The sequence below is a fragment of the uncultured Cyclobacterium sp. genome (assembly GCF_963977555.1).
In the GTDB taxonomy this organism is placed as follows: Bacteria; Bacteroidota; Bacteroidia; order Cytophagales; family Cyclobacteriaceae; genus Cyclobacterium.
In genome coordinates this window covers 1-115,343 of record NZ_CAXBPD010000021.1, presented here as the reverse complement: position 1 = coordinate 115,343, position 115,343 = coordinate 1, and the positions used below count along the sequence as shown (strand labels likewise).

The 115,343-nt window shown below is 40.1% G+C and carries 76 protein-coding genes, 1 pseudogene and 1 riboswitch (1 of these 78 running past the window's edge); of the genes and pseudogenes, 33 read left to right on the top strand and 44 right to left on the bottom strand.

The genetic code is table 11. The features are described from left to right. The 10 genes from AAC073_RS21140 to AAC073_RS21095 all read right to left on the bottom strand — a co-directional run. Nucleotides 1–109, bottom strand: partial view of a hypothetical protein gene (locus AAC073_RS21140; RefSeq protein WP_339925805.1) — the 5' end (the start) only. Its footprint begins 659 nt before the window's first position; the window shows 109 of its 768 coding nt (coding positions 1–109); it begins with the start codon at nt 107–109; its stop codon lies beyond the left edge, outside the window. 37 nt (nt 110–146) lie between these two features. Continuing rightward, entirely contained in the window at nt 147–1,511 is a 1,365-nt protein-coding gene (locus AAC073_RS21135; RefSeq protein ID WP_339925804.1) for an IS110 family transposase, read from the bottom strand. Nucleotides 1,512–3,062: 1,551 nt separating this feature from the next. Continuing rightward, complete coding sequence (locus AAC073_RS21130; protein ID WP_339925803.1) at nt 3,063–3,419, bottom strand: hypothetical protein; 357 nt, start codon at nt 3,417–3,419, stop codon at nt 3,063–3,065. 135 nt (nt 3,420–3,554) lie between these two features. After that, complete coding sequence (locus AAC073_RS21125; protein ID WP_339925802.1) at nt 3,555–3,689, bottom strand: hypothetical protein; 135 nt, start codon at nt 3,687–3,689, stop codon at nt 3,555–3,557. 366 nt (nt 3,690–4,055) lie between these two features. Then, on the bottom strand, nt 4,056–4,964 hold the full coding sequence (locus AAC073_RS21120; RefSeq protein WP_339925801.1) for a hypothetical protein: 909 nt from the start codon (nt 4,962–4,964) through the stop codon (nt 4,056–4,058). Nucleotides 4,965–5,465: 501 nt separating this feature from the next. Further along, a complete protein-coding gene (locus tag AAC073_RS21115) occupies nt 5,466–6,017 on the bottom strand; it encodes a hypothetical protein (protein ID WP_339925800.1) in 552 nt (183 codons plus the stop codon). A gap of 1,450 nt (nt 6,018–7,467) precedes the next feature. Continuing rightward, entirely contained in the window at nt 7,468–7,938 is a 471-nt protein-coding gene (locus AAC073_RS21110) for a GAF domain-containing protein (protein ID WP_339925799.1), read from the bottom strand. Then, nucleotides 7,931–8,965 (bottom strand): bifunctional diaminohydroxyphosphoribosylaminopyrimidine deaminase/5-amino-6-(5-phosphoribosylamino)uracil reductase RibD, encoded by a 1,035-nt coding sequence (ribD, locus tag AAC073_RS21105; protein ID WP_339925798.1) that lies wholly within the window; start codon nt 8,963–8,965, stop codon nt 7,931–7,933. Before ribD ends, AAC073_RS21110 begins: the two co-directional genes overlap by 8 nt. A gap of 16 nt (nt 8,966–8,981) precedes the next feature. After that, nucleotides 8,982–9,782 carry a DUF4382 domain-containing protein gene (locus AAC073_RS21100; RefSeq protein ID WP_339925797.1) on the bottom strand — a complete coding sequence of 267 codons (801 nt, stop codon included), beginning with the start codon at nt 9,780–9,782 and terminating at the stop codon, nt 8,982–8,984. Nucleotides 9,783–9,843: 61 nt separating this feature from the next. Then, the gene (locus tag AAC073_RS21095) at nt 9,844–10,905 is read right to left on the bottom strand and encodes a carbohydrate-binding family 9-like protein (protein WP_339925796.1); all 1,062 of its coding nucleotides are present in this window, start codon (nt 10,903–10,905) and stop codon (nt 9,844–9,846) included. 252 nt (nt 10,906–11,157) lie between these two features. Between AAC073_RS21095 and AAC073_RS21090 the strand changes: the two genes are divergently transcribed. The 6 genes from AAC073_RS21090 to AAC073_RS21065 all read left to right on the top strand — a co-directional run bounded on the left by AAC073_RS21090 (nt 11,158) and on the right by AAC073_RS21065 (nt 23,196). Continuing rightward, a complete protein-coding gene (locus tag AAC073_RS21090) occupies nt 11,158–12,342 on the top strand; it encodes an efflux RND transporter periplasmic adaptor subunit (protein ID WP_339925795.1) in 1,185 nt (394 codons plus the stop codon). 3 nt (nt 12,343–12,345) lie between these two features. After that, nucleotides 12,346–15,525: an efflux RND transporter permease subunit gene (locus tag AAC073_RS21085; RefSeq protein ID WP_339925794.1), complete on the top strand. Its 3,180-nt coding sequence runs from the start codon at nt 12,346–12,348 to the stop codon at nt 15,523–15,525. 11 nt (nt 15,526–15,536) lie between these two features. Then, nucleotides 15,537–16,958: a TolC family protein gene (locus AAC073_RS21080; RefSeq protein WP_339925793.1), complete on the top strand. Its 1,422-nt coding sequence runs from the start codon at nt 15,537–15,539 to the stop codon at nt 16,956–16,958. Nucleotides 16,959–17,012: 54 nt separating this feature from the next. Next, complete coding sequence (dgt, locus tag AAC073_RS21075; protein ID WP_339925811.1) at nt 17,013–18,338, top strand: dGTP triphosphohydrolase; 1,326 nt, start codon at nt 17,013–17,015, stop codon at nt 18,336–18,338. Between the two features lie 833 nt (nt 18,339–19,171). Next, nucleotides 19,172–22,546 carry an isoleucine--tRNA ligase gene (ileS, locus tag AAC073_RS21070; RefSeq protein ID WP_339925792.1) on the top strand — a complete coding sequence of 1,125 codons (3,375 nt, stop codon included), beginning with the start codon at nt 19,172–19,174 and terminating at the stop codon, nt 22,544–22,546. A 2-nt stretch (nt 22,547–22,548) separates the two neighbouring features. Beyond that, on the top strand, nt 22,549–23,196 hold the full coding sequence (locus AAC073_RS21065; RefSeq protein WP_339925791.1) for a lipoprotein signal peptidase: 648 nt from the start codon (nt 22,549–22,551) through the stop codon (nt 23,194–23,196). A gap of 496 nt (nt 23,197–23,692) precedes the next feature. On the opposite strand, the gene AAC073_RS21060 is transcribed toward AAC073_RS21065, so the two are convergent. From AAC073_RS21060 to AAC073_RS21035, 6 genes are all read right to left on the bottom strand, one after another. After that, nucleotides 23,693–26,788 carry a DEAD/DEAH box helicase family protein gene (locus tag AAC073_RS21060; RefSeq protein ID WP_339925790.1) on the bottom strand — a complete coding sequence of 1,032 codons (3,096 nt, stop codon included), beginning with the start codon at nt 26,786–26,788 and terminating at the stop codon, nt 23,693–23,695. A 2-nt stretch (nt 26,789–26,790) separates the two neighbouring features. Next, nucleotides 26,791–28,476: a DUF262 domain-containing protein gene (locus AAC073_RS21055; protein WP_339925789.1), complete on the bottom strand. Its 1,686-nt coding sequence runs from the start codon at nt 28,474–28,476 to the stop codon at nt 26,791–26,793. A gap of 6 nt (nt 28,477–28,482) precedes the next feature. After that, nucleotides 28,483–29,802: a restriction endonuclease subunit S gene (locus AAC073_RS21050; protein WP_339925788.1), complete on the bottom strand. Its 1,320-nt coding sequence runs from the start codon at nt 29,800–29,802 to the stop codon at nt 28,483–28,485. Beyond that, nucleotides 29,802–32,168, bottom strand: a complete 2,367-nt coding sequence (locus AAC073_RS21045; protein WP_339925787.1) for a class I SAM-dependent DNA methyltransferase — start codon at nt 32,166–32,168, stop codon at nt 29,802–29,804. The genes AAC073_RS21050 and AAC073_RS21045 overlap by 1 nt, the downstream gene beginning before the upstream one ends. A gap of 1,014 nt (nt 32,169–33,182) precedes the next feature. Beyond that, nucleotides 33,183–34,886 carry a GMC family oxidoreductase gene (locus AAC073_RS21040; RefSeq protein WP_339925786.1) on the bottom strand — a complete coding sequence of 568 codons (1,704 nt, stop codon included), beginning with the start codon at nt 34,884–34,886 and terminating at the stop codon, nt 33,183–33,185. Nucleotides 34,887–34,900: 14 nt separating this feature from the next. Continuing rightward, on the bottom strand, nt 34,901–35,443 hold the full coding sequence (locus AAC073_RS21035) for a gluconate 2-dehydrogenase subunit 3 family protein (protein ID WP_339925785.1): 543 nt from the start codon (nt 35,441–35,443) through the stop codon (nt 34,901–34,903). A gap of 147 nt (nt 35,444–35,590) precedes the next feature. Between AAC073_RS21035 and AAC073_RS21030 the strand changes: the two genes are divergently transcribed. The 5 genes from AAC073_RS21030 (at nt 35,591) to AAC073_RS21010 (ending at nt 42,880) form a co-directional block, all read left to right on the top strand. Beyond that, a complete protein-coding gene (locus AAC073_RS21030) occupies nt 35,591–37,843 on the top strand; it encodes a TonB-dependent receptor (protein WP_339925784.1) in 2,253 nt (750 codons plus the stop codon). Between the two features lie 20 nt (nt 37,844–37,863). Further along, nucleotides 37,864–38,472 carry a nitroreductase gene (locus AAC073_RS21025; protein ID WP_339925783.1) on the top strand — a complete coding sequence of 203 codons (609 nt, stop codon included), beginning with the start codon at nt 37,864–37,866 and terminating at the stop codon, nt 38,470–38,472. Nucleotides 38,473–38,528: 56 nt separating this feature from the next. Next, nucleotides 38,529–39,086 carry a gliding motility lipoprotein GldD gene (gldD, locus tag AAC073_RS21020; protein ID WP_339925810.1) on the top strand — a complete coding sequence of 186 codons (558 nt, stop codon included), beginning with the start codon at nt 38,529–38,531 and terminating at the stop codon, nt 39,084–39,086. Nucleotides 39,087–39,180: 94 nt separating this feature from the next. Next, nucleotides 39,181–40,248 carry an acyl-CoA desaturase gene (locus tag AAC073_RS21015; protein ID WP_339925782.1) on the top strand — a complete coding sequence of 356 codons (1,068 nt, stop codon included), beginning with the start codon at nt 39,181–39,183 and terminating at the stop codon, nt 40,246–40,248. Nucleotides 40,249–40,298: 50 nt separating this feature from the next. Then, a riboswitch (TPP riboswitch) is annotated at nt 40,299–40,395 on the top strand. An 82-nt stretch (nt 40,396–40,477) separates the two neighbouring features. After that, nucleotides 40,478–42,880 (top strand): TonB-dependent receptor, encoded by a 2,403-nt coding sequence (locus AAC073_RS21010; protein WP_339925781.1) that lies wholly within the window; start codon nt 40,478–40,480, stop codon nt 42,878–42,880. A gap of 805 nt (nt 42,881–43,685) precedes the next feature. On the opposite strand, the gene AAC073_RS21005 is transcribed toward AAC073_RS21010, so the two are convergent. Then, on the bottom strand, nt 43,686–44,801 hold the full coding sequence (locus AAC073_RS21005; RefSeq protein WP_339925780.1) for an NAD(P)/FAD-dependent oxidoreductase: 1,116 nt from the start codon (nt 44,799–44,801) through the stop codon (nt 43,686–43,688). A gap of 131 nt (nt 44,802–44,932) precedes the next feature. On the opposite strand from AAC073_RS21005, the gene AAC073_RS21000 reads away from it, so the two are divergent. Beyond that, nucleotides 44,933–47,425, top strand: a complete 2,493-nt coding sequence (locus AAC073_RS21000; RefSeq protein ID WP_339925779.1) for a zinc-dependent metalloprotease — start codon at nt 44,933–44,935, stop codon at nt 47,423–47,425. A gap of 111 nt (nt 47,426–47,536) precedes the next feature. On the opposite strand, the gene AAC073_RS20995 is transcribed toward AAC073_RS21000, so the two are convergent. The 7 genes from AAC073_RS20995 to rfbC form a co-directional block, all read right to left on the bottom strand. After that, on the bottom strand, nt 47,537–48,283 hold the full coding sequence (locus tag AAC073_RS20995; protein ID WP_339925778.1) for a shikimate dehydrogenase: 747 nt from the start codon (nt 48,281–48,283) through the stop codon (nt 47,537–47,539). Further along, nucleotides 48,280–49,215: a DUF368 domain-containing protein gene (locus AAC073_RS20990; RefSeq protein WP_339925777.1), complete on the bottom strand. Its 936-nt coding sequence runs from the start codon at nt 49,213–49,215 to the stop codon at nt 48,280–48,282. The genes AAC073_RS20995 and AAC073_RS20990 overlap by 4 nt, the downstream gene beginning before the upstream one ends. A 32-nt stretch (nt 49,216–49,247) precedes the next feature. Next, complete coding sequence (locus AAC073_RS20985; protein ID WP_339925776.1) at nt 49,248–50,009, bottom strand: phosphosulfolactate synthase; 762 nt, start codon at nt 50,007–50,009, stop codon at nt 49,248–49,250. A 36-nt stretch (nt 50,010–50,045) separates the two neighbouring features. Next, complete coding sequence (locus AAC073_RS20980) at nt 50,046–51,458, bottom strand: tetratricopeptide repeat protein (RefSeq protein ID WP_339925775.1); 1,413 nt, start codon at nt 51,456–51,458, stop codon at nt 50,046–50,048. A gap of 100 nt (nt 51,459–51,558) precedes the next feature. Next, nucleotides 51,559–52,521, bottom strand: a complete 963-nt coding sequence (locus tag AAC073_RS20975; RefSeq protein WP_339925774.1) for an NAD-dependent epimerase/dehydratase family protein — start codon at nt 52,519–52,521, stop codon at nt 51,559–51,561. A gap of 25 nt (nt 52,522–52,546) precedes the next feature. Further along, complete coding sequence (locus AAC073_RS20970) at nt 52,547–53,302, bottom strand: CpsB/CapC family capsule biosynthesis tyrosine phosphatase (RefSeq protein ID WP_339925773.1); 756 nt, start codon at nt 53,300–53,302, stop codon at nt 52,547–52,549. Beyond that, nucleotides 53,302–53,853: a dTDP-4-dehydrorhamnose 3,5-epimerase gene (gene rfbC, locus AAC073_RS20965; protein ID WP_339925772.1), complete on the bottom strand. Its 552-nt coding sequence runs from the start codon at nt 53,851–53,853 to the stop codon at nt 53,302–53,304. Before rfbC ends, AAC073_RS20970 begins: the two co-directional genes overlap by 1 nt. Nucleotides 53,854–54,080: 227 nt before the next feature. Between rfbC and hflX the strand changes: the two genes are divergently transcribed. Then, entirely contained in the window at nt 54,081–55,340 is a 1,260-nt protein-coding gene (gene hflX / locus AAC073_RS20960) for a GTPase HflX (RefSeq protein WP_339925771.1), read from the top strand. Nucleotides 55,341–55,608: 268 nt separating this feature from the next. Then, nucleotides 55,609–56,295 carry a monofunctional biosynthetic peptidoglycan transglycosylase gene (mtgA, locus tag AAC073_RS20955; protein WP_339925770.1) on the top strand — a complete coding sequence of 229 codons (687 nt, stop codon included), beginning with the start codon at nt 55,609–55,611 and terminating at the stop codon, nt 56,293–56,295. A 6-nt stretch (nt 56,296–56,301) separates the two neighbouring features. Here the strand turns inward: mtgA and AAC073_RS20950 are convergent, their stop codons facing one another. Together AAC073_RS20950 and AAC073_RS20945 are read right to left on the bottom strand one after the other, a co-directional pair. Then, nucleotides 56,302–56,904, bottom strand: coding sequence for a DUF2179 domain-containing protein (locus AAC073_RS20950; protein WP_339925769.1), 603 nt, complete (start codon nt 56,902–56,904; stop codon nt 56,302–56,304). Between the two features lie 227 nt (nt 56,905–57,131). After that, nucleotides 57,132–58,322: an MFS transporter gene (locus tag AAC073_RS20945; protein ID WP_339925768.1), complete on the bottom strand. Its 1,191-nt coding sequence runs from the start codon at nt 58,320–58,322 to the stop codon at nt 57,132–57,134. A 261-nt stretch (nt 58,323–58,583) separates the two neighbouring features. On the opposite strand from AAC073_RS20945, the gene ggt reads away from it, so the two are divergent. Together ggt and AAC073_RS20935 are read left to right on the top strand one after the other, a co-directional pair. Beyond that, on the top strand, nt 58,584–60,245 hold the full coding sequence (gene ggt, locus AAC073_RS20940; RefSeq protein WP_339925767.1) for a gamma-glutamyltransferase: 1,662 nt from the start codon (nt 58,584–58,586) through the stop codon (nt 60,243–60,245). 129 nt (nt 60,246–60,374) lie between these two features. Continuing rightward, nucleotides 60,375–60,662, top strand: a complete 288-nt coding sequence (locus tag AAC073_RS20935) for a GIY-YIG nuclease family protein (RefSeq protein WP_339925766.1) — start codon at nt 60,375–60,377, stop codon at nt 60,660–60,662. A gap of 147 nt (nt 60,663–60,809) precedes the next feature. On the opposite strand, the gene AAC073_RS20930 is transcribed toward AAC073_RS20935, so the two are convergent. The 3 genes from AAC073_RS20930 to AAC073_RS20920 all read right to left on the bottom strand — a co-directional run bounded on the left by AAC073_RS20930 (nt 60,810) and on the right by AAC073_RS20920 (nt 66,163). Further along, nucleotides 60,810–61,316 carry a phosphohydrolase gene (locus AAC073_RS20930; RefSeq protein WP_339925765.1) on the bottom strand — a complete coding sequence of 169 codons (507 nt, stop codon included), beginning with the start codon at nt 61,314–61,316 and terminating at the stop codon, nt 60,810–60,812. A gap of 640 nt (nt 61,317–61,956) precedes the next feature. Next, nucleotides 61,957–63,417, bottom strand: coding sequence for a DUF1501 domain-containing protein (locus tag AAC073_RS20925; protein ID WP_339925764.1), 1,461 nt, complete (start codon nt 63,415–63,417; stop codon nt 61,957–61,959). Between the two features lies 1 nt (nt 63,418). After that, the gene (locus AAC073_RS20920; protein ID WP_339925763.1) at nt 63,419–66,163 is read right to left on the bottom strand and encodes a DUF1553 domain-containing protein; all 2,745 of its coding nucleotides are present in this window, start codon (nt 66,161–66,163) and stop codon (nt 63,419–63,421) included. Nucleotides 66,164–66,524: 361 nt separating this feature from the next. On the opposite strand from AAC073_RS20920, the gene AAC073_RS20915 reads away from it, so the two are divergent. From AAC073_RS20915 to AAC073_RS20905, 3 genes are read left to right on the top strand one after another with little or no spacing between them, the layout of a single operon-like run. After that, nucleotides 66,525–69,017: a DUF1549 domain-containing protein gene (locus tag AAC073_RS20915; protein ID WP_339925762.1), complete on the top strand. Its 2,493-nt coding sequence runs from the start codon at nt 66,525–66,527 to the stop codon at nt 69,015–69,017. Nucleotides 69,018–69,032: 15 nt separating this feature from the next. Then, complete coding sequence (locus AAC073_RS20910) at nt 69,033–70,460, top strand: DUF1501 domain-containing protein (protein ID WP_339925761.1); 1,428 nt, start codon at nt 69,033–69,035, stop codon at nt 70,458–70,460. Between the two features lie 9 nt (nt 70,461–70,469). After that, nucleotides 70,470–71,537, top strand: a complete 1,068-nt coding sequence (locus tag AAC073_RS20905) for a 6-bladed beta-propeller (RefSeq protein WP_339925760.1) — start codon at nt 70,470–70,472, stop codon at nt 71,535–71,537. Nucleotides 71,538–71,731: 194 nt separating this feature from the next. On the opposite strand, the gene AAC073_RS20900 is transcribed toward AAC073_RS20905, so the two are convergent. Next, nucleotides 71,732–73,651, bottom strand: a complete 1,920-nt coding sequence (locus tag AAC073_RS20900; protein ID WP_339925759.1) for a peptide-N-glycosidase F-related protein — start codon at nt 73,649–73,651, stop codon at nt 71,732–71,734. Between the two features lie 526 nt (nt 73,652–74,177). On the opposite strand from AAC073_RS20900, the gene AAC073_RS20895 reads away from it, so the two are divergent. Further along, nucleotides 74,178–75,818: a hypothetical protein gene (locus AAC073_RS20895; RefSeq protein ID WP_339925758.1), complete on the top strand. Its 1,641-nt coding sequence runs from the start codon at nt 74,178–74,180 to the stop codon at nt 75,816–75,818. Between the two features lie 406 nt (nt 75,819–76,224). Here the strand turns inward: AAC073_RS20895 and AAC073_RS20890 are convergent, their stop codons facing one another. After that, nucleotides 76,225–77,193, bottom strand: coding sequence for a hypothetical protein (locus AAC073_RS20890; protein WP_339925757.1), 969 nt, complete (start codon nt 77,191–77,193; stop codon nt 76,225–76,227). A gap of 107 nt (nt 77,194–77,300) precedes the next feature. Between AAC073_RS20890 and AAC073_RS20885 the strand changes: the two genes are divergently transcribed. Both AAC073_RS20885 and AAC073_RS20880 read left to right on the top strand, forming a co-directional pair. Further along, the gene (locus AAC073_RS20885) at nt 77,301–78,287 is read left to right on the top strand and encodes a D-alanine--D-alanine ligase (RefSeq protein ID WP_339925809.1); all 987 of its coding nucleotides are present in this window, start codon (nt 77,301–77,303) and stop codon (nt 78,285–78,287) included. A gap of 17 nt (nt 78,288–78,304) precedes the next feature. Beyond that, on the top strand, nt 78,305–79,036 hold the full coding sequence (locus tag AAC073_RS20880; RefSeq protein WP_339925756.1) for a pseudouridine synthase: 732 nt from the start codon (nt 78,305–78,307) through the stop codon (nt 79,034–79,036). Between the two features lie 1,093 nt (nt 79,037–80,129). Here the strand turns inward: AAC073_RS20880 and AAC073_RS20875 are convergent. Beyond that, nucleotides 80,130–80,939, bottom strand: a complete 810-nt coding sequence (locus AAC073_RS20875; RefSeq protein WP_339925755.1) for an HAD-IIA family hydrolase — start codon at nt 80,937–80,939, stop codon at nt 80,130–80,132. An 813-nt stretch (nt 80,940–81,752) separates the two neighbouring features. Continuing rightward, entirely contained in the window at nt 81,753–82,589 is an 837-nt protein-coding gene (locus tag AAC073_RS20870; RefSeq protein ID WP_339925808.1) for an ion transporter, read from the bottom strand. A gap of 602 nt (nt 82,590–83,191) precedes the next feature. On the opposite strand from AAC073_RS20870, the gene AAC073_RS20865 reads away from it, so the two are divergent. Both AAC073_RS20865 and AAC073_RS20860 read left to right on the top strand, forming a co-directional pair. Then, nucleotides 83,192–92,101, top strand: a complete 8,910-nt coding sequence (locus tag AAC073_RS20865) for an amino acid adenylation domain-containing protein (protein ID WP_339925754.1) — start codon at nt 83,192–83,194, stop codon at nt 92,099–92,101. A gap of 23 nt (nt 92,102–92,124) precedes the next feature. Further along, nucleotides 92,125–93,114 (top strand): hypothetical protein, encoded by a 990-nt coding sequence (locus tag AAC073_RS20860; RefSeq protein ID WP_339925753.1) that lies wholly within the window; start codon nt 92,125–92,127, stop codon nt 93,112–93,114. 57 nt (nt 93,115–93,171) lie between these two features. On the opposite strand, the gene AAC073_RS20855 is transcribed toward AAC073_RS20860, so the two are convergent. Together AAC073_RS20855 and AAC073_RS20850 are read right to left on the bottom strand one after the other, a co-directional pair. After that, the gene (locus AAC073_RS20855; protein ID WP_339925752.1) at nt 93,172–95,097 is read right to left on the bottom strand and encodes a DUF2207 domain-containing protein; all 1,926 of its coding nucleotides are present in this window, start codon (nt 95,095–95,097) and stop codon (nt 93,172–93,174) included. Beyond that, entirely contained in the window at nt 95,098–95,646 is a 549-nt protein-coding gene (locus AAC073_RS20850; RefSeq protein WP_339925751.1) for a LemA family protein, read from the bottom strand. Between the two features lie 547 nt (nt 95,647–96,193). On the opposite strand from AAC073_RS20850, the gene AAC073_RS20845 reads away from it, so the two are divergent. From AAC073_RS20845 to AAC073_RS20830, 4 genes are read left to right on the top strand one after another with little or no spacing between them, the layout of a single operon-like run. Further along, entirely contained in the window at nt 96,194–96,544 is a 351-nt protein-coding gene (locus AAC073_RS20845) for a hypothetical protein (RefSeq protein ID WP_339925750.1), read from the top strand. A gap of 29 nt (nt 96,545–96,573) precedes the next feature. Next, entirely contained in the window at nt 96,574–97,245 is a 672-nt protein-coding gene (locus tag AAC073_RS20840; RefSeq protein WP_339925749.1) for a hypothetical protein, read from the top strand. Next, nucleotides 97,238–98,005 (top strand): ATP-binding protein, encoded by a 768-nt coding sequence (locus AAC073_RS20835; RefSeq protein ID WP_339925748.1) that lies wholly within the window; start codon nt 97,238–97,240, stop codon nt 98,003–98,005. The genes AAC073_RS20840 and AAC073_RS20835 overlap by 8 nt, the downstream gene beginning before the upstream one ends. Then, on the top strand, nt 97,995–98,639 hold the full coding sequence (locus AAC073_RS20830) for a response regulator transcription factor (protein ID WP_339925747.1): 645 nt from the start codon (nt 97,995–97,997) through the stop codon (nt 98,637–98,639). The genes AAC073_RS20835 and AAC073_RS20830 overlap by 11 nt, the downstream gene beginning before the upstream one ends. Before the next feature lie 106 nt (nt 98,640–98,745). Here the strand turns inward: AAC073_RS20830 and AAC073_RS20825 are convergent, their stop codons facing one another. The 4 genes from AAC073_RS20825 to AAC073_RS20810 form a co-directional block, all read right to left on the bottom strand. Beyond that, on the bottom strand, nt 98,746–99,408 hold the full coding sequence (locus AAC073_RS20825) for a phosphatidylserine decarboxylase family protein (protein ID WP_339925746.1): 663 nt from the start codon (nt 99,406–99,408) through the stop codon (nt 98,746–98,748). Between the two features lie 108 nt (nt 99,409–99,516). Next, the gene (locus AAC073_RS20820) at nt 99,517–100,356 is read right to left on the bottom strand and encodes a phosphatidate cytidylyltransferase (protein WP_339925745.1); all 840 of its coding nucleotides are present in this window, start codon (nt 100,354–100,356) and stop codon (nt 99,517–99,519) included. Then, nucleotides 100,340–100,546 carry a DUF2007 domain-containing protein gene (locus AAC073_RS20815; RefSeq protein WP_339925744.1) on the bottom strand — a complete coding sequence of 69 codons (207 nt, stop codon included), beginning with the start codon at nt 100,544–100,546 and terminating at the stop codon, nt 100,340–100,342. The genes AAC073_RS20820 and AAC073_RS20815 overlap by 17 nt, the downstream gene beginning before the upstream one ends. Further along, nucleotides 100,539–101,477: a CPBP family intramembrane glutamic endopeptidase gene (locus AAC073_RS20810; RefSeq protein ID WP_339925743.1), complete on the bottom strand. Its 939-nt coding sequence runs from the start codon at nt 101,475–101,477 to the stop codon at nt 100,539–100,541. Before AAC073_RS20810 ends, AAC073_RS20815 begins: the two co-directional genes overlap by 8 nt. A 148-nt stretch (nt 101,478–101,625) precedes the next feature. Here AAC073_RS20810 and dusB point away from each other — a divergent pair, with 148 nt between their 5' ends. The 3 genes from dusB to AAC073_RS20795 all read left to right on the top strand — a co-directional run bounded on the left by dusB (nt 101,626) and on the right by AAC073_RS20795 (nt 104,557). Beyond that, complete coding sequence (gene dusB, locus AAC073_RS20805; RefSeq protein ID WP_339925742.1) at nt 101,626–102,615, top strand: tRNA dihydrouridine synthase DusB; 990 nt, start codon at nt 101,626–101,628, stop codon at nt 102,613–102,615. 97 nt (nt 102,616–102,712) lie between these two features. Further along, nucleotides 102,713–103,582, top strand: coding sequence for a DMT family transporter (locus AAC073_RS20800; RefSeq protein WP_339925741.1), 870 nt, complete (start codon nt 102,713–102,715; stop codon nt 103,580–103,582). Nucleotides 103,583–103,645: 63 nt separating this feature from the next. Beyond that, complete coding sequence (locus AAC073_RS20795) at nt 103,646–104,557, top strand: mechanosensitive ion channel domain-containing protein (protein WP_339925740.1); 912 nt, start codon at nt 103,646–103,648, stop codon at nt 104,555–104,557. A 99-nt stretch (nt 104,558–104,656) separates the two neighbouring features. On the opposite strand, the gene AAC073_RS20790 is transcribed toward AAC073_RS20795, so the two are convergent. Next, nucleotides 104,657–104,761 carry a DUF6364 family protein gene (locus AAC073_RS20790; RefSeq protein WP_339925739.1) on the bottom strand — a complete coding sequence of 35 codons (105 nt, stop codon included), beginning with the start codon at nt 104,759–104,761 and terminating at the stop codon, nt 104,657–104,659. A 172-nt stretch (nt 104,762–104,933) separates the two neighbouring features. Continuing rightward, nucleotides 104,934–106,112 (bottom strand): Pycsar system effector family protein, encoded by a 1,179-nt coding sequence (locus AAC073_RS20785; RefSeq protein ID WP_339925738.1) that lies wholly within the window; start codon nt 106,110–106,112, stop codon nt 104,934–104,936. 56 nt (nt 106,113–106,168) lie between these two features. On the opposite strand from AAC073_RS20785, the gene AAC073_RS20780 reads away from it, so the two are divergent. Both AAC073_RS20780 and AAC073_RS20775 read left to right on the top strand, forming a co-directional pair. Next, nucleotides 106,169–107,026 carry an SdiA-regulated domain-containing protein gene (locus AAC073_RS20780; RefSeq protein WP_339925737.1) on the top strand — a complete coding sequence of 286 codons (858 nt, stop codon included), beginning with the start codon at nt 106,169–106,171 and terminating at the stop codon, nt 107,024–107,026. Nucleotides 107,027–107,037: 11 nt separating this feature from the next. Continuing rightward, the gene (locus tag AAC073_RS20775; RefSeq protein ID WP_339925736.1) at nt 107,038–110,676 is read left to right on the top strand and encodes a BamA/TamA family outer membrane protein; all 3,639 of its coding nucleotides are present in this window, start codon (nt 107,038–107,040) and stop codon (nt 110,674–110,676) included. Between the two features lie 78 nt (nt 110,677–110,754). Here the strand turns inward: AAC073_RS20775 and AAC073_RS20770 are convergent, their stop codons facing one another. The 3 genes and pseudogenes from AAC073_RS20770 to AAC073_RS20760 form a co-directional block, all read right to left on the bottom strand. Further along, entirely contained in the window at nt 110,755–111,834 is a 1,080-nt protein-coding gene (locus tag AAC073_RS20770) for an adenylate/guanylate cyclase domain-containing protein (RefSeq protein WP_339925735.1), read from the bottom strand. Next, nucleotides 111,824–113,833: pseudogene (ppk1, locus tag AAC073_RS20765) on the bottom strand (polyphosphate kinase 1). The gene AAC073_RS20770 and the pseudogene ppk1 overlap by 11 nt, the downstream one beginning before the upstream one ends. A 366-nt stretch (nt 113,834–114,199) precedes the next feature. Continuing rightward, nucleotides 114,200–115,183: a YpdA family putative bacillithiol disulfide reductase gene (locus tag AAC073_RS20760; protein ID WP_339925734.1), complete on the bottom strand. Its 984-nt coding sequence runs from the start codon at nt 115,181–115,183 to the stop codon at nt 114,200–114,202. Nucleotides 115,184–115,343: the final 160 nt, after the last annotated feature.

Genomic DNA, 115,343 nt, shown 5'->3' with positions numbered 1-115,343 from the left:
TTAGAAAAGTTATAGAAGTGGATACTGTATTTGCGTGAAAGAGATTGGTTATTCCTTTCTTTACCAAAATATCGTATAATTCGGATGTGTTTAGGTTAAATTCAGACATCTTTTTTCAGCTTCTGACTAACGTTACAAAAAAACCTTCAAATTGGCTCAATTTCGAGCCCAAGGTCCTCATTAGTCAGACCGAATTTATCGATTTGTTTCTTTATCCGTTTAACTAAACCCAATTTTCTTTTCTGATCTAGGAAGAGATAGCCTTCCGGATTAATATAGGGAACTCCCTTCACCACCATATTCCAGATGATAACCGCCAGCTTACGGGCGGTGGCACTTATAGCCGAAACCCTCCCTTTTCTAAAGCTTATTCTATGGAAGAAGTCTCGTAGTGGTGTAGAATCCTTCAGGTTTCCAATGGCATTGGCAGCATTCCGTAATGCGATTTTCAGTCTGTTGCTTCCTTTTGGAACTTTACTGGAAAGTACTTTTCCCCCACTTACTTTATTGTTAGGTGCAAGCCTCAGCCATGATGTAAAATGCTTGGCTGTTTTGAATTTCCTGATTCCTTCAAGTCCAACCTCACTCATTAGTGCCAGAACAGTAGAATAACTCATCCCTTCAATTGCAAGCAGGTCAGTACCTTCAAGCATTTGATAGGACTTCAAATTAAGATCAATGTCCTTTGGGGTATTTTTGTTGACTCTTTTGTGGGGCTTCGCATCAATAAAATGCTGCCTCTTATTTTCATCGGAATTGATGATCTCATTTAGCATCTTATCAATTTCCTTATCGCACTCATCTATTTTATTTTGGAGGTGGTCGTAGGTGTCCAGTTCCTGCTGGAGTGCGAAAAGGTAATCTTTCCTACCATTGGTCTGCAAGGCTTTGGCTATCTCTTCTTCACTTTTCCGGCAGTTTCCGTGCCTTAAGGAGGCTAGTTTTCCTGGATTGGTTTCGCCATCGCAAATGGCCCTAATAATCAACAGCCCGGTCAGCCCACAGATATCCTTGACTACTACGTCCAATCTCAAGTTGAGTAACTTAAGGTTCTTTTGCATCTTCTTGGATGTTGAGGCTGCTAAATGAAGTAGATTAGCCCTTTGCCTGCAGTAGGTCCGGAGTTCTTCTGTCTTCCCATCAGGCAGAAAACTACTGGTCAAAAGCCCTAGAGTATGCAATTTCTGAATCCACTGACAGTCCTTTATATCTGTTTTCTTACCTTTGATGTTTTTGGTAAACTTTCCATTACAAAGCACCACATGAAGCCCTTTGGAAATCAAAACCGCATACAAGTTTTGCCAGTAAGTTCCGGTACTCTCCATAGCCACTGTTTTTACATCTTTTTCTTTCAACCAATCTGCCAAAGAGAACAGATCCTGATTAAAGACTCCATATTCACGCACATCCTTTTCGGATTGCCCCACAGCCACCCAATGGGAGCGACTGCCTACATCGATACCCGCAGCCTGCGGATTAACGACTTGCATTGATACAAATTCCTGTTCCATAATGAGACAACTTAGGCTCTAAGGGGATGTGCTTTTGGCAAGAAAATATTCTGAACGGGGTATCTGGGAAAAGCCAAATCCGCCACTAAAGTAATCGCAAACACCCCAACCAGGATTGCGCCCGTGCTTCCCGAATAACCAGGAGCAACAGTTTAAAAATCGGTCTTACAAAGAGCTTTACTAATATAAGAAAATGTCGAGATGATGCAACACCCCGTTAGCTCTGAAAGTAAATAGGTTTCATATATGGAGGATTACAGCTAACGGTTAGTATATGAAAAGTAGGGCGGTTGATAAGCACTTAACTTTCTGAAAGCACGAAGCCATATTTTTAATTTTCTTTTTAACTTTTCAGTCAGCTAAAATACAAATTAAAAATATGGCGACTTTTCAAATACGACCAAGCCTTTGTTTAAGCACTTTTTGTCCTATTTTTTATTTACATAGTTGAACGAATCCTGCTAAGGTAGGAAGCCGGTGGTTGTTGCCGTTTCTTCCTACATTAGACTTATCGTTAATATTCAACATTTTAAGCTATGAAAAAAAAAGCAATCTATCATTCAAAAGTCTGTTAAAACGTGCCAGACTTTGATTTACAGCTCAAAATCCTCCGCCAATCGATAAACAAATCTGGTTAACAACTACCGAAAACAAGGCAAAAAAAACTTGCACGCTAAAGGCTCCTGAATTCCTAAGAAGGTTCATGCTTCATAACTTGTCCCGAGAATCGGGATTCTGCCGAAAGGGTTTACTCGCATCAGGCACAGGACTTTGAAGTTAACACAAAAGCCCTATGTTTTTTATATATGGTGTGTGCCCAGTATGGGCATCTGGTATCGAAGACACCAAATATTCTAGAGGGTGAAAGTCTCTTATGTTCGGGAATTAATGTCCCGAAGCATTAGCAAGTCGCAATGCCTGTCCCGTTCTTCGGGAGTCGTTTGCTGTAAAGCATGGAGTAAAGCCCTGAGGCCTCAGGATATGCTAAATAGAGACTGCAAACCCCGGTTTTAAGAAACTGATCCTGTTCCGATTATCGGGAAACTAACAGGCATCTAGCCGGTAGATCCGGTGGATATTGGGGAAAGGAATATGCCCTTTTCCCGTAAAATTGGGACAGGCTCTTGGGAGATCTCGATTTGTACGAGTTACCGAATGAGAAGTCATCCGATCTGTGCTGTCCCAACAATATGTCATAGTAGTTACCGGTAACGAGCTGTAATAGCTATTGAGGTCTTACTGGGTAGCGAGACCGAACGTATGGTGATGTGAAAATTCAATATAGAGCCATTGCATAGCCTTGTTTTAGAAGTAACGGAAAGGGAATGTTGGTGTAAAGAGCAACATTCCTCCGGATATGAGACCGTACAGCCTGCCCAGTTTTACAGGGTCTGGTTGTGTTAGGGGCTGAAAAGAGCTATTTGTATCAGGTAAGGCTACTCGATTAGCGGTTGTTATTCTCAATTTTACTTTATTTGATTTAAAGTGATTCATTACTTTCATAAATCTTTTTGGAGCGTATTATAGAATTTGTTTTAATATTTTTTACACTTAGCGTTTCAAAAAATGAACTAATAATATTAAAACTATTAATGAAATTATTATTGGAATAAAAATTGAAGCTGAGCAAAAAAGTCGGGTAATAAAATTCCCCTCGCATTTAAAAGATGATTGAGCAGCTACTGTAATTATTGAAAAAATAGCAATGAAGATTCCAAATATCTCTATGATTTTTCCGTAGAAATTATCAACTCTTTTATTAAAAGTTTTTCGGTCAGATTTTAACCGTTTTTCAAGTAGTTCTAATTCATCAAAAGCCTCATTTATTCCTCTATTTATTTCATTCGCATTTTCGGCAGTAAATTGACCTCCAATTACAAAATCTTCTTTTAGTTTTGTTCTTTTCATATAGTAATTTTTTTTAATCACCGCTAACAATTGTATATAGGTATGTTTTGCAGGGGAGTTGAGTATATATCGACTATTTACCCAGCTACTTTGCATTGTTTTCACCTTTCAAATTAAGAATTTCGGTTAAAGAATCTAAGGGGAGACTACATTTTTATTGGAAATCGTTAATTCATGACTGTAAATCTTTGTGGTAGTGGAGCAGTTATGCGCTTGCCCAAGTATGGTGTTTTTCTGTGCAGAGTTCCATCGGTTAATTAGATTTTTCATTTTGACCAAGTTCATTGGGAGAGGAAGTCTGAGAGAAAACGCAAAACCTGATCAAATTTGGAGTAGATCTGGTTCAAGCATATGCTTGGAATGTCCGTGCGGCAAGAAATGATCTCTTTAGGTCATTTTAGCGAGAGGCTAGGATGTGGGAATGTAGAAACAGCGGATGGGCAGTAGCTCAAAGCCCAATTTTGGGAACAACAATTACTCTTTCAAGACTCCGAAGAAAAGGTTATCAAAGTATGCAGGATTATTACTTGAAATTTAAACCTGAGATTCAATGAACCGCCGTATACGATACTCTTGGTCAACCGGGATGGTGAGAGAGGTATGGCTCACGGTCGTCTCCTCAATTGTGTGTAGTTTTTATTCACTTTTCCCCCATATTAAACCAAGGTTATATCCCACTCCAAATCCAAACCAGGTTTTATTATGATAATTCCACTTTTGACCTGTCTTTCCAAAGGTAATATCTTTCCCTACAAATACTCCAAATCTAAAATCAGATACAGAGGTCATAAGTCCAACTCCTGGAGAAAATGTAGCAATACCAACTTCTTTAGTCAATGGTGTTTCCGCTGATGAAGTTGATGATGAGTCTATCTTTGTTGTTGAAACACTAAAAAAAGGACCTATTGAAACTTTCCAATCAGTAGGTTGGGTTTCTTCTAATTGTCGGTAAATATATTTTACTTGACCAAAAGAATATCCAATGTACATTCCTACATTCAGATCAGAATTAAACTGTTCTTCTACTTCAATTCCATTTTTATTAAATCTAGGTCTATACTTAAATGGAATCGTTAGTGCCCCACCTTCAATAGTATTATACCAGAATTTTACAGACTGCCTATTCTTCAACTTAATATAATAGTCTTTTTCACGGTCGTACTTTTTCCCAAGCCAATAATTAATATGAATTTTAGATTTGTCTTTCTCATCGACTTTAAGGGTAGCATATCCTTTTCCGTTTTTAAAAAGATTAGTTTGGGATGTTTTAATTTCTACCTCTTTAGAATTGGATAAAGTGTCGTTGACTAAATATTTATATGTAACTCTATTTTTCTTGTATTCCCCCTCAGTCGAAATAATAGTTCCCTTTTTAAGATTAACAGATTTTAAAAATAGACTGTCATATTTTATGAAAACAGTATCTGTTGGGTTCTTATACTTAAAATAATTAGGGACAATTACTCTGTAACGAAATTGTTTTGTCTGACTCTTTGCTGAGTTGAGGAGAAAACAAAAAGAAATAAAAAGTAAAATTTTTTTCATTTTATTTCTTTTTATAGTTACACACAACAATAGGGTGTCTAATGTTTGAAGAAGACAATATAAGGATTAGCAACGCTTTTTAAATTAGCTCGATACCTACTATTGAAATGCCTTTTTATATGCCTTGGAAAAACATGCCCTTCTCCTCCTTCTGGTAATCTAAAGTAAAACTTAGTAGGACTACTTTTGCATGAGCTTCCAAATGCATAACCTTACCAATAATCACATTTTATCAAAAAGGCTTCACTGGAAGCCCTTGAACACCTATATCTAAGATTTTCTAAGACCTCGTAAAACAACGAGGCAAGAACCTAAAATACTGTTAGCGATTCTTTTCAATAGTTTTACTCCCACCTAATTCCCTGAAATACCCAATAAGCCCAATCCAATCCCCATAGCAGAAAGTTACCGGAGCTTGAGTCTAATACTGATCGACCGGTACTACAAAGATGGGAAATAAGACTTCATATCATTGTAGCGTAATTGTTTTGTTTAGCCTAGTTATTGCCAATTCCATCCTCTCATTCCACTTGAGGGAACAAATAATTCTTGATAAGGACCAAAATTTGTTCCATCAAAAGTCCGAATAAATAATTTTATTCCGCTTTCAATTTCTGCAACATAACTTGCTGTTTTTCCGTCCCAGCACCAAGCCTTCCAATTATCACTTCCTGATACTTTAATTTCTTTTGGTGTACCAAATGTTTCTCCATCAAATGAGCGAGTATATAGATTAGTTACGCCACCCATTTCTGCAATATAACTTGCTGTTTTTCCATCCCAAGACCAACCTCTCCAATTATCATTTTTTGCAACTTTTATTTCTTTATGTTTCCCAAACGTAACTCCATCGAAAGTTCTAATATAAAGATTGGTATCTCCATCTAATCTTGCTATGTAACTGGCGGTACTATTATGCCAACTCCAACCTTTGAAGTTATCCCCTTCCCCTACTTTTAATTTTGAAACCTTTCCCCAGTTTAAACCATCAAAATCGTGGATAAATAAGTATGTTCCATCTCCTCTGTTTGCTAAATAGCTACATTTTTTCATAATTGTTTAATTTGATGATTTTTACTGATTTCATTTTTGAGATTATACAAAATAAATGGTGATTTAAATAAGTGTTTAGTAACTCTTATTCAAATAGCTAGATGCTTAATGCTGTAATACGTATTTCTTTTCCCTTTAAAACACACTTTCCTCTTTCTGCTACTGCGGTAAAATTTCTATAAAAACAATAAAAATATACTTATATTTTTATTTTGGTGTCAATTATATTTTTTTATTTTCAGATATGGAGTTTTATGCTTGTGCATGAAATTCCCCTTGAAAGTCTGTAAACAAGCTATCTAATCATTTGTAATCTTTATTTATTTTTATTGAATTAGGTACTTAGTAAATAAGCGTTTGTAGACTGATTATCAATATTTTAATTGCTCACATATATTGGAAAAAGCCCAGCAATTTGGACCTTTGGAGGTATTTTCCTAAGTAAAACTCCTTTTAGGCCTTTTACACTAAGATTGAATTATTGACCTTACGCCTAATTCAATATTTTTATTCTTTATTTCGCGATTTTATTATAGATTAATTATAGTATTTTATAAGTATTTGTAATTGCCAAAATAGCTTCAAATGATCAATGTATTAAATCCTAATGTCTGTTATTATAATAATTATAACCTACCCTTACTGAAAAATCTATAAATTCACTCCTAAAAAGACTCTTCAATTCAATTCCACCACTACACATAGTCCTATTCCACCAAGAAAAATTCTGGTATATATGCTGTCTATCAATCTACTATGCTTTATTAATGTGTTTCAACTTAATAAAAATGTTTTATTAATACACTCTAATGTTGTAAGTTTTTAAAAGAAAATTTTAAAATAGGATTTTATGGCTGCGTGTTTTATATTATATTAAGTTTAATTGTAGATTATTATTCTATTTACTTTAATATAAAACCCTATTAAAAATTAAGATACAGTCTAAAATTCCCTGAAATGTTATTTACTAATGGATAGAAGTGACTGAGAAACAAGTCTATATTTTGGGTGTTTTGACTGTTACTTCATCTATATTTTTATTCCTAAAAATATTAAATTAAGAATAGCATTGTCTATAAATTGCCTAAATGCCAATGCTATTAGGGTGCTTAAAGAAGGTGTGTAAAAATTGTTGGAGTGTCCAATTAAGCTGTTCTGGCTTATTGAATTTTGAATTATTTAATCAATTGTCTCTTCATTCTCGTATTGATAGGTTTCGTTAAATCTAGATGATTGACTTTATCAATATTCACGAAATTATTTTTGTATTTAATTAATCACTTTGAAATTCTTGTAACTGGTATTATCATTTTAAATTAGGTGTTCTAGACTATGAGTCCAGTAAAAAAGTCCCATTTATTGCAGAAAAAAAAATAGGCTGAACTTATTTTTATGAAAATACAGGTCACTTTAACCATCTCCAAAAAAAATGGATGAATGAAGTCAGTTTCTATAAATACCCCACCATCTCCTCCAAATACTTCCGGTCCACTGCGTCAAAAGTATCCAGCTGATCGGAATCAATATCCAGCACTGCGATAATTTCTTTTCCTTTGTATACGGGGACTACAATTTCTGATTGGGAGGAGGCACTGCAGGCAATGTGGCCCGGAAAGGCATTGACATCGGGCACTACCTGCGTTTCGCCTGTTTTCCAGGCTTTGCCACATACGCCTTTTCCTTTTTGGATGCGGGTGCAGGCTACTGGTCCTTGGAAGGGGCCCAAAACCAATTCGCCCTTTTTGACGCTATAAAAGCCTACCCAAAAAAAGCCAAAAGCCTCCTTTAGTACCGCAGCCATATTGGCCATGTTGGCCACCAAGTCTTCCTCACCGGAAAGCAAGGCTTTTATTTGTGGCAGCAGGGCTTGGTATATTTCCTCCTTGTTGGCATTTTTAGGTAGATTAATTTCCTCAGTCATGGTTATGGTATATTGCTAGTAAATCCTCCTTAAAAGTATATTGGGCTGTGGGGATAGTTGTCATTAGGGGGGCAGGGATGCCCAAACCAAACATGGCATTTCCGGTAAAAACCCTTGCCTCATCCCATAGGTCATTCGCTATAAAATCCCCCAAAACTGCCGCTCCTCCTTCTACAATCAGGCTCTGAATGTTTCGGGCATAAAGGTCTGCCACAATTTCTTTGGCATCGATGCGAACATCCATTTTTGCCCATTCGGTCTTTCCGACTGTCTTATTGAGTTGGTTATTGTAGATGATGGTGTCCTGCTGCCCATCAAATAGATATAAACTTTCCTCCAATTTCAACTCCCTGTCTACGACCAATCTCAACGGGTCTTTTCCATACCAATCTCTGGCATTCAGTCGGGGATTGTCATAGCGAGCCGTATTGGTACCTACCAAAATGGCATCTTCTTCTGTTCGCCAGCGGTGGACTTGCTGTCGACTTAGTGAATTGCTGATCCACTTGCTGTCAAAGTTGGTGCGGGCTACAAAGCCATCTTTTGTCTGTGCCCATTTTAATATAATGTAAGGGCGCTTTTTCTCCATCTGGGTAAAAAACCGCACATTCTGCTTCCTGACTTTATCCTCCATCACCCCTGTAGTCACCGCTATTCCTGCCTGCGTTAACTTCTGAATTCCTTTTTTCTCCACCAAAGGATTGCTGTCTACTGCAGCAATGATGACTTCTTTTAATTGATGCTTGACTATTAGGTCTGCACAAGGGGGCGTTTTCCCAAAATGGGCGCAGGGTTCCAGGCTAACATACAGGGTAGCCTCTTTTAAAAGTGATTTGTCCTTAACGGCTGCGATGGCGTTTACTTCAGCATGCGCTTGACCGTATTCTTCGTGATACCCTTCTCCGATAATCAAACCGTTGTGAACGATCACACAGCCCACCATGGGATTGGGGCTGACACTTCCCCTTCCCAATTCAGCCAATTCAATGGCCCTTAACATGTAGCTCTTATGCTGGTCTTCGGTCATAATCTTGGCAATATTATCAGGGGGAGGTGGATGCTTTTAAGGTGATGGATTCCAATGTCAATGTGCTGTCAGGATAGGTCAGCAGGGTGAAAGTAGTGTCCTGGTATCCTGTAGGAGCGGCTATTTTAAATTCGTATTCATCTTCAGGCAGGCCACTAAGCAGAAAACCACCATCACCTGAGGTGAGTGTGCTGAAGGTGTCAGTTGCTGAGATGGCCATCACATGTGGGGCGATGCTGATGGGAAAGATTGATCCAGTAATTTCTGATAAGCCAGTGCTTACAAATACCCTAAGATGAGGAACAAAATCAAATCCACCACTTTGGTTAGCGACCACAGATTGTGCCAGGTCCAAATCCAAAATGATGTCATAGGAAAGACCACTTTGGGTGCTAATGTCTACGTCTACTTCCAATAGGGATTCGCTATCCGGGGAGATGGTCATATCCGTTCTGACATCGTCGTTTATCAAATAGACAACATCCCCCAGGAGAAACCTGATTTTGGAAATGTCTCCTGCTGGAATTTCTGTTCTTCCTATAAGGAGCTGTGTGTCATCTACCAAAGCACTTACCAAAACCATATTGCTGGCTGCTTGATAGGGAATGCTCACCCAACTGGCATTTTCCTCACTCCCTCGAATGCCTGCCGGTAAAATTTCTACCCCATTGACCTCTACCCAGACTTCATCAAAGTCTCCTGGGGCGTCTATAAGTAACAAATTAACCAATGACCTTGTTTCTGCTGCTTCGGTACAGCCGAGGCAAGTAAGGCCAAGTAGGCATAATCCAAAAAAGAAAGTTTTGTTTTTCCTCATGATTCGATCGATTTTGCTTTAAAAGCGGTCTCGATAATTTTGTATTCAATTAATACGGGGATTATTTTTTCCATACCCGACTGTCTTCTGTTATATACCAGTATTCTCCCTTGGAAGTTGCCGGACTCGATATTTTAAACCAGGATTTAGTAGCTTCTATGGTCACTTCCAACAGGCTGTTGTCGTGTTCTAAGTCAGTCAACTGGTCTGTATAACGTCCATGATTAGCAAAAAATGCCTTTTCTGCATCGTATAGTTTTCGCAATTCATCCTTTATCCGCTCATCAGGATCAATTACAAACAATTGATTGCCCTGCCCAACTTTCATGTCAGAAAACTGAACATAGCCCCATCTTTCCGGCAGGTGCATATTGATCAATCCCATGGGAGACCAAACCCAATTGTCTTCTGGGTAGGATTTACCAGTTTGTGGGTTAATCTTTTTCCTGTAGCCATTTTCTGTGGGCTCAATTTGCCATTGCACCCTTGAAAAATTTATTTTCCATTGCTCGCCATTTTCTGGTGCCTTGTAGGAGGGGCCAGATTGAGAGAGGCTTTTCCAGGGAATGGCCATCTCGATAGACCAGAAATTGTCTTCATCGGCAGGGTCATTTATGGTACCGTCAAGATGAATGGCATATTCAAAATCGTTGATGTTCCATCCATTGATAGGCTTGCCTCCATTCTTATAGGGCTTTGTAAGCAGTAGGTCCCAGAGTGTTCCCAAAGCATTGATCTCCACCTCATAGTAATTGTGCGTGTCCCCGTCAGGATCTATAAATATTTCAATATCATTTTCATGGAATATTACTGATTCTCTTTCGGAGTAGGTGGCCCAGATGTTTTTCTCATAAAGCTTAATGCCAATGAACAAATAGTTTTCGTCCCAAAGCATTTTCATTTGGGTCAGTTGATCGGGTGCAGTAAAATCTTCTCCCTGAATGTCCAGAAAAGGGGTAGACCAATTTGCTGCAAGCCATTGAGCCTCGTCTAATTTACCATCTATGGCAAGCTGATTGGTGACCTGATAAGCCACATAACCTTTTGGTTGGGGTATTTCCTGAGAAAACACAAAGCTTTGAAGCATTAATAGCCCTAGCAATAAAATCGGTTTTTTTAACATATTGTATTCTTGGTGTGTGCACAAATATACAACAAGTAATAGATTCAACCCCTCGTAATTACAGTGACTTATTCAAAAATAGTCAGCTGCTTATTTATACAAGATATAGCCCGTTGATAGGAGGTAAAGGCAACTTTGGCAAAATCTATCAGGATTTCACCAAAATTATTGTATTATTTGTTGTTGCTTTAAAGTGTAAAAGTTACATCACTTTAAGTTTTGTATAAGGTAAAAACAGGTTTGGTATTGAATATGAGCAGAATAAGATTAAACAGAGTTGGGATATTTGCATTTTTTATTCCGATGGTTGTCATTTTTTCATGTAATAGTGGCAATGAAGGAGGCAAAAAAGCCGAATCAATCAAGGAGTTCCCGGTTATAGAAGTAGTGGCATCGGATACCATAATGCAAAGGGATTATGTGGCAGATATCAAAGCCATTCAAAATGTAGAACTTAGGGCCAGGGTACAGGGCTTTCTTGAAAAGGTAAATGTAGATGAAGGGCAGGAAGTGAGGAAAGGCCAGATTCTATTCAAGACCAATGAACAAGAGTACAAAGCTGAATTGGCCAAAGCCAAGGCCAATTTTGAAAGTGCAAAAGCAGAAGCCAAAGTGATAGAGTTTGAAGTTGGCCGTTTGAAAATCATGGTGGATAACAACGTCATATCAGAATCTGAGCTTAACCTAACGAAGGCCAAATACGATGCTGTAATAGCTAAAATTGAAGAAGCCAAATCCGCAATGGACAATGCAGAAGTGCAGTTATCCTATACCAATATCAGGGCCCCATTTGATGGGATTATCGATAGAATTCCTTTAAGAACCGGTAGTTTGGTAGAACAAGGAAGTTTGTTTACCACTGTTTCTAATATAACTTCTGTACATGTTTATTTCAATGTGTCTGAAAAAGAATACCTCGAATACATCAAGTCCAAAGATGAAACCAAAGACAATAATGTGGTTCACTTGGTACTAGCAGATGGTGCACCTTATTCTGAAGAGGGAGTCATTGAGACCATGCAAGGTGAATTCAATGCCAATACAGGATCTATTGCTTTTAGGGCTTTATTCCCTAATCCTAGTAAAATACTTAAGCACGGAGCTACCGGCAAAATAATACTTACCAATAAGGTGAGCAATGCCATCATTATACCTCAGAAAGCGGTCTTTGAAATTCAGGATAGAAGTTTTGTTTATGTTGTCAACAAAGACAATGTTGTGGAGATGCGCAGTATTATTCCAAGAGCAAGGTTTTCTCATTACTATATTGTCGAGTCTGGATTGGAAGTAGGAGAGCACTTTGTATATGAAGGCATCCAGAATGTAAAAGACGGAATGACTATTCAGCCGAAAATGTTAGCTGATAAAGAGGGTGCTTTCTTGCCAGAAAAAGACGATACCATTGCAGAAGTAATGCCTACCAGTACAGAAAGATAAGCTATGTTTGATTTATTTATAAAGAGACCAGTTTTATCGCTGGTGATTTCCCTATTCTTTGTTTTACTGGGATTGTTGTCTTTTTTCACTTTACCAGTTGAGCTTTTCCCCGACATTGCTCCTCCATCTGTTTCCATCCGTGCCAAATACAGGGGCGCGAATGCAGAGGTGGCAGCGAAGACGGTGGCCACTCCCCTAGAAAAGGTGATCAATGGTGTTCCCGGGATGACTTACATGACTTCCGTAAGTAGTAACAGGGGTACCGTAGTTATTAAAGTATACTTTCAGGCAGGTGTAGATCCAGATCTTGCTGCCGTGGAGATTCAAAACCGGGTGTCGACAGTAGTCAATGACCTGCCAGAGATTGTGACCAAAGCCGGTGTGACGGTAGAGAAACAGGTCGAAGGACTGCTAATGTACATCAATATTGCCAGTGATGACCCCTCACTGGACGAAGCCTTCATTTACAATTACACCGACCTTAATGTATTGCAGGAATTGCAGCGAGTGGACGGTGTAGGATTGGCAGAAATAATGAGTACCAAAGATTACTCTATGAGGATATGGCTTAAGCCTGACCGAATGACTGCCTATAAAGTTGCTACGGATGATGTGGTAGCTGCCATAAACAATCAAAATGTGGAAGCTGCACCGGGGCAACTTGGGATTAGTTCTGGTAAGGACATGCAGGTGCTTCAGTATGTATTGAAGTATACGGGTAAATTTTATGAGCCCAAGCAATATGAAAACCTGGTAATAAGAGCCAACCCTGACGGGTCTATTTTGCGATTGAAAGACATAGCAGATGTAGAATTTGGTAACCTGAACTATGGAAGGATAGCAAAAATGGATGGTAAACCCGCCGCTTCGGTGATGGTTATCCAGCGGCCAGGCTCCAATGCCAGTGACGTTATTGCCAATGTGAAAACGAAGATTGAACAAATAAAGCAAGATAACTTTCCTTCTGGCATGGATTATAACATCTCCTATGATGTATCCAGGTTTTTGGATGCCTCTATTAAGGAAGTATTGGTGACCTTGGCAGAAGCATTTATCCTGGTATTTATTGTAGTGTTTATTTTCCTTCAGGATTTTCGCTCTACCTTGATTCCTACCCTCGCAGTGCCAGTTGCATTGATTGGTACCATGTTTTTCATGCAGTGGTTGGGCTTCTCGATTAACTTGCTTACTCTTTTTGCACTTGTATTGGCGATAGGAATTGTGGTCGATAATGCCATTGTAGTAGTAGAGGCCGTCCATTCCAAAATGGAGAAAGAAGGATTGGCACCTCGGGCGGCTACTTTTGCTGCCATGAAAGAAATCAGTGGAGCGATTATAGCCATTACCATGGTGATGTCCGCAGTGTTTGTTCCGGTAGCATTTATGTCCGGACCGGTAGGTGTATTTTACCGGCAGTTTTCATTGACGCTTGCCGTAGCCATCTTTATTTCTGGTGTCAATGCCTTGACATTAACCCCAGCGCTTTGTGCCATCTTGCTTAAAAATCATTATGGCGAAGAGCGAAAACAAACGCTTTTGCAGCGCTTTTTTAACAAGTTTAATCAGTATTATAATTTCTTCGAAAACAAATACCTTCAGTACATCACTTATATTGTTCCTAGAAAAGGAATCACTACCTTAATATTGTTGTTTTTCTTTGCTGCTACCTGGGGCGTAAGTAAGATTCTGCCTACTGGCTTTATACCTACGGAAGACCAAAGTATGGTATATGTAAATGTCACCACTCCGGTGGGAGCGACAGTGGAAAGAACAGAAAAAGTATTGGATGAACTTGTTCAAAAACTTGAAGGAAATGAGGCGGTTGCTGGTGTTTCCAGTTTGGCTGGTTATTCCTTGGGTAATGGACTGTCTGGAGCTTCTTATGGTATGGCCATGGTGAATTTGAAATCCTGGGATGAAAGGAAGGATTTACCGATTCAGCAAACCTTGGATGAATTCGGAGCTATGGGTGATGAAATTTCCGATGCTAAAATTGATTTCTTTCTGCCTCCTACGGTATCTGGTTTTGGTAACTCAAGTGGGTTCCAGATGAAACTTCTCGATCAGACAGGTACAGGTAACCTGAATCGTTTGGCAACTGTGACCAATGACCTTGTGGAAGACTTGATGGCAAGTCCGGAAATAGGCTATGCTTTTACAGATTTTGACCCTACCTTCCCTCAGTTTCTAATTAGGATTGACCAGGACCAGGCGGCTAAAAATGGGGTGACCATTTCCAAAGCTCTTGGTACCATGCAGGTATTGCTTGGTGGTCAGTTTGTTTCAGATTTTGTTCGCTTTGAGCAAATGTATGATGTGATGCTCCAGGCAGGCCCTGAATACAGGGCTAAGCCCGAAGATGTTATGGCCCTTCAAGTCAAAAACAATGAAGGAGAGATGGTCCCTATTTCTGCTTTCCTTACCATGGAAAAGGCTTACGGACCGGAGCAATTGACACGATTCAATATGTACAATTCTGCTACTGTGAAAGGTTCTGCAGCCCCAGGCTATAGTAGTGGGGATGTGATTGCTGCGATTGAAAGGGTCACTGCTGAAAAGCTTCCTCAGGGTTACAACCATGATTGGTATGGGATGTCTCGAGAAGAGGTTACTTCCGGAAACCAGGCCATTGTCATTTTCCTTATCTGTCTGTTATTTGTTTACCTCATTCTTTCCGCTCAGTATGAAAGCTTTCTCCTTCCTTTGCCGGTGATTCTTTCACTGCCTGTCGGGGTTTTTGGTGCATTTATTTCCCTTTATCTCCTGGGACTGCAGAACAATATTTATGCTCAAGTAGCCCTAATTATGTTAATTGGTCTGCTGGGTAAAAATGCTATTTTGATTGTGGAATTTGCCATTCAGAAAAGAGAATCAGGACAGTCTGTGATACAGGCGGCTGTAGAAGGATCTGTTACCAGACTTCGGCCTATTTTGATGACCTCATTTGCTTTTATTGCAGGTTTATTGCCATTGGCGATGGCAACTGGAGCAGGTGCTTTGGGTAACCGATCCATTGGTACTGCAGCGGCAGGGGGGATGTTAATAGGAACCATATTTGGATTGATAATAATCCCTGGTTTGTATGTGATCTTCGCCCATTGGACTTTTACCAAAGAGGAAAAGGATGAGGATCCTTCACCTGAAAAGAAAGATAATTCTCAAGTATCTTTTTCAAATAATTGAACCATTACTACATGTTTTTAAAAAATAAATTGACCCTTCGTCTTTCTATAGGCATCCTTGCGATGGTATCGATGTTTGCCTGTAAAAGTATAGAGGCTCCAGTAATGCCAGAAATGGAGCCCCTTCCTGCTACCTTTTTGGATATAGAAGATTCGGCCAGTATTGGTAATATTTCCTGGGAGGCTTTTTTCAATGATCCGAGTCTAGTTTTCTTAATCGAAGAAGGACTTGAAAACAACCTGGATATCCTTACCGCATTGGAAAGAATAGAATTGGCCAGGGCGCAGTACCGAATTACCAAAGGAGCCATGTATCCTACTTTAAATGGGATGGTTCGATACCGATCAGGCGATATTCGGCCCAACTTGTTTAGTGGTACGATAAACGGTGATAGAAATGTAGTCAACAGAACGGAAAACAATTTTATCGGGTTTCAAAGTACCTGGGAAATTGATGTCTGGGGAAAAATCAAGAACAGAAAAGAAGCAGATTACGAAAAGTTCTTGGCTACTGGAATGGGCAGACACCTGGTGGTGACCAATATGGTTTCAGAAATTGCCAAAATCTACTATCAGTTGTTAGGTTTGGACATTCAGTTGGAAACCATCAATAGAAATATTGAATACCAGGAGATGGCATTGGAGCTGATAAAAATTCAGAAGATGGCAGGTAGGGCCACAGAGTTGGCTGTTCAGCAATTCTCCGCTCAATTGCTTTCGACCAAAAGCCTTTCTTTTGAAAAGCAGCAAGAGATCATAGAAACAGAAAACCAACTGAATTTTATTATTGGGAGGTTTCCACAGCCCATAGAAAGGGCTTCTTCATTATTGGAAATCAAACTTCCTTATGGCATGGAAGCAGGTTTACCATCCGAAATGCTGCTACGTAGGCCAGATATATTGCAAGCCGAACACGAGCTTCGTGCAGGTAATTTTAATGTAGAGGCTGCCAGAAAAGAATTTCTACCTTCTTTTAGTCTTACACCTTATGTAGGTCTAAACGATAAAAGTTTGCCTGAAGCGCTAAAGATGCCAGGTGGTTTGACCATTGGTATTTTGGGAGGATTGACAGCCCCCATTTTTGCACAAAATCGCATTCGGGCAGGTTATGATCAGGCCATCGCCAACAATAAAATTGCCTTATATGATTATCATAGAACAATTTTGGATGGTTATCAGGAAGTTTCAGGAAAACTTCAGCGTGTAGGAAATCTTAGAAAAGTATACAGTTTAAGAGACGAAGAAACGGCAGTATTGCTTAACGCTGTTTCGACCGCTAATGAATTGTTCCGAGGAGGTTATGCCACCTATCTTGAGGTAATTACTGCACAGTCCAGGGTATTGGAAGCTGAGCTGGATAAAACCAACACAAGGATCGAAATGTTCCTTACTGTAGTGGATTTATACCGTGCATTAGGAGGTGGCTGGAAATAGTCCAGCCATTTCTTTTTTACCTAAGCCTACACTTCGTATTTTTGAGGTGATATGATGAATTGGGAAAAATTACTTTTGCTCGAAGGGCTTAAACCTTCGGATACCGACCTACAAAGAAGTCAATTTGAAAGGGACTTTGATCGGATTATCTTTTCTGCACCCTTTAGAAACCTTCAAGACAAAACGCAGGTTTTTCCCCTTCCGGAAAATGATTTTGTGCATACCAGGTTGACTCACAGCCTGGAGGTTTCCAGCGTAGGCAGGTCACTGGGAAAGACCACGGGTCGGTTTCTGCTGGACAAGTACCCAGAACTGGCCTCAAAAAATATTCAACCTTTTGATATAGGTGGGATTGTAGCTACTGCAGCGCTTGCCCATGACATAGGCAACCCTCCTTTTGGACATGCAGGTGAGGAAGCCATCTCAGATTTTTTTAAATTTCATGCCATTGGTAGAAAGTGGGAAGGAAAATGTCAACCGAATGAATGGCAGGACCTTATCAATTTTGAAGGAAATGCGCAAGGTTTTCGCATGTTGGTAGCTACCAGAAATGGGATGAATATTTCTCCCGCCACCTTGGCCGCTTTTACAAAATACCCCAGACCTGCTTGGTGCAAATCTTCAGACAAAAAGCGTAGAAGTCAGAAAAAATTTGGCTTTTACACCAGTAACCTCAAAGATTATCAAGTTCTGACAGAAGAGATGGGCATCCCCCAGCTTGCTGAAAACTGCTGGATGAGGCATCCTTTAGCTTTTTTGGTAGAAGCTGCCGATGACATTTGCTACAGTATCATTGATTTAGAAGATGGTTGTACCCTTGGTTTAGTGTCTCTGGACAAAACAATTGCTTTAATGGCTGATATTATCGGTGAGCGATACGATCCTGAAAAACTTCAAAAATACAGCAGTCCAAAGCAGAAATTGGCCATCATGCGTGCAATGGCCATTAGTCAGCTCATAAATGAAACGGCCATGGCCTTTAAAGAAAATGAATCCGCTATTCTGAGTGGTGAATTTGATAAAGCTTTGACCGAAATTATCCCCTCAGCAGCTGGCTTAAATGCCATCACTGAACTTTCAGTAGAAAAGATCTACCGCTCTCAACCTGTCTTGGAAAAAGAAGCGGCAGGCTATCAGGTGCTGGAAGGCTTACTGTCTACCTTTTCCGAGGCCCTTTATAATTATCACTTCGATAAGGAAATGTTTTCCGGCCATAATAAGAGCATTTTACGCCTTTTGCCTGAAGAGCATGAGCTAGAAACAGCGCATGAAGCTTATTTTATTATGAGAGGTTTATTGGATTTTATTTCAGGCATGACGGACAAACACGCGCTTTCCCTTTATAGAAGGGTGAAAGGAATCACCATTCCAGGTACCTGAGTTTGTGAATGCCACCCTGGCGGTTGAGGGGAGTCGAAACCAGAGGGTAATGAGTACGTAATGCCTACTCCTTCGGCTCCGCTCAGGAACCGGCTAGGACGTTACCAAATCCACTTAGTAACTGACGAATCCTTTACCCCCGGCGGTTGAGCGAAGTCGAAACCAGAGGGTAATGAGTGCGTAATGCCTACTCCTTCGGCTCCGCTCAGGAACCGGCTAGGACGTTACCAAATCCACTTAGTAACTGACGAATCCTTTACCCCCGGCGGTTGAGCGGAGTCGAAACCAGAGGGTAATGAGTGCGTAATGTCTACTCCTTCGGCTCCGCTCAGGAACCGGCTAGGGAATACCCCATCTCCGTTAAAGAACCGGCAGGAACATACATAGGGTTCCTTGTCCATAAAACCTATTCCTCGGAACCGGGTACCAGGATGACCTCTTAAAAAAAATCTCCCCGAGACGATTTGGTCTGTTTTATGACGACCTTAATTCGACTTTGCTTAAGAGAATACTTGTATAGCAACACGAATCCACAAATAATTAAACCTAAGACATGTCACTATTGACGAATAGTATTGCTTCACGCACTTTTTTAAGAACGTGCAAAACTGCCATATAACCCCCTTAAAGACAATTACTAGACAAAGAATTGCTTAATAGAACTGCTTAATTACTGTTCCAGTCGCTGTTCTAAAGGCTAACGCTATAGTTTTTCTTCTTTTGCCATACATATACCCTTGTTTTCTATTAACTTTACGCCTTCATTTTGGACAGCTTTCTATTGTCCACTATAACAAGACGCAACATAGCACAGATTATATTTTATAATTACAGTGAAGAAATATCAGGAGTTTAAACAGGTAGATTATCCCAAAATTGGGGAAGACGTATTGGCTTTTTGGAAAAGCAACGCGGTTTTCGAGAAATCCATAAGCAATAGGGAGGGAGCACCTACCTATACTTTTTATGAAGGCCCTCCTTCAGCGAATGGCACCCCGGGAATCCACCATGTAATGGCAAGGGCAATTAAAGATGTCTTCTGCCGCTACAAAACCCTAAAAGGTTTTCAGGTAAAAAGAAAAGGCGGCTGGGATACCCATGGCTTGCCTGTGGAATTGCAAGTTGAAAAAGAGCTGGGCATCACCAAGGAAGACATAGGAAAAAAGATCTCTGTAGCCGACTACAATCAAAAATGTAGGGAAACCGTTATGCGCTACAAGCATGAATGGGATGACTTAACAGAGAAAATCGGCTATTGGGTGGACCTTGATGATCCCTACATCACCTTTGATGTGAATTATATAGAGAGCCTTTGGCACCTGCTAAAGAAACTTTATGAAAAGGACCTTATCTACAAAGGCTACACCATTCAGCCGTATTCTCCTGCAGCTGGCACCGGTCTAAGTTCCCACGAACTCAACCAACCTGGTAGCTACCGTGATGTAAAAGACACCTCTATCACCGCTCAATTCAAGGTGATAGGTGAGGAAGACCTGTATATATTGGCTTGGACCACCACTCCATGGACGCTGCCTTCTAATTCGGCCCTTGCCATTGGTGAGAAGTTGGATTATGTAAAAGTAAAAACATTCAACCCTTATACTTTTGCACCTCAGACGGTCCTTTTGGCCAAAGCCAGGTTATCGGCTTATTTTAATCCTAAAGGAGCATCCGTCGAACTAGATGCTTATAAGCCTGGTGATAAGGTGATCCCTTATCAAATCGTGGAGGAAATGAAGGGCAAAGACTTGATGGGAATCAAATACGAACAACTTTTCCCTATTGATGCACTGGCGCTTCCGGAACCTGCCTTTACGGTTATTTCGGCAGATTACGTGACCACAGAAGATGGAACAGGGGTTGTTCACCTGGCCAAGGCTTTTGGGGCAGATGACTTTAGAACACTTGTGCAACAAGATGTCCCTGGCGTATTTCTGAAAGATGAGAAAGGCCTGGAAATACCTATTGTTGACAAGAAGGGCAAGTTCCTCCCTGTGGTAGGCGAGTATTTGTTGTCTAAAATGGAAGAGCATGGCATACCCGTTCACAAGACTTTTACTGCCGATGACTTCTATGTCAAAAATTACCCCCAAGATGATGAAAGTGACAAGACTTATAAAAGCACAGATGTCATCATCTCCATCATCCTAAAGAATGAAAACAAGGCCTTTAAAGTAGAGAAGTATGAACACAGCTACCCTCATTGCTGGCGTACGGACATGCCTATCTTATATTACCCTATGGAAAGCTGGTTTATCAAAACCACTGCTTATAAGGATAAACTGGTCGCTTATAATAAAACAATCAACTGGAAACCGGAATCTACCGGTACCGGAAGGTTCGGCAATTGGCTCGAAAACCTTGTGGACTGGAATTTAAGTCGCTCAAGGTTCTGGGGAACACCTTTGCCTATCTGGAGAAACAAAGAAGGAACGGAAACCAAATGCATCGGGTCTGTGGCCGAACTACAAGCTGCAATAGAGGCGTCGATAGCCAAAGGTTTCATGAAAGAATCTCCCTACAAAGGGAAAGAAGTGGACCTCCACCGTCCTTATGTGGATGACATAATATTGGTAGCGGACAATGGGGACAAGATGTTCCGTGAGCCAGACCTTATTGATGTTTGGTTTGATTCTGGGGCCATGCCTTATGCCCAATGGCATTATCCTTTTGAAAACGAGGACAAGTTCAAAGAAAATTACCCTGCTGACTTTATAGCAGAAGGTGTGGACCAGACAAGGGGTTGGTTTTTCACCCTGCATACTTTGGCAGTAATGCTCTTTGATAGTGTGGCCTTTAAAAATGTTATTGCCAACGGCCTGGTATTGGATAAAAATGGCAATAAAATGTCCAAACGTTTGGGCAATGCAGTTGATCCATTTAAAACATTAAAAGAGTTTGGACCAGATGCCTTACGTTGGTACATGCTAAGCAATGCCAACCCATGGGACAACCTGAAGTTCAATAAAGAAGGCGTTGTGGAAGTACAAAGAAGGTTCTTTGGTACCCTTCAAAACACCTATAATTTCTTTGCCCTTTATGCCAATTTGGATGCCTTCGCTTACGATGCATCCAATAAAATACCTGTTAACGAGCGGCCGGAACTTGATCAGTGGATACTTTCCAAACTTCAATCGTTGATAAAGGAAACAGAAACGGCTTATGAGAATTACGACATAACACCGGCCTCCAGGGCCATTATGAGTTTCACTGTTGATCAATTGTCCAACTGGTATGTAAGGTTGGCCAGGAAGCGATTCTGGAGAGGAGACATGAATGCCGACAAGCAGGCAGCTTACGAGACCTTGTATGAGTGTCTTGAAGTCATTGCCAGGTTGATGTCCCCGGTAGCTCCCTTTTATGCAGACTGGTTGTTTCAGAACCTTACGGCAAGCCTGGAAACCAAACCTTTGTCTGTGCATTTGACAGATTGGAAGTCTTCAGCGGAGAATTTAATCAATTTGCCCCTAGAAAACAGCATGCAACTGGCACAGGACATCTCTTCTTTAGTGCATTCCTTAAGAAAAAAGGAGAAATTAAAGGTGAGGCAGCCACTTGAAAAAGTGCTTATTCCGGTTTTGAAGGAAGATATCAAAGGTTTAATTGAGCATGTTGAAGACCTTATCAAATCGGAAGTCAATATAAAATCGATCGAATACATTGACGATACCTCTGACCTATTGGTGAAAAGCATCAAGCCAAACTTTGCCCTGTTGGGCAAGCGGTTTGGTCCAAAAATGAAAGCGGTCAGTCAAATCATTCAGCAATGGGGCAAGGAAGAAATTGCTCAAATTGAAAGCGAGGGTCAGGCAAGCATCACCATAGATGGAGAAACTGTGGTACTGCAATTGGAAGAAGTGTTGATCCAATCACAGGATATTCCAGGCTGGTCGGTGGCAACTGACAATGGCATTACCGTGGCCTTGGATGTTACTTTGACTACAGCGCTGAAAGAAGAAGGTGTTGCGAGAGATTTTGTCAACAGACTACAGAACCTGCGTAAGGACATGGGACTTGAAGTTCAAGATAAAATTCGAATTCAGATTGTTCCGCTTAATGAAACGGTGGACAATGCCTTGTTGAATTTTGCTGAGTATATCAAAACAGAGACACAAGCCTTAGCGTTAACCCTTGATGGGGACAGTAATAATTCCACCGTATTGGACATGGATGAGTTTGAACTCGCCGTTAAAGTAGAGAAAGTATAAATATGAAATATTGGAAGTATTTTGGTATCACCTTATTGGTGATCGTGATTGACCAGGCGGTGAAGATGATGGTCCACTACGGAATGGATTTTGGGACTGCAGGTCAGATCAAGGTTTTTGGAGATTGGTTCAAACTTCATTATACCACCAATCCTGGAATGGCCTTTGGCATGCAGCTTGGTTCCGAATATGGTAAACTGTTGTTGACCAGCTTTAGGTTGGTTGCCATGTTTGGTATTGGGTATTACCTGTATACCTTGATCACGAATAAAGCGCATGTAGGTTACCTGGTCTGCATCGCCATGATTCTTGGAGGCGCCGTTGGCAACCTTATTGATAGCGTTTTCTATGGTGTTTGGTTGGGGAATGCCCCCTTTGAATCTACTACACCATGGTTTCACGGTCAGGTGGTAGACATGTTTTATGTGGATATCTGGGAAGGATTTGTCCCAGAATGGATTCCGATATTTGGTGGAGGCTATACAGCTCTATGGCCAATATTCAATATAGCAGATGCTTCCATCTTTGTAGGTGTAGGCATAATACTCATTTTCCAGAAGCGCTTTTTTGAGGAAGAGAACACCGAAGACAATAAGGAAAAAGGAGGGTCAGAAGATGAAGTGCAAAAGCAATTCATAGACGAGAAGTAGGTATACTACCTCTTCAAATATTTAATAATTTAAGGCGGTAAATATTCCAAAAGGGATTCTTACCGCTTTTTTTGTTTATCCAGGTTATTTGGGCATTAGTAACATGTTCATGTATTACTAGCCAGCTCCCGAAGGGAGATGAAATATTTCCAGCCGGTTCCTTACCGGAGATAGGGTGTTTCCCGCCAGTTCCCTTTCGAAGATTAAATATACCAAGCCGCCGGGGTCATGATCTACCGCCGGGCGGATTACTATCCAGTTCTTTTCCACTAATTGGGAAATACACGAGATATAAAAATGTTTTTTGAATACAAATCCACACTGCTAAGGGAGCAGCAGGTTCCTATTTCCCGCCGGTTCCTGAGCGGAGCCGAAGGAGTAGGCATTACGTACTTGTTACCCTATGGTTTCGACTCCGCTCAACCGCCGAGGTGATGGGTAACCGCCAGGGATTAATATACAGATGATTTGAACTGGTGAATTATTAATATTGTATTTAAACCCCCGTCATTCTTTTCATCGTGTCCATAAAGGCCTGTAGAAATGAGCCATCCTGCACATAAAGCTTGTACATGTCCATATCGGATTTTCGCTGCTTGGCCATTACTTCATCCATGATCTTCTTGAAGGCAAGGTCTCTGGTATGGAAATCCTTGTTCTCGGCAACCTTGGGTTTGAAGTCTGGATGAGCCATTACTTTATTTTGTAGGGAAACGAATTTAACTTTTTGTTCCTCTGGCGTAGCTTCCCAGCCTTGAAACCAGCGCTCATTGAATCGATTAATAATTTGATCTAATGGATCTTCATCATTGTCTCCTCCAGGGACTCCTCTCGGGTTGGGGTTTTGTGGGTCCAGTTCAGATTCATTGGCATCAAGAAGGATGGTTTCATTTAGCTTTACACGCTCCAGTCCGTAGGTGGAAAGATCAACCGAATTCAGCAACTCATTCAATAAATCCTGCTGTGAATCTTTGATGATCATCTTTGGAATTAGAAACTTCAAAAACCAAAATAGCTTTTCCCAAACCACCACTTCAAACTCAAGAATAGACGCCATCTGACCATAAATCTTTACAAATTGCTTTGCCTTGATCTTATAATCCACCTTGTCCTCATCTTCCAGCGCTAATTCTGAATTAAATCGATACTCTGCTACCTGAATGATAGGACTGAGGTATTTGTCAGCTTCCAATCCTTTGAAGTATTTCTCTACAAAATCTTCTACCTCATGCCATTCATACACGCCCTGAGCATCCAAACTCGCCTTTAGTTCGTGGAGAACATTCACGTCGGTGGCTCCACTAAGTGAAGTAGCCGTATAGAAAGGCTCAAATGCTTTTTGAATCTCATCAGCAGAATTGTAGAAGTCCAGCACAAACAGGTCTTCGGTCTTTTTCCCAAGACTATTTGCCGATCGATTCAATCGTGATAATGCCTGAACCGCCAGCACTCCTTGAAGCCTCTTGTCCACATACATAGCAGTAAGCTTTGGTTGGTCAAAACCCGTCAAGTATTTATTTGCTACCACTAAGATCTTGTACTCATCCAAATTAAAGTAGCGCGCTATCTTGTCACTGATATAGCCCGGATCGGTAGGTTTTGTAGTATCCAATCCTGCTGAGAAGTTATTCAGGCTGTCTTCTGTATATTCAATTCCATTTACTTTCTTCGTGCCCGAGAACGCAATAGCGATATTGAATGGATTCCCTTTTTTACTCAGCTGTTCTTTTAGGGAAAAATAATAACGAATGGCAGATTCGATACTTTGCGTTGCCACCATGGCCTTGGCTTTGCCTTTGAGTTTTTTCGGGTTCACTATCTTGGCCATGAAGTGATCTAGCATGATCTCTGCCTTAGTGCCTATGGTGTCTGTATCTCTTTCTACAAATGCTTTTAGCTTCTTTTGTGCCTTTACGGTGTCAAAAAGCGGATTGTCAGCGATGGATTTTTCAATCTCGTAATAGCTTTTGTAAGTGGTGTAGTTGGCGAGTACATCCAAGATAAAACCTTCCTCAATCGCCTGCTTCATAGAATAGAGGTGAAAAGGTTTGAAGGTGCCATCGGATTGCTTGATCCCAAATCGTTCCAATGTATTAGACTTTGGAGTAGCGGTGAAAGCCATATAAGAAGCATTGCCACGCATCTTACGTGTCCTCATGGCTTCTAGAACCTTGTCTTGAGGATCATCGCTATCTTGGTCTTCATCCTCTTTCTTGGCTCCCATAGCCTGATTCATCTTTCCTGCGGCAGTTCCACTTTGGCTACTATGCGCTTCATCAATGATCACAGCAAAACGTCGCTCGCTCATGTCAGCTATTCCATCGACGATGAAAGGAAACTTCTGTATGGTGGTGATGATGATCTTCTTTCCTGTCTCTAATGCTAGTTTCAGATCTGCGGAAGTATGGGCAGGCGCAACTATGTTTTTCACCTCAGAAAATTCCTTGATGTTTTCCCGTAGCTGCTTGTCTAACAGTCTTCTGTCCGTAACCACGATAACCGAATCAAATAAGGGATTGGACGTTCCTTTGCTTCCAAGAATAGAATCTGATTCTGGGTAGGTTTCAATCAACTGATAAGCTGCCCAAGTGATAGAATTGGATTTTCCAGAACCGGCAGAGTGCTGGATCAAATAAGTCTGACCTGTGCCATGTATACTTGCATGGGCAATGATTTTTCTGACCACATCCAACTGATGGTAACGTGGGAAAAACAAAGTTCTTTTGGCCAGTGGCGTTTTTTCCTTTCCATCAAATCGTACAAAATGCTGAATGATATTGGCGATGCTTTTTCGGGTAAATACTTCATCCCAGAGGTAGGCAGTTTTGTGACCAAAAGCATTGTTTGGATTGCCCTTGCCAAAGTTCTGACCCAAATTGAAAGGAAGGAAGAATGTCCCTTTACCATTCAGTTTTGTTGTCATGTAAGCCTCGTCGGTATCAATGGTGAAGTGCACAATGCACCTTCCAAAATTCAACAGCGGCTGCGTGATGTCCCGCTGAAACTTGTATTGGTTTTGACCATGAACCTTGGCATTCTGCCCCGTCCAGTGGTTTTTTAATTCCATGGTAGCGAAAGGCAAGCCATTCACAAAAAGTACCATATCGATTTCCTCCAAAGGATTAGAAACCGAATACTTCAACTGGCGAGTCACTGAGAATTGATTGCTGTCAAAGTTTCTCTTCACCGTGTCACTACTACTTGCTAAGGGCAATGGATACATTAAGGTAAAATGTGCATCATCCACACTTATTCCTTTTCTAAAGAGACGAATGACTCCATGTTTCTTGATCATCCGATCAATCCTCTCAAGGATCTTCAATTTCCAATCAGCTTGTTTTTGAAGCTTAGCCAACTCTTCTTCCTGCGTCACCTGTAAAAAGTCAAACAATCGAACGCCATCGATAGCCAAACGAGGATCGAAATCAGCTGGAGAACCAATATAGTACCCATTGCCAGTTCGGTAGCGTTCTTTTCTTTCACCAAAAGAATCTATTGAAAATCCTTCAAGCTTAAGTTCTTCCAGGGAGGTTCCTGTAAGTCGCTTTTCAATGGTGGATTCTAAGGCTTGTTCGTTGGTTTGGCTGTACATGATTACGGAAGTTTATCTTTTAGCAATTCTTTGGAGATAAAATCCTTCAAGAGAATCTCCCGATTAGAAATAAAGTCCATAATACTATCAATGCTATCCCAATCGCAATTGATGGAAAGTAGTTGATTTTGTGACATGATTGGAGCTTGCTGAAAATACGCTGACTTCAATCCACCTTCTTTATTCCCTTTTGAGGAATTCGAAGCTTTATTATCAATAACCAAATTACCTATATTGTGAAGGTAGGTGGTTCCAAAACTTTCATCAAACTTTGTAACTTGAGCCTTTTGAGCAGTGATATGTTCAATGCTGAGTTTTTCTCTTTCTATCTCTGAGTAATACTCTCTTAAACCAATTTTGGGATATCCCAGTTTTGACCTCAACGAGTTTTCAAATGCTACAAGAATATACTTTAGCAAGTTACCATTCACAGAACCGTAATAATATTTAGAATCTAAAGCTTTTATCGCTCTATTATTAATATTCCACCAATTTCCAGGAATAGCTTGATCCAATACTTTTATAGCTCCTTGTATGCCCTCAGTCCACAATTTATTGTAAATGGTCCTTTCAAATTTTCCTCTGAAGCCAATTGCAATCCCTTTAAAATTAAAGTCATTCAATTTTTCAAGAATAACATTAAGCTTTGATTTATCCTCACTATAAATTCTAAAAAGCAAAGGGTAATAAGGGCCTACTCTTCCCAGCATAAAGAATTTACTCAATTCGCTATTTTCATATTTTTCTTTATTGATTTGGTCGTAAAACTCAAATGATCTCTTGAGGCCAGTGCAATATTCAATAATGGTTTTGATGAGTATTGAAGAGTCAGATTCTTGGGATAATAGCCCTTTGATTTTCTTCTTAATATGCTTCTTGGGATTATCGCCAGTTTGCTCAAAAGCAAGAGTATGATAACGTAGAATATCTCCTTCGACTAACTGATTACTTTCAATTACACGGTATATTTCACCAAAGTTTTGCTGTATTGTTATTATTGTTTGATCAGGATTCTTGGAGGCTAATCCTACTGAGTACATCAAAAAACTTTTAATCGCCTCTAAGTCTGTTAGTTTTTTACCTCTATCATTTAACAACTCGAAAATTTGGGTTGCCTGATTGATTTCATTCACAACATATATTAGAATGTCTGCTTCGGTAACCACCTGAAATATCTTTTCAAGCATTTCCTTATTAAGCTCACTTAATTCTTTCGTGAAAAAACTTTTTGCAGCCAATAAAAGACTTTGAGAAGGTGTCTTGGGAATTGGGATTTCTGTGGAATCATCCGAAAGAATATGATGATGTAGAAATGATGAGTTTTCATTTGACAATTCAATTTTGAAAACATCGTCGTCTCTGACAAAAATTCTTATCGACCTCTGAGTGGCTAACTGGGAATCTAAAGCTTCCAGTTTCAATAAAAGCGCCCTCATAAAAATAACAAACGTGGTTAATCTCTGCTGTCCATCAACTATGTCTATGATTTTGAAATCCCCTTTTTTGCCGTTCTCATGGAAGAGATAAGATCCTAAAAAATATGTTCGGTTTGGCTGCTGATTTATTAGGTCAGATAGAAATTCACTGAGATTTTCTTCTCCCCAAGAGTATGCTCTTTGATAAATAGGAACATTGAAAATCTGAGTCCCATCAAAAATATTTCTGAGCGTTGTTTTTCCTGTTTGCATCAATTTTTAATTAACCTTTATCTTACCTGTCACTGCGCTATTAATCAGTGTCGCTTTGAATTCCTTTAACTTCTCTATTTCTTGCTCTTTCAAAGAAATGGATTTTAGAACCTTTGCCTCTGAATTTTCTATAAAAGCGCTAATAGACTTTTGTTCCTCTATAGGAGGTAATAGAACAGGCATTCTCTTTAGTAAATCTTGACTCAATGAGGCTCGAATCACCAAATTCATTTCTTTTACAAAGAAATTTCTGTGTGTGTAACTTGAGAAATAGTATTTTGAAAAACCGCTGTCCAACTTCTCAGAAGTGGGTCTGAATCTAATCAGGAACCCTGAAAAGACAGAGTCAGAAATCGTCGCTAAACAAGTTGAAGCGAATCCTATTTCCTCTGCAGTTTCAGAAGTCCTTGTAAAGAAAACATCACCTTTTCTCACTGAATATTGAATTCTATCTGAATCGCTTGAATTTGCTAATCCTGAACCGTGATCTGGAAGCTGGATATTATTGTAGACATCTCCATAGCTCACAAAAGGAAATCCTGAACCAAAATAATCACCTCCCCTGCTTATTCCATTTTGAGTAAATCCTAAAACTCTTAAAGGTTTCATCTCCCAACCCTCTGGTATCATCCCTATCCATTCCACACCACTGTCTTTGAGTTTGACATGGGGGTCGAGGCCTCGGGTGACGGCTTGATGGATGAGGATTTGGCGGCGTTCTTTGAGTAAGGTTATTTGCTTCTCCTTGATGCTGATCGCTTGATCGATCAAGGCTGTCTTCTTATCCAGAAACTCTGCGATAGCTTTTTGCTCGGGGAGGGGTGGATTGTATGTTTTAAAGCTGAAAAAATTATCTTTTGAAATAGTATTTCTCAGACCAGTATAAAGTGGCTTTAGTCTTTTATCTGCATCAAGATTAAGATAGAAATAATAAAGATATCCTTTGTCAAAGTTTGAATTTACCCCAAACACAGTGTACGCACCAGTAATCATTCCATCGAATTTTGATAGCCCTACACATCTTGGAGTTTCTTCAACATCAAATAAGCAAAATATAAAGTCACCTTTCTTCACTTCTTGATAGGTATCGAATTCTGTAGGAAATTTACCTCCGTCTTCTAAAACACGTTTAATAACACCTCTTAGAGTCAATGAAAGCAAATCATAGTCGGATGATTTTTTGCCAACCAGATTTTTCTTCAATTTGAATATGTGCTTATTTGAAAGAGAAGCCCAATGCTCAGGAATCTCTCCCAACCATTCTACTTCTGAATCTTTGTAGGCTGAATACCTACTTACCAGATGCTTATCTAAAGTCTCTTCCATTAGGCCAGGTTTAAGATTTCACGGATCAAGCCATCACTTTCCTTCTCCAGTTCCAGAATGTCAGTTGTTACTTCTTCCAGGGTACGAAGTGGCTTGTGTCTGTAGAAATACTTATTGAAGCTAATTTCATAGCCGATCTTTGTTGCGTCCAAGTTGATCCAGGCTTCGGATACATGTGGCTTCACTTCTTGCAGGAAGTAGGTATGAATGTCTTCCTTCAGGGCTACATTTTCGGTATCCCGAAGGTCTGATTCTGTTTCGTAGGTCTGATATTCTCCTTTCTTGTCAGTAGGATAATAGCCGAAGTCAGGCAGATCTTGAGCAGAGCATCCCAGATGATCCAAGAGGTTGGTGAGTTTGTCACCACTCAGTTTGACAACAGACTTCTTTACCATTTCTGCTTCGGCATCATACCAGCTGACCGCATTGAGAATGGCATTCTTTTCAGAGGCTCCAAGTTTGATTTTAAGTGACTTCAACACTTGATCTACTTTTTCTTTGAATAGATTGTAGTCGTTGTATTGGGCTGTGCCTACCTGCTCCATAATCCTTCTGGCAGCGTTGAGTAGTTCCAGCTGTTTTTGCCAGATCGTCTTCTGAGTCAGGGAAAGGGTTTGCTTAGCTTTTAGATTCAAGTCCTGCTTTTCACACCATTCTTTGATGGCCTTGCTATGACTGGAAAGGTTGGTGTAAACCTCCTCACCAAATTCGGCATAAGCCCAGGTCATCGCTTCCTTCAGACTTCTATCATAGCGCAAGTCTGCGATTCGTTCGTCAGAGAATTGGGCTTTCAGTCGCTTAGGTCGCTCGATGGTGACTTTATAGTACCCGAAATCTGTATTGTCAAATACTTTCGAAGCGATGCCTTCTTCTTCTTGGGTCTCTGGGTTGAGTTGGCGATCTAGTGCCTGAAGCTCCTGATAAGCTGTAACGATCTCTCGGATATGTGATGCCGTTAGCTCACAGTTTTTGGCTCCCAAGTTTTTGCGAAGCTTCTGAAAAAGTAAGCCTCCATCAATCAGCTGCACCTTGCCTTTTCGCTCTGGGGATTTATTATTACTAAGAATCCAGATGTAAGTAGTGATTCCTGTATTATAGAAGAGGTTATTTGGCAGTTGCACGATTGCTTCCAGCCAGTCATTTTCGATAATGTAGCGACGGATATTACTTTCTCCTCCGCCTGCATCACCGGTGAAAAGGCTACTTCCATTATGCACAGAGGCGATTCTCGAACCCAGTTTACTTTGGGACAAAGGTTTCATCTTGTTGACCATTTCCATCAGGAATAGCAATTGTCCATCAGATGATCTTGGAGTCGCGTCAGCATCTGCTTCTTCACCCCAGTAATCGCTTAGTTTAATCTGAAAGCGAGGATCTATGATATCTTTTCCGTCCTTGATATACTTCTGCTCACTGGACCAAGACTTGCCATAAGGAGGATTGGAAAGCATAAAGTCAAATGTATTCCCTGCAAACTCATCCGTAGAGAGCGTAGAACCTACCCGGATATTCCCAGGATTATTGCCTTTGATCATCATATCAGACTTACAGATGGCGTAGGTCTCATCATTGATTTCTTTTCCATAGAGATACACATCGCCCAAAGCTTTGATCTCTCCTTCTTCGTCCTTGATGAAATTTTGTGATTCGGTCAGCATTCCTCCCGACCCACAAGCAGGATCATAAATCGTCAATACAGGAGGCAGTTTATCCTTAATCGGCTCGAAGATGATATGCGTCATCAAGTCGATTACTTCTCTTGGCGTAAAGTGTTCACCCGCTTCCTCGTTGTTTTCTTCGTTAAATTTTCGGATCAGCTCCTCGAACACATAGCCCATTCCCAAGTTGGAAAGCGCAGCAAGTCTTCGTCCGTCAGGATCATCTTTCTCGAATGGCGTGAGGTTGATAAATGGGGAGGTGAACTTCTCCAAGACATTCAGCAACACATCTTTCTGAGCCATGTGGCGCACTTGGCTTTTCAACTTGAACTTCTCGATGATCTCCTTTACGTTGGAACTAAAGCCATTGAGGTAGTCCTCGAAGTTGGCAAGCAGAATTTGCTGATTGTTGGTAGCGGTGTTATGAAGTCGCTGAAGTGTCCACTCACTGGTGTTGAAAAAGACAAAGCCAGATGCTTGACGCAAGCCATTTTCATCCAGTTCGGTAAACTTGGCTTCATCGCGCTGAAAAGCCAGTTCCTCCATCACCGCATCTTTTGTAGGTTCCAATAGGGCATCTAAGCGCCTAAGAACCACCATAGGAAGAATAACATCTCTATATTTTCCTCGAACATAAACGTCTCGCAGACAATCATCTGCAATGGACCAAATAAATGAAACGAGTTTATTGTGTACTGCTTGGGTCATTAGGGTAATATGTATTTTTTGATTGAATATAATTTGAATTGAAGGGTTTCAGGTTTCCGATGTTCGGAATTATCTGATTTTTATGTGATTCATTCCATAAAATTGAAAAGATGCCTTATTGATGTATTCTCTTTGAGATTAAAGCCGCTCAACTTACCGATAAGGCAAAAAATATTGTTGTAGGTCATTTTTCAATTAACATCAGGTGGAAGGGTTTATCAAAGTAAATATTTACCCAAGATAAACTAAATATTGTTTGATAAAAAGCTGTTGGAGATGATACAAGTCTTTTAAATACAGTAAAAATGATTTTTTTTAAGTTTTATGTGCATAAAACCAGCTTTTGATTTAGAGAAATGCCTTACTTAGAAAGATCATGAAATCCTAATGAATAATTTCAGGACAGTCCTGAAAGGCCGATATAATTTAGCCACGGGTGCAGCCCGTGGTAAAAAAAACAAACGTTGCGATTTTGGCGGTATTGTTGCCTATTTTTAGCAACAATGCTGACAAAATCTCAATCGTTCATATTTAATTTGTATGTTTTCAATGTAAAATATGAACCTTAAAAGCTAGATCTTTAGGGCAGAGTATTATTTTTAATTAATTCCCTCTGTTCATTTTTTCCCCTGACTTGCTACGCTTCAGGGCAGGCTATGATGAAAAAACGAACCAAAAAAATCAAGGCTGTCAAATCTTATTTCAAATGATGGTTAAGGGTTTAGAATAGCGTCCTCTCGCGTTACCATCATTTGATTTTTGGAGCAGCATTCCAGACTAAAAAAGAGTGGATCTCCTTGTGGGAGCTAACTCTTTTTCTTAACGCCTTCCATCCTGATCCAAAAACCATAACCTTTGAAGGCCGGAAATAACCTGAAACATTATGCTGACAAAATTTCAAGCCTACATAACCAATCGACCTCCTGAAGCCCAACGCCAACCCCAAAAAAAAATAGACCGGAACAATGTCCCGGCCTATTGAATTGACCTTTGCGGCCAAATTTGATTTTACATTTACCCCCTGTTCTTTACGGCATGATCTACTGCCCTTGCGGTAAATGCCATATAGGTTAGCGAAGGATTCTGCGTACTGGTGGAGGTCATGCAGGCGCCATCCGTAACGTATACATTGGGGCAGGCATGTACCTGATTCCATTCATTGAGTACCGAGGTGTTAGGATCTTTTCCCATTCTGGCTCCTCCCATTTCGTGTATGTCCAGGCCTGGTGCACGTTTGTCATCTCTCGTACGGATATTGGTGAAGCCTGCGGCGTCAAACATCTCTGACATTTGCTCCAGGTAATCCTTAATCATGGCTTCATCATTGGCATCATAATCCATAGAGATTTTAAGCTGTGGAATGCCCCATTCGTCTTTTAGCGTTGGGTCAAGGCTTACCTGGCTTTCTTCCTTAGGAATGGTTTCACCCATCATGTGCGATCCCATTCTCCAGGGACCGTATTCCGGTGCTTTTGTCATGGACTGTTCCAACTCATCGCCTATTCCTGAATAATCACTGTGCGTGCTTCTTCCAGAGCTGAAACCTGCCGCATAGCCTCTGAGGAAATTCGTTTCCTGCTTGTGGAGGTTTCTAAACCTCGGGAAATAACCTGAAGTAGGTCTTCGGCCTTCAGTCGTGTATTCCTTCAATCCGTCGTACTCGGCAGAGATGCCTGCGCGGTAGTTGTGGAAAGCTACATATTTACCCAGCGTACCACTGTCATTTCCCAAGCCATTTGGAAAACGACTTGAGGTAGAATTAAGTAAAATCAGATTGGTATTCAGCGCACTTGCATTGACAAAGATGATGTCGGCATAAAACTCCTTCATTTCTTTGGTCTGCGCATCGATAACCCTTACGCCTGTAGCCTTTGCCTTTTCATCGTTATAAATGATAGAGTGCACCACTGCATGATTGTGCATGGTAAGGTTTCCGGTTTGAGCAGCCCATGGTAGGGTGGAGGAATTGCTACTGAAATAACCACCAAATGGACAACCTCGCTGACAAAGGGTCCTGTTTTGACAAAGGGTTCTGCCTTGTTTGGCGTAGAATTCCTGGTTTCCTGTGATATGTGCACAACGTGCGACCACAATTTCCCTTTCTGGATAATTGTTTTTCAAAAACTCCTTAAAATATTTTTCTCCGGCAGTGAGTTCAAATGGAGGTAAAAACTCTCCATCTGGCAAGTTGGCTTTGCCATCTTTGTTGCCCGAGACACCAATGAATTTCTCCACATGACTGTACCAAGGCGCCAGGTCTTTGTAGCGAATAGGCCAGTCCACAGCAAACCCATCTCTTGCAGGGCCTTCAAAATCGAAATCACTCCAGCGTTGAACCTGTCTAGCCCATAGCAAGGACTTGCCTCCTGTTTGGTAGCCTCTGATCCAATCAAAAGGCTTTTCCTGTACATAAGGATGCTCTGTGTCCTTAACGAAAAAATGCTTTGTGTCCTCTTTATAAGCATAACACCTACTCACTACTGGGTTTTCTTCTTTTACGCTTTGGAGTATTCCGCCCCTGTGTTCAAGTTCCCAAGGCATTTTATTGGTGGTAGGATAGTCTTTAACGTGATTTACTTCACGGCCTCTTTCCAGTACCAGTGTATTTAATCCTTTCTCGCAAAATTCTTTGGCTGCCCATCCCCCGCTTATTCCAGAGCCGATGACGATGGCATCGTAGCTATTTTCTTTTTTGCTTTTTATATTCAAATTGGCCATTGCGTCCGTTCTTTTTATGCGTTTTCAATTAATTTGCTGCCATAAAAACGGGCAGGAACCAGTTCGTAGGGCTTTATTTCAGTCATGAAATACTCAGAATTGAGATAGCCCTGCAGTGCGAAACGTTTGGTGGTATTTAGAAATTGGCGGGTGTTGCCGGCTTCACTTTCATTTTCGCCTTCCATAGCCATTCCTTTTACGATGGCCTCTTCTGCTTCTTTTTGGTCCATTTTTGAAAATGCCTTGCCAAAGGTTTTCTTTGAAAAATCCTCCCAGCCTTTTAGTCCTTTGACGAAGCCTGCTTGTTGTTCTGTATCCAGGCAATCATTGCTCATTACGAGCACAAAGTCAGGAATCATTAATTCTTCGGCTTTTTTGAGGGTGGTGCCGGGGAAAATAGTGTTCGTCACCTGGGTAAGTAAAGCTCTGTTGCTTTGGGTAATGTTTAGGTTTTGATAGGCTTGCAAAATGGATTCCTCGCTGAAGTCGCAGGCAGGCATCAGTACCGCCCCTCCGGTTAGAATCGCTAGTTGCTTCATAGCGGATCTTCTATCCATAATCTTTTTTGGGTAAAATGAAAATACTCGAACAAGTTATCAATTTTTTGATTAACTGTCCAAGGTTTTTTTCATCGGTGGTGAATTCCCTTAAAATTGCCTTAATTTTACAGCTTAAACTTAGCCACATCTATTAATTAATTGAAAATGAAATTACAATTATACCTAATACTACTTTTATTGCTTCCATTAACACTTTTGGCCCAAACCAAGGTTAAAGTGTTGGATGCGACATCTCAAGAGCCTGTGGCTTTTGTTACAGTAAAAGTCAACACCCAAAAAGCTATTACTGCCAACGATAAGGGAGAATTGACGGTAAACTTAAAAGAGCCTTCTAACTTGTTTTTTTCACATATTGCCTATGAGGAGCAAAGCGTATTGGTACCTGCATCAGGCGAGATTACTGTGTATTTGGTAAGGGGAGAAAATGCATTGGCCGAAGTATTGGTGAGCTCTTTTGAGTCTGAGCGCCCATTATTGGAGCAGGCAGCCGGAATTGCGCGAGTATCCGAGTCGGACCTGTACCGTTTCAATGAGACTTCTATAGTACAGGCTTTTAATACCAAACCCGGAATTCGTATAGAAGAACGGGCTCCTGCCAGTTACAGGGTGTCTATCCGTGGTAGTTCATTGCGCTCGCCATTTGGTGTACGTAATGTAAAGGTCTACTGGAATGGTATGCCTTTTACCGCACCGGATGGCACCACACCTTTGAACATGCTCGACCTCTCCAATATTCAAAATACAGAAATTATCAAAGGTCCTGCCGGGAGTATTTATGGTGCCGGCAATGGTGGCGTGATCAGTTTTACCAGTAAGGAGTCAGTAGATGAAAATAGAATTGGAGCAGACTTTTCAGTGGGTGAATTTGGTTTGGTGCGCTACCGATTGGGAGTAGACCAAAAACTTGACAACGGAGGCCTTAGCGTATCCTACGCCAAACAAAAATCTGACGGGTACAGGGACCACACCGCCATGGACAGAGAAGTGTTGCAGGTTACCGGTTATTTTCAGCCTTCCAAGAAACAGAAACTTACTACTCAGATCCTATACTCAGATCTCTTTTATGAGTTGCCTGGAGCATTAACTGCAGACCAAGTGGCGGAAAATCCACGTCAGGCAAGACCTGGGTCTGCCGCACAGAATGCATCCATAGACCAGCAGTCATTGTACGGTACCTTGTCCCATGACTATAGGTTTAACCATAACCTAGACAATAAAACTTCCCTTTATATCAACACGACAGATTTTGAGAATCCTTTTAACCTGGATTATAAAAAAGAAACGCAATATGGCTATGGTGGAAGAACAAGCTTTACCTATGATGATATTTGGTCGAATGTACCTGTTAGACTTATAGCTGGTGGTGAATACCAACTTTCTAAAACTTCTGCTCAAAATTTTGGTAACAATGGAGGGCAAATTGATACCATCCGTTTTGGTGATGAGCTATTGACAAAAACGGCTTTTCTTTTCCAACAGTTGGAAGCGGAACTCTCAGAGAGGTTATTAATGACTGTAGGCTTAAGCCAAAACTTTTCCAGTTTTAACATCGCTAGAAATATTGATAGGATTAATGGGGTGCCCTCCAATGCCAAGCGTTCTTTTGATCCTGTAGTTGTGCCTAGGGTTGCACTGTCAGCAAAATTGAACAGCAATGCTGCGGTATATGGCAGTATCAGTTCAGGGTTTTCGCCTCCTACCATTGACGAAGTGAGGACCAATGAAGGATCAATCAACCTGGACCTGGAGGCAGAAAAAGGAGTAAATTACGAATTGGGTTACCGCTCAAGCTTCAACAAGGGCAGGGTGAATGTAGATGGTTCTGTTTTCTACTTCAAGCTAGATGAAACCATCACTACTTTTGTCAATGAGCAAGGCGTAGTCCTATTTAGAAATGCGGGAGCTACTAACCAGAAAGGAATAGAATTGTTGGTGGATTATGCGCTGATAAGAAAGCAAATGTCTTTTGTACAAGAAGTTAAAGTTACCCATTCATTTACAGGGCATTATTTTGAGTTTGTGGATTTTGTAAAAGGAGACAACGATTACAGTGGAAATGACCTTACGGGAGTAGCTCCAAATACTTTAGTCAATCAATTGGACATCAAAACCAAGCCTGGCTTCTACCTTAACTTTACCCACCAGTTTGTGGATGACATCCCATTGAATGATGCGAATACCGTGTTTCAGGAGGCCTATCACTTGATGAATTCAAGAGTAGGGTGGAGAGGTGATGTTGGGAAAGCCCTTGATCTTGAATTGTATTTTGGAGTGCAGAATTTAACAAATGCCAGTTATAGTTTGGGCAATGATCTGAATCCATTTGGAGGAAGGTATTTCCAACCTGCAGCCACAAGAAACTTTTACGGAGGAATAAAGGTTGGTCTAAAATATTAGTGGTAAAAAATAAATCAAATATGAACAATAAGCCAGTATTCAATATAGAAGAAGTCAATAAAATCATTAGGAATAGAAGGTCTCAATTTGTTGCTCAGTTTAAGGAAAATGATCCTATAGACGAGAGTATTATTAAAGAGCTTTTGGAAAATGCCAACTGGGCACCTACGCATAAGCTAACGGAGCCCTGGTGTTTCACAGTGTTTTCAGGTGAAGGCTTGAAAACATTGGCTGATTATCAGTCGAACTTGTACAAAGAGCGAAGTGAAAAGACAGGTATTTTTAAGGAGGCTGTTTATAACAAATTGAAAGAAAGTCCTTTAAAAGCCTCTCACGTTATAGCCATAGGTATGAAAAGGGACTTGCGTGCCAATCTTCCTGAAATGGAGGAAATAGCGGCTGTAGCCATGGCGGTTCAAAACATGTACCTTACAGCTAGTGCCAGAGGATTGGCGGCTTATTGGAGTACAGGGGCACCTACTTTTTGGCCGGAAGCCAAAACTTTCTTTGGCTTAGCCGAGGAAGACCTATTGATGGGCTTTTTCTTTGTTGCCAAGGCTGCATCAGACAAATGGCCAGAGGGAAAGAGAACACCAATTTCAGATAAAGTGACTTGGGTGAAAGAATAATGGTTTTTCTAAAAAAACAATTTCAAAATCCTGCTTTGGCCTTTTGTTGGTTGACGATGCTTTTGATTGGGGCTTGTAGTGAGGACTACCTTCCCAAACCCAAAGGTTACAACCGCATTGATTTGCCAATGCGGGATTTTGTTTCTTTAGATAAGGAAATGCCTTATAATTTCGATTATTCCGTTCACGCAAAAATTGAACGGGACTCTTTTAACCTGCAGGAAAAAACCTGGGTCAACGTCCATTATACCGATTTTGATGCAAGGGTCCACTTGACCTATAAGGCCATCAAAGGGGACAAGGCATTGTTTAAAACCTATTTGGATGATGCGATGAGCCTTACCTTTAAGCATCAGGTAAAGGCTTATGGTATCGATGAAGCGGTGTTGCTGACACCCAAGGGATACACAGGCTTTGTCTCAGAGTTAAGTGGAGATGTGCCTACCCAGTTTCAATTTTTTGTTACTGATTCTACACAACATTTTCTCAGAGGAGCGTTGTATTTTCAGACAGCTGTTAAAAATGATTCCCTGGCTCCTATCATCGAATATATCAAAACAGACATGATCCATTTGATCAATACACTTTCGTTTGAATTGAAAATGTCAAATTAAATTGGTACCTTTCATGGGCATCCCCCAATCATTTTTCCCTAACTTTACTTTGGCCAAGTACTATTATCCTAAATCATTTACTTATAATTAATATATGGCGACGCCTAAATTCTCTAGACCTAAAATCAATTTCAATCAAGTTGTGAAATCAAGGGTGAGCGAATATTTTAAAGCTCAAAATATTGCTCGTTCAGGAAATTCGCAACTATTTATTAAAGCAGGAATAATTTTGGCCTCATTTCTATTGCTGTACATCCACCTTGTGTTTTTTACTCCACATTGGATTTTAGGGTTGTTTGAATGCTTAATTTTAGGTGCATTAACCGCCTTTATTGGCTTTAATGTAATGCATGATGGTGCTCATGGGAGTTTTAGCGACCGTCCTTGGGTCAACACCCTCGCAGGAATGTCTATTAATTTTCTGGGAGCGAATGTTTTCATGTGGAAAACAAAGCACAATGTTGTGCACCACTCTTTTACAAACGTAGATGGCGTAGATGATGACTTGAACGCAAGGCCATTTTTACGCCTGTCTCCAAGTCAAAAGAAATTCAAAATCCACCAGTTTCAACATTATTATTTTATTTTCACTTACTCCCTATTGTATCTCTACTGGGTGTTTTTCACGGATTATAAAAAATACGTAACTGGAAAAGTAGGAATAGTGCCTATTCAAAAAATGAAACTTTCTGATCATATCAGTTTCTGGGGTTTTAAGGCACTTCACTTGGTGCTTTTTGTTGCCATTCCAATTTACATGGTTGGTTGGGTTCCATGGTTAATAGGCTTTCTTGTGTATGGCCTTTTTGCAGGACTTGTACTAACACTTGTATTCCAATTGGCACACAGCTTAGAAGAAACTGCCTTCCCTGTTCCTGAGGCTGTATCCAATTGTTTGGAAGATGAATGGATGATTCATCAGATCAGAACGACTGCCAATTTTGCTACTGGTTACAAAACCCTTACTTGGTTTTTAGGAGGCTTGAATTTTCAGATTGAGCACCACTTATTCCCCAAAGTTTCGCATATTCATTATCCTGCCCTAAGCAAAATTATCAAGCAAACCTGCAAGGATTATAATATTCAATACCTTGAACATAGACAATTAAGAAGGGCTTTTATTTCCCATTTCCGCCATTTGAAGGTGTTGGGCAACGCTTAAGAGTAAAGGCCAAAGTTTGTCATTTTAAATAATACCAGCTACATTTGTGGCAAGATCATTAGGGGTGCCTTAATATAACGGGCTGAGATCATACCCATATCACCTGATCCGGATAATGCCGGCGAAGGGAAATGTGAAATAGCTAATCGTACGTAATGCTATTGGGTAAACAACTAAAGTAGAATTGTCCCCTCATTTCTGCTATGTTTAACCAGAAAAATTTATTTAAATGATTCGTATTTGTTTATCGGCAGTATTTATATTGCTGTGCCAATTGTCTATTGCCCAAAATAGTATCCGTGGGATTGTAAAGGATGCTGAAAATGATATGCCTCTTCCAGGTGCTACCATATACATAGAAGGAACCGATAAAGGCACTGTAAGTGACCAAAATGGAGCATTTCTTTTGAATAATCTAAATCAAAAAAAGACCACTGTTCGCATTTCTTTTGTAGGTTATTCGTCTAAAACGATATCAGTAGCACTTCCTCAACAAGAAGATTTACTAATTGGACTTAATGGTACGACCTTTACCACTGAAGAATTTATTGTTTCAGGAACAAGGGCTTCAGAAACCACTCCTACTACTTTTCAAGTGATCGGTAAAGAGGTGATTGGTAAAGACAACCTTGGTCAAGACCTCCCTCTTTTACTCAATTATACGCCTTCTATTGTGACCCACTCTGATGCGGGAACAGGTGTGGGCTACACAGGTATGAGAATCAGAGGGACAGATCAGACGAGGATCAATGTCACTGTAAATGGTATTCCGCTCAATGACGCCGAATCGCATGGTGTTTTCTGGGTGAATATGCCTGATTTTGCCTCCTCAGTGGACAATATCCAGATCCAACGTGGTGTGGGTACTTCTACCAACGGGGCTGCTACCTTTGGTGCCAGCCTCAACATTCAGACCGACACCAAAAAAGAAGATGCTTACGCGGAAACGGACAATTCCTATGGCTCTTTCAACACAAGAAAGCATACCATAAAAGCTGGAACAGGATTGATCAATGATAAATGGGCTGTAGACGCAAGGCTATCTCAAGTCACTTCTGATGGCTATATAGACAGGGCTTTTTCAGACCTGAAATCGTACTTTGTGTCTGGGGGCTATTATGGAGAAAATCATGTGTTTAAGGTAAATATTTTTGCCGGCTCGGAACAAACTTATCAAGCTTGGAATGGAGTGCCCGAAAACCTACTTGAATCCGATCGGACCTACAATGGCTATACCTATGAGAACGAAACGGATAATTACCAACAAAACCATTATCAGTTCATCTATGCTGGCACATTATCAGACAATTTGAAAGCCAATTTTGCCTTACATTACACTGCTGGACAAGGGTATTATGAACAGTTTAGAGGCGACGATGACTTAGAGGATTATGGATTTGAACCTGTTCAAATAGGTGATCAGGTAATCAACAGTACCGATATTATTCGCAGAAGGTGGTTGGACAATGACTTTTATGGTGCTGTATTTTCCCTAAATTACGTGTCAACTGACGGAAGATTAGATGCAATTCTGGGGGGAGGAGCCAACAGGTACGATGGAGACCATTTTGGTGAAATTATCTGGATGGGAGTCACCGGGAATAACAATATCAGAGACAGGTATTACAACAATGTTGCTGTAAAAGATGATAGGAATGTGTACCTAAAAGCCACCTACGAGGTGAAGGAAAGGTTGTATTTGTTTGCAGACCTGCAGGTAAGAGGCATTGACTATTCTTTCGATGGCAAAAATAGCGATCAAAGAAATGTTAGTGGCAATCAATCCTATACTTTCTTCAATCCTAAACTTGGCTTATCCTACGAAACCGGAACTGGCAAAACCCTTTACGCCTCCTATGCAGTGGCCAATAGGGAGCCTGTAAGAAGTGATTTCACAGATTCTCCTATATCAGAAATCCCTAGACCTGAAAAACTAAATAATGTGGAGGCTGGAATAAGGGTAAAGCAATCCAACTTTCAGTACAATGCCAATTTGTATTATATGGGATACAAGGATCAATTGGTGCTAACAGGTCAGTTGAATGATGTAGGGGCGTATATTCGTGAGAATGTAGCCAGTAGCTACAGAGCGGGAATAGAACTTGACGGTGCTGTAGTGCTCTCACCTAAATTTACGCTGGGAGGTAACATCGCTTTTAGTCAAAACAAGATTGATACCTATACTGAGTTCAGCGATGTGTACGATGAGAACTGGGCTTTTACAGGTCAGGAAAGCATTACTTATACCAATACAGACATTGCTTTCTCTCCAGACATGGTAGCAAGTGCCATCATAGACTTCAGGCCAATAAAAAATCTGGAAGTCAGTTTGCTTAACAAGTATGTTGGCCAACAATTTTTGGACAATGCGCAGCAAGAAGCAAGGAGCTTAGATGCTTACTGGACCTCTGATTTGAGATTTATTTATTCCTGGAAACCTGGGTTTGTGAAAGAAATGGTGTTTACTGGTAAGGTCAATAATATCTTTAATAACCTCTACGAGCCTAATGGTTACACTTTTGGTTATTTCGTTCCTTCCAGTGAAGGACAAGGTATGGAACGTGTGGCAGAAAACTATTATTATCCCATGGCAGGAACAAGCTTTATGGCAGGTGTAGCGATTCGTTTTTGATCTTTCAACCCGGATTCTAAGACATGGGAAAATGTAATACAAGGTGATCGACTTGAGAGATTTTGTCAGCATTGTTGCAGAAAAAAAGCAACAATGTTGCCAAAATCGTGATGTACTTGTTATTTATAGACAGGGGTGTGAGCCCCTGTCTATAAATATTTCACCCCTGCAGGGTTTTTGGAATACATTAAATTTAACAGTCAGTATTAACACAGAATTTAACGTTTAGCTATATAGCGTTAGATGGAATTCTAAGACCTCGGAAAAAGTAACGTAGGACAGCTAACTTAGATTTTTGCCATTTCCTTTTTTAATTTGGCCTTATGGAAATTAGTAAAATAGATGCTCAATGGCGTTAAGAACAAAAAAACTGTCTGACGCCTTTTCGGCGGAGTTTTTTTTGTTTAGCTAGTGAGTATTCATTTTGCGTTAAGATTTACATACAGCCTTGACTTTTTTGGTTCGTTTTTGGGGCATAGCCTGCCCTGATTTACAATTCACTCAGGGCCAAAAATGAACAGGAAGAGATAAGGGTAACTAGTTGCTTAAGCCTTTAAATCATATTAAGCGGTTAATTTAAACTTGTAATTGTAGGAGTTAGATGAAATTATGCAATAGGATTTCCCCGCCCTAATTATAGTCAGGGGTAGTGCCTGTCCTGACCTTTCTCAGGGAGTGGCGTAATCACCAAAAAATCTGGTTATTTGGAGACTTAGTCATAGCACCACCATAGTGAACCTTCTAAATAACCTTTAATATTCAAATTTTATTGAAAATGCTCCTTGGCTTAGGCTTGGGAGCATTTTTATTTTATGGGTTGTCCATGGGTTTGAAGGATGAGTTTTTTTGCCAAGTAGGGAGATTTTTTGATCAAATTCACAGCAACGTTTGACACAATAGGGGCACCGAAAAGCCTTTGTACGGCTCTTCCAGTTCGCAATCGACTGTAAAAATACTGGTTCCACGCTTTGGTATATTCTTTTTGAATCATTTCTAATTTTCTATGCTTGAGTATGGCATCAGTGGCGAGCTTACCCGTATGTATAGCGATGGCCATGCCATTGCCACATAAAGGAGTAATCATTCCGGCTGCGTCTCCAATCATCAGCACCTGGTTTTCTACCGGAGACTTGGTGGCGAAACTGATCTCATTGATTACTTCAGGCTTTTCCCAGAGAAATTCTGCCTGGTTGTAGAGCTCTTTTATGTGGGGATTTTTAAACAAGTATTGCTCTTCCATGCTTTGGATATTTCCCGCAGCTTTTAGTTGCGCTCTACTGCCCAAGTAGCAAAGGTTAAATTGGCCATTCTCGATTTTATTGATGCCCAGGTAGCCTCCATTATAATTGTGCAAGGCCACCATATTTTCTTCATGCGCTATTTTAATATGGTATTTAATGCCTACATAAGGGCTTCTATGCTTCAAATAACTTCGGTTAAGGTATTTGTCTATTTTGGACCTTTTCCCATAAGCGGCCAAAACGATTGGGGAAGTCAGTAAGTGACCCTCATTGGTAGTTACTTCAAATACCATCCGGCCTGGCTCGTAATCTATCGTAGCTGCCTGGGTTTTCAATAGAAATTTCACCCCGATATTTTGACATTTTTGGTATAGGAAGTGGTCTAAGTTGTACCGACTAATTCCAAATCCACCCAAACCCAGTGGGACTTCAGCGATGGCTCCGTTGACGGCAGTAAGCCTGAAAGTATTGATTTCTGCAGGTTCAAGTGAGAAAGGGAATAATTCATTTTGGATTAAGAAATCCCTGACTTCATTGGAAATGTATTCGCCACAGACCCTGTGAAAAGGATAACTCTTTTTCTCAATCACAAGAACACTTTTACCCGCCTTTGCCAATAGGTAGGCAGAAACAAGTCCGGAAAGCCCTCCTCCAATGATTGTAATTTGATTTTTATCCATGGTTTTTATTAACAATGGGAACGGACAATGGTTTAGGCCTATATGATTTAGCTGCTGGCTTTTACCAAGTTTACGAATTAAAATTTTAATTTTGACCTTCTATTATTCTTAACTTAATTAAATAAACCCATATGTTAAAGTCAAAAGCAAGGATTTTGATTTTGCTGTTAGTAAGTTTTAGCCTGAATCTAATTTCTTCGGATTTGGCAGAAGCTCAGCGAAGAAAGAAAAAAAAGGACGAGCAAGAAGTCAAAGAGCCGGAAAAAAAGCCTGTGAAGAACAAGGATGGATTGAAATCCTATGAAGACATAATTAAAGACAGTACCGAGACCAAATCAGGCCTGTTTACTGTTCACAAGGTCGATGAAAAGTACTATTACGAAATTCCTGAAGCAATGCTTGATAAGGAAATGCTCATGGTTACCACTATCGCTAAGACTGCCAACGGCATAGGGTATGGAGGAGAGCGGACCAATACCCAAATGCTTCGATGGGAAAAGAAGGACAAGAACATTTTGCTAAAAGTAGTTTCCTATGCCAACACAGCCGCAGACTCTCTCCCCATTTATCAGGCAGTAAAAAACTCCAATTTGGAACCTATTTTGTACCGATTCGACATCGAAGCAAAAGGCAAGGATGGAAAAGGTTGGTTGATAGAAGTTTCTGATCTTTTCTCCAAGGATGTACAGGCCTTGGGCTTACAACAAAGCCGAAGAAAAGGGTATAAGGTAACTCGTTTGGATACGGACAGGTCTTATATTGAAAGAATTACCCCTTATCCTACTAATATTGAAGCCAGGTATGTGCTGACCTATGCGGCGTCTGAAGCGCCCTCAAATGGTGCTACGGGGCTCATTACCTTAGAAATGAACAGCAGCATGGTAATGCTTCCTGAAGAGCCTATGAAACAAAGGTTAGCAGATCGTAGGGTTGGATGGTTCAATACTCGCGTAACAGACTATGGATTGGATGCGCATAAAGCAAGCAAAAGAACCTTCCTGGACCGCTGGAGACTAGAGGTAAAGGAAGAAGACCTAGAAAAATTCAAAGCAGGTGAATTGGTAGAACCCAAGAAACAAATCATCTATTATATAGATCCGGCTACTCCTTCTCAATGGGTACCTTACCTAATAGCGGGCGTGGAGGATTGGAATGCGGCTTTTGAAGAAGCGGGATTTAAAAATGCCATCACCGCAAAAGAAGCCCCAAGTCCAGAGGAAGATCCTGATTGGAATCCGGAGGATGCCAGGTATTCTGTGATCAGGTATTTCGCCTCAGATATTCAAAATGCCTATGGGCCACATGTCTCAGACCCTCGTTCTGGTGAGATTATAGAATCTGATATAGGTTGGTATCACAACGTGATGAACCTCTTGCGCAACTGGTTTTTTGTGCAAACAGCAGCAATCAATCCGGAGTCCAGAATGATGCAATTTGAGGATGAAGTGATGGGAAGGTTGATCCGATTTGTTTCTTCACATGAAGTTGGACACACCCTTGGCTTACCACATAACTTTGCTTCTTCCTTCGCCTATCCTGTGGATTCCTTGCGTTCGGCTACTTTTACAGCAAAGTATGGTACCGCCCCATCATTGATGGATTATGCACGTTTCAATTATGTTGCTCAGCCAGAAGACGAGGGGGTACACTTGTTTCCCGAGGTGGGGCCTTATGATAAGTTTGCTATTTCTTGGGGATATAGGCCAATTCTTGAAGCCGAAACGCCGGAAGAGGAGCAAGAGATTTTAGATTCCTGGATAGTGGCCAAGAATGGAGATCCCATTTACCGTTACGGAAGACAGGGCAATGCTTATGACCCTAGTGGGCAAAGCGAGGATTTAGGTGATGATGCAATTAAGGCCTCTGCTTATGGCATCCGAAACCTAAAACGTATCCTACCAAACTTAATCGAATGGACTGGTGAATTGGACAAGCCCTATAAGGATTATGAAGATCTTAGTGAGCTTTATGTACAGGTTTTAACTCAATACAATCGGTACATGGGGCATGTAAAGACCAATATTGGAGGTGTATATGAGGTTTATAAAGCCATCGGTCAGAACGAAAATGTTTATACGCACGTAGACAAGGCAAAACAGAAGGAGGCCATGGATTTTATCCAAAAGGAGCTCTTTACAACACAGGACTGGCTCATAGACAACAATATTACCAACAAAATTCAAGATATTGGGGTGCTTGACAGGGTCAGAAAAATACAAGTAGGGACATTAAACGCAATTTTGGAATGGGGAAGATTAGGAAGGGTGATTGAAAATGAAGCCTTTAATGGTTCCCAAGCATACAGCTTACTACAATTGATGACGGACTTGAGAAATGGAATTTGGCTAGAGCTCAACACAGGTGAGGCCATAGACGTTAGTAGAAGGAGCCTACAGCGAGCACATATAGAAAAACTTGAAGAGCTGATGACTAAGGATGCTAGCGGAAGATCAGCTTCCTCAATTAATGCTTCTCAGTCTGATATTCGTGCTGTGTCAAGGGCTTCATTAAATGTAATTCAAGGAGAAATATTACGGGCTCTGCCTGGGACTTCAGATACCATGAGTAAGATTCATCTGGAGGACAGTTTGGAGAGAATCAAAAATATTTTGGATCCTTCTTAATCGAGTATTCAAAAAGCGGTAAAAAAGAAACCTACAAGCCTATGTCTGTAGGTTTCTTTTTTGTCTCAACAGGAGGTGGTTACCTTAAGAAAAGGCGCTTCTTTAGTTACTTTATCTGTTCCAGATTTCCCAGGCAGCCTCTGCCTGTAAATGGAGCATTTCTATTCCATTTTTTGTTTTGGCACCCATCTTTTCAGCAGCAGTCATCATGGCCGTTTCTGTAGGATTATAGACCAGGTCATAATACCAATTGTTTTTATTAAGCTTCGATACAGGCAGGTCAGGCATGGCTGAAACATTGGGGAAAGTACCCAAAGGAGTGGTGTTTATGATAAGAGGGTATTCTGATAGGTAATCAGGAGACGCTTTTACAGCTTCGTAACTAATTGTGTTTTTGGATGAAGGATCAGGATTTCGAGAAACTTTTAGGAAAGGGATATTCAGGTCATCCAATGCTTGGCAAACGGCTTTGGAAGCGCCACCTGTACCTAAAATTAGTGCTTTAGGTTTTTCTGCTCCCAACCAATTGCTTAAAGAGGTTTTAAAGCCATAATAATCGGTGTTGTAGCCCACCAAACCTTGAGGGGTTAGTTTGATGCAGTTCACCGCTCCTATAGCAGCACATGCTGGGTCAAGGTTGTCCAAATAGGGGATGACTTGTTCCTTATAAGGGATCGTTACATTGATGCCTATTAACTCCTTTTGAGCGTCAATAATACTGGGCAAATCCGTAATATTGGCGATTTCGTAAAGGTCGTATAGACAATCATTTTTTCCCTCCCGGGTGAATTTATCTGAAAAATATTTTTTTGAAAAGGAATGTGTTAATGGGTAACCTATTAAGCCAAATTTTCTCATTCTTTTCTAAAATTATATGCAATTCTTTCAAGGCCAACTACGAGGATTACTCCAATTAAGAATGCCATAATGGCAATCAAAAAAGCAGGTTCTTGGCCTGTCTCGGAAAAATAAACATGTGGTAAAATATTCTCTGTCAAAAAGGGTTTTTGAGTACCTGAGCTTGACATTCTATAGCTGAGTATCTTCTTCCATGGCCAGATTTTATTGATAGAGCCTATCATGAAACCTGATAAAAAAGACAATGTAATGGCATGGTAGTTTTTCAAGAACCAGGAAATCACTCTGCTGAATAGCAGTAAACCTGTAATGCAACCCAAAGCAAATACAGCCAAAACAGCGAAGTCTTTTTCATTGACAGCATTGAGGATGTATTCGTATTTGCCCAGAATAAGTAATAAGAAGCTACCTGATATTCCAGGCAGGATCATGGCACAAATGGCAATGGATCCGGAAATGAAAGTAAACCAAATGTTATTTGGGGAAGAAATCATGGGTAGCTCTGTAATAAAATAAGCTATGATTACCCCTATTGGGAACATCAGAATGGCAATTAAATTCCAGCGTTTGATGTCCCTTAAAATGATGATCGCACTAATAAGTATCAGCCCGCAGAAGAACGACCACAGCGGAATAGGATACTTTTCTATGAAAAACGTTATGGCTTTCGAGAAAGCAAAAATACTTGTAAGAATTCCTAGAAATAAGGTCAGTAAAAAGCTTGCATTTACATGTTTCCAGAAAGCGACAATGTCAAGTTTAGTGAGGAGTTTTAGCGCTGCAAGGTCAAATGAATTGATGCTCGCCAGGAGCTCTTCATAGATTTTTGTTACCAGAGCAATAGATCCCCCTGAAACCCCGGGGACAATGTCAGCACTTCCCATACCCATGCCTTTTAAAAAAAGCAATGCCTTCTCACTAAACTTATTCATTGGTTGGACTTTTAACTAAAGAGATTTGAAATTTATTTATCTAAAAAGAAATCGAAAGTATCTCCTCTTAGTCCAAGCCTTAATGTTTCCAAAGGAATAATTTCGTTAGGTGCGATATTTCCTAGGTTAACATTTGTCCCTATTAGTTTAATAAACCAGACCTGCTGTTCTTTTTGTGGGGCCTCCCAAATTATTTTTTCTTCTGGAATCTGGGTCAAAATTTCCTCTACAAGACCTTGCCTTACTTCTCCTGAATCCCTGAAAAGACCAACGGTACCACCTTCCCTGGCTTCCCCGATTACTTTCCACGCGCCAGCACTTAATTCTTTTTGCATCTGATCAATCCACTTGTAAGGAGGAATGATTTTAGCAGCATCTTTAGAACCAACTTCTGAAAGAACCGTGACTTCTTTTGCCAGCGTACTAATGTATTCGCATTTCTCGTCATGATCCAATGTGATGGAACCATCAGAAACCTCTACAAATGAAAGCTTGTATTTATCCAAAAGTCTTCTGTAATCATCAAATTGATTCCTTACGATAAAGGCTTCAAATAATGTTCCACCAAAGTAAACGGGTATTCCTGCAGAGCGGTAGATGTCAATTTTTTCTTGGAGCTTGCTTGTGACATAGGAAGTGGCCCATCCTAATTTTACGATATCTACGTAATCTCCGTTCGATTCTAGGAAATCTTCCACCTCTCTTAGACTTAAACCCTTATCCATCGCCATGGTATATCCGGTATTTCTAGGCTTTTGCGTTCTGAATGGGATGCTATTTAGGATGTAATTCATTCAATATAATTTTGATAAATAGATAAATAAGAGCTTCTATTCTTTAGAACCCTCTCTATACTGGTTAATTATTTTGTAAATTGCCTTCTGTTGTTCCAGTTCTGGCATCAACTCATAAAGGAGGACGTGTTTTTCAAAGTCCAAAGTTAATGCATTTTCCAAAATTGAAAAGGCTTCTTTGTATTTACCTGTCTTAATCAAGTATACTACCAGTCGATAATACAAAGATGCTTCTTCAGGCAACTCTTCTAATCCTTCTTTAATTACATCCTCGGCTTCTTCAAATCGATTCTGGTCAAAGTAAATCAAAGACAAGTTGACATAGGTTTCTAAAATACCCGGTTCCAGATTAATAGCCTCCTCATAAGCTTCGGAACTTGATTGAAGATTTCCCAATTCGTATTCAGCATCAGCAAGACCTACCCAATAGGTAGCATTCTCTGCCGTAAGCTTAATGGCTTTTTTGAAATAATGAATGGCCTCAAAATATTTTTTCTTTTTGGCCATGCACATCCCTAGTCCAAACCATGCATCATCGTATTCGGTGTCTAACTTCGCTGACTTTTTAAAATACTTAAAAGCCATATCAATCTGATCTAGCTTTTCATAAGAAGCTGCCAGGTAGCAACAATTTTCAGCGTTGCTCCCTTCACAATTTATGGTGTTTTGATAGGCTTCCAGCGCTTTTTCATACTGGTTGGTATTCATGAGGGCATTGCCCAGGTTAAAGTAAGCCGAAGCAAAGGTATCGTCTATCAGAAGGGTGTACTCGTAGGCCTCAATGGCATCTTCAAAATTCCCCAGGCGGTTATGAACAACGCCTAAATTGTACCAAGCGTTGGCATTATAAGGATCATGGTCAATGAACTCTTGATAGAAAGCCAAAATTTCATCAAAGGAACCTTCTTCATCTGTCAGCATTGCCAACTGAAACAATGCATCTTCGTGGTTGATTTTGAGTTTTACGGCTTCTTTAAGGCAGTCTATAGCCTCTTTATTCTTGTTTTCAATTCTGTAAAAATTACCTAAAAGATAAAAAACCTCTGCCTTGTCTTCTGCCAGTGGCATGAAACCGTGAAGTAACTGAATAGCATCAGCATTTTGATCAAGAATAGACATGGCATTTGCCAGTGTCAGTATGATGTCTTCATTGTTTGGAGAGATATTATTTAGGTTTTCAAGAATTTCCAAACCTTCTTCCACGTCATCTAAAAAAATCAAAGATTGAGCCATCAATAATTTGATTTCTATAGAAAAAGGGAATTTTAATATCGCCAATTGGCTCGTCTTTAATGCTTTTCTATATTTAAAATGTTCGTGGTAATATCGAATGATATCCTCTAATTCTTCCTCTCCGAAAAACAAGTCAAGGTTTGCGCTAAGTGAGTTTTCAAACCTCTTAACCAATTCTTTCTCTTGATCTGATTGATTATCAAAATCTCCTGTCATAGGTTTGATCTATAATTTAAACTTAAGATACCAAATATTTTCTTTTTGAAGTGTTATCCACTTAAGTATTTATGGTTATTTAACGGGGTCCTGATTTTTACTAATTTATGGATTTAGCCCATTTAAATGTGTCCCTTAAAGACGTATAGGTATACTTTGTTAATTCGTTAATTTTAGTGTTGTCATATTCTATTTTGGTCTGTGCTGATTGAATCGTTTGCCGGGTAACGGGTATTTTATTTTTAGCAAAATAATTGTATAGCATTGACCAATTGATTACCATCTTGGCCACCAGGTTGTTCAACGGTTTTTTGGGAGGTTTTAATTTAAATTCCAAGGCCATTTCAGTAAAGAATTTTTCATAAGAAATGGCTTCCTTACTTATAATATATCGGTTTCCCCAGGATGCTGAGGCTATAGTCGTGGTTATGAGTGATACAGCATCTCTGATGTCAATATAATTAACGTCGCCTATAGGGTAATACCTGTTACCTTCTAAAACATACCTGTAAATCTGGCTGCTGCTTCTTTCGTCACTTACCTTGGCCAGAAGGATGGATGGATTAAAAACCATTACCTCAAGACCTTCCTGGGCACCTCTCCAAACTTCAAGTTCAGCAAGATGTTTGGATATGGCGTAGGGAGTATTGAGGGGCGAATTGACCCATTTTTGATTTTCGTTGATACGGGGAATAGCGTCACGGCCAAGAGCTGCTACAGAACTAATAAAAACGAGTTTTTTGCAATTAGTAGTGAGCATGGCATTGACCAGACAGGCAGTCCCTTGCGTATTGGTTTGAAGCAAGGCTTCTTTTTTAGATTCATCAAATGAAACCATGCCTGCAGCATGAATTACCATGTCTTGCTCTTTACAAGCTTCTATAAGCAACTCCACATCTGTGATCTCGCCTTCAAACCATTTGATTTGAGAAGACAAATTACCGAGAAGTGCTGTGCTGCTTTTTGGTCTTTTGAGGCCTGATATAATTGCCTTACCAGCATAGCTTTTTGCTAAATAGCTTCCCAAAAGTCCGGTAATGCCGGTAATCAATATTTTTTTCACACGCAATAACGCTTACAGGTTTTTGTTATAAATTTTTATTCCACAAATCCAATTCCTGCAATTTGTCAAAGTATTTACTATGTGGCAATCTTTCCATCGCATCAAGGTATTTTTCATTGTGACAATCTGTCCCAACCAATTTTATTAAATCCTTGTCAATTAATTTTTCAGCAAACTTTTTTACTCCTTTAGAATAGTAACCAGTAAGAGAAAGCAAGTTAAGCTGAAAAGGAATGTTTCTATCAACCAGGGCCTCAAGAGTTTCAAGTTCTTGATGCAAGTAGATGTACCTTTCTGGGTGCGCAAATACAGGCTGATAACCTAACATTTCCATTTTGAAGAATGTTTCCAAAAGAATGTGTGGCTTGCTCATAAAACCTGTTTCCACAAGCACCATTTTATTGGTGCCAAATGAAAGGATAGGTTCATTGTTTTCTACTTTTTCATAGAATATTTCATCCAGGTAATATTCTGCTGCGGCTTCCAATTCTATATCAATTCCGGCTTCTTCTACCGCTATTTTAAGCTTCTCTAAACCGGCGTTTATGATTTCTGGAGTGTTTTTAAAAAACTCACTCATAATGTGCGGGGTAATGATAAGCTTCTTTAATCCATAACCCGAAAGTCTGGTAATTAAGGCAATGGATTCCTCCATTTTTTGGGCACCATCGTCAATGCCAGGAATCAAATGACTGTGCATGTCAGTACCTACCCAACTCAGGTCAAGGTGCTGTACATTAGGTGAGCGCTTTAGTTTTCTGAATAGTTTAATGATAGACATTAAAGTCCTCCTTTACTTATTTCGGTGAATGTTTTAAGGTCAGGCCAAAGCTGGTCTTTTTCAGACAGAAGTGGTTCTTCCACTCCCCAATCAATGTTTAACTCATTATCATTCCAAATAATTCCACCTTCACTTTCTTTATTGTATAGGTTTGAACATTTGTAAGTAAAAACTGCTTCCTCCCAAACGGCGAAGCCATGCGCAAATCCAGTCGGTACATAGAGCATGTTTTGAAGTTTTTCATCCAATACAACTGAATGGAATTTACCATAGGTGGCCGACCCTTTTCTTAGGTCAACGCAAACATCCAAAACCTTGCCACTTATTACCCTGACAAGCTTTGCCTGGGCATGTTTCCCCCTTTGAAAATGCAGCCCCCTTACTATACCAGCTTCTGAATAAGACTGATTGTCTTGTACCCAAGACGTGTTCATTCCTTTGTTTTTAAAACTATCTTCGCGGTAACTTTCCAAAAAATAACCCCTTGCATCTTTAAATACTTTTGGGTAGATTTCATATACATCTTTAATAGGCGTTTCCCTGATTTCCATACCTTTGGATTTATTTCTTTAAAAATGGTGTAATTTGCTAAATATCTTATGAAGATATATAAATTTAAGACGAATTTTTGAAGTTACAGTTTAAAGATGTTGACAATAAGCTATTTTAATAAAGAAAGTCCACAAAATGTGGCATTTAATTTGACTGATAGTGAATCTATTGGTATAGCAATACGTTGTAAATTCTTGTATTAAAGAGATTGAATTAAACTTTCTGAATGAGTAAACACAGTAGAAAATTAGCAAAATTAGTAGATAATTCTCCAAAAGAAGAGACTGCTGTTTTGGTGGCACTTATCCACCAAAATGAGACTGAGGCCTTGGTGCACGAACATTTGGATGAGCTGGCGTTTCTGACAGAAACATTGGGAGCGAAAGCTGTTCATCGGTTTACCCAAGGTATGGATAAACCAGACACCAGGACTTTTGTAGGCTCAGGTAAACTTGAGGATATAAAATCCTATATAGATCACTTTGAAGTAGACATGGTAATCTTTGATGAAGACCTAAGCCCTTCTCAAGTAAAGGTCCTGGAGAATGAGTTGAAGATTAAGGTTTACGATAGATCCATGTTGATCTTGGATATATTCCTAAATAGGGCCCAGTCAGCCCAGGCAAAAACCCAGGTGGAATTGGCACGTTTTCAATACCTTCTTCCAAGGCTAACAAGAATGTGGACTCACCTTGAACGCCAGAGAGGGGGTACTGCTACTCGTGGTGGAGCTGGTGAAAAAGAGATAGAAACAGATAAGCGAGATATCAGAAGAAAAATTGACATCCTTAAGGAAAAACTCAAGAAAATTGAGCAGCAAGGTCAAACTCAAAGGAAGAGTAGGGAAGGCATCGTAAGGGTAGCATTGGTTGGTTATACCAATGTTGGTAAAAGTACCCTCATGAACCTATTGACAAAAGAGAATATCCTTGCAGAGAACAAACTATTTGCTACGGTAGATTCTACGGTTAGAAAAGTAGTGCTGGAAAATGTTCCGTTTTTGATTTCTGATACGGTAGGATTTATTAGAAAACTCCCTACCCACCTCATTGAATCTTTCAAATCTACCCTTTCCGAAATAGAGGAGGCGGATCTCTTGGTTCATGTGGTTGACATTGCGCATCCAGGGTTTGAAGATCAGGTTACAGTGGTCAACCAAACATTAAGTGAAATGGGTGCAGGTGATAAGCCTGTGATCATGGTTTTCAACAAAATTGACATTGCGCCTAAGATGCCTTCAGAGGACAAATTGATGGAGATGTCAGAATTCGAGGTAGAGCAGGCTAATTTTATTGATTTTGACAAGCTGGAAGAAAGTTATGTTAAAAAATCAGCCATAAACCCTGTATTTATGGCGGCTGAGAATGGAACCAATATTGAGGGGTTCAGAGAAGCCATTATTGCTGAAGTAAAAAAGATACATAAAACAATGTATCCTCATTACTTGGATGATGAAGTGTTGGACTTGTCTCAATATCCTGAATAAGATTGAGCCGTATTGGATAAGTCAGCAAAGACTTTTTAATGGCTTGTTTTTGATACGTAATAGAAGTGCTGAAATTACAATAATGCAGTTGAATCCTTTTAAAGGAGGAAGCAAGTTAGCTTCGTTCAATAAAAGTGAAATGACATACCTTTATAGTAATTTCAGCACTCAATTGGCTAGCTTTTTTCCGAGCGCTATTGATTAAGCGCTACTATCTATTAGGAATTTTTTTAAGTTAATTCGCGTTGGGTTTTTAAAAACACATCCTTTGAAGAAGATTATTTCATGGTTAGGTAAAGCGCTGCTTGCTATGTTCGTAGCATCTATAGTAATGGTAGTGTTGCTCAGTATTTTTCCAGTTTATTTCACGCCTTTAATGGGGATTAGAACTGTAGAACAGGTTTTTTCGAATGAGAAAAGCCTGGTTTTAAAAAAGGATTGGGAGCCTATTGAAAAAATATCCCCTCACTTATACTTGGCGGTAATTGCCTCAGAAGACCAAAAGTTTTTAAGTCATGGAGGTTTTGATTGGGAGGCCATAGAAAATGCCTTTAAGGGTAATAAGTCAGGAAAGCAATTAAAAGGAGGGAGTACTATTTCCAATCAAACGGCCAAGAACGTCTTCTTGTGGCCTGGAAGAAATTTTGTTAGAAAAGGATTAGAGGCCTATTTTACCGTTTTAATTGAGTTTTTGTGGGGCAAAGAAAGGATACTCGAAGTCTACCTGAATGTGATAGAAATGGGGGATGGAATCTATGGTGCGGAGGCGGCTGCTCAATATTATTTCAAAAAACCAGCTTCTGAATTGAACAGACAAGAGGCTGCTCTGATTGCAGCAGTTCTTCCAAATCCGATAAGATGGCGGCCAGATAAACCAACGAATTATATTCGAAATCGGCAAAGCTGGATTTTAAGGAACATGCGGAACCTTGGAGAAGTAAAATTTGAGAAGTAAAATCAGTTACTTTCTTATCATACTTTTTAATCGGGAAGCAAATCTTGGCTTTTCTTCCATAAGGTTCAAGTCGTCCTCTGAAATACGCTTCACACTCTCAATGGTGTAGAAAGCCTTTTCGTGACTTTCTTTTAATTTGCTAATAAAGCTTTTAAGCATTTCCCTCTTAATGACCGTAAACATTAAAATCACCTTCCCGTAACGCCCTTCTGCACCTACAGAAGTAAAGCGATAGCCCTTTTCTTTCATGTATTCTACTAGCTCAGGCAAAGGCTCAGGGGTAATTACCCTTACAAGTACTCTACCCAAGGCAAGTTGCTCCTCTATTACCATGCCTACATAATTGCCCATGGCAAACCCACCAGCATATGCGATATAAGACATGGGATTGCTGATGTTTTGGAAAATCTGTCCTATGGCCAATAACCAGATAAGTGCTTCAAAAAACCCGAGTATAGGAGCGATGGTTTTTTTGCCATTTAAGACAAACATAATCCTCAGGGTATTTATAGAAACATCTACTACCCTGGCTAAAAAGATTAAAAGTGGCATCACCAGGTAATCAAATACTGGGGCACTGATGCCAATAGATTCAAAAAATTCCTGCATGCTATTTGTCTTTGGTTACAATCTGCAAAAATAGGAAAACAAAACCAATTTATATCATTTCATCAAAAATATACAATAAGCAATTCACAAACTAATAAGATCTTTTTAGAACCTCCTGGTTACTCTTGTTCTCTTTGAAGGGTAAAGGATAGGGGTAAGGAGTTAAATTAGGTGACTTCCATTATTTTAAGTCCTGTTGGATTAATCCAATTCACAAAGTATGTGGACTAAACTGTTTTGTTTTTACCCGCAAAATACCCGAAATAGGTAAACATACAGGAAGCCAAAATCATGAGGTAAATCAATAGGTCCCAATCCTGCCAAATATCGAAGGCGATGCCAAATAACATGGGGCCAAAAGCAGCCAGAAAATAGCCAGCAGATTGCGCCATCCCAGACAAGGCTGAGGTATAATTGTCCCCCTTGGTCCGAAGGGTGATAAGGGTATAAGCAAGGCTTATACTTGCTCCCATTCCAAGGCCTACAAGTCCAATGCTAAATATATTTAACCACAAGACAGGGATAAATAAACTGGTAAACCCTATAATATAGAGGATGCCGATAGACATATTAAAAATGGATTGTTTTTGGTATTTGACAGCAATAAATGGTGCAACGAAGGTGCCTGTCAATCCTACCACCTGCATCAAGGATGCTGTTAATCCAGCTTCAACGGGAGACAATCCCCTTTCGATCATCATGTCAGGAAGCCAGGTGACCAAGGTGAAAAATAAAAAAGATTGGATGCCCATAAACATGGTCACTTGCCAGGCCAGTCTGGAACGCCAAACTGACTTTCCGGTTTTTTCAGGTTTTACCTTCGGTTTAGGGCTAAGTTTTAGCTGTGGCCACCATGCGATAAGTGCTGCAAAAAGCAAAGAAGTCCAAAAAAGTAGTGAACCTCTCCATCCCCAGCCAAGGTCAATGGCCAGGGGTACACTAAATGCCGTTGCAATGGCAGCCATTAATGACATTCCTGTACTATACATTCCCGTAACTGCCCCTGTTTTGGAAGGCATTCGGGCCTTTACCAAAGGAATAAGCAAGACGTTGCAGATGACTATTCCGATGCCAGTAAGTGCAGTGCCAATAAAAAGAACATAGGGACCTCCAGATACCCTCAACATAGAGCCAATACCCAAGACAAGTAAACCTAGAAATATGGCTTTGGCCTTGCCAAAATAGTCTCCGATAGCCGCTGAGAAAAGGGAGAAAACGGCGAAACTAAGCAAGGGAAGGGTAGTAAGAAATCCCGCCATGCCGTTGGAGAGCGACATTTCATCCCTGATGAATGGGATTAGGGGTCCTACTGCTGTAATGGATGGCCTTAGATTAAATGACACCAGCAAAATCCCCAATACCAACCAGTGGTTACTGGTCTTGTCCTTCAAACTGTTTATTGTCCTGATAAAAGTCATTCATGATGAACCGTAGTTTGGTCGCAATAGGTTCCGTAAAACGGGAAATTTGCAATGGATTTAATTAATTTAGAATTATAAAAATAGGGCTTTACTATGATGAATTCGTTATTTTACATAGCTTAAAAAGGTTATAATAAATTTTAAGACTTATTTTAGGATGAAATAGTAGCCTTTTCGGGGTACCGTTTTTAGTTCACTAATGAATACTATCCTTGATTGTGCATTTAATTACCGCTGACCAAATAAAACCATATCATTATGAAAGCAATATTTCCTCTACTTGTACTCTTGATATCTTTCAATCCGCTAAAAGGGCAGGACAGGCTTTCAGGCAAGTCTTTTGCTACGCGATCTGAAGTATTGGCCCAACATGGAATGGCCGCCACCAATCATCCTATCGCAACCCAAATTGCCATAGAAATACTTAAGAGCGGAGGTAGTGCTGTGGATGCTGCCATTGCAGCCAATGCTTTCTTGGGTTTTGCAGATCCTGGAAATAATGGTATTGGCGGAGATTTGTTTGCCATTGTCTGGGAGGAAAAGACTCAACAGTTACATGGGCTCAATGCCAGTGGGAAATCACCTGCTGACTTGTCTCTGGAAAAATTCAAGGCCGAGATTAATGCAGGAAAAACTTACAAGTCAGGCCCTCTTTCTGTGACAACGCCAGGTGCTGTTGGCGGGTGGTTTGCGCTGCACAAAAAATTTGGCAACCTGGAATTTAAAAAATTACTTCAGCCCGCCATCAATTATGCAAGAGAAGGGGTCCCTGTTTCTTCCGAAGTATCAGACAATTTTTCCACTGTTAATTTGGAGGACAGTAACCCAACTTTTGAGGCAACTTATTTTACAAGTGCCGGCAGATTACCGCGGATAGGAGAAATATTTAAAAACCCTTATTTGGCAAATACCTTGGAAATTATTGCTAATCAGGGAAGGGACGGTTTCTATAGAGGGAAAGTAGCAGCTACCATAGCGGGTCATGTTAAAGCTGAGGGAGGCTATCTCACCATAGAGGATTTGGCAAACAATGAGCCACAATGGGTTGACCCAGTGTCGATCAACTATAGGGGATATGAGGTTTGGGAACTGCCACCCAATGGTCAGGGTATAGCGGCACTTCAAATGCTAAATATTCTTAAAGGTTTCGATTTGACTAGCATGGGCTATGGAAGCGCTGCACATATTCATACATTTTTAGAAGCTAAAAAGCTTGCCTATGCCGATATGACAAAGTTTTACGGAGATCCGAATTTTGGTAACATTCCTTTGGCAAGTTTACTATCAGAGGAATATGCAACGGAACGAAGAAAATTGATTGATCCCGAGATGGCGGGGGAATTTGAGGAAGGATTGACATCGGGCGACCATACCATTTACCTGACTGTCGCAGACGGTGATGGAAATATGATCTCTTTGATTCAAAGTAATTCGGCTTTATTTGGTTCAAGAGTAGTGCCGGAGGGTTTAGGCTTTGTGCTTCAAAACAGAGGGGCTGGATTTATTTTAGAAGAAGGCCATATTAACAATTATGCTCCGGGTAAGCGACCTTTCCATACCATTATTCCAGCTTTTGTAACCAAGGACAACAAACCCTTTATGAGTTTTGGGCTGATGGGAGGAGACATGCAAACCCAAGGTCATGTTCAGGTCATTATGAATATTATCGATTTTAACATGAACCTACAGGAAGCAGGTGATGCCCCCCGAATTTACCATCGGGACGAAAACCTTAAAGGTGGCGGTACCTATTTGGAATCTGGATTTGATTATGAATCGATACGGGATTTAATAGACAAAGGACATACCATGAGGATGAGTAAGGGGATCTTTGGGGGTTATCAAGCCATAATGTTTAAAAATGGCGTTTATTATGGCGCCTCTGAATCCAGGAAAGATGGTCAGGCGGCAGGGTATTAAACTCAAATATTCCTTCGTTTGTAACCTTTAGGTCACAAATTCTTTAAATTTCATGTATAAGCAAGGGTACATGTATATACTTGAATGTTCTGATGGTAGCTACTATACTGGAAGTACCAGGATCTGAAATTGCGGATACGGCAGCATCAAAGCGGAGAGGGTGCAAAATACACTAAAAAAAAGTTGCCCGTAAAACTGGTCCATATTGAAGAGTTTGACAGGATAGACGAAGCGTTTTATAGAGAAAAACAAGTTCAAGGTTGGAACAGGAAAAAGAAAAAGTCTTTAATAATTAACAGGTCAGAAAAACTTCATGAATTAGCGAAGTGTATGAATGAGACAAGTCATATTGGATTCATTACCTCGGATTTCGATTCCGCTCAACCGTCGGGGGATGGAGATGGTGGGTCCGAGTAAAACGCGGGATATTTCGCCGCGTTTCCGAGTTGATTTGGTAACCTATTCGCCGGTTCCTGAGCGGAGACGAAGGAGTAGGCATTACGTGCTCATTACCCTATGGCTACGGCCTCGCATAACCGTCGAGGGCGGTGAATTAATCAAAAACTAATCTTTTTCAAGTAATTCATCAATATACTTGATCATATCCAATAATTCTGGGCGATAGGTTTTTTGAATAAAGTTATCATTTTCTTTTTTGTACTTTTCGTACATATTTGACCCTTGGCTTTTGGAATGGGTAATATTGGCAATTCTATCGCAAAACTTTATAAAGATAGCATTCGGAATTTCGTGCATTTCTTGATAATACTTGTCATTTGCCCTTTCCTTCCTGCTTTTCCCTTTTTCATTGGTTAGTGCAAAAGCCAAATCTGCAATCGTTTCATTGGTGTTTTGTAAAACGTCATTGTAAGTCTCTCTTGCATCTTCAATAATATCATGCACCCAACAACCACAATAAACATTTTCTCGCTCGGACTCAGCTATGAGATAGCTGAATTTTTCAGCCACTTCGTAAACCATTTTTAGGTGATAATCGTAATCTTGCTCGCCGTATTTATGATTGACTTTTTGATGTGAGTAAATTGCATATTCAGCTGTTTTCTTTAACATAATATTAAAATCTTTTATTTTTCTGTTCCATTAAGATTTTTTCCTGTACTCAGTACCCAAAGTTTTATCAATAAAACTTTGGGTTTTCTTATCTCCATAAAACTTTGTTGTAAGCCATTTAGCTTGAAAGGTGTAGGTTAATGGCGAAAAAATGGATGATTTGGGTCAATAAACTTATTCAGAAGATTTCTGCTAAACCAGTATTTATCTTGGCCACTTCTTCGATAAGGACAATAATAAAAGCTAGCTGATTTTGGACAAAAATCAAATTGGGGAAGCTACAACTTTTTTAAAGCCATTTAAAATCAACAAACTTTTAAGGGCTTCATTTTCTTTCGTAAATTTAGTTTTTTGGTTTTGTTAGGACATGATTTTTATGAATTGATTTCTATTAAAAGGTCGCTTTTTTGAGGGGTGCCTTGGTGTATAGGTTTTATTAAAGCCTTTTCGACTCGTTTATTTTTATGGTTTTTTTTCAGATTGGTCCAAAGAATGACAATTTGGGGATGAAGGGCCATTATCAATTCAAATAGAGACCTTTCTTTATGGTGTACACAAATTGGAAGAATTCATCCGTCAAAATAAATTGAAAACTGGTTTTTAGTTTTGACTGGTCTCAAATAGGAAATGGCATCAATTATTAAGTAAGTACTTCATTGATGACCTTTCCATGAACATCTGTAAGCCTGAAATTTCTTCCCTGAAATTCATAGGTCAACCTTTCATGATCAAAGCCCAACCTTTCTAGGATTGTGGCTTGTAAATCATGCACATGCGTACGGCCTTCTATACCGTAGTATCCAATTTCATCTGTGGTACCATGGATGTGGCCTTTCTTAACTCCAGCACCAGCCATCCACATGGTGAATGCTTCAAGGTGGTGGTCTCTTCCATCAAAGCCTTCGCCAGTTCTGGATTCCATCATTGGAGTCCTTCCAAATTCTCCTCCCCATACTACAAGGGTGTCATCCAAAAGCCCTCTTTGCTTGAGGTCTCTGAGCAAGGCAGCAATTGGCTGATCGATGTTTTTACAGGACCTGCGCATTCCTGCACCTACCCCATTGCCTGCACCCACACCGTGAGTGTCCCAGCGATTGTCAAATAATTGAACGAAACGTACTCCTTTTTCTACCAGTCGCCTTGCCAAAAGACAATTGTTAGCAAAAGAGGCTTTTCCCGGATTGGTACCATACATCTGGTGGATGTATTCAGGTTCGTCGTTGATATTCATGGTCTCCGGTACGGATGTTTGCATCCTGAAGGCCAACTCATATTGGGAGATACGGGTAAGTATTTCAGGGTCGTTTGCTTCTTCATACTCCATCTTATTGATCTCGTTGATGGCATCAATGGATTTTTTCCTTAGATGGCTGTCAATGGCGTTTGGATTGGACAAAAACAAAACCGGATCACCTTCTGATCGGCACTGTACGCCTTGGTAGATGGTAGGTAAAAAGCCACTTCCCCAAGCACTTTTACCTGCGCTTATGGCGCCTCCACCTGAGGTGAGTACCACATATCCCGGTAGGTCTTCATTCTCAGAACCCAACCCATAAGTTGACCAGGCGCCTATGCTTGGCTTGCCCAACCTGGGGCTTCCAGTATGCATGAACAGTTGAGCAGGAGCATGATTGAATTCATTAGTATGCATGGCTTTTAGAAAGCTTACCTCATCTACCATTTTTGCAAATTCAGGCATGTAATCGGAAACATATGCGCCTGATTGTCCATGCTTTTCAAAACTTGCCTGAGGGCCCAATAGTTTGGGTGTTCCTTTCAAAAAGGCAAATTCTTTTCCCTCCATCAATGACTGTGGGGTGTCTTTGCCGTTTAATTCCTGAAGTGTTGGTTTGAAATCAAACAACTCCAAGTGAGAAGGGCCACCAGCCATGTGCAAGAAAATAACACTTTTCGCCTTTGGGGCAAAATGTGAAGCTTTTTTATGGAGCAATGAGGTTGCCGCTTCAGGGCTTGATTTCGTTCCACAGCCGATAAGCGAACCCATGGCCAATGCCCCAAGTCCAGAGGTGCATTTTTTTAAAAAATGGCGCCTACTATTGTACTGTGCTTCTCGGATCAGTGCTTCTTCCCAAATATTCATCCTATCTTCTGGTTACAAATTCATCTAAGTTCAACATGGCATTGCTAACAATTCGCATGGCCGCTAATTTGGCATTTTCATCCAAATCCTTTCCTTCTCCTTTATAGTAGGCAAGTGACTCCTCGTATAATTGGAACAATACCGCTACTTTTTCAGGGGCAGGCTTTAGGGCAGTGACCAACTGAAGGTTTTTTTCAATCCCTTTCTCAATGTCTTCTCCACTTTCTTTCAATATTCGCTGGGCCCAAGCATCTGCGGCTTCTATGTATACGGGATCATTTAACAATACGAGGGATTGTAGTGGTGTGTTGGTTCTTATTCGTCTCGAAGTACAAATTTCCCTGGAGGGACTGTCAAAAGTCACAAAGGAAGGGTAAGGATGTGTCCTTTTCCAGTAGGTGTAAACGGCTCGCCTGTATTGTTCTTCTCCTTCGCTGGGAAACCAAAATTTACCGTTAAAACTAATGATATTTTCAGGTTGGTAAGGCATGACGCTTGGGCCCAATTGTTTTTTATTCAACAATCCGCTTATTGCTAGGGCTTGATCTCTTATGGTTTCTGCAGGTAATCTTGTTCTTGAGCCCCTCGACAGGTATTTGTTGTAAGGATCTTTTTTTATTTTTTGTGCATCAGTGCTGGAATTTTGTCTGTAGCTCTGCGACATGAGGATCTTTTTAATCAAAGTTTTCATAGACCAGTTCATGTCATCCTGAAAGGATACGGCCAACCAGTCTAGTAACTCGGGGTGACTGGCAGGGATGCCCTGACTGCCAAAGTCCTCCATACTTTCGACGATTCCGAAACCAAATAATTGTTCCCAAATGCGGTTTACAATGACACGGGAAGTCAAGGTATTTTCACCACTAACTAGCCATTTAGCGAAATCCAGCCTGTTGGGTTCTTGGTTACTGATTGTACCCATGATTTCAGGAATACCTGCTTTTACTTCATCTCCATGCGATCTCCAATCACCTCGTTCGAATACGTAGGTCTTTCGAGAAGCTTTCTTTGGTAAATCCTTTAAAATGGGTGTTTGAATGGGCTTGGCATTGGATAATTCTACTAATTTGGCCTGTAGGCTTGATGGATACTGGTCCTTTAAAGGGGATTTTTCATGGTAAAAAATCCAGTCTACACGTAACAAGTCCTGTGCAAATGATTTGTCTTTTTTAAAGTAATAGTAAATGTTTCTTTTCCCCGAAACTTTATCAATGGGTATTTTCAAAGTGGTCCAATCTTTAGGGCGGTTTCCAGGAAAGCTTTTGTCTGTAATTCCAAAAGTCCCTTCACCAATGATTCTGCCCAACATGGAGTCCAGTCTTATTTCCACTTTGGCACCATAGACGGAAGCATAACCTAAGGAAATGGCATTGACTTGATCTAAGTCCACATTTTCAAACATGATCCATGAACTGTCCTGCACCTGCCAGATAGATTCCTGGTCATGGGCCACTAATTCTATAAACCTGCTTTTGTCCTGAAATTCTTCCGCTTCCACCTTTCTATACCCTAAAGAATAGAGTAAATCCTCTTTTTGTTCATATAAGAAATCATCTGTAATTTCAGGGAGTTTTTCTGAGGGGCTAAGGTTTTCATTGACCCAAGCAAGCAAATTCTTTACCTTCTTTTTGTCTGCGGGTTGGTAGGTGAATAATTTCGGTTGTTCATTGTAAAGGTCCTTGTCTTGCGTGTTGTTGAAGAAAGCCTGCGTCTGGTAAAACTCCTCATGCCGGATGGGGTCATAAGGATGGCTATGGCATTGTACACAGGCCATCGTCGTACCTTGCCAGACTTCGAAGGTAGTACCAACTCTTTCCATGACGGCAGCTACCCTGAATTCCTCATCATTGGTCCCTCCTTCATCATTGGCCATGGTGTTTCGATGGAAAGCAGTGGCCAGTAGATCTGATTCAGTAGGGGAAGGTAAGAGGTCACCAGCCAATTGTGCAATCGTAAAATCATCGAAAGGCATGTCCTCATTAAAAGCATTTATAAGCCAATCCCTGTATTTCCAGATTTCCCTGTGCAGGTCTTTTTCATAACCTTTGGAATCTGAGTAGCGTGCAAGATCCATCCAGAAGGCAGCCCATTTTTCACCAAAACGAGGGGAAGCAAGTAATTTGTCTACGGTTTTCTCATAAGCCATGGGAGATGAATCACTTGAGAAATCATCATATTCCTCCAAGGTAGGTGGAAGGCCGGTAATGTCGAGAGAAAGCCTCCTAAGTAAAACTTCTTTTGGTGCTTCTTTATTAGGTGTCAGTTCCATGACTTCCAATTGCTTGTAAATGAAATGATCAATTTCATTTTGAACAGGCATGTCCAGACTTATTTCCGGTATTTCAATGTCTTTTTCGGGAGCTATATAGGCCCAATGTTTTTCCCAATTTGCTCCCTGATTGATCCATTCCTTGATCAACTCAATTTCCTCAGGAGAAAGTGGTGATTTGCCTAAAGGCATTCTCATTTCAGGATCATTGTGGAGGATCCTTTTTAGCATCTCTGAACCATCAGCATCGCCAGGGATAATCGCAGGGATCCCTGATTCGGTATTCATTTTTGCCTCTTCTTCAAAAAGCAAAGAAAAGCCACCGGATTGCTTGACACCTCCGTGGCAAGAGATGCATTTATTATTGATTATGGGCCGGATTTGGCGGTTATAACTTATCTGTTCTGTACTAGGCCATAACCAAAAGGTAATGACAAGTAAAAGAGGTAATAAGAAAATGAGATAGCGGCTTTTCATTTTGGGTAGTTAATCTAACAAACGCATTAAATGTAAGGAATTAAAGTATTACTTTCAAAGACCAAACTTGTAAGGATCTTCGGGATTGGTGGAAAAAAGCTTGTGGCTAAATAAATCAATGGGTAACTTTTCTTTACTAAGCAGGATAGTGCAGGGTGGTTTTGAAGCAAAATTTTAATAGTATTGTATTAAGCTATTCTTGTGTTTAGTTAAGTGTAATTTTGGTTTCACAGTTGTTTCAATAACAAAAATGATTGCTTTTAGATCAATTATTTTTTTTCAGTTTGGAGCTGTTTTTCCTTTTGATTAATTAATAAACAATTGTAATAGTGAGTGACATAGAAAATTGAAATTAATAAAAATGATGAATAAAGTTAACCTGTTATCGTTCTGGGGATTATTCTTTTTCCTGGTTTTAGTCATATCGACGGAAGTGAGCGCAATAGGAACTGTCCTTTTGTTTCAGGTAGAGGAGGTAGAAACTTCTTTTTGGTTATGGAAGTTTATTGGCCGTTTACACCCGCTTGCAGTTCATTTTCCAGTAAGCCTTTTGTTATTTGCCGCTTTGCTGGAGTTGTTTACGCTAAGGGATTTTAACCACAAGCTAAGACCTGGCATATCCGTATTGGTTTTGGCAGGTGGAGTAGGAGCAGTTGTAGCAGTTGTCTTGGGTTTGCTTTTAGCCAATATTGAAGAGTATGGCGGTAACATGCTGGATATTCACCAATGGACAGGGATTGGAACAGCCGTATTGGGTTTATTATTGATCTTTTTAATGAGGAAAACCCAAAATGTTAAAACTAGCCAGTCGATAAAAGTTTTTAGAACGCTGCTATTTTTTACAGCGGTTTCGGTTTCAGTAGCAGGACATTTCGGGGCTTCACTTACGCATGGTGAGGAATATTTGACAGAGACCTTGCCTTGGTATGAACCAGAATTTTCTCCCGAGGACCTTGACATAGATCTAGTGGCTTTTGAGACTGCAGGAGATCTGAGTGAGCAAAAGCAGGTTGAATTGGTAGGTAAGGTAAGGGCAGTTTTTGCTCATAATTGTTATAAATGCCATAGTGATGCCAAGATAAAAGGGGAATTGCGTCTTGATACAAAAGAGTTTGCCTTTGCGGGTGGAGAGTCAGGTCCTGTAATTGTTCCGGGAAATTCAGGGCAGAGTGATTTGGTTCGTAGAATAAAACTACCGAAGGACCACAAAGAATCCATGCCTTCAAAAGGAAAAGTGCTATCCAATGAGGAGATTGCCTTGATCTCCTTTTGGGTAGATAAAGGCGCTCCTTGGCCAGATGCTGCTGAGAATGTAAGCGTTTACAGGGTGGCTGAACTGGCACCTAGAAGGCCTGATTTACCAGCCTCAAAAGGTGGTTTGAGCCAGCCTATAGATATTTGGGTGGATGCCTATTTTGAGGAGCAAGGTGTAGAATGGAAGGAACCTGTCGAAGACAAGGTTTATTTGAGGAGGATATACCTTGATTTAATAGGGCTTCAACCATCCACTGAAGAATACAATGCCTTTATCAAAGACAGCAGACCTGATAAAAGGGCCATTTGGGCAAGGGAACTCCTGGACAGGGACGATGATTATGCCACACACTGGATGACTTTCTGGAATGATGCTTTGAGGAATGATTATACCGGTACTGGTTACATTACCAAAGGGAGGTATGCCATTACCGATTGGCTTTACACTTCCTTGCGAGACAATAAGCCGTATGATCAGTTTGTCAAGCAGTTATTGAATCCTGATGAAAAATCCAAAGGCTTCATAGAGGGGATTCGCTGGAGGGGTGATGTAAATGCAAGTCAGGTTACGGAAATGCAGGCCGCCCAAAATGTAGGGCAGGTGATATTAGGTCTAAACTTGAAATGTGCTTCTTGCCACGATAGTTTTGTAAGTGACTGGAAACTTAAAGAGGCCTATGCGTTTGCCAATATATTTTCAGATTCCACATTGGTGGTTAGTCGTTGTGATATTCCTACTGGTGAAACGGCAGGAACAAAGATCTTATGGGAAGAATTGGGTGAAATCGACAGTACTGCCAACAGGGCGGAGAAGTTAGAGCAGCTTGCCAATTACCTGGTGCAACCTGCTAATGGTAGACTTTACCGCACCGTAGTCAATAGAATGTGGAAGCAATTAATGGGCAGAGGACTGGTGGAACCTGCAGATGAAATGGACAATATTCCATGGAGCCAGGATTTATTGGATTGGTTGGCAACAGATTTCGAAGAGGATGGTTATGACCTCAAAGAATTAATTTATAAAATCGCTATTTCCAAGGCCTATCAACAGCCGGCAGTTGGTGTAGAAAACCCTCTGTTTTTGGCGGATGATAATTTTGTTTTTGAAGGGGCTGTGATCCGTAGAATGACGGCCGAACAGTTTTCTGATGGTGTAAGTCAAAAGATTCACCCAATTTTCACTGAAGAGGAAATGAAATACGACCCCAATCAATTGACTGTTTCTGAGGAATCAGATATTGGATTTGTCCGTGCAGCATTGGTGGCCAATAATGGACTGCTAAAAGCATTGGGTCGTACCAATCGTGAAGTAGTAATGACGAGTAGAGACAGTCAGGCCAGCTTATTGCAGGCCTTAGAATTAACAAATGGGGAACAGCTAAACAATACCCTAAAAACAGGAGCCCTCAAGTGGAAAGAGAAATATGAAGCGGGGGATATTATAGTCCATGAAGTATACCGACAATTGTTGGGCAGAGAGCCTCAACAGAGCGAGTTCAATATCGCCATGGGGGTACTTGGAGAAGCCCCCGAAGCAGATGCTATCCAAGATTTGTTTTGGGCCGTTTTGTTACTTCCTGAATTTCAATTAATTTACTGATCAAATGCAAAAGCTATGAATTATAATTGGAGAAGAAGAGATTTTCTAAAGAAGACAAGTGCTGCATCTATTGCGGCCATGGCTGCAGGAGCTCCATTATCAGCATTGTTAAATTCTTGCTCACCCAAGGATCAAATTACAAGTAAGGCCGATACCGTTATTTTACTGTACATGGCAGGAGGTATGGCCCATACCGAAACCTTTGATCCCAAGAAGTACACACCATTTAGAAAGGGCATGGAGTCCAAAGAGGTCTTAAGTACTTTTAAGGCTGTGCCTACTGTATTAGATGGTATAAATTTTTCTGAAGGATTGGAGAAAATTGGTCAGGTCATGGACAGAGGAAGCTTGATCCGCTCCTATGTGGCAGCTGACTTGGGTCATATTCTGCATACCCGTCACCAGTACAATTGGCATACCTGCTATGAACCTCCTCAGTCTGTGGCAGTGCCGCATATGGGTTCATGGATGGCCAAAGAGTTAGGTTCGGTAAATCCTGTAATTCCCGCATTTATTAATATTGGACAGCGTTTCACCGTTGGTGAAGGGGAGGAATTGAAAGCTTTCCACAGTGCAGGGTTTTTAGGAAGTGAGTACGGTCCGTTTTTAATACCCGATCCTACTTCTGGATTGGACAGTGTTCGGCCTCCGGTAGGAATGTCTAACAAGCGATTTGAAGCCAGAAATCAGCTCTATGAAAATCTGATAAAGGAAAGTGCCATGGGAGAATTTGGTAGTGATTACCAGAAAGAATCTTTGAAACGGTCCATGGAGCAGGCGTATATGTTATTGAATTCTCCAGAAGCGAAAGCTTTTGACCTAAGCCTGGAACCCAAAGAAAAATACGATGTATACAATACAGGCAAATTTGGCTTAGGTTGTCTTATGGCAAAAAGACTAGTAGATCAGGGGGCTCGGTTTATAAGTGTAACTTCCGAATATGAACCTTTCAAGGGTTGGGATACGCATGAAAATGGGCACACAAGGCTCACGGACATGAAAAAGCAAATTGATGCTCCTATCGCTCAACTTATTAAAGACCTTGATGAAAGTGGTAGGCTTGACAGAACGATTGTGGTTTTGGCCAGTGAGTTTAGCCGAGACATGCTTACTGAAGGAAGGCCCGGTGCGACAGTAAAGGACCAGGTAGAAGTACCAGACATTATCCAGGATTTGAAGAACTATGGTATGCACAGGCATTTTACAGATGGCTGTTCTATGCTGATGTTTGGTGGAGGCATCAAAAAAGGCCATGTTTACGGCAAAACTGCTGATGAAAGGCCTTGTAAAAGTATAGAAAACCCTATTAAAATAGCAGGTATACATCAAACCATATATCATGCCCTCGGCATGGACCCTGAAACAAATTTTGAAATAGAAAAACGTCCTTTTTATACTACTCCTGATGGACATGGGGAGGCAGAAATGGATTTATTCGCTTAAATTACACCCATGAAAGAAAACCTAAACCCAAGAAGAGAATTCCTTAAGAAGTCGGGCCTAACAGTACTTGCTGGTGCTGTGATACCTAATATTATTGTAAATAAAACTTATGCAATGGAAAATGATAACTTACTAGGACATGGCTCGCACCGTTACAAGGTCATAGAAGGATGGGGCAGTTTAGATCCAGTTAAAAATCCTGTAAATGATTGCCATGAAATGGTAGAAGATGCAAAAGGAAGACTGATCCTTTTGACCAATGAAACCAAGAACAATGTCATCATATATGACAAATCAGGAAAATTATTAGAAACTTGGGGTACTACCTACCCTGGAGCGCATGGACTTACTATCCATGATGAAGGTGGAGAAGAGTTTTTATATATCGCAGACAATACTCGAAGTCAGGTAATTAAAACAGACCTAAAAGGCAGGGAAATTATGGTGCTAGATTACCCAAGAGAAACCGGTAATTATGCTTATCCCAAACAATTTGTTCCAACAGAAACCGCTATTAATCCAGCCAATGGAGATATCTATATAGTAGATGGATATGGAATGAACTACGTAACCCAATACAACGCCAAAGGAGAATTGATTCGTCAGTTTGGTGGTAAGGGCGAAACCAATGAAACCTTTAACTGCTGCCATGGTATTTTGGTAGATACCAGAGACAAGAATAACCCTACTTTATTAATTACAGATAGGGGCAATATGCAGTACAAGCGCTTTACCTTAGATGGAAAATACATCAAGACCATACCTACACCTGGCTCTTTTGTATGTCGCCCAGTATTAAGAGGAGACAATGTATATGCAGCTGTCTACAGAAGTACAACCCAGGCTTATCCAAATTCTGGATACATCACCGTATTGGACAAAAATGACCAAGTAGTCTCCACTCCAGGTGGTACTGCACCTGAATACGTAAATGGAGAACTTCAGGAACAACGAAAAGACATGAGCTTCCAGGGATTCATGCATCCGCATGATGTCTGTGTAGACAGAGACGAGAACATATACGTCCCCCAATGGGCTTCTCAAAAAACCTATCCGGTTAAGTTGGAAAGGGTATAAAAAAGATTTTTCATAAGTAAATAGAAAGGCCATCTTTGTGTAAAGATGGCCTTTTTTAATGGCTCGGAGGCTAGTCATCTCTCTGGTGGCTGATCATTACCCCGGCGGCTAGTATGCTCCCGGCGGCTGAGCGGAGCCGAAGCCAATAAGATATCAAGCAATAAAGCACTGCTCCATCCGGATCAATCCGCAAATCATTCCTTCACTCTAACCCTTTTGTTGTACACTACCTTATCCTTTACAAATACCCTAAAAAAATACCTGCTTTTAGGGTACCTGCTCAGGTCAAAGGTAAGCCTGCCTTCTTTGAAATTACTGTAATGATGCTCTTCCACGACCTCCCCTCCAGGATCTTTCACCAATTTGATGACCACTTCTTCCGGATTGTTTGACAGGAAATCAAAGTAGGTGAAATCTTTTGTTCTTGTAGGGAAGACACCTAGGGATATTTCATTTTCTTTAATTGGGTCAGGATTGTCCCCTACGGTAAAGTTATAAGTGATGCTGCTTCCGAAGTCTGAATCAAAACTTTTGACAATTTTTCCTTCATGATTAAGCAAAATGGATTTTCCTCGCCCTGCTTTTGTTTTATACCAAAATTCCAGACCATCGCCACCCTCATCCAACAAATGCAACTGGTAGGCGCCATTACTTAATTTAAGGGTGTCTTTATAGGTGGTGTCTGCGACCAGCGTTCCAACGGTTCTTTCGTAAACCACATTATCATATGCATCGATGACTTGATAGCCATTGTCCTCCGATGCCCGGTTTGTTTCTAAATGGAAAATCAATTCAGATCCATGGATAGCGGTGCGTGAATAATTGGAGGACATTTGATTGTCCTTCTTGAAAGCGTCCTTATTACCATTGGGTCGGTCCAATTCAAAATGATAAGCGAGCATGCCCTCCTGAGGAATTAGCCCCGGTATACTGATGGTGTCTATTTCTCCCGGTTGAAGCGAACCATTCCAGCTAAATTTATTTGGTTTTTGCCCTGTGGTTCCATGATTAATAGCCAGGCTGGTTAAAGGGACTGCCCCATTGTTTTTAATGACGATGGTGGGAGCAAAAGTTGCTGGGTTAATTCTGCTATGAATGGCTTTGTCAGAGGGGATAATGATGTCCTCAATGGCAACATCATGCTTCTTTTGGTAGGGTTTGTACTGAATGAGATAAGCGGCGATCAGTTCATTGGCACTGGGTTTAGGCGAGCTGTAATTCTCCATTTTCAACTGAACTGTGTGCACTGATTTGGTCAAAGCAAAATCATACAAATCCGGCTGGATCAGGTCTCCCGGACACCAGTTTGCCCGGTCGAAAATCCAGGTTCCAGCTTGAGGATAGAGTGGATTTTCTCCGCACTGTTTCCATATTTGTCGACTGGCAACCAATTTTTCATCCAGCAGGAAATCTCTGAATTTATTGCAAAATTCTCCACAACCATCCGGCCGGTCCATTCCATGTCCGGTTTGTATAATCCTTAATCTGCCTAAAGCGGCCTCTTGTTCAGGAGCAAAGCGCACAGGTACCAATGCCTCTTCAATAGGGTTTTCTTTGTCACCATAGGCAAATGAACCATTGTAAATTTTGGTTATGGAAACTGGCTCCATGGCGGGTTGACCTTTGATAATGTCAAAGGCTACAGTGACTTTCCAGCCACGGTCATTGTTAGGCTCATAGCCGGTATGCTTGTATTCCAATTCAACACTGTCCCTTAAAAGCAATGAGAAATCAGTAACATCTACTTGCCAATCAAATTCCCAATCTTTACCAAATGCACCTCCATAGGGAGTAAGCATTCTTCCAATTTCGAAGTCCTTCACTTCTCCATTCACTCCTTCCGTTCTTTTGAGAGTGACATGGTCTAGGTAATCCCAGTCGGCACAACGCATATTATCCGGGCAGGCAAACTTGATTTTCATGACTATTTTTCTGACAGCCTCCTCCTTGCTAGGGAATACCGCCCATTCTGTATAGGTGTTGGCCCCTTTGGAAGGATCGGTTACTACCGTGATGGCATCATGGCTGGTAATTTGCAAAGTATCACCCGAAATGGCCCAAGCATTAGTGATTAAAAGGAAGGGTAATAATGCAGTCAATAAAATATGTTTCATGGAAGGTAAATGGGCAGGTATTACAATCTTATATTAGGGATTTATTAAGGTCAAAGTTACCATCAAAATTGTATTACTTAAACTTAAGCGGTAATTTTTTATAGGGTAACGAGTACGTAACGCCTACTCCGGCTCCGCTCAGGAACCGGCTAGGACAATGACAATCACAAGAACCAGACAGAACTTTTTATGAATTATTCCTTTTAAAAACCCAAATAGGGAACGCTCAACGAAAATTGTAAAATAGTGGCACACTGAAAGTTTACCTATTGTTTGAATTACTATTGCCTCGCAATTTCACAATTCAGGATTTCTATTTATTGTTGGTGAGCCTCAATTATTTTTTATATCTTTTCATTTCAGGTGCCAAAATATGCACCCTGTTTCGATTTAAGCCCGTTAATCGAAATTTTATTGGCTTTATGTATGAAAATCCCTAGTTTACAAAGATGTTTCGGATAAGCTTTCCTAAGGACTTATTCATCCGTTTTATGATAGATTGACTGCAATAAAATACCCAATTACCATGAAAAATCAACTCATCCTTTTCTTTTTTATTCTCTTCCTTGGTAGGCTTTCCGCTTTTGCCCAGGAAATCGTACACATTAGCTACGAGCAGGGCCAAACGCAGGTTCGCATAAATGAACAGGGTGAATTACTTGTAAACGTTTCTTCTGAAGATCTTAACACCTTTAAAAATCAGGGGCAACTTCATTATAGTGATTTTGGGGCCAAAGGAGATGGCAAGGCGGACGATATCGACGCAATTGCGGCGACCCATGCTGTGGCCAATCAGTTGGGATTTTCGGTGAAAGCCGACAATAGTGCCAGGTACTACATCAGTGGGAAGGGGCGGATTGCTATGATTCAGACGGACACCGATTTCGGAATGGCTCAGTTTATCATAGACGATACCGAAGTGGAGGACCGTACCAAGCATGTCTTTATGGTAAGTTCCAACCTTCGCTCTTTTGACCTGGAAGGTGTGACTTCCCTCAAAAGAGACCAGCAAAAATTAGACGTTCCCTTTCCCGGGCCCTGTCTGGTCACCGTCACGGATGACAACGTGAGACGGTATATCCGTTATGGTCCCAATGAAAATGATGGTTCGCCTCAGACGGACATCTTTATCGTCGACAAAGACGGGAATGTGGATCCAAATGCGCCTATCGTCTGGGACTTTGACCAAATAACGGAGATCACCGCTCTGCCCATGGATGAGACTCTTTTGACAATCACGGGAGGAATATTTAACACCATTGCGAACCAGGCAGAATCCAGGTACAACTATCACAGCCGTGGCATCGCCATCCGGCGTTCCAATGTCCTGGTGGAGGGACTTGAACACCATATTTACGGTGAAGGCGAGCATGGGGCGCCCTATGGAGGCTTCCTTAATTTCCGCGACTGTTCCAATGTAACGGTTCGGAACAGTATCCTGACCGGACACAAAACCTATCGAACGATTGGATCGGCAGGAGTTCCGGTTTCTATGGGAAGCTATGACATCTCCCTGAGCCGCTCTATAAATGTATCTTTTGAGCACTGTAGCCAGACCAACGATATCAACGACCCCACCTACTGGGGTATCATGGGCTCCAATTTTTGCAAAAACCTGATTCTTGATCATGTTACCTTTTCCCGCTTCGATGCCCATATGGGCGTGGCCAATGCTACGGTCCGGCATTCTACCCTGGGACATATGGGAATTAATGCCATCGGTACTGGTACTTTCCTTGTGGAAAACTCCACCCTTAATGGCAGAACACTAATCAATTTGCGTTCTGATTATGGCAGCACCTGGGAAGGAGAGTTAATTGTAAGAGATTGTGTATTTATTCCTGCAGGTGGCAGACAGAGCAGTGCCAGCCTGATCGGGGGATCCAATTCCGGGCAACATGATTTCGGCTACACGGCATATATGCCAGAGCGAATCGTTATTGAAAACCTGCACATAGACGATTCTAACCATCCTGAGGACTATCAGGGGCCGGCCATTTTCGCCAATTTCAATCAGGAGATGACGGACGATTCTTATGTGGAAAAATTTCCCCATGTGCGATCCGAAGAAGTGGTGCTTAAAAATGTGACGATCGAAAGTGGTAAGGAACTGCGGGTCAGTGATAATCCTTACCTGTTTAGAAATGTAGAGATTCGCAATGAATAAACGGAATTTACCATTTCAACCTGCATATTTACAGAACCGGCAGGTTAAAATCCATTTCTAAAGTCAATTAATTTTTAATGACCTTAAGGGAATAGAAAAATGAAGTATGCATCCTTAATTCCTAATATTTAGTAAATCAGGATTATAAACCTGGTTTATTTGCGTCGGAGATACGTATGACCTAATGCCTATTCCTTCCGGTCAGGAACCGGCCAGGACATTGCCGTATAATCACAGGGATCGGCCATTACTTTTTCTTTTAATTTCAAATAGAGTTGCCGATAATTATTTCTGACCGCTGCGCAATCAGGCTTCTCGCTAAAAAGTGCCTTTGTGGCACTTTTCTTTACGCTCGTCCCCTCGGTGGTGGAGCGGAGTCAAAACATAGGGTAAATCGCACTAAAACTTAAGGAAAAGACAGCACACGGACGCCATCCCCTGTTCCCAGCCATATGTCACCATTAGGGGCTTCAGCGAGGGTGAAAATACCTATTTCTTGAAAAGAATCCTGATCCCATGACCATTGCCCATTTTCATAAACGCCATAACCACCCATTCCAGAACACCAAATGCGGTCTGAGCCATCTGCCAGGATAAAATTGGTGTTAAAAGGCCTGTTCGCTGTAATTTCTTTACCCTTGATTTCATTATAGGTAAATAATTGGGGTCTGGAAGTGCCGGAACTACTAGACAAGGAATAATCTATACCGCCAAATAGTTCTCCATTGCTGATTACCTGAAGATTAGTGATAGAATAGGGTGTAAAACCTATTTGTTCAGGAGAGAAAACTTCCCACTGACCCTGTGTATTTAATTTGGTTAAATAGGTGTCGTTTACACTGGTTTGGGACGCGACCCAGACCTCATCCTGCTGGTTGACGACTACTCCACTCACCCAGTGTGCTGGCAAAGGTGAGTTTTCTGGGTCATAAAAAGTCAGGATATCCTTATTTAGTTTTCCCAAACCACCATTCTGAAAGCTACCAGCGGAAAAATAAACCATGTCCTGAGAATCGATAGCGATTGCGTTTACATGGCCTTCGGGCATTAGGCCATTGTTCGAATAAAAGTGGGTGAATTTTTCCCCGTCATACCTGACCAAACCATTGGAACCTATGTAAACCTGATTTTTGCTGTCTACTTTAATTGATCGAATCATTTCCTTTATTTCAGAGAAAACAATTTTATTTTCTCCGTCATATTTAATTAATCCCTGATCTAGCGTTCCCAGCCATGCATTGCCTGCTTTATCAAAATCAATAGCGGTAATGTGGTAGCCTTCCAGGATTTGCTTACTTTGAAGCGGCTGCTCTGAAGACCAATTGCATGAGAATACAAGGGGTAAAATAGCACACAGGTAGAAAAGGACTTTCATAATCTTTTTGTAGATAGCAATTCCATGTGGAATTGTTTATCAAATTAGTTATTTATGATTTTATTTACAAAATATTCTTGTAACTCGCATCAAAATTGGGATTAATGATTAAAAAGAAGATTGCGTTGGTCATGGGAGGCTATACTGGGGAGTCAGTAGTCTCTTTAAAGAGTGCTGCTGTAGTGGCGCAACACCTGGATGAGGACCGTTATCAGGTGTTTCCGGTCCATGTTTATCAAGACAGTTGTTATCATTTGGCTGCAAATGGAGATAAAATACCTGTAGACTTTAATGATTTCTCTATTAGCTTAGATGGGGAAAAGATCAAATTTGATGGGGTGTTTAACATTATCCACGGATCTCCCGGGGAAGATGGTAAGTTGGTTGGGTATTTTGACATGCTAGGTATTCCGTATACCACTTGTGATGCCCTCACTTCTTCCATCACCATGAACAAGGCATATACCAAGAAAATTATAGAAGGTATTGCAGATTTGCATGTGGCTAAATCTGTGCAACTGTTTGAAAATAGGAATGGGTTGGCTGAGGAGCTTTTGGAGGAGTTGAGTCTGCCGATTTTTGTCAAGCCCAATAACGGAGGAAGCAGTATAGGGATGAGCAAAGCGAAGAGTGCCGAAGAGTTAACCCTGGCATTGGAGCTGGCCTTTAAAGAAGATGATCAGGTGATGGTGGAGGAGTTTGTAAGTGGTAGAGAATTTTCCATTGGAATATATAAGAGCAAAGGCAAAATTACCGTTCTTCCTTCGACGGAGATAATCAGTTCCAAAGAATTTTTTGATTTTGAAGCCAAATACCAACCTGGGGTTTCAGAAGAAATTACTCCTGGAAGAATGGATGAGCGGGATGTGGAAAAAGTAAGGAAAATAGCCGAGAAAGTATACCAAACTTTGAATTGTAAGGGGGCTGTGCGAATGGATTACTTTTTAGAAACCCATACGGACGATTTTTATTTTATAGAAATCAATACGGTGCCTGGTCAGACAGAAACCAGCCTAATTTCGCAGCAAGTAAAAGCCGTGGGAATGACGCTAAAGGATTTCTATACCGAGCTGATTGAGGAAATGTGGCGCTAAATTAAATTATATAAAGTGTGAAAAGTGAAGTCAGGATTAATAAGTTTCTAAGTGAAATAGGGTATTGCTCCAGAAGGGAAGCCGACAGAATGATAGCCGCGAATAGGGTGACCATTAATGATAAGGTTCCTGAGATGGGGACTAAGATTGGGCCTGGGGATGAAGTGAAAGTTGATGGTGTGGTAGTCACAGCTCCTAATGAAAAGCATGTTTACATTGCTTTTAACAAACCTGTTGGGATCATTTGCACTACAGACACAAAGGTAAAAGACAATATTATAGATTATATCAATCACCCACAGCGCATTTTTCATATTGGAAGGTTGGACAAACCTAGTGAAGGCCTTATTTTTTTGACAAGCGATGGGGATATCGTCAATAAGATATTACGCGCTGGAAATTCTCATGAAAAGGAGTACATAGTAAAAGTGAATCGCGACATTGAAGGAGACTTTATAGATAGAATGAGCAAAGGAGTGCCCATTTTGGACATAATCACCCAAAAGTGTTATGTCAAACAAATGAGAAAGGACACTTTTAAGATAATCCTTACCCAAGGACTTAACCGACAAATTAGGAGGATGTGTGATTACCTAGGGTATAAAGTAGTGTCTCTGCAGCGTGTTCGGATAATGAAAATTCGCTTAGATGTTCCCAAGGGTAAATGGAGAGACTTGTCTTCTGAAGAGCTTGAGGAAGTGCAGCGTTTGGTTAAAGATTCCTCTAAAACAGCTCCTGGAATTGAGTGACTTTTTTCTAGTTCTTTCTGTTGTGGATTTTCTAATATTGTGGATGGTGGAGGTGTAAAAATTTTAAATATGGTAAATAAATGCTTTTAAAAATAATTATAATGTAAAAAATATTATAATTTGTTGCTATAATTTTAATTATAAGCGCTTTTTACTACCTTTGAAATATCAAACAAAGGCAAACGGTCTTTGGTCAGTTAAAAGCTTACTTGATGCTGATGATATATACTGTAGGATGATGAAACTGGCAGACATGCCCTCCTGTCTCGGGGGTGGGGATCACAGGACAAAGAAAATAGCGAGCTCGTATTTTTCCTAACTGCTCCGTGGAGGTTCGACTCCTTCTCCTACAGCAGGTTATTTTGGGTTTATTGTTAATTGACTAAAGCTATGAGATTTTGTTTCATGGCTTTTTTTTGTGCCCAAATTATTAGGGTAGGGAATGCCTTTAAGTCAGCAGTTTTTGCTTTTATCATATTGAAAAAGCTACTTTGAAGCATTATTTGATGCTCGAAAATTTATGGTTACAAATCTTCCAATTTATAGCCAAATTCAGTAATAATAATTATTAATAGTGAATTTAAATATACAATAAAATAAATATAATGTAAAAAACAACCTAATTTGTTGCTGTAATTTTAATTTTAAGCGCTTTTTACTACCTTTGAAATATCAAACAAAGACAAACGGTCTTTGGTCAGTTAAAAGCTTACTTGATGCTGACGATTTATACTGTAGGATGATGAAACTGGCAGACATGCCCTCCTGTCTCGGGGGTGGGGATCACAGGACAAAGAAAATAGCGAGCTCGTATTTTTCCTAACTGCTCCGTGGAGGTTCGACTCCTTCTCCTACAGCAGGTTATTTTGGGTTTATTGTTAATTGACTAAAGCTATGAGATTTTGTTTCATGGCTTTTTTTTTGTACCCAAATTTTTAGGGTAGTCTTTGGTTTTATTTCCAATTAATGGGTGCTGTCTTGATAGAATGTATCCATGTCCTGGTGATGATCCCAATTAAAAGCGGTCAGAAAAAAAGGTAACGTATGCCGCGATACGTTACCTTTAGTGTTAAATGGAATTGCAATTGCTTGCCTATTGAAGGACCAGGTCTCCATTTACAATCTGTTCTAAGACCATTGGATCATTTAATTCCTGAATACTAGAAATAATATGATCTGGTGAATAGGCGTAAGCGTCCAGGTCGTCGATCTTGGTGGAGCCCGTTAGGGTAAGTACCGTTTTAAATCCCATTTGAACTCCGCCTAATATGTCTGTTTCCATGGTGTCCCCAATCATGATGGTATTAGCAGAATGAGTTCCCAATTCTGCTTTGGCAATTCTCATCATCACTGGGTTTGGTTTGCCTGCGCTAAAGGCTTTTCTGCCAGTGGCCATTTCTATCATGGATACAAAAGCACCACAACCTGAGCGGATTGAATTATTGGAACTTGGGCAGTAGGCATCGAGGTTGGTGGCAATGAGTTTGGCGCCATTCATTACCATGTTTATAGCTTTGTCTACAGATTCTAGCATAATCGTACGGCCTTCTCCGATGACTACATAGTCTGGTGCGTCATCTACTATAGAGTATCCGTTTTGGTGTAATGCTGTCAACAAACCCCCTTCTCCTATCACATAAGCTGTGCCATTAGGTTTTTGTGCAGCAAGGTACCTGGCTGTAGCTATGGCGCAGGTAAAAATATGCTTTTCCTTAACGCCTATTCCCATTCTACTTAGTTTTGCTACTACGTCTCTGCAGTTTCTCTGGCTGTTATTGGTGAGGAACCTAAAGGGGTAGTCTTCTTCCAGTAATTTTTGAATAAATTCCTTCGCTCCAGGTATCAATTCCCCTCCCCGGTAGATGACACCGTCCATGTCAATTAAAAATCCTGTCTCTTTCATAATAGTGGTAGTTGTGGTGTTTTCTTAATATGTAATCAATAACAAAGGTTGAATAAAAATATATAATAATCAAACTAATACCTTTAAAAATAGTAAAATAATAAAAAAACCAATTTTTTTTATTAAATACTAAAAATGAATTCATGAAGATTTAACCATTTTTTTTTTGTTAATAGCTGCTCCTTGGGGTAGGTCTCCAGCTGGATTTTAATATTTTTCAATGAAAGGTGAATTTCAAAGGGTTAAAATATTGAAAAGGTTGATTTTAATGTAAAATAATAAAAAAAATGTAAAAATGTATCTTATATGTTGTCATAATTTTAATTTATTAATCTTTTTGTTACCTTTGAAACATCAAACAAAGACAAAAGGTCTTTGGGTAATGAAAAGAAACTTTATTACCGATTTATACTGTAGGATGATGAAACTGGCAGACATGCCCTCCTGTCTCGGGGGTGGGGATCACAGGACAAAGAAAATAGCGAGCTCGTATTTTTCCTAACTGCTCCGTGGAGGTTCGACTCCTTCTCCTACAGCAGGTTATTTTGGGTTTATTGTTAATTGACTAAAGCTATGAGATTTTGTTTCATGGCTTTTTTTTTGTCTTGGAATCGGTTGGGGATAGCGAAGCTTTACTTCTCAAGGTTGATTCAATATACCTAGTAGAAAGGTAAGGTTATGGCGCTATTGAAAGGGGATAAAATAAGTGAAGCACAATGGACTAAGATGGACCTTAGAGGGTCGATGGTAAGTTAGGATATCCATAACCTGCCTTTCCCCACGCTTTAGAATTTCGACCGGTAAGGAATGTTTCTATTCAACCCTAGGGGTAAGTCGGGTTCCGCATCGTCTGCAGAAGACCGCATCCAAACTATGATGCTTTAAATTGCAGGCCTTGCATGATTTTATATTGGGGTAGGCTTTGATCTCTTCGGCATTTCTGGCAGAAACCAATTCTGAAGTGACAATTCCAGTGGGCACTGCGATAATGGCATAACCTATTAGCATAATAAGGGAGGCCATAAATTGTCCAAAATCTGTAGAAGGGGCAATGTCACCATAGCCTACGGTAGTGAGCGTGACGATGGCCCAATACATAGACCGAGGGATGGAGGTAAAACCGCTCTCAGGGCCTTCTATAATATACATCACGGATCCCATTACCAATACAATTGTCAAAACAGATCCCACGAAAATCTGAATTTTCGCCTTGCTGTGTTTTAGGGCATCTGTTAATCTGGAAGCTTCTTTAATGTATTCTGGCAGTTTAAGAATTCTTAATATCCTTAAAAAGCGCAATGCTCTTATAACTGTCAAGTATTGCGTTTGCAGTAAGAATAGACTCAGGTAGGTAGGGAGAATGGCAAGCAAATCTACAATCCCATAAAAGCTAAACACATAGCCCGTTTTATTATTCCCTAACCATATTCGAAGAAAATATTCTACCGTGAAGACAAGCGTAAAACCCCATTCCAGCCAATACAAGAGCTCACCATAATTTTCACGAATATCTTGAACGGAGTCCAGGATTACGATTACTACACTTAGTAAGATTAATACCAATAAAACCAGGTCAAAGGCTTTAGAAGCACGATCATCTGATTCGTATACTATATGTGCCAGTCTTTTTTTGGAAGGGAAATAGTTCATCACTCAGTAAAAATACCACTTAATTAAAAATAAGGTACTTTTTTTTAATTAAAAAACACTTTTGTCAATGAAAGCAAATTGTAAATACAGTCACGTTGGAAGAGGGGGACTGATTTATTTATTTTCCTGTAATTCTGAAATTCATAGTAAATTACATATATTTGTATTTTAGACTCATTAAATTGGATTTTAAAATAATTACCTGCTTATTTACTTATTAGTTTAAACTTTAGAATCTTTCCTTAGTTTGTTTAAAACCCACAAATTATTAAATAACATATTAAATAGTTTACTACCAATTCAAATTTGAAATCCAGAGGCAATTTGGTAAACGCGTTTCAACATTGAAACGCTAGGATTACCATTAATGTTATTGGTGGCAGCGCCTGAAATAAAAATAGAGTGACTTGGAGAATAGGGGCTACCCATCTTAAATAGCTGCTGTACTTCTTTCTAATTTGTAATGATGAGAGAGTATTAAGTAGGCGATATTAAGAAGATGCCTGTGAGACCTTTGTCGGATTTTCGATCCATACGTTTTCTATAGCGATGGATAGTTTTACTTTCTAAAACAAAATCCGCAATAATTAGAAAAGATGCAGATGAAAGTATTGAATTTTCATGGACAAATTAATAACCGTCAGCCTGAGGAAGATTATACATTGATAGATTTATTTCTACAAATGGTTGGATACTTTCCAACCGCGACTGTAATTCGAGAGGGAAAAAATTCCTATACGTATTCTGACTTGGATAAATTGTCTTCCAGGGTATGTTCCTATATAATTAACGCTGACCTCAAAAATCAGGAAGTCATTCCTTTAAGTATGGAGAGAAGCTACCATTACATAGCGGCGATCCTGGGAATTGTCAAATCTGGAAAGGCTTTTGCTCCGATAAATCCCGAGTGGCCGGAAAATAGAAAGCATGAGATTCTCAATCAGTTGGGTGTAAATATACTACTTACAGATAATGATTCAGAGATAAAAGAGAAGCAACAGCAAATTATAAACCTTCCATTTAGTAGGGTTTTAAGAGAGGCTGGTGTGGATTTGCCCTCCAGAGCTAAAATTAAGGAGGGGCCCCTTGCCTACATCATGTATACTTCTGGAAGTACAGGTGAGCCTAAGGGCGTTATGGTCGGTCATCAACAACTTTTCCATGCTATTCAAAGCAGAATAAAGTATTATGCTTGCATCCCCCATTTGCTGTTGATTCCACCACTTACCTTTGATGCCTCACTTGCGGCAATCTTTTGGCCATTATGCACTGGGGGAAGTCTTGTGATTAGTCCCATCCGATCAATTCAGGAACCCGAACTCCTTCCCAGTTTATTTCAAGGAACAGATACATTGCTTTGTGTTCCTTCGTACTACCGATTTCTTTTAGAGCATGATCTATTAAAAGGGCAGCAACTACAACGGGTGATTTTAGGAGGTGAGCGATTGCCGGATGAGCTTGCCTCGAGTCATTTTCTCGAGATGCATAATGTTGACCTCTACAACGAGTATGGACCAACTGAGGCTACCATTTGGTCTACTGTGGCCCAAATTAAACCAGATCGAGACCAGGTTACTATAGGGAGACCTGTTCCAGGTGTTGTATGTTATGTACTGGACCAGGACGGCTGCAAAGTGCCTATGGGAGCGTTGGGGGAGCTTTATATTGGTGGACCGCAAGTCGCCTTGGGCTATTGGAAAGATCCAGCATTAACTGCTGCCTTATTTCTCCCTAATCCCTTTGATGGTGATAAAGGCGGCGTAATGTATGCCACTGGCGATATGGTGCGCATACTTCCAGACGGCTCTTTGGTGTTTGAGGGAAGAAAAGATCGACAGGTAAAATTCCAAGGAAATCGGGTGGATTTGATTGAAATTGAAAAGGCGGCACTTGAAACAGCACTGGTAAAGGAAGCCTTCGCCATCCTTTCCAAACCAACAAATAATTCTCCTGAACAAATTGTCCTATTTGTGGTGTCAGGAACTGAGTTGGATCCATTACATATAAAAGAAGTGATGGCACAGCGCCTTCCTTCCTATATGTTGCCTGGCAAAATTGAAATGAGGGAAAGTTTTCCACTTACCGAAAATGGAAAAGTGAACCAAGCGGCATTAATTCCCAGTTCACGAAAGGACGATTCTACCCAAAACGAGTTTATCGCAGATCCTGAGTTGCGTTTTCTTCAGGAAGCCTTCGATCGCGTTCTTGGTCTTGAAAATACCGGACAATTTCTCAATTTTTTTGAGGCTGGAGGCAATTCTCTAGCTGCGATGAGATTAGCTGCACATCTTAAAAAAGAACGAAACCTGCAGGTTAGCGTATCAGATATTTTTAATTTTCCCACGATTGCTCAATTACACAAGCTAACCCTCAGCCGTAACAAGCTAGATGTAGAAACAACCATTCGATCAATTCCTCAAATTAGAACGGCTGCTTCCAGTGTTTCATTTGCACAGCAATCGCTTTGGTTCATAGATAAACTCGAAGGGTCACTGGCCTACCACCTACCCGTGACCTACCTTTTGACTGGTAAACTGGATGCAGAAAAGCTTGAATGGGCTATTCGTGCTGTAATGAAACGACACGAAATATTGAAAACCTGCTTTTTGGACATTGACCAGGTAACGCTTAAATCCGAAGAAGGGTGGAACCTGTTAATTAAGGATTTTTCAGAAGAATCCTATTCAGCCACACACAGTAACGCAATTCTTGCCCCATTTTTTCAATCTCCATTTGATCTTAAGAGAGATTTTATGGTGCGAGGAATATTGATTAAATACAGCGATGGTATCCAAATACTAGGATTCGTTTTTCATCATATTGCTTTTGATGATTATTCAATGAAGTTGTTTGTTAAGGAATTATCTGAAAACTACCAAACAATCGTTAATGGAACAGGTCGGGACCATACTTCTACTACCCAAAACTACACCTGGTATCTTCAACAGCAACAAAAACTAATAGATACATTAGATTATAAGGCTGGCATGTCCTTTTGGGAAGAGGCATTAGCCGGTTGGAATATCCTGCAACTACCAAAAGATTTTAAAAAACCATCAACTTCCCCCCGAAAAGTAGGTACGCAACGATTTTTTCTAGATCGTGAAGAAATTGGACCAATTGCTTCTATTGCCAAAGAAAGTGAAGCTTCCCTTTTCATGGCTTTTTTAGCGGTTTTTAAAGTTTTGCTTTACCGGTACAGCAACCAAAAAGATATTTGTGTGGGCGTCCCTGTAGTAGATCGAAATTGGGCAGGTACTGAAGAATTGATCGGATATTTTGTCAATACCTTACCTTTAAGATCTAAAATCAATACAGAAGAAAATTTTGGTGCATTCATTAAGCAGATTAGAGAAGAAGTGCTTCTGGCTTTAGAATTTAGCCAGATTCCTTTCACAAAATTGGTAGAATCGTTTGCTTCCAGAAACAAATCTGGAGAACCATTTTTCAATGTCTTGTTTGTGATGCACGATGGATCAGCCAGCACTGAGAAGCTACTTTTACCAGGGCTCGATACTAAAATTATTGAATCGGATCCCATAGCTGCAAAATACGACATTACTTTCACACTTTCAGGAGATAATAATGGCATTAACGGCACCATTGAGTATGACCTAGATTTATTTGTTCCTGATAGGATGCAAAGGATGTTTACTCATTTTAAGCGACTGATGCAGGAGCTGCCAAAGAATGTCGGTAAACCTTTGAAAGAAATAGCTTTGCTTTCGAATAAGGAGATTGATGAGCTCTCAGGAAGGAAAGTATACAAAAAAGAAGAAATTTACCAAAGTTTTTTTGAGCGGTTTAAAGAGCAGGTAAGCCTCTTAGGAAATGCACCAGCACTGTTGTTGGGAGAAAATCACCTTGGCTTTAGTGATTTGGAGCATCGGGCAAATCAGTTTGCCGGCACTTTGAGAAGGGAAGGCGTGAAAAGAGGGGATCATGTGGTTCTTTTGGTACAAAGGGGAATGGACATGGTCGCTGCAATGCTGGGTATATGGAAAGCAGGTGCGGCTTATGTGCCTGTTGATCTAAGTTATCCAAAAGAAAGAATTGCCTTTATATTGGCAGATTGCAATGCCTATTATATAGTAACAGATACTGATTCCGGCAATATTCCAGAACTGCCTGAAAGGAGAAAAGTAATTTTGTTATCTGAAGCATTTGTCGATAATTCAGAAAATGACCAAGAGCCTCTTTTAATCTCCGCGAAGGAAAGCGCTTACCTAATATATACTTCCGGAAGCACAGGTAAACCCAAAGGGGTAAACCTTACACATGGCAACTTGGCTGCATTTCTGGATTGGTGTGGTAAGGAATTTAGTCCCAATAGCTTTGGTTTAATGTATGCGGCTACCTCCATATGTTTTGACCTTTCAATATTTGAACTGTTTTTCCCATTGGCATATGGCAAAACTACGCGGATTCTTCAAAATGGACTTCAAATTCCTGAATACTTACACCGCGATGAGCGTGTTTTGATCAATACCGTACCTAGTCTGGTGCAGAAATTAGTAGAGGCAAAAGTTGACTTGTCAAATGTCAGCCTTCTGAACATGGCCGGGGAGCCCATACCGACCCAGCTTACAGATCGGTTGGATTTAAGAAGAATGACAGTGAGAAACCTCTACGGGCCTACTGAAGACACCACTTATTCCACATGTGTGAAACTAACTTCTGGAAGGTCATTGTCTATTGGTCGACCAATAGCGGGAAGTTTTGCCTATATCTTGAATCCCGATCGGATGCCTTGCCCGGTTGGTATTCCTGGAGAAATCTACCTAGGGGGGAAAGGACTGGCAGCTGGATACTTGAACCGACCTGAATTAACAGCCGAAAAATTCATTTTAAATCCACTGGCTGAGGGAGATGGAAATCTCCTTTACCAAACGGGTGATCTGGGCTTATGGTGTGAGGACGGTAGCATTGACTTTTTAGGGAGGTTGGACAATCAGGTCAAGTTGAATGGATACAGAATAGAGTTGGATGAGGTTTCTGCCATATTGGAATCGCTGGAAGGGGTGGAAAATGCGGTAGTAGTCCTTCAAAACAGTTCCTCAGGAGAGAAGGTTTTGGCTGCATTTGTGACTGGAGATAAAAGCCTGGATAAAAAGAGATTAGTAGACAATATGAAAAATATTGTCCCGCCGTTTATGGTGCCTTCCCGGTTAGAACGGTTGGATAAATTGCCACTAACTCCAAATGGAAAAATTGACCGGAAAAAGCTGGAAAGCGCAGTTGTGCTAGCGCTTGAAGGTGATGGGTTTGAGGCTCCAACTACTTTGTTGGAAAGCCAATTGCTGGACCTATGGAGGAAAGTAATACACTCTGACAAGCCAGGCATCAAAGATGACTTCTTCTTATCCGGAGGAAATTCCCTTTTAGCTATCAAAATGGTTGGAAAAATTAAGGAGTCCATTGGAGTAGAAATTAGTATCAGCGAATTGTTTTCAAATCCCACTGTTTCTGGTATTGCCAGTATTATCCAGCATAAAGAGCAAAAAGAAACAGAAATTTCCCGTATCCTGCCCTTCAGACCCAGGCCAGCATTCATACCGCTCTCATATGGTCAGGAAAGCCTTTGGCTTATTGATAAGTTGGAAGGATCCAGCCAATACCATGTTCCTGTGCTTTTGAAAATAAAGGGAGAAAGCAGAAGGTTAATTTTGCAAGAAGCGATTCAAAGTATTTTGGAGCGCCACGAAGTACTAAGAACAGTTATAAAGGAAAAGGGTGAAGAAGCTTCTCAGCAAATAATGCCTGTTTTGGGTTGGGAGCTGAGCGAAGCCTCAGAAGATATAAATTATTCTCATTCAAACTTTCCTGATGAAGACATAGCTGAATTATTAGAAAGACCCTTTGATTTAGAAAAGGATTTTATGATTCGGGCCAAACTGTATCCTATAGGTTCCGATGAATGCCTTTTGCTAGTCATTGTTCACCATATTGCTTTTGACGGGTGGTCAATACCTGTTTTCATCAAAGAACTTTTTGCCCTGGTAAACGCTGAAAAATCAGGGGAAAGTTTGTTTTTACCCCATTTAAAAATTCAATACACAGATTATGCATTGTGGCAAAGAGACCTACTCACTGCCGATGTTCTGGAAGAAAAATTGGTTTACTGGAAAAGCAAACTGGATGGAATTAAGCCTTTGAATTTATTAGGGGAAGGAGAAAGTTTTAAACAGAGATCGCATAAAGGCGAAACCTTTGATTTCATTATCGATCCAAGACAAAATAACAGAATGCTGAACCTTGGGCAGCAGCTTGGCATCTCCCCTTTTATAATTTTACTGGCTGCATTTAAATCCCTAATAGGAAGAAGCAGCGGGCAGGAGGATCTGTGTGTCGGTACAGCAATGGGGCTAAGAAAACAAGTGGAGGCAGAGCCTCTTATTGGGTATTTTGTAAATCCTTTGCCAATTCGTAGTATTTTGAAACCGGAGGATTCGTTTAAAGAAATACTTTTGGAGGTAAAGAAAAACACCTTGGAAGCTTTCGATCACCAGGATGTTCCTTTTGAAAAAATTGTTGCAGCAAGCGCTCAAAATAGGCGATTTGGTGAAAACCCATTGTTTCAAGTAATGTTTGTCATGGAATTTGACAAAGAGGTCTTTTACAAAGCAGAGGGGTTGTCTATGGAGGTGATGCCCATTTCTCAAAATACCTCTAAATTTGACCTTACTTTTATAGCGAAAGAAACCGCTGATGGAAATCGAATTAGGATAGAATATGCCAAAGACCTTTTTGATGTAAGCAGAATCAAATCACTGGCCTCCCAATACCAGCAGCTCCTGGAAGCAGCACTGGCAGATCCAAACCAAAAACTTTCTTCGTTAATTCCTAACCCAACTTTTAAGGGTATTGGAATGATTGAAGAGGATAGCGTAATTCGTGGCAAATACACTCCCATCCAAAGGCTTATAGAAGCTGCGGTAAACAAGCATGAAAGCAAGGCTGCGCTGCTTTATAGAGACAGGCAAGTGTCCTACAAGGACCTTAATGGTAAGGCCAATCAATTGGCTGGTCATTTATTGAGAAAAGGTCTCAAAAAAGGTCAAATAGTAGGGATAGTATTGGATAGGTCTCCGGAATTTCTCATAAGTATTTTGGGAATTCTTAAGGCTGGAGGGGCTTATTTACCGCTGGATACCGATTATCCAAGGCAGCGGATTGAGTACATACTCGATGATTCTTGTAAGTTTTTTATAGCTGCTTCTGAAACAAAAGAAAACCTAAAAACCAAGGCAGAAAAAGTTGTGTGGGAGGATTTTATAGACAATTGCGAAAATTATTCCGAGCATAATTTGTCCATAAATCCCCTTGCTGAGGATCCTGCCTATATAATTTATACCTCAGGTACTACTGGTAAACCCAAAGGGGTGATATTGGAACACCTCAACCTGTTCAACTTTGTATCGGTTGTTAGGGAAAAACCAGGTGTTTCGGAAGAGGATAAAGTTTTGGCCGTGAGTTCGGTTTCTTTTGATATCGCCCTTCTGGAAACCTTGGTCTCCTTGGCTTATGGTGCACAGATTGTGATCCTGGACAAGGAGCAATGCAAAGAACCTCGAGCAATCATTGGGGAACTGGAAAAAAGAGAAATAACCATCATGTTTGCTACTCCTTCTCATTGGAAAATGTTGTTGGAGGGAGGCTGGACCCAGAGGTTTGAGGGGTTGAGGATGATTAGCGGAGGTGAACCCTTGGAGAAAAAGTTGGCCTTTCGCTTACTAACACTTGGAGAAGAATTATGGAATGTTTATGGGCCTACTGAAACCACGGTTTATTCCAACATCAAACGCATTCATTCAACAGATTCTGAAATCACGGTTGGGAAGCCGGTATTAAACACTCAAATTCTCATTTTGAATAAAGATGGTGACCCAGTTCAAAAAGGGAGAAAAGGAGAAATTTTTATTTCAGGACATGGAGTTGGCAGGGGTTATTTGAACAGACCAGCACTTACCCAAGAAAGGTTTTTGAAAAACAGGAATGAGGGCGGTGGCAAATACCTGATGTTTAAATCCGGGGATTTAGGTTGGATCAACCGTTCGGATGAACTGGTAGTAAGTGGTCGCATAGACCATCAGGTTAAAATCCGTGGATACCGGATAGAATTGGCTGAGGTGGAGAGCGAGATCAGGCAATTAGAAGGAGTAAGCGATGCCATCGTTCTGGTAAGGAAAGATAGTAATGGAGAGGCATATCTAAAAGCATACATTACTCAATTTCAAAAAGGTTCGTTTAACGATCAGGAATGGCAATACCTTGAGCCCGATCAGGTCAGAATCTGGAAAGACCAACTGGGACTTACCTTAGCAAATTACATGATTCCAAGGGATTTTCTTTGGTTGAAAACTTTTGCTTTATTGGAGAATGGCAAAGTGAATCGTAAGGGTCTTCCCGATCCCGAGAGGCTGACACCATTGTCCGAAGGGGAAGGGTTTGTTTTGGATCCTCATGAAAGGTTGGTAGCAGATATCTGGAAAAAAGCCCTTGGCCTACCTTTGATAGATAAGAATGATAATTTTTTCGAAATAGGCGGTCACTCTCTCATAGCGGTGAAGGTGATGGTTCAATTGGAAAAAGTTTACGGGATTCGATTGCCTTTGTCCGTGTTGTTTAAATATCCTACCATTCAGAAGCTCTCTCAGGCCATTAAAAGTGGTGTTTTGGGAAATAGCGAATGGAAATGTTTGGTCGCCATTAAAAAATCAGGTACCAAGCCACCCTTGTACATTGTACATGGAGGTGGTTTGAATATTATGCCCTTTTATGCAGTGGCCAGAGAGATGGATAGAGAACAGCCTGTTTTTGGGATTCAAGCTAAAGGGCTTGATGGTGTGGAGCAACCTTTACATACTGTTGAGGCCATTGCTTCCCAATACCTTGAAGAAGTACTTCAACAAAACCCCCAAGGGCCTTATTTTTTGGCAGGATATTCGCTAGGGGGAATTATAGCCTACGAGATGGCTATCCAACTGGTGAAAATGGGGAAAGTGGTAGAAAAATTGGTGTTGTTCGACACCTACGCTTTCCAAAGTGATCGCGATAAAAGTTTCAAGAAGCGCTTAATCAATAATTTGAGGCATGTGTATGGAAAGAGGAAGTTTGATGTAGAATTATTGCTCAAGCATCCAGCCATATTTAAGCGCATTAAAAAAGCTTCATGGAGGAAGAAATTTCAAAAGGTACAAAATTGGTACCGCCCCGAAGAAGAGAAGGCAGAATCTTCCTTGCTTAAAACCTATAAGCGAGTGGAATACGTTTATAAGGAGGCATGCAAGGAATACGAAATCAGTTATTACAACGGTGAAGTAGATTTGATCAAGGCAAGGATTGCTTCAGGATACCTTCCGGATAAAGAGAATTTTGGTTGGAAACCATATGTTGAGAAATTAAATGTGTGGGAGACAGAAGGCGAACATAGTTCGATGATATCTCCCCCCAATGATACCTTATTTGCCAGTTTGCTACAACAGCTATTGGATCGAGAAAGTAAAATTTAACCCTATTTATTAATAAACAATCAATGAAAAAGCTAATCATATTCCCATTCCTTCTTCTGGCAATGGCCTGCACGGTAGATGATCCAGAACCTAAAAAAGAGCCAGGCAAGGAACCTAGAGATCCTGAAATTGTGGTTTCCATAGACGAAAATACCTCAATTGTTTTCACCCCGAAAGAAGAAGCCGCAGAGAAGCTTGGTACCTCTGATTCCTATACCAAGGCATTGACCAAGTTTGATCTTGCTTCCAGGACCAAGAATAAAAACAGTACCCAAGAGCAAGATTACCTAACTTTTGCATCCAATCAGGCCCAAGCCTGGACGGACGAGGAAAAAACGGTTTTAGAAGCTCGGATTCTAGGGATAAAAGATAAAATTGACGCCTTGGGATTAAAGTTGGAATTCCCAGAAGAGATTCTTTTAATTAAATCCACCTTAGATGAAGAAGGGGGTGCGACCAGCTATACCCGAGAAAATTATATCGTAGTCAAGGGCTTGGCGAGTGAAGCCTTTCTTATCCATGAATTGTTTCACATCCTGACCCGTCACAGTGAGGAAAAAAGAACAGCTCTTTTTGAAACCATTAATTTCAATAAAAGCAATCGAATTGTTTATCCAGAAGGGATACGTGATTTGGTAATTACCAATCCTGATGCCCCTTTTCTTGAGCATACCATTAACCTTGAAATTGAGGGCGCTACACAAGAAGTAGTATTCATTCTCATTGCCGAGGAAGCTTGGGACGGTGGTTCTTTCTTTACTTATATTAAGCAGAGACTGATGTTTGTAGAGGGAGGAGCCAATGACAAAAAGGCTACGCTGGTAGACAACATGCCGGTATTGAAAAATTTTGGAGCGGCTACTGATCTGAAGGAAAAAATAGGAGACAATACTGATTACACCTTACACCCCGAAGAAATTTTGGCAGACCATTTTGTAATGTTGGTTCAGCAAAAAACAGTGCCGGAGCCTGCTTACATTAATGCGATGAAAGCGGTTTTAGTACAGGAATAACCGCAAATTTTTTTTATAGCATAAAAAGCCTCTGGGATTGTCTCAGAGGCTTTTGTGTTACCAGCCACCGCCTCCACCACCTCCGCCGCCGCCTCCTGCACTGCCACCGCCACCACTTCCCGAAGAACCTCCCGGAGGGCTGGATGAAGTAGCAAGTGCAGATCCAAAAGAACTGTTCAAATTGTCAGAAAACCCGACCATAGATCCGGCTGTAAATGCAGAACCTGTATACCAGATTGGACGATAGTATGAGCGATTGTTTTGGTCTTCTCCTAGAGATTCGAGCTTTCTCTCAAAGGCCTTCCCCCAAGCTTCACCTACCTCCAAAGCGATCGCAAATGGGAGGAGTTTTTCAAAAATCTCTGGAGTGATGCCTGGAGGATTATAGGTTTCCAACAAAGGTTTTTCGGCGGCATTGAGGTACATTCTAAAACCTTCTATCTCGTCCATAATTTTTCTTCCTGACACTGTAGGTGCATTCATCAATTGAATAAATATAGCATTCACAATTCCTAGTAAAATAAAAAAGAAGAGGAATCCAAAGGCTGGGCTGAGGTTAAAATAGTAAACGACATAAGCTGGCAATCCAACAATGATCAACAGGAGAATACCTTCGACCAGGAGAGTACTCGTTTTTATATGGCCTTTATCTTGATATTCAAGTAAGGTGTCAAAAATTTTACCCAATAAAATAGTGAGAAAGAAACAAATGACCAACCCTAAGATAAGCATTGTTTTTTCGATCTCTAATAAATTGGGAAAGGTGTATTTGATCGCAAGCAGTAAACTTAAAACAGAAATTAAAAATCCCGGAATTGCCCATAAATAATTGTTTTTAAAATAAGCGCCATGAAGTCTGGCGTACAAATCCTGTTGCAAGCCACGCATAGCTCCTCCTATTTTCTTGTGTTCTTTTTGTTCAAGGCTAATTTCTTGAAGCCCTAAGGGGAAAAGTTTCTGTAATACTATAAGGTACCCTGTATTGGGTGTTTCAATATTCGCTGCCGTTTTTTCTAAATTAAATTTTTTCTTTTTTTCTTCTATAATCTTTAACCAACCTTTGGTGGCCATTTCTACAATAGCGGCAACATAAGTTTGCGTGTCAAAACTCATTTTATACAAGTAACGCATGGAGGCAGCATCCAAACCATTAGGAGGGTCAAACTGAGGGTAAATGCCTCCTTTATGCGGATCACGCCCAACCCTGTTCCAGGCATAAAAATAATAAACTAAGGCAAGTATAAATCCAATTGCAAGATAAAAAATCCCAGCATTGTCTCTGAAAAAGGTTTTGGTTTTATCCGTTTGGGTTGGTGGAGTTATTATCCCTTTTTGCCAAGAAGTAGCGATCGTAAGGCCTTCACCAGGTAATAGGTTATCATTAACTTTTACAAAAAGTGCACTTTCTGATTCCTTTTCTATAATACAGTCGCAATCGGAGTTACCTGATTTTCCTGAATAAGCCGCATACTGTCCCATAATTCCACCCGGAGGAAGCGTGATTCGAGCACTTGCTTCAAGTATTTTGAAACTCCATTCAGAACCAATAGCATTCCAATAGAGCTCATCGAAGTCTTTGAAAAAGCCAATTTGCCGATTGGTTTCGTAAGAAATTGAATAACTATAAATCCCAGGTTCCAAAATAGTATGCTCATCACCGATTCTAATGACTTCGAAGTCCCCTTGACGGATCACTTTATAGGGCTCATTGATACCGTTTTTCTTTACGCCAAGGACTTTGAATCCTACCGTTATTTGATTGTTATACTTGTCTCGATACCTCACAGGAAAGCTTCTGAAAATCCCCCTGTTAATATCATGGCCCAAACTTCTGACTTTGATGTTCTCCGTCACATTTAAGGAGCCATCCAGCTGTACAGTTATCTCACTGTGGTAATTGAGGATAAGCTCTTCCTCTTGAGCAATCGCGCAAAGACTGCTTGAAAGTAGGAGTAGCACAAGAATTAAATAAAACCCTCGCATTTATTTAAAGTTTAGTTCAGGAAGTGTCCGATCAGCTTCATCAGAAATTGTAAAAAATTCAAGCTTATTGAAACCAAAGGCTTTGGCAACGATATTGGAGGGAATGGATTCAACCTTTATATTGAGTTCTCTCACTGTACCATTATAATACCTTCTGGATTTTTGAAGGTAATTCTCGATCTCTGAGAGTTGTTGCTGCAATTCTAGGAAATTTTTATCTGCTTTGAGTTCAGGATAAGCTTCTGCTACTACCATGAGCTTTTTTAAGGAATTGCCTAAATCTGCGGCAGTTTTAGAAGTATCTGTCATGGATTGATTCGCTCTGGTTTTGCTTCTAAGGGCTGTTATTTCCTCTAGTAATTGCTGCTCATGTTTGGCATAAATTTTTACGGTAGTCACAAGGTTGGGCACCAAATCAGCTCTTCGTTTTAGCTGCACATCTATACCACTCCATCCTTCTTTGGCATTATTATTTAGGCGGACGAGCTTATTGTAGGTTAGCATTATAAATGCAAGCAAAACGCCAATCGCCACGATTGCTATTGTCATAATTTCATGGATTGTCTCGAATAAAAGTTCAATGCGAATAGGATGATTAATTTACTTATAATTTATCAATTCTTTTTGCAATCGACTAAAATAGTGATTCTTCGGAAGTTTACACGTTTGGATTTAGTCAGGTTTTCCTAGGACTTCAACTGTTTTCAATCCTTATTTTATCAAGCAAAAATGAATGGCTTCCAATTAAGCAAAGCCAAATAAAAACCAGTCTTTTGATCCTATTTAGGTGGTTAATTTTATGGATAATATTGTGGTCATGAGAATATACGTCTTTATGAAGGTTTCGCCACTCTTCCTTAATGTTGTTATGAAGTTTTGAAACAGTTTATTTCAATTTATATTGGCTTTGCTGCTGTAAGCTTCACATTTGCAATTTATTATGTGCTAAAAACAGTATTACATTATACAGAAAGCGTTAAAACACAGAATTATTTCATCAAAAACCATTTGGAGGAATTTTTTCCGATATTGGGCTTTTTAATAAGAAGAATGGTTAAATTTGGTAAACTAATTTTTACCTAAATCCAATGGCAATATGGACTTAAGAGTATTCAAACAGCTAAGAGAGAATTATGAGAGGTTTATTGCAAACGCAGAAAAAGCAGTAAATGAAGACAAAGCAATAGACCAAACCCGTTCTATATTTTTCGACCGTAAAACAATTGAAGAGTTGTTGGCCAAGACTGATGAGAAGGAAGGTGGATTGAAGATTTACCTGGGAATGTATGACAAGGAAACTGCAAATGTGAGAGGGGAAAAAGAGGAAAGCGAAGATTATATAGGTAAACTCACCTTGATCTTAGCAGCCTCTAATAGTAATTCTAGTACTACAGATGATTCCTGGATTAGGAATGGTGGAAAAATTTGTCCTCCTGATTGTAAATAGTAGATTTATTAAACAATGACAGTTTTATCATGACCTTTTACGCTTACATTTCTTGTATTGTAGTTGGCTTATTGCTGTCATTGTTTTTTTATTTCTTTAAAAAGAGGCATAATCTGCAAGAAAAGTCACATGCTTTTATCTTGTTCATTATTTCCTATGTGTTGAGTTTTGAGCTTTATGCCATTTTTTTGGTGGAACAAGGGGGTAAGAATGTGCTTATATACAATATATTTTTTGTTTTTGGGGAAACCATTTTGATTTTGGTTTATCTCGGATCCTTAATAGAAGCCAAAAGAGTTAAAAGAAATGTCGTTTATTTCCTACTGTTTTTCATTTCTTGGGCAGTAATCAACACTTTGTTTATCCAATCTCCAATTTTAATTTTTCAACAATACACGCATTTGTTGGGGAGTTTGGGCATCGTTCTTTTCTGTTGTTATTTGATGGTTAGTGTTTTTATGGCAGATAAAAATGAAGAAACATCTTTACTTGGGATACCTCATTTTTGGAACATTTCGGCCATTCTTCTTTTCTATTCTGGCAGTTTTATTTATTTTGGCTCGTTGAATGTGATATGGGATTTGGGTGATTATTATATTACGATACTTGCTTCTTTGAACAGGATTTTCGCTGCCACTCTTTACCTTATTTTAGGTTTCTCCTATTATTCACCTTTGATCTTTTCTCCTAAAAGTGATTGAAGACAATTCCTTACAAACATTTTTTGCCATTCTAACGGGAGTAGTTATTATGGTCATTATGGCAGCCTTTATTATTGCAATAGTAATATTACATCGGCAAAGACAAATAAAGAACAGACATAAAATTCAAATTATTAAAGCTGATTTTAAAAATACAATTCTGAACGCTGAAAAGGAGATCAGAGAAAATACCCTGCATTATGTCAGTCAGGAGTTGCATGATAATATTGGGCAGTTATTGTCCCTGACCAAACTGGTGCTAAATAATTCAGATCCGGCGTCTGTTTTTGAAGGAAAAAAATTAATCAATCAAATTATAAAAGAGGTCCGTAGCTTGTCTAGGTCTATCAATAAAGATTATATCAACGATGTGCAGTTTGAAAGCTTTTTAGAAGAAGAGTTAGGTAAAGTTCAAAAAAGCGGTTTTTGTGAAGTGGCCTTTATAAATGAAGGTGAACCAATAGATTTCGTGGGAGGAGACAAAAAGCTGGTACTTATTAGATTGGTTCAGGAATGCCTGAACAATGCCATAAAACATGCTTCTCCGACTTTGATCTCGATAGAATTGAAAAACTTTGGGGACAAATTATTACTGTGCATTGATGACAATGGGGATGGGTTCGATGTGGCGAATGTGTCCCAAGGATTGGGGTTAAGGAATATAAACGCGAGAGTCGAAGCTATTGGTGGTAAGGTGAAGATTGATTCAGAATTAGGGAAGGGTACCCGAATAGAAATTGAATTAGAAAATGACAAATAAGACCAAGATATTATTAGCAGATGACCATAAATTATTTGCGGCAGGGATTGAGAAATTACTATCCAATGAACCGGATTTTAGTGTAGAAATAGTCGTCCACAATGGAAAGGAGGCTTTGGCCGCTTTGGAGGAAGACAAAATGGATTTGGTCATTACAGACATGAATATGCCTGGCTTAAATGGGTTGGATATTCTTCAATACATCAAAAAAAAGAGGTGGAAAGTAAAAACCATTGTCCTTTCTATGTATGATGATGAGGAGATTTTTAAGAAATGTATAAAACAAGGGGTAAATGCCTACGTGCTTAAAAATGCTGACCCTGAGGAGTTAATTTATACGATTAGGGAGGTTATGGAAGATCGTTATTTGGCAAATTTTGACCATGTGCTCAACCAAGCTGAGGAAGGGGATGAGTTTGAGCAGTATGATCATTTTAAAGCTGCTTTCAAACTCTCTAAGAGAGAAATGGAAATTTTAAGATGGATTGTGAAAGGAAAAACCAACAAGGAAATTGCTGAGGTATTGTATTTAAGTATTTTTACAGTGGAGACGCATCGCAAACATTTGCATCAAAAATTGAATGTTTCTTCCGTCACTGAGCTTGTGAAAAAAGCCATGGACATGGGCTTGTAAAGTTTTTGCAGAAAAAATAGTGTTTGAGTTAACCCAAACCAGATAATAAATAAAATAGTAGCTGGTTTGGATCAATCGTTACATCCGCTGATTGTCAAGTCCTTTCTCAGGACTTGAATTTAGCGATAGGTGTAATTCCAGCCTTGGTCATTTGGTCTTCATTGACCAGTATTTCGGCATCTAAAGGGACAAAGACATCAACCCTTGATCCAAACTTTATAAAACCAAACTCATAACCTTGGGCCATAGGGTCACCTTCTTTAACGTACCATTTGATTCTTCTTGCCATTGCGCCAGCAATTTGACGCACCATGAGCTGAATGCCATTGGGATGTTCTATTACTAGAGATGTCCGCTCATTCTCCAAGCTGGATTTAGGGTGCCAGGCCACAAGGTATTTTCCTGGATGGTATTTGAAGTACTTTAGAATACCGCTTATTGGTGATCGGTTAATGTGGACGTTTATAGGGGACATGAATATGGATATCTGAATTCTTTCTTCTTTGAGAATTTCATCTTCCAATGTTTTTTCTATCACTACTACTTTTCCGTCGGCAGGAGCATAGATCAGTTCGGGGTTGTCTGGGATGGGGATGGCTGGATTTCTGAAAAATTGTAGTACGATTAAGTACAGTACAATGCTTCCAATAAGTACTAGATTGACTACCAATTCCTGTACAGGAATTAAATAATTGATAGCAATGTTAATTCCTGCCAAAATAATTAACATCCAAAATAATAGCGATCGTCCTTCTTTATGAATGGTCATAATGGTTTAGCATTTAGTTTCTCTTTTCCTTCCTTCAACAGTTTTCAGGTGGCAGTACCTCCTGAAAATCCCTTGAGGCTACAATAATAGGATTTTTTAGAGCAATTATTAAAATATTTTTAAAAAGGCGACAATAAAAGGCGTAGAAAGTAACAAGCCATCAAACCTATCCATAAAGCCCCCATGTCCTGGTAATCCTTTGCCTGAGTCTTTTATCGCAATACTTCTCTTAAAAAGGGACTCAATAAGGTCGCCATAGGTCCCTGCAATAATTATAATGGTCATTATGCAAAACCACTGCCATTCAGGCAATACTGTAAAGTTTTTTGAGATGAAATAAGTGACAATGATGGCTGAAAAGGCTCCTCCTAGACTACCTTCCCAAGATTTTTTTGGAGAAACCCGTTCAAACAGCTTCGTTTTACCAAATTTGGTCCCAGCGAAATAGGCGCCAGAATCACTTGCCCATAACATCAGCAAAGAGCCGATAATGATTTCAAAATGAAAGGTATTGTCTACAGAAAATGCAGCTACTGTCAGTAATGAAAAGGGAATGGCTACGTAAATAATTCCTAGTATGGTATATGCAATTCCGGTAAATGGTTTTTTGTCCGTTTTTTTGTAGAGCTTGATGAAAAAAATCATAGAGACAAGCGGGAATACCAAGAAATAATAGGCCATAGGAATAACTTTCATTTCTTCTAAAAAGGTGAAAGTGAAAACCAAAAGACCAATAAATGTCCCAAAACTTTTAAGGGGAAGCATACCATCTAAACCGCAAAGTTTGTAAAACTCCATCTGGGTAAAAGCCAAGATGATGGCAAATACTATAAAATAGGACCATTCACTAAATACCGTGCTGGTGATGATAACGATTGTCCCTAATATGGCTGTTATTACCCTTTGGGCCAGGTTACTATAGTTATTAATACTAAAACGAGATTTCATTTTCAACTATTTTTAATGCCCTCGGGGCTTCCTCCGTTAGAACCATCACTTCGATGTTTCCGTGGATCTTATATACTGGATCCTTTTTATTTACTATGACCGCAGTGATACCATTTTCTTCAAGAACTCCTTTTACAATTTCAGCTCTAACTGGAGTGCTGGACTCGAATATTTTTTGCCAATTACTCATAAACCTGATTTTTATTTGATTTAATAAACCAATTCCAACAAAAAAGAAATATTACAAGACCTACAATGACGTATTGCCAGTACAGTTGATCAGCCTCTTCCATGTCAAATTCCATAATTCCTAGTTTATTGAAATAGACTAAGGTAACGGTTAAGGTGTTGTTTAAGATATGTGCCACTATAGGGTAAATTAAAGATCCAGAATAGAGGTACAAATAACCAAACAAGGCCCCAAGCATTAATCTTGGGAGAAAACCATAAAATTGAAAATGAATGGCTGAGAAAATAAAAGCGGTGATCCAAACTCCCCAGTGCGCATTTCCGGTGTATTGGTGCATTTTAGGCTGCACGATACCTCTGAATAAATATTCTTCGCCTATTCCAGCGAAAACGCCAATTACCAAAACGCCTAATAGAAACTCACCTATACTTTCGAAATCTGTAAGGTATTTTGTCAATTCCATTAACTGATCCTCTTTCGCTCTAAAAGATGCTTCCAAACCGCTAAGCGCTTCAGGAAAATCGAAATTCATGTTAAGATAGACCAATAGGGAGTTGAAAAGGACAAATCCTATAAGCATGGGGAGTACGATCCATAAATTTTCAAATTGATGTGGATCCAGCTGTTTATCCATCCTCAAAGTTTTCCTGTCTACAAAGCGGATGAAAATCCAGCCTCCAATAAAAAAAGCAAGGCCACCTCCTAGCCCCTGAATGAAGAGAAAAGCCAACCGGGCATTTGGGTGGTCAAGGGTTGCACCGAGAAGATAAGGGAGTTGCTCAAAGGAAATACCAAAGACAAATGGCAATAAACCTAAGGCTGCGGTTTGCAGAATAGCAAGCGTTCCAAATACGATTAAAACCAAAACGGTAAATGAAAGCAACCATGGTTGGTTGTTCGATTGTCCTGGTCGATTTTCATAAATTTCCATATAAAGAGTAAATTTACAGTAAATAGCGTGCGCCACAAGATACTTTTGTTTTTTGGAAATAAAATAATTTGCTCAAAATGAAAGACAATAATGGCAATGTTATTGATATTCAACTAAAAACAGTCATTTTTGCAAAAAAAATAAGCGTGTGATTAAAATTGGAGATTTAAATTTAGGGGAGTTTCCGTTGCTATTGGCTCCTATGGAGGATGTTAGTGATCCGCCATTTAGAGCAGTATGCAAAACGAATGGTGCAGATTTGATGTATACCGAATTCATAAGCTCTGAAGGCTTGATCAGGGATGCTGCCAAATCTGTCCAAAAATTGGATATATATGATTATGAAAGGCCTGTAGGCATTCAGATTTTTGGCAATGAAATATCCTCTATGCGTGAGGCTGCTGCCATTGTTGAAGAAGCTGGCCCAGATATATTGGATATAAATTATGGTTGTCCGGTAAATAAAGTGGCATGTAAAGGTGCTGGTGCTGGTATTTTGTTGGACATAGACAAAATGGTGGCCATGACAGCCGAAATTGTAAAAGCGGTAAAAATACCCGTGACGGTGAAGACCAGACTTGGATGGGATGAAAATACCATAAGAATCAATGAAGTAACAGAGCGATTGCAGGATGTAGGCATCCAAGCGATAAGCATCCATGCCCGTACAAGGAAGCAAATGTATAAAGGGGAGGCCGATTGGTCTTACCTGGCAGAAATCAAGAAAAACAGCCGAATAAAAATTCCAGTATTTGGTAATGGTGACATAGATAGTCCGCAGAAAGCCAAAGCCTACAAAGAAAAATACGGGGTTGATGGCTTGATGATAGGTAGAGCAGCCATTGGGTATCCTTGGATATTCAATGAAATCAAACATTTTATGGCTACTGGGAATTTTCTGGAAGCACCAGATATGGTGGAAAGGGTGAAAGCGGCTCGAAAGCACCTGGATTTTTCCATTGAGTGGAAAGGCGAGAAATTGGGTGTTCTGGAGATGAGAAGGCATTACACCAATTATTTTAGAGGGATTCCTCATTTCAAGCCTTACCGTACTGCCTTGGTGACTACGGACGATTATGCCGAAGTAAATGATATTTTGGAAGATATTTCCAGAGTCTTCGCAGATGAAGTGCTTTAAAAAAGTCCAGCTCGAAGGAAATAATAGCGACTCCAAACAGTAAAGAGAAGTGCCTGAAGCAATAAAGATCCAAAATCAACATACAAAGCATTGGGCAATGTTACTTTTGTTGGCTTTGGTTTGGGGGAGTTCATTTATTCTTATTAAAAAGGCATTGATTGTTTTTTCTCCAGGGGAGGTGGGGGCTTTTAGAATCGTCACTGCTGCCTTGGTCTTATTGCCATTGGGTATTCCCAAAGTGAAGCAGCTCAATAAAAAGCAATTGGGTTATTTGTTGAGTATAGGCTTTTTGGGAAGTTTTATTCCTGCTTTTTTATTTGCTATAGCACAGACGCAACTTTCAAGTTCGCTAGCTGGAGTGATCAATGCATTGACGCCTTTGATGGTGGGCTTGATAGGAGCATTGCTTTTTAAGGTTAAGATTGCCACACGAAATGGAATCGGCTTGGTCATAGCGCTTTTAGGGGTTTTTCTTTTGGTGCTAGCAGGCAATTCGGGGAAAATAAACGTTTTTTCAGGGTTTAATTTGTATGGTCTTTTAATCGTCCTGGCAACTATTTGCTATGGCTTCAATGTGAATGTCATCAAATATAAAATCAAGGAAATACCACCTACTGTGATCACTGCCATATCCCTGATGATGGTTTTGCCTATTGCTTCCATCTACCTGTTTGGCTTCACGCAGTTTTCGTTTAAATTGTTGTATGTGGATGGGGCTTATCAGGCTGCTACTTATATTGCTTTCTTAGGGACCATAGGGACGGCCGCCGCCTTGGTGCTCTTCAATTCAATAGTAAAGCTGGTAACGCCGGTTTTTGCCAGCTCGGTAACCTATATTATCCCATTAGTTGCTATCTTTTGGGGAGTTTTGGATGGAGAAGCTTTGTTTCCCTTTCATTATTTGGGCATATTTGCTGTAGTTGTGGGGGTGTGGATCGGAAATCGTAAAGCAAAACCGTCTGAATAAATAATAAATAGCCTGAATTATTTTTAAACTTTTGAACAATTTTAGTTTTCATAGCGAGATGCCATGTTCGATAATTTCTTAAATCTTGACATTGACCCAGCCTTAAGGAATAGGATTCTGCAAACGGTGCTGATTGGTTTCGTAATGTGGCTGATCAATAAGATCTCCCTAAAATTAATATACAGGGGGGATGCAGTAGAGCTAAGACGACAATACCATTACCGAAAGTTTATTGAATACGCTTCTTTTATTATTGGAATCCTAATCATAGGGAACTTGTGGATTGGGAATTTTCACTCTATTACAACCTTTTTGGGGCTATTGTCTGCGGGTATAGCCATTGCTTTAAAAGATATATTTGTGAACATTGCAGGCTGGGCATTTATCTACCTGCGCAAGCCTTTCGATGTAGGAGATAGAATTCAAATTGGGGAAGTTCAGGGAGATGTCATTGACCTTCGGCTCTTTCAGTTCTCTTTGCTGGAAATAGGAAACTGGGTAGATGCCGATCAAAGTACAGGTCGTGTCATTCATGTGCCCAATGGAAAGGTTTTCATGGATGCGCAGGCCAACTATTCTACAGGATTTAATTATATCTGGAATGAGCAAACAATTTATATTACCCTGAGAAGTGATTTTAAAAAAGCCAAGGGTATTTTGCTTGATATTTTGAATGAGCACCTCCAGGAGGACCTCAATAAGGCTGAAAAGGTTTTTAAAAAAGCCAAACAAGAACATTTGATTGTCTACAAGCAATTTACCCCAATGATTTTTACTAAAATCACTGAAAGAGGGGTACAACTATCGATGCGCTACCTTTGTGATCCCAAAAAACGAAGGATGTTTGAGCATGCCATCACAGAAAGCATCTTGGAGCGATTGGGCCCTGAAGACAATATCCGATTGGCCTATCCAACTTCCACCATCTTGGTGCACCAAGATAAAGTCCATCCTGAAACCAATCCTAAAAGGTAAGTTTATATTCGGAGAATGACTTGCCTACTCCGGCTCCGCTCAGGATACGGCCAGGAGGCTGCTCCTAGTTTTATCCTCTTTTGTAGTAAGGGTTTTCAGTTAATTTTCAATAATATCAGATAAGCTGCGATTCTTTTCTTTCGAATACGCTTTCGCCTGTTCAATTATTTCTCGTTCGATAGGTAGGGTGAGCTTTGTATGCATAACTTTTAATCTAGGATTTTAACTCAACCCAATTAAAGTAATAAATTGAAACACGTGCAATAATTTTATAAAAAACAGCTAGGTTCAAGTTGGCCTAACTTTCCTAGGACTGTCCATTCAAGGCTTTAGAATAGTGGGGTGCTGCTATTCGCGCATTTTATAAACCCCAAGTTTAATTCGCTACTGGCTCAAAAATGTAGGTGGCAATTAGGAAGGATATCACAGAAATAACAAAGCCGAACATAAAGATGTTATAGCATTTCCTGAGCAAAATGTATTTTTTGGAAAGCACGATTCCCAAGTTATAAATGTCTGTAATCATGCTGTCATAGAGGTAAGTGCCGTCCTCCATCATTTCATGCATTCCTCCCATATAATCAGGAAAAGACATTTCATGAAAATTGCCAAAGTACAGGAGGTTGCCTTTTTTATTTCGGATGTCTTCCTTAGTGACTATGCCATGGGTAACATTTGGTCTTGTAGCCAAAATAGCAAAGACCATGGCAATTAGACAAGTGATGATCAGCATAAGCGTAGGCACCAAGTAATAAGGGAATTCCTCGATTATTTGAATGAAAAGGGCTACCACTATGGAGATAATAATCGAATTGACGGAGATCATAATATTTGCCTTATTGTCTGCCAAGGCAGAAAGTGCCAGATGATTTTTCGAGGTAATCCGAAACATGGTTTCTATGCCTCTATCCGCTTTTTTTTTGTTCTTGTCTTTTTTTTTGCTGGATTTTGGAGCTTCACCTGCTTCCTTTATTTTCAATTCAATTGATGCTAGGTTTGCCTCCTTTCCTGGCTGAAAATGGGTTCGGGCATATTCCGTATGGTAATGGTGTGCCTGCATAAAAAGCTTACTTTCCTTTAACCAGTCGATTAAGGAAGTTTTTCCATAACCAAGATTTGCTTTTTCTTTCTTTAATAAAACCGTTTGATCAAAGTATTGCTCTGAACTTAAATGATACAGGTCAGCATCGCAAATAATCTGTTCAGGTAGGCTCTTTGGCTTTTGGGGCATTTTTGTGGCCAAAATTAAGGACTTAATGCGGTCTATTCTTTCCTGATCAAATTCCAACTCGGTCAGGTATTCCTGAGCCATTTCAGCCCCTTTGGCTTCATGTCCTTCGCCTTTTACTTTCCAATAGCCAATATCATGCATCCAACCTGCAATATGCAAATCGTCTTTTTCCTCTTGCTTTAAATTATAGTATTCGCCAATCTCCGCAACCACCTTAACAAGCTGCATTGAATGATCCATATTATGGTAGCAAACCTCCGATTTTTGGTGGTTTTTAAACATATTCCTGATCCAGGATTCAAATTTTTCTAGTTGCTTATCCAAGGCGTTTTACTAATTTTGAAAAAACTGTTTTCAAGGTAATTATTTACAATTGAATAATGATGTATTTTTCACAGATTTTAACGCTATTTATCTTAGCGAATTGGCAGTGCACTCCTAGTACCCAACAGCAAAAAGAAGAGCCATTTCCTACTCCCTATTCTCTAAACGATTTTCAAAAGATTGTATTGCAAGATAAATTGGAAGAAATTTCAGGACTTGAGTGGGTTGGCAAAGAGATGTTATTGGCAATTGAGGATGAATCGTCTGTAATTTATAGCCTTGACACCGAATCTGGTAAAGTGCTGATGGAGCAAAAATTTGCAAATAAACACCACGACATTGAAGATATAGCCTATATAAATGATGCGGCATGGGTGTTGCAAAGCGATGGAACCCTATATGAGGTAACTTCTGTTTTTAATGAGCGTTCAAAAAGCATCAAGTATGAATTTCCTATTGATAAAAAAAGAGACATGGAGGCGATGGTGATATCTCAGGATGGTTCCTTCCTATATGTCTTTTGTAAATCTTGCAAATGGGACGATACCGATAATGAAGCTTCTGTTTTTCGTTTTAACCTTTCTTCTAAAGCGTATGATGAGGTAGTTTTTACTTCTTTGAAAAGAAGAGAGATGGAAGCACTCCTACAGGGAAAAGAAATGGAAGATTTGGAAATAGAACCAGCTGCAGCGGCATTTCACCCTATTGAAAAGCAATTGTATGTTTTGTCATCAAGTGGAAAATGGCTTATGATCGCCGATGCCAACTTTCAACCGAAGGAAGTATACCGGCTGAATCGTAACATTTTTAAGAAGCCGGAAGGAATTACATTTGATCCTAAAGGAAACATGTATATTTCAAATGAGGCCAGGGGAGGTAGACCCAATATTTTGGTATTTAACTACAAACCTTAACCCATTAAACAATGAACAAGATTGTTTGCTTGTTGATTTTAAATTTGCTCTCACCACTCCTAATAGCACAGGAAGCCCCTACTACCTTTCGATTGTATTTGGTTGGAGATGCTGGGGAAGTTGAAAAAGGTGCCCATCCTGTGGTGGAAGATATTCGTAAAAAACTTTTAGCAGATCCACATACTCCGGCCCACATTATCTATTTAGGAGACAATATCTATCCACAGGGAATGCCTCCAACAGATGATGAGGAAAGGGTTGAGGCAGAATACATCCTTAAAACCCAATTGGACATTTATAAAAATTTGAATGGTCATGTGTGGATGATTCCAGGAAACCACGATTGGAAAAAAGGAAAGGCAGATGGCTGGAATAGTATTCTTAGGGCCGAAAAATATGTGATTAATCATTACCCCGAAGAGAAAGTAAGTTGGATTCCAAGCAGTGGTTGCCCCGGTCCCGAAGTAGTAGCGTTAAATGAGGAAACCATACTCCTCTTACTAGATAGCCAATGGTGGCTCCACTTTAATGACAAACCCGGACTAACGTCGGATTGCGAATACAAGTCTGAAGAAGAAGTTTTGGAGGCCGTCCGGTACGTACTTGAAGAGAACAATTACAAAGTTATTTTGGTGGCCATGCACCATCCACTACGGTCTTATGGCCCTCATAACGGCGCCTACAGTTGGAAAGATCACCTATTTCCACTTACAGCTCTTTCGCCCAATTTATACTTTCCATTGCCTATTATAGGGTCTATTTATCCGCTGTACAGGACCTGGTTTGGAAATATTCAGGACTTGGTTCATCCTAAGTATGAAGCCATGATTGATGCACTAGATGGGCTATTTAAAAGCCATCCAAACCTGGTACAGGTAGCAGGGCATGAGCATGGACTGGCTTTTACTAAGGAAGAAAAAGTAAATTATATTATCAGTGGGGCAGGTGCCAAACATACAACAATTAAGAAGAACAATACAGCAGATTTCATTTACCCCTTGCAGGGATACGCTATTTTAGATTTTGATAAAAACCATGAAGTGAACTTGTCTTTTCATGATCCACTAAAAGATTCATCGCTTTATGATACCCAACTTATCGCACCCTATGCCAACAATGATTCAACTTTAGCATTCTTTGATAGGAAGCTACCAGAAGAAGTCACAAAACCAATTTCCACCCAATACCTTCATGGTTCTTGGTACTATAAATTTCTTGGGGAGAATTACAGAGAAACCTGGGCGGTCCCAGCTACTTTTGAAACCATAGACCTGGCTACCGAAAAAGGAGGTTTAAGTATTGTGAAAAAGGGAGGAGGGATGCAAACCCGCTCTTTGAGATTAGAAAGTAATAATGGTAGAGAATATGTACTCAGGTCTGTTAATAAATATCCCGAAAATGCCTTGTCTGCTTCCATGCGTGAAACAATTGCCAAGGAAGTCATTCAGGATCAAATATCCTCTTCAAATCCCTATGGCGCTTTGGCTGTGGCCAGATTGGCAGATCAGGTAGGAATAGTGCATACCAATCCGAAAATTGTTCATTTGCCAGATGATCCTATATTGGGGATCTATAGGGAAGATTATGGGGATAAGCTTTACCTATTTGAAGAGCGAGAAATTGCATGGGAGGGTGCACCGGATGATATTAAGTTTTACAGTACCGATAAGATGCTTAAAAAAATTCATGGTGACAATGACGACCAGGTAAAGCAAAAAGAAGTGTTGAAAGCCAGAATTTTTGATTTATGGATTGGCGATTGGGACAGACACGATGATCAATGGAGATGGATAGGTGAAAATAAGGAAAAAGGTAGGGACTATAGCCCCATGCCAAGAGATAGGGATCAGGCATTTTTTGTCAATGAGGGCATTATCCCCAAAATTGGTAGTAGAAAATGGTTGATTCCAAAATTCCAAGGTTTTGATTACAGTGCCCCTCGCACGGTGGAAGGCTTCATGTTTAATGGGAGGTATTTTGACCGTAGTTTCATGAATGAGCTTGACAAAAAAGACTGGGAAAAGACCTTGGATAAGATGATCTCAAAAATGACTGCTGAGTCCATTGAAGAAGCACTTCAAGACTGGCCCGATGTTGTCGTTGCAACTGAGGGGAAGGAAATCCAAGGGAAATTGCGCAAAAGAAAAACTTGGCTGAAGGAAGAAATGATTAAATATTATCAATTCTTAGCGAAAGAAGTAGATGTACCTGGAACAGATAAAAACGAATTTTTTAAAGTGGATTACCTGCCTGAAGGACGTGTGCAGGTTACCCTAAGGAAAATTGATAAATCAGGAGAGATTGAACAGAAGCTTTATCAGCGCATATTTCTCCCGGAAGAAACCAATGAAGTCCGTTTATACGGCATGGAGGGAGATGATGTATTTGAATTTGTTGGCGATGGATCCGGAGAAATAAAGATTCGTGTAATTCCCGGTGATGGGGAAAAAGTGATTAAGGACGAGGGTAATACCAGGAAAAAGAACACCCTGATTTATCAAAAACCTAGTGAAAAAGAAGTTGTTAGGTTAGGGGAAAGTACAAGAGCAAAGACCAGTTCCTCCCAAATAACTTACAATAGGAAGGAATTCAAATACGACAAACTTATGCCATTGGCCACCATTGCTTACAATAGGGATGATGGGATTTATATAGGCGCAGGGGTAATGTGGGAAAAGCAAGGGTTTAAAAAAGAGCCTTTTTCAATCCGCCAATCTTTAATGGGCAAATTTGCCTTAAAGACCAACGCTTTTAATATTGAATACGAGGGCCAAGCAGTGGATGTATTGCCCAATTTGGATTTGGTATGGGAAGCAGATGTGCGTGCACCACAGTATTCTTTTAACTATTTTGGCTCCGGTAATGAATCAGTATACGATACTGACGCTCAAGAAATAGCCTATTATAGGGCAAGGTTTAATTGGTATGAACTTAAAACCGGTTTGCAATCCAAACTTGGGGAAAGTGGAAGCCTTACTTTTGGCCCTCAATTTCAGGCTTTTAAATTTGACCCAAGTGATAATTCCAATAAATTTATCACTTCACAGGAAAGTGGCTTGGACCAAAATGATTTGGACCAAACCAAGCTTTACAGTGGTATTTCTGCCAAAGTAGTTTTTGACACCAGGGATCAGAAACACATGCCCACGAGAGGGGTGTATTTTGAAGGGCAAACGGAAAAAATGTGGGGGACAAATGACTACGCTAACAATTATGGAAAATTGAATGCTGAACTTGCCATGTATTGGTCCTTCCGCCATCCTTCAAGGCTGGTTTGGGCCTCTAAATTCGGTGCAGGTAAAAACTGGGGAGATTATGAATTTTTTCAAGGACAAACGCTCGGAGGTATAAATAACCTTAGAGGGTTCAGAAGATTTAGGTTCAATGGAGATGCTGTTGCTTATAATAACACAGAGGTTAGGGTGAGATTATTTAACCTAAAAACCTATGTTTTGCCTGCTACGGTTGGTCTTTTGGTGTACAATGATATTGGCAGAATATGGGTGAAAAATGAGCAGTCTAATAAATGGCACAATGCCACTGGAGGTGGGGTTTGGTTGGCACCGCTAAATCAATTGGTAGCCACTTTTTCTGTAGGCTTTAATGAAGAAGAAATTTTACCTTTCTTTTCTTTTGGTTACCAATTTTAATCCCTGCTAGAGAGTAACCAGAACTTGTATTTTAGCCACTACTAGCTGTGTTGGAAACCATTGTTGTTGCTACAAAGCCTAGTTTTCAACTTGTGCCACACGATAAAGCCGTACATCTTTCTTCTTACCTTTTAAATGGATGGAACCAACATCATTAATTTGATAGGCATTTTTATCCTTGATTAATTGATACAATGGCCCGGAGATTAGCAATTGTGCCTCCAAATCGTTGCACTTTTCTTGAATCCTGGCTGCAGTATTCAATGTGTCTCCATGGTAAGTTATTTCTCGCTTTATGTCTCCAACCTCAGTAATGATTACAGGTCCTACATTGGCTCCTGCCTTAAAGTAAGGGACTATGCCATATTTGTTTTGGTAAAAATTTGACCTTTTCTTTAAGAGGTCTGTAAAAGCAAAAAAAGCTTTGAGGAAATTGTCATTTTTTAAGCCTTTTTTTAAAGACCAACTTACCACTACTTCATCACCTACATATTGGTATATATCTGCTCGATAACGGTCCACAATGGAGAAGTCCTGAAAGCAGTCTTGCAATAATTTACTGTATTCAAGATGTCCGATTTTTTCAGCAATAGGGGTTGAGCTTTTTAAATCTACGAACATAAAGATACGTTCCTCTTCACGGGGTTTAAAGAACCTGCCGATCAGCATCTTCCATAAGTTTCCCGGCCCAAGTTTTCGATCTATTGCGATCAGTAATTTGGATAAACTCACCGCCATGATAAGGTGAATGACCCCAAAGACAATTTCTGCCATGTCTAGGGGAATTGCAGGTTCACCAAAGACATATAATATCGAATGTTCATATAAAAAATTAATAAATTGGACGATCAAAACAATCATTATTGCCTGGGTAGGAATACCAATGATAAGGGCAATTTTTAAGGAATTATTGGTCAATAACCTTTTGATAATTAATATATCAAAAATGCTGGATAACAGGGCAAGACCAAAAGAACCTAGAAAAACGATCAACAATGCAAACCTCATCTTCACAAGAAAGCTGACAGATGGATGTCCTAGAATTTCTATTCCATACATCTCAGAAAGAATCAGCCTACTGTATGCAGAGAATGTTGTAAAAATAAAACCTACGATAAAGTAGATTTTGAAATTTCTAACGATTTCTCTAGAGAGCATATTGAGCATTGTTTTCGCTTACTAAATCATACATTTTTTCCTGAGCGCTTAAAGTTTCACTACCGCTTACCATTTGATTTTTCCCTGTTCCTGTGACTTGTCTTCCCTTTACATTGTCATTAAGCTGGGCTTTGAGTGATGCCAAAATAAATGATTTGGTTTCTTTTTGATAAATAGGGAATGCCACCTCAATGCGCCCTGATAAATTTCTTGTCATCCAATCTGCAGAAGCTAATTAAATCAAAGGCTCATTTTTATTATAAAAATGATAAACTCTTGTGTGTTCTAGAAACCTATCCACAATACTTACGATTTTGATATTTTTTTCTTGTAATGCAGATAAGGGGTGGTAACAACAAATACCCCTTACAATTAATTCAACTATAACCCCATGATCAGCTGCCCTACGAATTTTATTTATCATCTCTGGATCTTCTAGGCTATTTAGTTTAATTGTCATCTTGCCGATATTCCCTTCCTTGCTATGGCCGATTTCATTTTCAATTAGTTGTTCGATTGAACTTCTTAAGTTAAAAGGGGCAACCAATAGACTATCAAATTTTGGCAGGTAGGTTTCGTTTTTAAGAAAGGCAAAAACTTCATCCACATCTTTGGTGTAACTTGGCTGGCAAGTCAATAAAGCATGGTCACCATATATTTCTGCCGTTTTTTCATTGAAATTTCCCGTACCCATATAAGCATAGGTTTGGATTGTTTCCCCTTCTCTTCTTTTGATTGAGAAAATCTTGGCATGTACTTTTAATTTATCTATGCCATATTTTACTTGTGCTCCTGCTTTTATCAGTCGCTCTCCCCAATAGATGTTTGACTTCTCATCAAACCTCGCCTGTGCTTCGTCCAATACAAAAACTCCTTTCCCGGCTTTGGCAGCTTTTTCCAGCGCCATACAAATTTCCGAATTTTCGGCTACCCTATAAAGGGTAATGTTGATTTCCTCAACATCCTTATCCATGGCTGCTTGGTCTAAAAACCTTGTCACATACCCATAATTTTGGTAAGGAAAACTTAAAAAGAGGTTTTCTTTTTTTACTTCGTCAAACCAATTGCTCGCTTGGTCGAGCCTGGTACATGGGACCTTATCCTTTTTTTTGTAAAACAAGCTTTCCTCTGACACCGGAAAACCAAAAAAATCATAGAAATTATGGTAACGACCTCCAGGGATGAGTCCGGACATGTCCCCATCTATTTTTTTTCTTAAGGTATCAATGTATTTAAAAGGAATATTTTCATCAAAAAGTAGTCTTGAAGGGAGACCTGTATCTCTATTTTTTATGCTTTTTTCAATCTTTACTACTATGTTTTCTTCCTGATCTTCATCCATGTACAATTCTGCATCCCTTGATATTTTTATGGCAAATAGCTCCGATTTGCTGTCTAAAAACTTGGCTGCATTGTTTCTGAAAACATCATCCAGTTGAACGATTCGTCTTTCTTTGTCAGATGAGGAGATATTGATAAACCTTCCAAAGGTTTTATAATCCAACTCAATAAGGTAAAAACGACCCTGATTAATGGCATAGAGGTAAACGGTTTGGTTTTTAAGTTGGAGGTTCGTTACCTCTGAAATGTCTGATAGGATGAAATTATCTTTTAGTTTTTCATCATAAAACCGGCCCATTAAGTTTTGGTCTTCTTCAGAGAAATGCTGGGTCAATAGGTGAATTCCTTTTTTTGATAAACCGGGTAGGATCTCCGAATAGAATACCTTTCCCAAGCGTTCCTGTTGTAAACTGACAATTTTATTAATTTGCTGGAGAACAAAAGAAGGCCGGTAACCATATTTGTTCTTTTTATCCCCCTTGTATTTCTGAGCAAAACGATGACTTGCTACCCTGACCCTATAAAATTCCTCAAGGTTGGAAGAATAAATGGCCAGAAAATTTAACCTTTCCATCAGTGGCTTATGCCCATTTTCAGCTTCTTGAAGAATTCGTTCGTTAAATGACAACCAATTTATATCCCTGTCAGTGTAGTTCATGGTTTAATAAATTTGCTTAAATATAATGACTTTACAGACACTATTCGATTTAGCTTTCCTTTTCTTATTGGATAAGGAATGGGATAGTGATTCTTATTTAAGGATGGATTCAAGCAAGGTGAAATCATGAGGGCTAAATTCTCAGTCCTTTCAAAGAGTGAGGGAGGTAAACTTGATATTGATTGGCTAGATGAAATAATGTTCAAGCAATGTCCTTTTTGGCAATTCGCTAAAACTTAATTAAAAGAAGTGGAAATGGGGCAAAGGTAAAATCCCTGTTCCTGCCCATTCTACAGGAGCAACAGGGATTTTTTTTGGATAATATTCTAATGGCTGAGAAATTTCCACAGCCTTTATAGTACTGTTTTAATCTTTGGCGAGTACAGCCTTTTTATTTACAATATCCTTTACAATGGCTTTGGCATGAGAGATGGTGTTTTCTATAAAGAATTCTCTGGTATTCAAGCCTCCGCAAACTACTCCTGCAAGGTAAAGGCCTGGCACATTTGATTCTTGACTCATGTCGTCAAAGCATGGCTGTCTTTTTTCATCCAAGCTTAGCTTTACTCCCAGTTGGTCCAGCAATTCAAAATTGGGTTTGTAACCCGTCATGGCCAATACAAAGTCATTTTCTATGGTGACTTCTCCCTCAGGAGTATTCAATACTACTTCTTTTTCTTTTATTTCTTTAATGCTTGAATTGTAATAACCTTTTATCGATCCTTCTTTGATTCTATTTTCAATATCCGGCAACACCCAGTACTTAACCGTCTGATCAATCTCAGGCTTCATGACTACCATAGAGACCTCAGCACCTTTTCTCCAAGTTTCCAGGGCAACATCCACAGCTGAGTTTCCTCCACCTATTACAATGATTTTTTGCCCGATATAGGGCCAGGGCTCCTTGTAATAATGGGAGACCTTGGGTAAGTCTTCACCTGGGACATTCATGGTATTGGGCAAGTCATAGAAGCCAGTGGCCAAGACCAGCTTTTCGGCCAGGTAATCTCCTTTGGAAGTATGGACCAAAAACCCACCTTCCTGTTTTTCCAAGGTATTTACCTTTTCATAAAGATTGATGTTGAGTTGATAATGTTTAACTATTCTCCGGTAGTATTCCAGTGCTTCAGGCCTTGTAGGCTTATTGGTAATGGACATGAATGGAATATCTGCCATCTCCAATTTCTCCGAGGTAGAGAAAAAAGTCATGTTTACAGGATAATTAAAAATAGAATTGGTCAGGACACCCTTCTCTATTATCAGGTAGTCGATGCCTTCTTTTTTTGCTTCTATACCACAGGCCAAACCAATGGGCCCGGCTCCAATTATCAATAATTCCAACTTTTTCATAAGTTATTAAACATGAAATGTTGTTTTGAGTTCCTTAAAAACCGGATTATATAAGAAGGATGTACCGAATCCTTCGGCTCCGCTCAGTAACCGGCTAGAACAATACCGAATCCAACTCAGGAATCGGCTTCAATATTCCCGGCGGTTGAGCGGAGTCGAA

Bases quoted from the DNA above. Each gene is read 5' to 3' on its own strand.
- AAC073_RS20910 (WP_339925761.1), top strand. From the start codon at position 69,033: ATGAATTATAATTGGAGAAGAAGAGATTTTCTAAAGAAGACAAGTGCT.
- AAC073_RS20800 (WP_339925741.1), top strand. From the start codon at position 102,713: ATGTTACTTTTGTTGGCTTTGGTTTGGGGGAGTTCATTTATTCTTATT.
- AAC073_RS20860 (WP_339925753.1), top strand. From the start codon at position 92,125: ATGAAAAAGCTAATCATATTCCCATTCCTTCTTCTGGCAATGGCCTGC.
- ribD (WP_339925798.1), bottom strand. From the start codon at position 8,965: ATGACCGAAGACCAGCATAAGAGCTACATGTTAAGGGCCATTGAATTG.
- AAC073_RS21100 (WP_339925797.1), bottom strand. From the start codon at position 9,782: ATGAGGAAAAACAAAACTTTCTTTTTTGGATTATGCCTACTTGGCCTT.
- AAC073_RS20770 (WP_339925735.1), bottom strand. From the start codon at position 111,834: ATGCTCTCTAGAGAAATCGTTAGAAATTTCAAAATCTACTTTATCGTA.
- AAC073_RS20780 (WP_339925737.1), top strand. From the start codon at position 106,169: ATGATGTATTTTTCACAGATTTTAACGCTATTTATCTTAGCGAATTGG.
- AAC073_RS21065 (WP_339925791.1), top strand. From the start codon at position 22,549: ATGAAATATTGGAAGTATTTTGGTATCACCTTATTGGTGATCGTGATT.
- AAC073_RS20995 (WP_339925778.1), bottom strand. From the start codon at position 48,283: ATGAGAAAATTTGGCTTAATAGGTTACCCATTAACACATTCCTTTTCA.
- AAC073_RS20855 (WP_339925752.1), bottom strand. From the start codon at position 95,097: ATGCGAGGGTTTTATTTAATTCTTGTGCTACTCCTACTTTCAAGCAGT.
- rfbC (WP_339925772.1), bottom strand. From the start codon at position 53,853: ATGGAAATCAGGGAAACGCCTATTAAAGATGTATATGAAATCTACCCA.
- AAC073_RS20920 (WP_339925763.1), bottom strand. From the start codon at position 66,163: ATGAAAAGCCGCTATCTCATTTTCTTATTACCTCTTTTACTTGTCATT.
- gldD (WP_339925810.1), top strand. From the start codon at position 38,529: ATGCTTTTGATTGGGGCTTGTAGTGAGGACTACCTTCCCAAACCCAAA.
- AAC073_RS21040 (WP_339925786.1), bottom strand. From the start codon at position 34,886: ATGGCCAATTTGAATATAAAAAGCAAAAAAGAAAATAGCTACGATGCC.
- AAC073_RS20985 (WP_339925776.1), bottom strand. From the start codon at position 50,009: ATGAATTACATCCTAAATAGCATCCCATTCAGAACGCAAAAGCCTAGA.
- AAC073_RS20820 (WP_339925745.1), bottom strand. From the start codon at position 100,356: ATGAAATCTCGTTTTAGTATTAATAACTATAGTAACCTGGCCCAAAGG.
- hflX (WP_339925771.1), top strand. From the start codon at position 54,081: ATGAGTAAACACAGTAGAAAATTAGCAAAATTAGTAGATAATTCTCCA.
- AAC073_RS21050 (WP_339925788.1), bottom strand. From the start codon at position 29,802: ATGGAAGAGACTTTAGATAAGCATCTGGTAAGTAGGTATTCAGCCTAC.
- AAC073_RS21010 (WP_339925781.1), top strand. From the start codon at position 40,478: ATGATTCGTATTTGTTTATCGGCAGTATTTATATTGCTGTGCCAATTG.
- AAC073_RS21135 (WP_339925804.1), bottom strand. From the start codon at position 1,511: ATGGAACAGGAATTTGTATCAATGCAAGTCGTTAATCCGCAGGCTGCG.
- AAC073_RS20810 (WP_339925743.1), bottom strand. From the start codon at position 101,477: ATGGAAATTTATGAAAATCGACCAGGACAATCGAACAACCAACCATGG.
- AAC073_RS20970 (WP_339925773.1), bottom strand. From the start codon at position 53,302: ATGTCTATCATTAAACTATTCAGAAAACTAAAGCGCTCACCTAATGTA.
- AAC073_RS20905 (WP_339925760.1), top strand. From the start codon at position 70,470: ATGAAAGAAAACCTAAACCCAAGAAGAGAATTCCTTAAGAAGTCGGGC.
- AAC073_RS20795 (WP_339925740.1), top strand. From the start codon at position 103,646: ATGTTCGATAATTTCTTAAATCTTGACATTGACCCAGCCTTAAGGAAT.
- AAC073_RS21030 (WP_339925784.1), top strand. From the start codon at position 35,591: ATGAAATTACAATTATACCTAATACTACTTTTATTGCTTCCATTAACA.
- AAC073_RS20790 (WP_339925739.1), bottom strand. From the start codon at position 104,761: ATGCATACAAAGCTCACCCTACCTATCGAACGAGAAATAATTGAACAG.
- AAC073_RS21120 (WP_339925801.1), bottom strand. From the start codon at position 4,964: ATGAAAAAAATTTTACTTTTTATTTCTTTTTGTTTTCTCCTCAACTCA.
- AAC073_RS20945 (WP_339925768.1), bottom strand. From the start codon at position 58,322: ATGACTTTTATCAGGACAATAAACAGTTTGAAGGACAAGACCAGTAAC.
- AAC073_RS21025 (WP_339925783.1), top strand. From the start codon at position 37,864: ATGAACAATAAGCCAGTATTCAATATAGAAGAAGTCAATAAAATCATT.
- AAC073_RS20840 (WP_339925749.1), top strand. From the start codon at position 96,574: ATGACCTTTTACGCTTACATTTCTTGTATTGTAGTTGGCTTATTGCTG.
- AAC073_RS21005 (WP_339925780.1), bottom strand. From the start codon at position 44,801: ATGGATAAAAATCAAATTACAATCATTGGAGGAGGGCTTTCCGGACTT.
- AAC073_RS20825 (WP_339925746.1), bottom strand. From the start codon at position 99,408: ATGACCATTCATAAAGAAGGACGATCGCTATTATTTTGGATGTTAATT.
- AAC073_RS20990 (WP_339925777.1), bottom strand. From the start codon at position 49,215: ATGAATAAGTTTAGTGAGAAGGCATTGCTTTTTTTAAAAGGCATGGGT.
- AAC073_RS21035 (WP_339925785.1), bottom strand. From the start codon at position 35,443: ATGGATAGAAGATCCGCTATGAAGCAACTAGCGATTCTAACCGGAGGG.
- AAC073_RS21055 (WP_339925789.1), bottom strand. From the start codon at position 28,476: ATGCAAACAGGAAAAACAACGCTCAGAAATATTTTTGATGGGACTCAG.
- AAC073_RS21000 (WP_339925779.1), top strand. From the start codon at position 44,933: ATGTTAAAGTCAAAAGCAAGGATTTTGATTTTGCTGTTAGTAAGTTTT.
- AAC073_RS21080 (WP_339925793.1), top strand. From the start codon at position 15,537: ATGTTTTTAAAAAATAAATTGACCCTTCGTCTTTCTATAGGCATCCTT.
- AAC073_RS20870 (WP_339925808.1), bottom strand. From the start codon at position 82,589: ATGAACTATTTCCCTTCCAAAAAAAGACTGGCACATATAGTATACGAA.
- AAC073_RS21115 (WP_339925800.1), bottom strand. From the start codon at position 6,017: ATGAAAAAATGTAGCTATTTAGCAAACAGAGGAGATGGAACATACTTA.
- AAC073_RS21090 (WP_339925795.1), top strand. From the start codon at position 11,158: ATGAGCAGAATAAGATTAAACAGAGTTGGGATATTTGCATTTTTTATT.
- AAC073_RS21015 (WP_339925782.1), top strand. From the start codon at position 39,181: ATGGCGACGCCTAAATTCTCTAGACCTAAAATCAATTTCAATCAAGTT.
- AAC073_RS20845 (WP_339925750.1), top strand. From the start codon at position 96,194: ATGGACTTAAGAGTATTCAAACAGCTAAGAGAGAATTATGAGAGGTTT.
- AAC073_RS21130 (WP_339925803.1), bottom strand. From the start codon at position 3,419: ATGAAAAGAACAAAACTAAAAGAAGATTTTGTAATTGGAGGTCAATTT.
- AAC073_RS20915 (WP_339925762.1), top strand. From the start codon at position 66,525: ATGATGAATAAAGTTAACCTGTTATCGTTCTGGGGATTATTCTTTTTC.
- AAC073_RS20890 (WP_339925757.1), bottom strand. From the start codon at position 77,193: ATGAAAGTCCTTTTCTACCTGTGTGCTATTTTACCCCTTGTATTCTCA.
- AAC073_RS20875 (WP_339925755.1), bottom strand. From the start codon at position 80,939: ATGAAAGAGACAGGATTTTTAATTGACATGGACGGTGTCATCTACCGG.
- AAC073_RS20930 (WP_339925765.1), bottom strand. From the start codon at position 61,316: ATGTTAAAGAAAACAGCTGAATATGCAATTTACTCACATCAAAAAGTC.
- AAC073_RS21095 (WP_339925796.1), bottom strand. From the start codon at position 10,905: ATGTTAAAAAAACCGATTTTATTGCTAGGGCTATTAATGCTTCAAAGC.
- AAC073_RS20850 (WP_339925751.1), bottom strand. From the start codon at position 95,646: ATGACAATAGCAATCGTGGCGATTGGCGTTTTGCTTGCATTTATAATG.
- AAC073_RS20775 (WP_339925736.1), top strand. From the start codon at position 107,038: ATGAACAAGATTGTTTGCTTGTTGATTTTAAATTTGCTCTCACCACTC.
- dgt (WP_339925811.1), top strand. From the start codon at position 17,013: ATGAATTGGGAAAAATTACTTTTGCTCGAAGGGCTTAAACCTTCGGAT.
- AAC073_RS21125 (WP_339925802.1), bottom strand. From the start codon at position 3,689: ATGAAAAATCTAATTAACCGATGGAACTCTGCACAGAAAAACACCATA.
- AAC073_RS21060 (WP_339925790.1), bottom strand. From the start codon at position 26,788: ATGTACAGCCAAACCAACGAACAAGCCTTAGAATCCACCATTGAAAAG.
- AAC073_RS20865 (WP_339925754.1), top strand. From the start codon at position 83,192: ATGAAAGTATTGAATTTTCATGGACAAATTAATAACCGTCAGCCTGAG.
- AAC073_RS21085 (WP_339925794.1), top strand. From the start codon at position 12,346: ATGTTTGATTTATTTATAAAGAGACCAGTTTTATCGCTGGTGATTTCC.
- AAC073_RS20895 (WP_339925758.1), top strand. From the start codon at position 74,178: ATGAAAAATCAACTCATCCTTTTCTTTTTTATTCTCTTCCTTGGTAGG.
- AAC073_RS21110 (WP_339925799.1), bottom strand. From the start codon at position 7,938: ATGACTGAGGAAATTAATCTACCTAAAAATGCCAACAAGGAGGAAATA.
- AAC073_RS20950 (WP_339925769.1), bottom strand. From the start codon at position 56,904: ATGCAGGAATTTTTTGAATCTATTGGCATCAGTGCCCCAGTATTTGAT.
- AAC073_RS20980 (WP_339925775.1), bottom strand. From the start codon at position 51,458: ATGACAGGAGATTTTGATAATCAATCAGATCAAGAGAAAGAATTGGTT.
- AAC073_RS21045 (WP_339925787.1), bottom strand. From the start codon at position 32,168: ATGACCCAAGCAGTACACAATAAACTCGTTTCATTTATTTGGTCCATT.
- ggt (WP_339925767.1), top strand. From the start codon at position 58,584: ATGAAAGCAATATTTCCTCTACTTGTACTCTTGATATCTTTCAATCCG.
- AAC073_RS20830 (WP_339925747.1), top strand. From the start codon at position 97,995: ATGACAAATAAGACCAAGATATTATTAGCAGATGACCATAAATTATTT.
- AAC073_RS20760 (WP_339925734.1), bottom strand. From the start codon at position 115,183: ATGAAAAAGTTGGAATTATTGATAATTGGAGCCGGGCCCATTGGTTTG.
- AAC073_RS20815 (WP_339925744.1), bottom strand. From the start codon at position 100,546: ATGAGTAATTGGCAAAAAATATTCGAGTCCAGCACTCCAGTTAGAGCT.
- AAC073_RS20900 (WP_339925759.1), bottom strand. From the start codon at position 73,651: ATGAAACATATTTTATTGACTGCATTATTACCCTTCCTTTTAATCACT.
- AAC073_RS20925 (WP_339925764.1), bottom strand. From the start codon at position 63,417: ATGAATATTTGGGAAGAAGCACTGATCCGAGAAGCACAGTACAATAGT.